This is a genomic window from Arthrobacter sp. SRS-W-1-2016, from assembly GCF_002009585.1.
Classification (GTDB): Bacteria; Actinomycetota; Actinomycetes; order Actinomycetales; family Micrococcaceae; genus Arthrobacter; species Arthrobacter bambusae_A.
Window position 1 is genome coordinate 1 of record NZ_MTPV01000064.1, and the last position, 102167, is coordinate 102167.

A 102167-nucleotide genomic window follows, 5' to 3' on the forward strand; every position below is an offset into this window, starting at 1 on the left:
CAGGACTCCGAGCTGACGTGGATCAACTGGGACAGCGTGGACCAGCCGCTGGTGGAGTTCACGGCCGCGGTCAGCGCCTTGCGGGCCAAGCATCCGACCTTCCGGCGCAGCCGCTTCTTCGACGGACGCCCGGTACTGAGAGGTGAGGGCGAGAGGCTTCCGGACATCGTATGGCTCGACGTCGACGGAACCACCATGACGCCGTCGGACTGGGACAGTGGCTTCGGACGCTCGGTAGGGGTGTTCCTCAACGGTGACGGGATCCGCGGCCGGGACAACCAAGGCCGGCGCATCACGGACGTCAACTTCCTGCTCTACTTCAACGCCCACGACGACGAAGTCGGCTTCAAGCTGCCCTCGGATGAATATGCTCCCGCGTGGGACATCATCATCGACACGGCCGGCGGCGGAGCGGACACCGAACCCGTGAACGCGGAAGCAGTCCTGGGCGTCGGAGCCAAATCACTCGTGGTGTTGAGGGCACACAGTGTCCCGGACACGGACCCCGACCATTCCGTAGCCGCGTCCCTTGCCGCGTTGTCGCAGACAGCCACCACCGAAACGGCTTCCTTGACTGCGCCGGCCACACCGGCACCGTCCACCAATCCGCTCCAGGCCGTACCGGAAGAGGCACCCGAACCGAAAAAGCACCATGCATCCGAGCCAAAGGCTGACCCCGAAACCAAGCCTGCCGCTGCGCCGAAAAAGCCCAGAAAGCCACGCGCCCACAAGAACGGGGGATCATGAGGACACCCGTCTCGACGTACAGGCTCCAGATCAGGTCCTCGTTCACGCTCCAGGACGCGGCGGCCCTCACCGGATATCTGCGCGAGCTGGGGGTGGATTGGGTATACCTGTCGCCTATCCTGACGGCCGAGGAAGGCTCGGACCACGGTTACGACGTCACGGATCCCTCCACGATTGATGCTTCGCGCGGCGGTGCCGAAGGGCTCGCGGCGCTCTCCAAAGCGGCACGGGAAGCCGGCCTCGGAGTCCTCGTCGATATCGTTCCGAATCACATGGGAGTTGCCTCGCCCCCACAAAATGCCTGGTGGTGGTCCCTCCTCAAGGAGGGCAAGGCCTCCCGCTACGCGGAAGCGTTCGACGTCGACTGGGACTTCGGTGGTGGGAAGCTCCGGCTGCCGGTCCTTGGCAGCGATGACGACCTCGACAAGCTGGAAGTGGTGGACGGCGAATTGCGTTACTTCGACCACCGCTTCCCGTTGGCCGAAGGCAGCTACGCCGCGGGTGATGACGCCAAGGACGTCCATGCGCGGCAGCACTACGAGCTGGTCGGCTGGCGCCGGGCCGACGACGAACTGAATTACCGCCGGTTCTTCGCGGTCAACACGCTGGCCGGGATACGGGTCGAAATCCCCTGGGTCTTCGAGGAAGCCCACGCGGAGATCGCCCGATGGTTCCGTGACGGGCTTGTGGACGGGCTGAGGATCGACCACCCGGACGGGCTCGCGGACCCCGCCGGGTACCTGGAGCGCCTGAAGGAAACCACGGCTGGCTCCTATCTGCTCGTCGAGAAGATCCTGGAGCCCGGGGAAAGCCTTCCGGAGAACTTCGACTGCGAGGGGACCACAGGTTACGACGCCCTCGCCGACGTCGATCGCCTTTTCGTGGACCCCGACGCCGAAGTGCAGCTTGACGCCTTGGACGGCAGGCTCCGGGGCACCGGTTCGCCCGCCGATTACGACGCCATGATCCACGGCACCAAGCGCCGTATCACGGATGGCATCCTGCATTCGGAAATCCTGCGGCTCGCGAGGCTCGTCCCGGAATCGCCGGAGCTGCCCCGCCTGGAGGTGGCTGACGCCCTGGCCGAGATCATCGCCTCGTTCCACGTCTACCGGAGCTACCTTCCCTACGGCAAAGACACCCTGGTGGAGGCCGTTGAGCGCGCTGCACGGACCAGGCCTGAGCTGGACCAGATCCTCAAAGCGTTGCTCCCGCTGCTGCTCGACGCCGGCCGTGAACTGGGCCGGCGGTTCCAGCAGACGTCCGGGATGGTTATGGCCAAGGGCGTGGAAGACACTGCGTTCTTCCGTTACACGCGCCTTGGAACGCTGACAGAAGTGGGAGCGGATCCCACGGAGTTCGCGTTGTCCACGGCTGGATTCCACGAACGCATGGCCCGCCGCCAGGCGCTGCTCCCGCTGTCCATGACCACCCTGACCACGCATGACACCAAGCGCAGTGAAGACACCCGTGCCAGGATCTCCGCCATCTCCGAGGCAGTCCCGGACTGGGAAGCCTTCGTGGACCGCATGCAGGAACTGGCGCCGATCCCCGACGGGCCACTTGCGGCGCTCGTATGGCAAGCCGTCGCGGGTGCGTGGCCGGCCAGCCGGGAACGCCTCCAGGGTTACGTCGCCAAAGCAGCACGCGAAGCCGGCAACTCCACCAACTGGACGGAGCCGGACGAAGGCTTCGAAGCGAAGCTGGCCTCCGCCGTCGACGCCGTTTTCGACGTGCCGGAGGTGACGGCCGCCCTCGAAGCGTTCGTTGCACTTCTGGACCCGTATGGAACGTCCAACTCACTGTCGGCGAAGATTGTCCAGCTGACCATGCCGGGCGTACCCGATGTCTACCAAGGCACTGAGTTTTGGGATCGTTCACTCACCGACCCCGACAACCGGCGCGCGGTCGACTTCGAACGGCGGAGGGCAGCACTCGCAGCCCTCGACGCCGGTGTCCAGACTGAAGCGCGGGACGAATTTGCCAAGCTTCTGCTGACGTCCCGGGCCTTGCGCCTGCGACGCGACCGGCCGGAGCTTTTCGGTGGTTACAGTCCTGTCATGGCCGAGGGTCCCGCCGCCGAACACCTGATCGCCTTCGACCGCGGAACCGCTGCCGACGGTGGCGGCGCTATCACTTTGGGCACGAGGCTGCCGCGGAAACTTGAGCGAAACGGCGGGTGGGAGGAAACTTTCATTCGCCTCGGAACCGCGGTCCAGGATGAGCTCACAGGCAACAGTTACGCCCCGGGCGAGGTGCCCGTCGCAAGGCTGCTGCAGAGATACCCGGTGGCTTTGCTTGTACCCATTGGCTAGCCAGAGCACCGACAACGACGGGCCCATGAAGCCCGGACGAGACGATTGAGGGGGAGCGATGGCCGAGAAGACCAACGTGGGAAAACGGTTCGATGTATGGGCCCCGTCAGCAGAGTCCGTGACTCTGCTGGCGGACGGTCAGCACCACGAAATGCGATCACACGACGACGGCGGCGGCGCGGGCTGGTGGGCGGCGGACGTACCCCGGTTGGCCGGGACTGATTACGGCTATCTGGTGAACGGGGAGGGACCTTTTCCCGATCCTAGGTCGCAGCGCCAGCCGGACGGAGTCCATGCTCTTTCCCGCACCTTCGACTCCTCGTCTTATGCCTGGAATGATTCGGATTGGGCAGGACGCGGGCTTGGCGGCGCGGTCATCTATGAGCTCCACCTCGGGACCTTCACTCCGGAAGGCACCCTCGACTCAGCCGCGGAAAAGCTGGACTACCTCGTTGAACTGGGAATCGACTTCGTGGAGCTCCTGCCGGTCAATGCCTTCAACGGTCCCCACAACTGGGGGTACGACGGCGTGCTGTGGTTTGCCGTCCACGAGGGCTACGGGGGGCCGGAGGCCTATCAGCGATTTGTGGATGCGGCGCATGCTGCCGGACTCGGCGTGATCCAGGATGTGGTCTACAACCATCTGGGCCCCAGCGGGAACTACTTGCCGAAATTCGGCCCCTACCTGAAGTCCGGCGAAGGCAACACGTGGGGCGACTCAGTGAACCTGGACGGCTTCGGCTCCGACGAAGTCCGGCAATACATCCTGGACAACGCCGCCATGTGGTTGGATGACTTCCACGTTGACGGGCTGCGCCTCGACGCCGTCCATGCCCTCCGCGATGAGCGTGCCGTCCATATCCTGGAAGACCTCGCCAGCCTCGCGGATGGCATCGAAGCCGAAACCGGCGTCCCCAAGACCCTGATCGCGGAATCGGACCTGAACAATCCGCGCCTCATCTACCGCCGGGATACCAACGGCTACGGACTGGAAGGACAGTGGAGCGACGATTTCCACCACGCCGTGCACGTGAACCTTACGGGTGAGACGGCCGGCTATTACGCGGATTTCGATTCCTTGGGCGCACTGGCGAAGGTGCTTGAACACGGCTTCTTCCACGACGGGAGCTACTCTAGCTTTCGCGGCAGGCATCATGGCCGGCCCATCCGGCCGGGACTGGTCCATCCCGCGGCTTTGGTGGTCTGCAACCAAAACCACGATCAAATCGGAAACCGCGCCGCCGGTGACCGCCTGAGTTCGAGCCTGTCCTACGGCAGGCTGGCGCTCGCCGCCGTGCTGACCATGACGTCGCCGTTCACCCCGATGCTCTTCATGGGCGAAGAATTCGGCGCGTCCACGCCGTGGCAGTTTTTCACCTCGCATCCCGAGGAATGGCTGGCGGAGGCCACAGCGACGGGCCGGCTCAAGGAATTCGAACGGATGGGCTGGGACCCTGCGTTGGTGCCCAACCCCCAGGATCCGGAGACGTTTGAACGCTCCAAGCTCAAGTGGGAGGAAGCCCACGACGGCGATCACGCCCGATTGCTGGATCTTTACCGGGCGTTGGCGAAGCTCAGACGCTCGACGCCGGAGCTCGCCGGGGGCGGGTTCGCCGACACCCACGTCGACTTCAGCGAAGAGGACAAATGGCTGGTTCTTAGCCGGGGCGCCGTGCGGGTAGCCTACAACTTCGGGGACCAGACCCTGACGAAGGCTATGGACGGCGAAGTCTTGCTTGCCACGGAGTCTTCGGCCGCCGTCGGGAACGGAAAGCTGACGCTCCCGGGGGAGAGCGCCGCCGTCGTGCGCCTTAGCTGACAGCGAGCCGGAAGGTGACCGCGCCCACATGGCGGACCTTGCGCTTCGAGCCTCGAATGCGGTGGCAGGATGGTACGTATGACTTATTCGGCTGCGGAAAACCGCTATGAAACCATGCCCTACCGCCGCGTCGGACGCAGCGGCCTCAAACTTCCCGCGATCTCGCTGGGACTATGGCATAACTTCGGCGACGACAAGCGTTTCGAAGAGCAGCGCGCCATCCTCCGCCGGGCCTTCGACCTGGGGATCAACCACTTCGACCTCGCCAACAACTACGGTCCGCCGGACGGTTCGGCTGAAACGAACTTCGGCCGCCACCTGAAGGACGACTTCAAGCCGTACCGCGACGAACTCGTCATTTCCACCAAGGCCGGCTACTACATGTGGCCGGGCCCCTACGGAGAATGGGGCTCCCGCAAGTACCTTCTCTCCAGCCTGGACCAGTCGCTCCAGCGCATGGGACTGGACTACGTGGACATCTTCTACAGCCACCGTCCCGATCCCGAGACCCCGCTGGAAGAAACCATGGGCGCCCTGGACCACGCAGTCCGTTCCGGCAAAGCGCTCTATGCGGGGATCTCTTCGTACACCCCGGAGCAGACCCTCGAGGCGGCCCGGATCCTCAAGGAGATGGGCACGCCGTTGCTCATCCACCAGCCCAGCTATTCCATGCTCAACCGCTGGACCGAGAACGGTACGCCCAACCTCTACGAAACGCTCGACCAGGTTGGCGCGGGATCCATCGCCTTCTCCCCGCTGGCTCAGGGAATGCTCACCAACCGCTACCTGAACGGCATCCCGGCGGACTCGCGTGCCGCCAAGGAACGGTTCTTGTCCGAATCAGCGCTGACCGAGGAAAAGCTGAGCCGGGTGCGTGGCTTGAACGCCATCGCCGAAGGGCGCGGCCAGACCCTCGCCCAGATGGCTATCGCCTGGATCCTGCGCGAGCAGCCCAAGGGTTCGCCTGTGACATCGGCATTGGTGGGCGCGTCAAGCGTCGCCCAGCTGGAGGACACTGTGTCCGCGACCAACAACCTCGGCTTCACGTCGGAGGAACTGACAGCAATTGACGAGTTCGCCGTCGAATCCGACATCAATCTGTGGGCGCAGAAGTAGATTCGCACACTTAATTCACGAGCGGGGCCGGCTGGGAACAAAGCCGGCCCCGTTCGGGTTGGTTACAATGCAAAGAGCGCCGAATGGCGCTGTGCCTTTAAGACGCCGTCCTACACTCAGGTACGGACGCGCTAGGCACCTGAGGTTAGTTCTCAAAGGAGTTCCGTGTCTTCACATCCGATTCGTGTCGCCATTGTCGGCGTAGGTAACTGCGCCGCTTCGCTGGTCCAAGGTGTCCACTACTATCGCGATGCCGACCCCCAGGCCACGATTCCGGGTCTGATGCATGTCGAGTTCGGCAAGTACCACGTCAACGACGTCCAGTTCGTCGCTGCCTTCGACGTCGACAGCAAGAAGGTCGGCCTCGACCTCGCTGACGCCATCGGCGCCAGCGAAAACAACACCATCAAGATTGCCGACGTCCCCTCGACGGGCGTGACCGTGCAGCGCGGCCACACCCTGGACGGCTTGGGCAAGTACTACCGCGAGACCATCGTCGAGGCTCCGGAAGAAGCAGTGGACATCGTCGCCGCACTGCGCGAAGCCAAGGCCGACGTCATGGTCTGCTACCTGCCCGTCGGTTCCGAGGATGCTGCACACTTCTACGCGCAGTGCGCCATCGACGCCGGTGTTGCCTTCGTCAACGCCCTGCCGGTCTTCATCGCGGGCACCAAGGAATGGGCCGACAAGTTCACCGCCGCCGGTGTGCCGATCGTCGGCGATGACATCAAGAGCCAGATCGGCGCCACCATCACGCACCGCGTCATGGCCAAGCTCTTCGAAGACCGCGGCGTCACGCTGGACCGCACGTACCAGCTGAACGTCGGCGGCAACATGGACTTCAAGAACATGCTGGAGCGCGACCGCCTGGAATCCAAGAAGATCTCCAAGACCCAGGCTGTGACCTCCAACGTCGAGGCCGTCCTGCACGCCGACGACGTCCACATCGGCCCGTCCGACTACGTCGCCTGGCTCGATGACCGCAAATGGGCGTTCGTCCGCCTCGAAGGCCGCAACTTCGGCGATGCCCCGGTGTCCCTGGAATACAAGCTCGAAGTCTGGGACTCCCCGAACTCTGCCGGCGTGATCATCGACGCCATCCGCGCCGCCAAGATCGGCCTGGACCGCGGTATCGGCGGCCCGCTGCTCTCGGCTTCGAGCTACTTCATGAAGTCCCCGCCGGAGCAGTTCAACGACGACCTCGCCCGCGAAAAGGTCGAGGCTTTCATCCGCGGCGACGTCGAGCGCTAAACGCCCGCTCACTTATATCGGGTTTTGGCCGGACGCCCGCTCACTAATGTGGGGTTTTGGCCGGACGCCCGCTCACCTATGGGGGTTTTGGCCGGACGCCCGCTCACCTTCAGGTGAGCGGGCGTCCGACGTTTAAGCTCACGACACGGCACTTGCGAACCCGGATGCGACGGCAGGATCGACCCACGCTGACCGCAGCGCCTTCTTGATCTTCTTGGTGGCCAGCTCGAATCCGTCTGCCAGATCGTCCTTGCGGAACACGAGGACGGTCCACCCGGCAGCTTCGAAGGCTTTGTTCCGGCGTCGATCACTAAGTGTCTGGGCCTCCGCGAGGTGATGGCCGCCGTCGTACTGAATGGCGACCCGCCTGTGGCGGAACCCCAAATCCGCCGACGGCGAGAACGGATCGTCACTTCGCAAGCTGAGCTGGAGTTCGGGTTCGGGGATTCCCGCGTCCAGCATGGCCAAGCGAAGCATGGACTCCGGGGGAGAGTCTGCGCCCACGCGCATCAGTTCGAGCGCCTGCCGGGCACGCACGACGCCCTGCAAATTTGGATGCCGCTCCACCAAGGCGCGCAGTTCTTCAAGGGTAGCGAAGGGTGTGTCCCGCCCTTCCAGCGCCTGTCGGGGTACGCGAATCAGTTCGTCGCCCATACAGACGAGGTAGTCCAAAGGCAGCAGCCGGGCCATGTCCAGCCAAGTGCGGGGCCGGGTGCTGATCCGTATTCCATCAACGGATTCGACCTCGTCCTCGGCCGCGATCACCCTGTGCCCGATCACGCCCATGCGGCGGGCTCCAGGCAACGATCGCGGTTTGCTGAGGTGCAGCTCCGTCGAATCGGCAAGCCAGGGCGGAAGGCTGGAGCAGCGAAGGCGCGCCGCCGTCACGTGCGAGATCCAGGCACCGGGGGTGGCGGCCGACAGCGCACGGGCGGCCGCCTCCAGATCGAAGTCCCAGCCGCTCGGACGGTAGAGGTTACGGCTGACGCGCTCGACGTCGGCGCGAAGCAGGCGGCCGCGCGGGACGCCCCGGGCTTGGGCCTCGGCGAGCGTGAACGGACCTGAAAGCAGTTCAGTGGGAAGGGCAAACTCGTTTCGCATACCCGCATTGTTGCGCAAAGGGGCGGGTGCTCGCAGAAGTTATCCACAGGCCCGGGATTAGGCCGTAGATCTTGTCATCCTCCGGAGCTGTAGATGAGCGCGCGTTTCCCGAAAGTGCCATATAGGTGAGCGAGCGTCGCGTGAAAGGGCCATATAGGTGAGCGAGGGTCAGAAGAGGCCCACCGGGTTGCCGTGCTCATCGACGTCCATTCGCATGGCGGCGGGCTCCTTGGGCAAGCCGGGCATCGTCATGACTGCACCGGTCAGTGCGACGATGAAGCCCGCCCCTGTCTTGGGAATCAGTTCGCGGACATGCACCGTAAATCCCTTGGGGGCACCCAACTGGGAGGCGTCGTCGGTGAATGAATATTGGGTCTTCGCCATGCAAACGGGCATCCCGCTCCAGCCATTTTTCCGGATGTCCGCGAGGCGCCTGAGCGCGGGGACGGAGAACTCCACACCGTCGGCGCCGTAGATTTCCTGGACTATCGTGCGGATCTTGTCCTCCACTGACAGGCTCAGGGGATACAAATGACGGAAGTCCGACGGCGTTGCTGCCGCCACCACTCCGGCGACCTTCGCCGCAAGCTCGTCGCCGCCGTCGCCCCCTCCTCCTCTGCCCCAGACATCCGCGACCGCTGCCTGCACTCCCTCCCGGGCGCACCAGGCCAGCAGCCAGTCGAGCTCTTCTGTTGTGTCCGTCGCGAACTTGTTGATGGCAACGACCGGGGTGACGCCAAACTTCTCGACATTGTGCACATGCCGTTTCAAGTTCTCGACGCCGGCAGCGAGCGCCTCGACGTTCGGCTCCTTGAGAAGCTCCTTCGGGATGCCCCCCTGCATCTTCAACGCCCGGATAGTTGCGACCACGACGACGGCGGACGGCGCCACGTCCGCGATGCGCGACTTGATGTCCATGTACTTTTCGGCCCCAAGGTCGGCGCCGAATCCCGCTTCCGTGACCACGATGTCGGCGAGCTCCTGGGCCGTTTGTGTGGCGATGAGAGAGTTGCAGCCATGTGCGATGTTGGCGAACGGCCCGCCATGCACCAGGGCCGGCGTCCCTGCGATGGTTTGAACGAGGTTCGGTTTGATAGCGTCCTTCAGCAGCATGGTCAGTGCGCCCTGGACACCGAGATCAGCCACGGTGACCGGCCGCCGGTCATAGCTGTATCCGAAAGTGATGCGGCCGAGGCGCTCGCGGAGATCATCCAAGTCCGTCGCGAGGCAGAAGACGGCCATGATTTCGGACGCAACGGTGATGTCGAAGCCGTCCTGCCGCGGGACTCCTTGAGCGGGCCCGCCCAGGCCGATGATGACTTCGCGCAGCGAGCGGTCGTTCATATCGAGGACCCGTTTGAACGTCATGCGGCGGGGGTCGATGTTGAGCTCGTTGCCTTGGAAGATGTGGTTGTCCACGAGGGCCATGAGGGCATTATTGGCGGACGTGATTGCGTGGAAGTCGCCGGTGAAATGCAGGTTGATCTCGTCCATGGGAAGAACCTGGGAGTAGCCGCCACCGGTCGCTCCTCCCTTCATGCCCAGGATCGGTCCAAGGGAGGGTTCGCGCAGCGCGATCATCACGCGGTGGCCAGCCCGTGTCAAGGAATCGGCAAGGCCCACCGTGGTTGTGGACTTTCCCTCGCCCGCCGGCGTCGGGGACATGGCCGAGACGAGGACGATCTTGCCGGCGCGTTTGGCCGCCGGGAGACGCAGTTTGGCAGGATCGATCTTCGCCTTGAACCGGCCGTACAGTTCCAGGGCATCGACGTTGATCCCGGCACGCTCTGCGATTTCCACGATGGGACGTATCGCCGCACTCCGGGCAATGTCGAGGTCGCTCAAGATCTTGTTTTCAGACATCCTTGTCCTCAACTCCTCGGGAACACTGTCCGCGACAATCTATCAGTCGTGCCCTCATAGGTGAGCGAGGGTTTGGGGGATTGCGGCGATAGGTGAGCGAGGGTTTGGGGGATTGCGGCGATAGGTGAGCGAGGGTTTGGGGAATTGCCGCGATAGGTGAGCGGGCGTTTAGCTTGGGCGGACAAGGACGGCGCCGATGGCGGAGTGGTAGCTCTCGAGCGCGATGGCGGCCGTCCTGTGCCAGCCGAATGCCTCCGCATGGACGGCAGCAGCGCGGCCCATGTCTTCGCGGGTCCGGGGATCGTCGTACAGGGCTTCGATGACGTCGGCCCAGCGCGAGGGATCGTGGCCGTCAACCAAAATGCCCGTGCGACCGTCGGCAACGGCGCGGGACAGGCCGCCCACGTTGGTGGCCACCACCGGGGTGCCGCAGGCCTGCGCCTCGAGGGCAACAAGCCCGAACGATTCGCTGAAGGATGGCATCACCACGACGTCGGCTGAACGGAACCAGCCCGCCAGCTTGGGCGCCTTGACCGGTGCGCGGTGGGTGACGACGTCGTCGAGCCCAGCGGCAGTGATGAAGGACTGCAGATTGAAGTCCTTGGCGCCGCTCAAGGCGCCCAGGATGGTCAGTTCGAGGTCGATGTCGGGCCGCCTCTTGCGGAGGATTCCCGCAGCCTCGACGAAGATCTGCGGTCCCTTGAGCCGCTGGATGCGTCCAGCGAAGAGCAAGTGGAAACTGCCGGGCCGCACTCCAAGCTCGGCGCGGGACCGGGCCCGGAAGGCGGGAGTGAACACGGTGAGGTCAACGCCGGGGGGAGCGATGTCGATGTGGTCGAAATCGGCGTCGTAGTGCGACACGAGCTCCTGGGCTTCGGCAGGAGTGTTGGCCACGAGGCGGGTGGCTCCATCCACGATCCTCTGTTCGCCGTCTTCACGCAGGCGCGGCTCCGGGCGCTCGCCGGATTCGAGCACCAGGTTCTTGACCTTCGCCATCGTGTGCATCGTGTGGATCAGCGGCACGTTCCACAATGCGGAGAGTTCGAGGCCGGCCACACCGGACACCCAGTAGTGCGAATGGATGGCGTCGTAACGGCCGTGCGGTTGCCGCTGCCGGATCCTCTCGACTTCGGCAACCATGGCGTGGAGAAGATCGGGCAGTTCCTCCTTGGGCAGTTTCCGGGGCGGGCCTGCCAGGACGTTGTGGACGCAGACGCCGGGACCTGGATGTTCGACGGCGGGCTGCCCGGCGGACGTCGAACGCGTGAAGATCTCTACCTCCACGCCAAGATCAGCCAACGCCATGGCCAGCGCCCGGACGTAGACATTCATGCCGCCCGCATCGCCCGAACCCGGCTGCTCCATAGGCGAAGTATGGAGTGACAGGAAGGCCACGCGACGGATCAACGACACCGCTACCTCCTGTATCCAACGCAATTCAACAAGTTCCGCAAAGCGATAAATCCTCTGCGTCCCAGCGAAAACACTACTCCTGAGCTCCCCGGCATTGCAGCCAGCCTGCAGGGCCGGCCGTGCATGGCGGGCTGATACCGTAACGGACGTGAGCCACTCAAACAGCGAAACAGCAACGGCGGCGGCCGTTAAATACGAGATCCGGCCCGCCCGGTCAAGCGACTGGCCCGGGATCTGGGCCGTCCTGGAACCCGTGATCCGGGCAGGGGAGACCTTCACCTGGGACCGCGACACTACCGAAGAAGCCGCCCGAAGCAAATGGATCAAGGAAGCGCCCGGCCTGACCTTTGTGGCAGTGCGCGACGGCGACGTGCTGGGTACCGGTGAACTGCACGCCAACCAGGGCGGAGGCGGAAGCCACGTGGCCAACGCCGGCTACATGGTCCGTGCCGACCAAGGCGGGCAGGGAATCGCCCGGGCACTGTGTGCCTATTCCTTGGTTGCCGCCCGGGATGCCGGGTTCAAGGCGATGCAGTTCAACGCCGTCGTCGAAAGCAACGTTCGCGCAGTGGGACTGTGGCAGTCCATGGGCTTCCGTATCCTGGCGACCATCCCCGAGGCCTTCCAGCATCCAACCCTTGGCTACGTCGGGCTGCACGTCATGTACCAGGAACTTTAGCCCGGTCCGCGATTCGTCCGGTCCGCGCCGGGCTAAAGCTATGCACAATCGTGGCCGCGGCGTAGTCTGCCGTGCATGGACGCAACGCCCAGGGCCCGATTCGATCCCCTCGCCGCGATCCGTGACGATGCGCCGGGGGAAGGGGCCAACCCAGGTTGCGACCTCCTGCTGACTGGCACCGTGTTCCAGGACATTATCTTTACCGGACTGGACCGCAGCCCTGAACCGGGGACCGAAGTGTGGAGCCAAGGCATGGGGACCTGCCCTGGCGGCGTGGCCAACCAAGCGATCGCTGCTGCGCGGCTTGGACTGCGGACCAGCCTCGCTGCGGCCTTCGGGGATGACGGATACGGGGACTTCAACTGGCGGATCCTGGAAAGCCAGGAGCACGTGGACCTCTCCCTGTCCAGGCGGTTCGAAGGCTGGCATTCCCCGGTCACTGTCTCGTTGTGCGTCGATCAGGATCGTTCCATGGTCACCCACGGACATCCCTCGCCCATGAGCGCTTCGGAACTGATTGGCGAGCCGCCCAAGGCGCTTGCCGCCGTCGCGGACCTCGGCGAGGAGCCAGAGCCCTGGATGCTGGCGGCAAGGAGAGCTGGCGTCAAACTCTTCGGCGACGCCGGATGGGATCCGACGGGAGAATGGTCTTCGAGGCGGCTCGACCAGCTCGGCAATTTCCACGCCTTCATGCCGAACCAACGGGAAGCGATGGCCTTCACCGGCAAGGACAACCCCTGGTCTGCCCTCTACACCCTCGCCGACCGGGTTCCGGTGGCTGTAGTGACGCTGGGAGCGCAGGGAGCCATGGCCGTGGATTCCGAAACCGGTGAGGAGGAGTGGGTGCCGTCCCTTCCTGTGACGGCGTACGACCCCACCGGTGCGGGCGACTGCTTCGGTGCGGCGTTTGTTGTGGGCTGCCTCGCCGGATGGCCGTTGGGGGACCGGCTCCGTTTTGCCAATCTTTGCGCCTCGCTGGCGGTACAGGAAGTGGGCGGCTCGCTGGCTGCACCTGGTTGGGGAGACATCGCCGATTGGTGGCAGCGCGCCAACGCCCGGCGGGAGCGGCAGTCCAGCCAGTGGCTCAAACGGTTCGCCTTCCTCGAGGACATTGTGGGGGATGTCCCGCCCGGGGCCCAACGTCGTGCGACGGCCACGATCGCCCACAACTCGGATGCTTGAGCGGCGCCCACGCCAGTCAACCCGCCCGCTCCAGTCAACCCGCATGTCGTTGCGGCACTAGAATCGTGAGGGTGACTTACGAAGCAGCTGCCAGTTTCGAGCCCTTGAAGAGATCGGGTTCGGCAACGGTCCTCGAACGATCAGCCGTCATTGACCTGGACGCCATCCGGCACAACGTACGCCAGTTCGTGGCCATTGCCTCGCCCGCAAGCGTCATGGCCGTGGTCAAGGCCGACGCTTACGGCCACGGCGCGGTGCAGGTGGCGCGGGCAGCCCTCGAAGCCGGTGCCCGCTGGCTCGGTGTTGCCCACATTTCGGAGGCTTTGGCGCTGCGCGCTGCTGGAATAGACGCCCCCATGCTGGCCTGGCTGCACACCAGCCAAAGCAACTTCCAAGCGGCGGTTGCCGCCGGCGTCGACGTCGGGATTTCCGGCTGGGAGCTGGACGCGGTGGTCGCCGCGGCACGCGAGCAGGAACGCCCGGCCCGCATCCACCTCAAGGTTGACACTGGCCTGGGCCGCAACGGCTCCACGATCGCCCAGTGGGACCGGGTGGTGGGCCAGGCCATGGAGTACCAGGACGAGGGCCTCCTGCGCGTGGTGGGCATCTTCTCGCACTTGGCTGTGGCCGATGAGCCCCACCGTCCCGAGACCGATGAACAGTTGGCAGCCTTCCGGGAAGCGATTGCGGTGGCGGAGGACGCCGGAGTGGACACCGAAGTCCGGCACCTGGCCAACACGCCCGGTACGCTGTCGCGCCCGGATGCCCACTTCGACCTCGTCCGCGTAGGGCTCGGGCTCTACGGGCTGTCACCTTTCGAAGGACAAAGCTCGGCGGAACTCGGCCTGCGCCCCGCCATGACGGTGCGCACCCTCGTTTCCAACTGCAAGCGGGTGCCCGAAGGCCAGGGGGTGTCCTATGGCCTCGACTACCGGACGTCCAGCGAGAGTTCCTTGGGCCTGATCCCCCTCGGCTACGCCGACGGCGTGCCGCGCGTCGCCACCGGCGGACCGGTGCGGGTCAATGGAGTCAACTACCCCGTGGTCGGCCGCATCGCGATGGACCAGATGGTCATCGACCTGGGGAAGCCGGTAACAGACGAAGCCGGCTGGCTGGGTGCCGAAGCCGTCATGTTCGGTGCCGGCGCCGGCGACGGCCCGACGGCGGACGACTGGGCCGCCGCGGCGGGAACCAATAACTATGAGATTGTCACGCGCATCAGCCCGCGCGTGCCCCGCATCTACATCAATGAGATCCCGGGGACGGATGCCCGGTGAGCGGGCCGTCGATTAGCAAGGCCCCGTTGACTGAGGCCTTGTGGGAACGGACGGTCAAGGTCGCGACGGCGGAGCAGACGCACGCTTTGGGTTCGGCGCTCGCCGGGGTCCTTGAGCCCGGTGACCTGCTCGTCCTGACAGGCGAACTCGGTGCCGGCAAGACCACTTTCACGCAGGGACTCGGCGAAGGACTGGGTGTCCGGGCCGGCGTCATTTCACCTACGTTCGTCCTGGTGCGCATCCACCCGAACCTGCCGGACGGGCCGCGCCCCGGCGGTCCCGACCTGGTCCACGTCGATGCCTACCGGCTGGGGTCCGCCGCGGAAATCGACGACATCGACCTCGAAAACACCATGGACAACTCCGTGACGGTTGTCGAATGGGGGCGGGAGCGCGTGGAACACCTTTCGGATAGCCGCCTGGACATCGAGATGCACCGGACCGTGGGCGGCGCGGATACGGCGGTAACCCGCCCGGAGGCGGGGCAGGACGCCGTACTGGACTTCGACCCGGAGGACGACGACGAACCCCGCACCATCGTTTTCCGCGGCTTTGGCCCTCGTTGGAGCGCCGTGCCCGGAATATTGGAGGAGAACGCCTGATGCTGATCTTGGCCATTGATACTTCGGCCGTGGCGAGTGCGGCACTCATCTCGGACGATGCCATGGAGGGCGTGGTGGAATCCTTCGCCACGGAGGACACCCGCAGCCACGCTGAGGTCCTGGCGCCAGGCATCGAGAAACTCCTGGGCGACGCGGGCGTAAGCGGTGCAGACCTCGACCTCATCGTCACCGGCGTCGGCCCCGGGCCGTTCACCGGGCTTCGCTCGGGGATTGCGACCGCCCGCACTTTGGCGTTTGCGTGGAACAAGCCTCTTTTCGGGCTCATGAGCCTGGATGCGATCGCTTTGGAAGTGGCAGAGTCAACAGAGGCGCAGGCAGAGTTCCTGGTGGCCACGGACGCCCGTCGCAAGGAGGTCTACTGGGCGCGCTACACGCTCACGGAAGGCCAACTTCCGCAACTCGTGGACGGTCCGCACGTCGGGTTCGCCTCGGAGTTGCCCGATCTACCGGTCTTCGGCGCCGGCGGCGGCATCTACGCGGATGTCGTCAACGCGAACGAGGAATTCAGCACCACCCAGCCCGACGCAGCCTCGTTGGGCCAGTTCGCCATGGCCTTGCTCACTGCGGGCGAAAAGCTGCCGGACTCCACACCCTTGTATTTGCGGGAATCCGACGCGCAAGTGCCCGGCCCCAGGAAGCGTGCCTTGTGAACCCCTCGTACCAATTCAAGCTCGACGGCGTGACCTTGCGTAACATGACCCCTGACGACGTCACCGCGGTCGAGGTCCTCGAGCGCCGGCTCTTCCCGGTGGACGCGTGGCCGATGCAGATGTTCTTCGACGAACTTGCCCAGATAGATACCCGCCGTTACGTCGTGGCCGAAGCCGACGGAAAGATCGTGGCCTACGCCGGGCTCATGTGCATCGAGCCGATCGCGGACGTCCAGACAATCGCCGTCGTGCCCGAATTCGAAGGCAGGGGAATTGGCTCCGCCATCCTCACGGAACTGATCGAAGAGGCCCGACGGCGGGGCGCGGTGGAAGTGCTCCTGGAGGTCCGCGCGGACAATCCACGAGCGCAGGCACTGTACGTGCGGTTCGGCTTCGAGCAGATCCACGTGCGCAGGCGGTACTACCGCGACGGCACGGACGCCCTCATCATGAGGTTGACATTGACTGAAGGAATACCGGCATGAACCACCCCGGCCACGTGAATCAGCCCGGCACCGTCCAGCCGCTCGTGCTGGGGATCGAATCCTCCTGCGACGAAACCGGCGTCGGGATCGTCCGCGGAACCACGCTACTGACCAACACGGTGTCTTCCTCGATGGATGAGCACGTCCGTTTCGGCGGCGTCATTCCGGAGATCGCTTCGCGCGCGCACCTGGACGCTTTTGTTCCCACGCTGCAGGAGGCCTTGCACGAAGCAAGGGTGGCGCTGGACGATATCGACGCCATCGCCGTGACCTCCGGACCCGGCTTGGCGGGCGCGCTCATGGTGGGCGTCTGCGCGGCCAAGGCGCTCTCTGTTGCCACGGGCAAGCCGCTCTACGCGATCAACCACTTGGTGGCGCACGTCGGCGTCGGGCTCCTTGACGGCGCCGGTGGCGGCACGGGGGGACTCGGTTCAGGCGCTCGGCTGCCGGAAAATCTCGGAGCGCTGCTCGTTTCGGGCGGACACACGGAAATCCTGCGCATCCGCAGCATCACCGACGACGTCGAGATGCTTGGTTCCACCATCGACGACGCCGCAGGCGAGGCCTACGACAAGGTCGCCAGGCTCCTGGGCCTTGGCTACCCGGGCGGACCGGCCATCGACAAACTCGCCAAGCACGGCAACGCCAAGGCCATCCGTTTCCCGCGCGGCCTGACGCAACCGAAGTACATGGGGACCGCGGAGGAACCGGGACCCCACCGCTACGATTGGTCCTTCAGCGGGCTCAAGACCGCCGTCGCGCGCTGTGTTGAACAATTCGAAGCCCGGGGCGAGGACGTTCCCGTCGCCGATATCGCCGCCGCGTTCCAGGAGGCGGTGGTGGACGTCATCACGTCCAAGGCTGTGCTGGCCTGCAAGGAGAACCGCATCACGGATCTCCTGCTGGGTGGTGGCGTCGCTGCCAACTCCCGGCTCCGTGAACTGACAGGGCAACGCTGCGCCGCGGCGGGGATCACCCTGCATGTGCCGCCGCTGTCACTGTGTACCGACAATGGAGCCATGGTTGCTGCCCTGGGCGCGCAGCTCATCATGGCCGGAATCGGTCCCAGCGGCGTTGCTTTCGCTCCGGATTCCTCCCTGCCGGTGACCACGGTTTCGGTGTAGGCACGGGACCCGGCCGGTGGCCGGACAGCAGCGCTATGCGGTCGGAACGGACCTCATTTGCTCCACGAGATCCTGCACGACCGCGTGAAGATCGCCGTCGTGCTGGGCGGCGACGCGGCGCTGGCGCTGGTAGCCTGCTCCGCGGGCGATGATCTTTTCGACGTCGGCCAGTTCCGCCGAGCAACCCAGCTTTTCCGCGACAGGCGCCAGACGCAGCAGCGTTTCCTTCAGGTGCTCAGTGACGAGTTGCTCGTTGCCTTCGGCATCGAGGATGATGATCGCGTCCATGCCGTAACGGGCGGCGCGCCACTTGTTTTCCTGGATGTGCCATGGCGGCATGGTCGGAATGCTGCCGCCGTTGTCCAGGATCGTGGAGAACTCGTCCACGAGGCATTGGGTCAGGGCCGCAACGGCGCCGACTTGCTCGAGCGTGGCGAGGCCATCGCAAATGCGCATCTCGATAGTGCCCAGGTTCGGCACGGGCCGGATGTCCCAGCGGATTTCAGACAGGGTGTCGATCACTCCGGTAGTGAACATGTCCTGGACATAGGACTCGTATTCGGCCCAACTGGGGAACTGGAATGGCAATCCGGCCGTGGGCAGTTGCTGGAACATCAGGGCGCGCTGTGACGCATAGCCGGTGTCTTCGCCACCCCAGAACGGGCTGGAAGCGGACAATGCCTGGAAATGGGGGAAGTAGTTGACCAACCCGTCGAGGATGGGGAGCGCCTTGTCCCTCCGGTCGAGGCCGACATGGACGTGGACTCCATAAATGACCATTTGCCGTCCCCACCATTGGGTCCGGTCAATCAGCTTGGCATAGCGCTCTTTGTCCGAGACGGGCTGAAGCTGCGGCGGGCTGAAGGGATGGCTGCCAGCGCAGAAAAGTTCCACGCCCATGGGGTCGGTGACTTCCCTGACAGCCTGCAGCGAGCGGGCCAGGTCTTCCTTGGCTTCCTTGACGGTGTTGCACACGCCCGTGACAAGTTCGACGGTGTTCAGGAGCAGCTCACGTTTGATGTGCGGATGCTCGTCGTCTTCGTTGAGGTCCGGGTGCCGCGATGCGACGCCACGCAGCACCTCGTTTGCGACGGAGACCAGTTCGCCGGTGCGTGCGTTGACGAGCGCGAGTTCCCATTCCACCCCCAGGGTCGACTGCCTGGATGAAGCGAAATCAATCTGCACGTGGGTCCCCTCGGTATTTGCCAAAACGCCCTGAGCAATGCCCGCCGTGGGGCCGTCAGCGGTTGGCTCAAGTCTAATGCAGGGGCGGTACGGTACCGCATGACGGGTACCGCGAGGGAAAAGGAAAGCAAAGCCGCTTGCTAATGAGAATGATTTGCATCTATACTGCAACCCCGAACCCGAGAAGGAGAACCCCATGAAAGTCAGGAATTCGCTGCGTGCCCTCAAGAAGGTTCCCGGCGCGCAAGTGGTGCGTCGGCGAGGCCGCACCTTTGTCATCAACAAGCTGAACCCGCGCTTCAAGGCGCGCCAAGGCTAGCTCCCCGTCTAGGCTGGGCAGAGAACCCGCTACGCGAAGGAAGCCCCGTTATGCCGATCCTCAACAAAGACATGACGCTTTGCATTTCACTCTCTGCCCGGCCGAGCAACAACGGAACGCGTTTCCACAACTTCCTCTACGAGGCGCTCGGCCTGAACTGGATCTACAAAGCCTTCGCTCCCGCTGACCTTCCGAACGCGATCGCCGGCGTGCGCGGCCTGGGCATCCGCGGCTGCGCCGTCTCAATGCCGTACAAGGAAGACGTCATCGCCCTGGTCGACCGCATGGACGCATCGGCCGCGGCTATCGACTCGGTCAACACGATCGTGAACGACGATGGCGTACTCACGGCCTACAACACCGACTACACCGCGATCGCCCAGCTGATCGAGCGCAACGCGATCGACCCGGCGTCGTCCGTGCTGCTCCGCGGTTCCGGCGGCATGGCCAAGGCCACCGCGGCAGCCTTCCGCGACGCCGGATTCTCTCGCGTCACGGTGGTTGCGCGGAACGAGAAGTCCGGACAATCCCTCGCGGCGCTCTACGGCTTCGACTGGCAGGCCGAAGTCGGGGAGTCGACCGCGGACGTGATCGTCAACGTCACGCCGATCGGGATGGCCGACGGACCCGAGTCCGGCTCGCTGTCCTTCCCCGAAGCGGCGGTCGCGGCCGCGCAGGTGGTGTTCGACGTCGTCGCCCTCCCTGCAGAGACGCCGCTCATCAAGGCTGGCCGTGCGGCAGGAAAGACCGTCATCAGCGGCGCCGAGGTGGCCACGATCCAGGCGCTCGAACAGTTCGTGCTCTACACCGGCATCACGCCTACTCCGGAGCAAGTGGCCGCTGCCGAAGAGTTCACGCGAGCCCAGTAAGGCGCCACGGGCCTGGCTTGGCGCAAGCTAGTCGGCCGCTACCGGCTCCACCACAACAGCCACCTTTTCCTCGCCGATCCGCGTGAGGACCAGGGTGGCTGTCTTGTTGCCGCGGCCTTTCGCCGAGCCCTTTCCGGCCGGCAGCAATTGTTTCCGCAGTTCCTCGGGGGTGACGGAGGTACCGCGCTTCTTGATGTCCAGCACACCGATGCCGTTGGCCTTCACCCAGGACTTGAGGGCCTTGACGTTCAACGGCATGACCTCCAGGACTTTGTAGGCGCGGGCGAAAGGGGTCTCCACCAGCTCCGGAGCGCAAATGTAGGCGATGTGTCGGTCCACCAGGTGCCCGCCCAACCGGAGTGCGACGTCGGCCACCAGTCCGGCGCGGATCACCGCGCCGTCCGGTTCATAGAGGTACCCCTCCACAGGTCCGACGCCGGGCACCGGGCCGCCGTCGAAATCTTCGCCGCTGGTGATCTCGGCTGCGCCCTGCGGCCCGAGCACCAGTGCCGCACGGCGGATGCCGGGACGGGCGACGTCGTTGAACCACAGCGTTACTTCGGTGACGTCCCCTCCCACCGAGACCCACTGCGCCTCACAGCCGGCCGGAACCGATTCGTGGGGCATCCCTGGACCCATCTTGACGCCGACCGACTTTCCGGTAGCGGCCAGCGATTCAACGAAGGACAACGGCGGCGAGAACGCCTCCGGATCCCAGATACGTTTCGTCCCCGACGACGACGTCGTGCGGCGCGCCGGATCGAGCCACACGCCGTCGACCCCGTCGAGGGGCACGGACGTAGCGTCAGTGTGCACCACTGACGCATGCGGGAAAGGCATGAGGTTGATGGTGGCGCACGCTGCGGTGGTCTCATCCAGTTCCACGGCGGTGACCTTAATGTCCATCGAGGCCATGGCCATGGAGTCGGCTCCGAGCCCGCAGCCCAGGTCCGCTACGTGCTGCGTGCCCGCCTTGGCGAAACGCTCGGCGTGCCTGGCTGCCACATTGAGCCGGGTGGCCTGCTCCAGGCCGGCTTGGGTGAAGAGCATCTGCCGGGCGAATTCGCCGAACTTGGCCTCGGCCCGGGTGCGGAGCCTGGATTGGGTGAGGACGGCGGCCACGAGCCCGGGGGAGTGGCCGTCCTTGCGCAGGCGGGCGTTGAGGGCCAGCGCTTCGCCGTCGCGGTACGGTCCCAAGGATGCCAGAAGTTCCCAACCCTCCGTTGTCAGCAAGGGGGCAATGTGGTCCTGGGGTGTGTCAGCCATGGGAACTAGCCTAGTGCTCGCCTGTCATACGGGGTGGAGGGGGATCCGGGAGCACTCGGGCGGATAGGGTTGATGCCATGGAAGACAACCCAGTACGCCAGCCTGACGACGCCAATGGTTCTCCCTCTGTCCCCGATAGACGTCCCTTCGCCGGAAATCTTTCCAAGTATGCCCGCCCGGCGCTTATCGTCGGTGCTTTGATTGCTGTTGTCTGCATCGCTCTCTTGATCATTATTTTCTTCCTCGATTCCTTCAACGCAGCTACCTACTCCATGACCGGAAAGAGCGTCCAGGACGCCACTGACGAGGCCCGGGACATCCGGGACACCTATTCCGGTGCGCGCATCGGTGCGATCGTCGGGCTGGTGGTGTTCGGCGTCGTCGCGCTCGCGAGCGGCCTGGTGCTGTACTTGAACCGCGGAACCGCGCCGGCGGAAGAGTACGACGACGGCGAGGATGTCGACTTCGACGACCTCGCCGGGCAATGAGCTTCCGAACCGGAAGCGGCGCTCCGGGCGTTCACCCGTGACGGAATTCTGGCACTCGCCTTGACCGAGTGCTAATGCTTACATAGAGTCTTGATTAGCACTCTCCCTAGGCGGGTGCTAATGCCGCCAGGCACTTACCGGCACCGCGACGACGGTAAGCACGCCACGGCACCCCTGGTTTGATAGTCCATGTACTACCTCACGTAAAGGAGAGATCCGAGTGTCGGTCTCCATTAAGCCTCTCGAGGATCGCATTGTTGTCCGCCCGCTCGAAGCAGAGCAGACCACGGCTTCCGGCCTGGTCATCCCGGACACTGCACAGGAAAAGCCGCAGGAAGGCGAAGTTGTTGCAGTTGGCCCCGGCCGCTTCGATGACAACGGCAACCGGGTTCCGGTCGACGTAACCGTTGGCGACGTCGTCATCTACTCCAAGTACGGCGGAACTGAAGTCAAGACCGGCGGCAACGAATACCTCGTTCTGTCCGCCCGCGACGTTCTGGCGATCGTCGTTAAGTAATTCCCTGGATCCCGCATCGCAGATCACGTCGGACTTTTCCGGTCGAATCAGCGGTGCGGGTTTTCCGTCTTGAAAGGACACAACCATGGCAAAGCAGCTTGCGTTTAACGACGCTGCCCGTCGCTCGCTCGAAGCAGGCATTGACAAGCTCGCCAACACCGTCAAGGTCACCCTTGGCCCGCGTGGCCGCAACGTCGTTCTGGACAAGAAGTGGGGAGCTCCCACCATCACCAACGACGGCGTGACGATCGCCCGCGAAGTCGAACTCGACGACCCGTATGAGAACCTTGGCGCGCAGCTGGCCAAGGAAGTCGCCACCAAGACCAATGACGTCGCAGGCGACGGCACCACCACGGCCACCGTGCTGGCGCAGGCCCTCGTCAAGGAAGGCCTGCGCAACGTTGCCGCTGGAGCCGCCCCCGGCGAAATCAAGCGTGGCATCGAGGTTTCCGTCCAGGCCGTGGCTGCCCGCCTCCTGGAGAACGCCCGCGAAGTAGAAGGCACGCAAGTTGCCAGCGTCGCCGCGATCTCCGCCCAGAGCGATGAGGTTGGCGAGCTCCTCGCCGAGGCTTTCGGCAAGGTCGGCAAGGATGGTGTCATCACCATCGAAGAGTCCTCCACCACGCAGACCGAACTGGTCCTCACCGAGGGCATGCAGTTCGACAAGGGCTACCTGTCCCCGTACTTCGTCACTGACGCGGAACGCCAGGAAGCTGTTCTGGAAGACGCGCTCATCTTGATCAACCAGGGCAAGATCTCCTCGCTGCAGGAATTCCTGCCGCTCCTCGAGAAGGCCCTGCAGGCCGCCAAGCCGCTCTTCATCATTGCTGAGGACATCGACGGCGAAGCGCTGTCCACCCTGATCGTGAACCGTATCCGCGGCACCCTGAACGTCGTCGCCGTCAAGGCACCGGGCTTCGGCGACCGCCGCAAGGCCATGCTGCAGGACATCGCCACACTGACCGGCGCGCAGGTAGTCTCCCCGGAGCTCGGCCTGTCCCTGGACCAGGTTGGCCTCGAGGTCCTCGGCAGTGCCCGCCGCATCACCGTCACCAAGGACAACACCACCATTGTTGACGGCGCCGGCACACCCGAGGACGTCGCAGCACGCGTCGCCCAGATCCGTGCCGAGCTGACCCGCACCGACTCCGACTGGGACCGGGAAAAGCTGCAGGAGAGGCTTGCAAAGCTTGCCGGCGGCATCGGCGTCATCAAGGTCGGCGCAGCCACCGAGGTCGAACTCAAGGAAAAGAAGCACCGTATCGAGGACGCAGTGTCCTCCACGCGTGCTGCCCTTGAAGAAGGCATCGTCTCCGGCGGCGGTTCAGCCCTCATCCACGCCCTCAAGGCACTGGACGAGGACGCTGCCGTCAAGGCACTGGAAGGCGACGCGGCTGCCGCCGTTGGCATCGTCCGGCGCGCCCTGACCCAGCCCCTTCGCTGGATCGCCCAGAACGCTGGCTTCGACGGGTACGTCGTCGTCGCCAAGGTTGCCGAGCTGGAAGACAACCATGGCTTCAACGCGAAGACCGCCGTGTACGAGGACCTGATCGCCGCCGGCGTGATCGACCCCGTCAAGGTCACCCGCTCCGCGCTCCAGAACGCCGCGTCCATCGCAGCCCTGGTTCTCACCACCGAGACCCTGGTTGTCGAGAAGCCGGCCGAAGAAGACGAGCACGCAGGCCACAGCCACTAATCCTGGTTGTCCGACGCAGGAGGCCCGGTCCCGTTCTTGGGGGCCGGGCCTCCTGCGTTTGGCTCCCGGCCACCTTCGTCCCGGCATGGACGAGCCCACAGTTGGCACTCGGTATTCGCCATGTCAACGTCCAGCCAAGCATGACCTAATTGAGTGATGGATGCTTCTCGAATGGATTTTCGATTGGCACTTGTTATTACGAATCAGTAAGATTTATGGTTCGATCTAGGTCATTGAGGGGCATTGTTGTGTCAACTGCGCAAACGACGGCTACTACCAAGGAGCAACGTCGTTCCAGTGGCACCGGGAGAAAGCCGAACTTTCGCCCTGAAATTCAAGGCTTGCGCTCCCTCGCGGTGCTCATGGTGGTTACGTACCACGTGTGGTTCGGCAGGGTTTCCGGTGGCGTAGACGTTTTCCTTCTGGTGTCCGCCTTCTTGATGACATTGCAGTTCACAAACCGCTATGCGCAGCACCGGCCCATGGACCTGCTGAGGCATTGGCTTCACTTGTTCCGGCGGCTGCTTCCGGCAACCGTCGTGGTTCTCCTGGGTACTTTGGCCGCCATCTTCGTGGTCCTCCCCAAAACCCGGTGGGCAGCCCTGGTCGACCAGGTCTGGGCCTCCCTTTTCTACGTCCAGAACTGGCTCCTCCAGCGAGAGGCGGTCAACTACTACGCTGCCGACCGCAGCCAAGCGAGTCCCCTGCAGCATTTCTGGTCCCTCTCGATCCAGGGCCAGGTCTTCATCCTTTGGCCGGTCATTTTCGCGATCGCCGCCTTGGCCTGCAGAAAGTACGCCCTCCGCTACAGGGTCGCCCTGACGTATGTGTTCGGGCTGATCTTCCTGGTGTCGCTCACCTACTCGATCATTGCCACGGCGTCGAACCAGACCACCGCCTACTTTGATACTTTCGCCAGGCTGTGGGAGTTCGCCCTCGGAACACTGGCTGCCCTGGTCCTGCCGATGGTGAAGATCTCGAAGAACGTCCGCGTGGTGATGGGGTGGGTCGGCGTTATCGCCATGCTGAGCTGCGGGATCGTGCTCCAGGTCCAGACGGCGTTCCCTGGCTTCGTGGCACTCTGGCCAACCCTGGCGGCCGCCTGCATCATTGCCGCGGGCCAGACCGGCAGCCGATTCGGAGTGGACCGGATCCTCAGCTCCCGGCCCCTCGTTCGCCTGGGCGACAACTCCTATGCACTGTACTTGTGGCATTGGCCGTTGCTGGTCATCTCCCTCATCTGGACAGGGAAGGACCACGCCGGCTGGCTCTCCGGGACCGTCATCATTGCCACCGCGTTGGTTCTGGCCTTCCTGACGACCAAGTTCGTCGAGAAGCCGTTCAGGGAATGGAAGTGGCCCGAGGTAAACCGGCGACGTGCCGCCGTCGCGATCGTCGCCTGCCTCACTATCGCGATTGTGCCGTTGATCGGTTTCACGGTGCAGCAGAACGTGACCGCCAAAATCGCCATGGACCAAGCCCAAAAGGACAACCCTGGAGCCGCTGCCTTGGTGCCCGGCTACGTCAACGAAGTGAGTCCCAGCGCTGTCCTGCTTCCCACCGCTGAAAAGCTGGCCCAGGACTGGGCAAATCTACCCAGCAAATGCTCGGGAGATCTGGTGCCTTCGTCCAAACTCCTCCAAGGGGTTTGCCTTCAAAACAATCAGCCGGCCGAATCCAGCCGGACCGTTCTGGTGCTCGGCGACTCCCACGCGGAGCAATGGCTGGCCGCGGTGGCTCCGGTGGCCGAACAGGAGCAGTGGCGCACCTACCAGCTGCTGCTCGGCGCATGTCCGTTCACCGTGGATACCTCCGGATTGGACGCACCGTGCAAGGCCTTCAACGACGCCGTCGTCCAGCAGATCGACCAGCATCCACCGAGTGCCGTATTCCTGGTGGGGACGGCGGCATCGCCCTCATCGCCCGATGAAAAGCTGACAGTGGGCCTTGAAGACACAGTGAAGATGCTCACGGGTAAGGGCATCAACGTCATCGCCGTACGGGACAACCCGAGGTTCGATTTCAACATGGCCGATTGCGTCGCGGTCAAAGGTCAACACAGCCCCGACTGCAATCCAAGCGAGGAGCAATTGCTGGCGGCCCAGAACCCGCTCGCGTCCCTTCAGGGGAAGTACCCGGGCTTGTCCATCCTGGATATGACCGATCTGATTTGCAACGGCACGGAATGTCCCGGGGTTGTGGGCAACACGTTTGTCTACTTGGACAACAACCACCTCTCCAAGACCTATGTTGCGAGCATGGCGCCCATGCTCAAGGAAAGGTGGCTGGCCGCCACCGGCTGGAGCTAGGCGCCCGGAGTCAGGGACCCGGACGCCCAGCCGGGTCCGACAACGGGAGCCCCCCCCGGGTGCCGTTGCTCACATTGCCCTCGCGGAATATGGGGATCGGCGGCGAGGTTCTACTATTTATTCAGAACCTTTCTGCACAGGCCAGTCCCGTAATGACGGGCTGGTCATCAGCTGCAACCCCTACCAGAGCAACCCCCCAGAACCAAGGTAAGAGGCGCACTCATGACCCAGCCCCAACACGATCCCTTTGGCTTTGTCGGCCTGACTTACGACGATGTCCTGCTGCTGCCGGGCCACACCAACGTCATTCCCTCAGAAGCTGATACTTCCTCCCGGATCTCCAAGCGGATTTCCGTCCAGACGCCGCTGCTGTCCGCCGCCATGGACACCGTCACCGAGTCCCGCATGGCCATCGCCATGGCCCGCCAGGGCGGACTCGGCGTGATCCACCGCAACCTGTCCATCGAAGACCAGGCCGACCATGTCGACCGCGTCAAGCGCTCCGAGTCCGGGATGATCACCAACCCCTTGACCATCCACCCGGAAGCAACCCTCCAGGAACTGGACGAGCTGTGTTCGCGGTACCGGGTTTCCGGCCTCCCCGTCATCGACCCCGATGGCCGGCTGCTGGGCATCGTCACCAACCGAGACACCCGCTTCGTCCCGGAATCCGACTTCCCGCTGCGGCTGGTCAGCGACGTCATGACCAAGATGCCGCTCATCACCGGGCACGTCGGCATCAGCCGCGAAGAGGCCTCGCACAAGCTGGCCACCAACAAGATCGAGAAGCTGCCCCTCGTTGACGAGCAGGGACGCCTCAAGGGCCTCATCACCACGAAGGACTTCACCAAGGCCGAGCAGTACCCGCTCGCGACGAAGGACGAGGAAGGCCGCCTCCGGGTCGGCGCCGCCATCGGCTTCTTCGGCGACGGCTGGGAACGCGCCATGACGCTGATCGACGCCGGCGTCGACGCACTGTTCGTGGACACCGCCAACGGCCACTCGCAGGGTGTCCTGGACTTGATCACCCGCCTGAAGTCCGATCCCGTGGCCGCGCACGTTGACATCATCGGTGGCCAGGCCGCCACCCGTGAAGGTGCCCAGGCACTGATCGACGCCGGCGCCGACGGCATCAAAGTGGGCGTGGGCCCGGGATCCATCTGCACCACGCGCGTGGTTGCCGGTGTGGGCGTCCCCCAGATCACGGCCATCTATGAGTCCTCGAAGGCGGCCATCCCTGCCGGAGTCCCGCTGATCGCCGACGGCGGCCTGCAGTACTCGGGCGACATCGGCAAAGCCCTCGTGGCCGGTGCCGACACCGTCATGCTGGGCTCCCTGCTGGCCGGCTGCGACGAGTCGCCGGGTGAGCTGATCTTCGTGAACGGCAAGCAGTTCAAGAGCTACCGGGGCATGGGGTCCCTGGGGGCCATGCAGTCCCGCGGCAAGAACACGTCCTACTCGAAGGACCGTTATTTCCAGGCTGACGTTTCCGGCGATGACAAGCTCATTCCGGAAGGCATCGAAGGCCGCGTCGCATATCGCGGCCCGCTCTCCTCGGTGGCGTACCAGCTGGTGGGCGGCCTGCGCCAGACCATGTTCTACACGGGTGCTCCGACCATCGCAGAGCTCAAAGCACGCGGCAAGTTTGTGCGCATCACTGCGGCCGGGCTGAAGGAGTCCCACCCGCACGACATCCAGATGACGGTCGAGGCCCCGAACTACGGTTCGCGCTAGGCGCCATTCTTCCCATAGGCAGTTCAGCGAGCCCGCCACCTCCCTCCAGGAAGGTGGCGGGCTCGGCTGTTTTCGCGGCAGCCCCCGCCGTCATGCTGTACGTCACCCTGCCGGAAGATCGCGGCGCACTGGGATAACCTAGAGCAGTGACTTATGAGATTGAGATTGGCCGTGGCAAGCGTGGGCGTCGTGCCTACTCCCTGGATGACATCGCGATCGTCCCCAACCGCCGGACGCGCGACCCCAAGGACGTCTCCGTCTCATGGCAGATTGATGCCTACAAGTTCGAGATGCCAGTGATCGCCGCACCCATGGACTCTGCGATGTCTCCTGAAACGGCCATCGCACTTGGCCGGCTGGGCGGCCTGGGCGTGCTGGACCTCGAGGGTTTGTGGACGCGCTACGAGGACCCCCAGTCCGTGCTGGACGAGATCTCCGCCCTTGAGGATGAAACGGCCAGCCCGGCGGTCACTCGGCGCATGCAGGAGCTCTACAGGGCTCCCATCCAGCCCGAACTGATCACCACCAGGCTCGCGGAAATCCGGGCCTCGGGCGTGACCGTGGCCGGATCGCTGACGCCGCAGCGCACCCAGGAGCACTATAAAACAGTGGTTGCCGCCGGCGTCGACATTTTTGTCATCCGGGGCACCACCGTCTCGGCCGAACACGTCTCCAAGAACCACGAGCCACTGAACCTCAAGCAGTTCATCTACGAACTCGACGTCCCGGTGATCGTCGGCGGAGCCGCCGGGTACACCCCGGCACTGCACCTCATGCGTACCGGTGCGGCCGGCGTCCTGGTGGGCTTTGGCGGCGGCGCGACGACCACAACGCGCCGTGCGCTCGGCATCCATTCGCCCATGGCATCCGCCATTTCCGACGTCGCCGCAGCCCGCCGCGACTACATGGATGAATCCGGCGGACGATACGTGCACGTGATCGCCGACGGCGGCATGGGCAGTTCGGGTGACATCGTCAAAGCCATCGCCATGGGCGCCGACGCCGTCATGCTCGGCAGCGCCCTGGCACGTGCCGAAGAAGCCCCGGGCAAGGGCTGGCACTGGGGCCAGGAAGCCCACCACCTTGAGCTGCCCCGCGGCGACAGGGTCAACGTCGGCACTGTCGGGCCCCTCGAAGAAGTACTCTTCGGGCCGGGCCACCACACCAACGGAACGTCCAACCTGATCGGAGCGCTTCGCCGTTCCATGGCCACCACCGGCTATTCGGACCTGAAGGAGTTCCAGCGCGTCGACGTCGTCGTCTCGCCGTACTCCGGGCGGTAGCGCCCATTCGGCCGCTTGAGCAGTCGCGCGAAAACCCTGCCCAAGCCCGCGGACAAGAAGTAGTGTGGGGAACTACGGGCTTTGTGCGATGGGAGGCGTCCAATGAGCAGTGTTGCAGATGGTTCGCAAAGGGATGATGCATCCAGCGGTGCATTGAGTCCAGACGCTCGGGCCAGATCCATCGACGTTCTCAAGGGCACCACCGAGCCTGGCAAGGAACTCGACATCCTGATCGTCGGGGGAGGCGTGGTCGGGGCCGGGGCGGCGTTGGACGCCGTGACCCGTGGCTTGTCCGTGGGCATGGTCGAGGCCAGGGACTGGGCTTCCGGCACGTCGTCGAGATCCTCGAAACTGATTCACGGCGGCCTGCGCTATCTGGAAATGCTGGACTTCGCGCTGGTCCAGGAAGCCCTCCAGGAACGCGGACTGCTGATCCAACAGATCGCACCGCACCTCGTCCGGCCGGTCCCGTTCCTCTACCCGCTGACCCGGCGGTTTTGGGAACGCCCGTACGTTGGTGCCGGGATCTTCCTCTACGACACGCTCGGCCTTACCTCCGGCCACAGCCGCGGTGTGCCCATGCACAAACACCTCTTCCGGCGCGGAACACTGAGGGCAGCCCCCAGCCTCAAGAACGATGCCTTCGTCGGTTCCATCCGCTATTACGATGCACAGGTCGACGACGCCAGGCTGGTGGTCAATGTCGTCCGCACCGCGGCACATTACGGAGCGCATGCCGTGAACAGGATGCGCGTGGTGTCGTTCGTGCGCGAGGGCGAACGTGTGGTCGGTGCGAAGGTGGAAAACCAGGAGGACGGCAGCATCATCGAAGTCCGCGCCAAGCAAGTGGTCAACGCCACCGGAGTCTGGACGGACGAGACCCAGGCCATGGTGACGGACCGCGGCCAACTCAAGGTCCGCGCCTCCAAAGGCATCCACCTGGTGGTCCCGCGCGACCGCTTCCAATCCACAGTGGGATTGATACTGAGGACCGAAAAATCCGTGTTGTTCGTCATCCCGTGGGGCCGGCACTGGATCATCGGCACAACGGACACCGACTGGAAGCTCGACAAGGCGCACCCCGCCGCGTCCACAAAGGACATCGACTATGTCCTTGAACACGTCAACCGTGTCTTGAAGCGGCCCCTGACCCGTGAGGATGTCGAGGGAGTCTACGCGGGCCTCCGCCCGCTGCTGGCGGGGGAGAGCGACTCAACGGCGAAACTTTCACGCGAACACGTCGTGGCGCACCCCGTTCCAGGCTTGGTGGTGGTTGCAGGTGGAAAGTTCACCACGTACCGGGTCATGGCGAAGGACGCTGTGGACGAAGCGACCCGGGCCATGGACGAGCGCGTACCGGCGAGCTGCACCGATACCATTCCGCTCCTGGGAGCCGAGGGATTCAAAGCTGCATGGAACCGGCGCGCAAGAACCGCGGATGAAGCCGGAGTGCATGTCGCCAGGGTGGAGCATCTCCTGAACCGCTACGGATCCATGACCCCGGACGTCCTGGCCATCATCAAGGACAACCCCGCCATGGCCGAGCCGCTGCCTGGAGCCGACGACTATTTGGCGGCGGAGGTCGTCTATGCCGCGACCCATGAGGGTGCCCGGCATGTCCATGATGTCCTGACACGACGTACCCGCATCTCGATCGAGTCGTGGGACAGAGGTGTTTCCGCGGTCCCTGTTGTCGCTAAGCTGATGGGAGAGATTCTTGGCTGGAGCGACACGCAGCGGGAAAGCGAAATCAAGCACTACCTGGCCCGGGTGGAAGCTGAACGGCTCAGCCAACAGCAGCCCGACGACGAATCGGCCGATGCTGCGCGCATGGGCGTCGATGACATCGTTCCCCTCCGCTGAGCGGCCTGGGTCGGCTGGGCACACTGGAGGGAAGACGACTTGGCGGAACCACTGGACCCGTATGATGCCGAACTGACAACGCCGGAGACCGTCATCCTTGAAATGGAAGCGGTCGACAAGACAGATGCTGCGGGCCAGCTCGCGGAACGGCTGTACGCGGCCGGGCGCATCACGGACCTTGAGGGCTTCCTCGAAGTCGTCAATTCGCGCGAGCACCAGCTTGCCACCGGACTGCCGGGCGGCATTGGCCTTCCGCACGCCCGCAGCGAGTATGTTTCCCGGGTCTCCATCGCTGTTGGTGTCACGAAGTTCGGTCATTCGCTGGACTTCGGCGCCAGCGACGGACCGGCCACGTTGGTCCTGCTCATCGCTACGCCGGCCAGTTCGTTCTCGGACCACCTGGAAGTCCTCGCGACCTTGGCCCGCTCGCTGTCCAAGGAATCGTTCCGGGAATCCCTCCGGCGCGCCCACGATCCCGAAGTCATCGCCGAACTGATCAACTCCAGCCTGGTGTTCTTCGACCACTGATGTCCTCCCCCTTGGGGGAGGACGGTTCGTTTAGCTGTTCTACAGCTTGACGAAGTACGGTTAAGGGGTGTTGAAAACCGCTCTGAAGCCCCGCTGGATCGCAGGACTTGTCTTCGCGCTCCTGCTCTCCGGGGTGTTTGTGCTGCTCAGCCAGTGGCAGTTCGGCAGATCCACCCAGAGCGACGCCCCGGTTGACAACCCCGCGGTGGAGCAAGTCAAGCCGCTTGCCGGGGTATTGCAGCCTGGAACGTTCTTCCCGGGCACCGCATCGGACCAAATGGTCAGCGCCAAGGGCAGTTACGATCCCGCCAAGCAGGTCCTTGTGGAGGGCCGGCTTCTGGCCGGGCAAAAAGGGTACTGGGTAGTGAATGCGTTCGCTGTCGACGGCGCCCCCGTCCTGCACGGTGTCGCCGCCTCCGCGAAGACCTGGATCCCCGTGGCCCGCGGCTGGGTGGCCGATCCCGCCCAAGCCGGGCCTCCGCCGTCGGGCACTATCGAACTGACCGGGCGGCTCCTGCCGTCCGAGGCGCCGGTGCCAAACGTCGACGCCGGAGCGGGCCGCGCGTCTGCAGTGTCGGTTGCGGAACTCATCAACACGTGGCAAGTCTCAAGCTATCCCGGCTTCGTCGCCGCGACCTCGGAAGTATCGGCTGGCAAGACCCTCGCCCTTCCGACGCAGCTGAAGCCATTGAACATTCCGGCCCAACCCCCCAACCAACAAATCAACTGGCTCAACCTCTTCTACTCCGTGGAATGGGTGGTCTTTGCAGGATTCGCCCTCTACGTCTGGTGGCGCATGGTGGCCGATGACTACCGGCGCACCCTCGAAGACGACGAGGACGAGCCCGACGAGGAATTCCCGTCAGACGATTTGCCAGCAAGTACCAAGCCAGAACAGGTAAAGCCATGATTGAGCCCAAACCGGCCATCCAGCCCGAACAGTCCGGAGAATCTGCCGCCAAGCCAACCGCGGCCAAGAAGCGCCGCTTCGGCGGAACGACTGCCCAGATCCGCTCGGCCTTGAAATTCTACAAAGTCATGGCCTACCTCACCGGTACCATGCTGCTGCTCCTGTGCGCCGAGCTCGTTGCGCGCTATGTGTTCGGCGTGTATCTCTTTGCCGGCGGAACCAACGCAATCACCGGTCAGCCCTTCGGTTTTGGATTCGCGGATGCTGGGTCGAAGGCGGTCCTGGGTGGCGTCAACGTTTCCGTCGGAGTCCTGATCGTCCACGGCTGGATGTACGTGCTGTACCTCATCTCGGACTTCCGCTTGTGGTCGCTCATGCGCTGGCCGTTCATGAAGCTCATCCTGCTCGCCTTGGGTGGCGTTGTCCCTCTCATGTCCTTCATTGTGGAGAAGAAGTTCCACTCGGAGGTAGAGATGGAACTCGCCGCGAATCCGCAGGCGTCCAAGCGCTACTGACGGGCCCGCCACGGCGGGCATTGTGAGATCGCTAACGTCGGGCTGGTTTCCCGGCTTCACGACCGGCTTCAAGGTGCACCGGGGCATCCCGGCAAAGTAGGCTGTTACGGTGACTACTCCCACCGCATCCTTCAGTTCTGAAGCTCAGACTTCCCAGAAGCCGGTGCTGGTTGTTGACTACGGTGCCCAGTACGCGCAGCTGATTGCCCGCCGCGTCCGTGAAGCGAATGTGTACTCGGAAATTGTTCCGCACACGTTCACCACCGAGCAGCTTCTGGCCAAGAACCCGGCAGCGATCATCCTCTCCGGCGGACCTTCCAGCGTTTATGCCGAGGGTGCCCCGAGGGTCGGCGCGGACCTTTTCGAGGCCGGCGTGCCGGTCTTCGGCATTTGCTACGGTTTCCAGGCCATGGCCAACGCGCTCGGAGGCAAAGTCGCGCAAACCGGTTTGCGCGAGTACGGCGCCACCGAGGCCACCACTGTCGGCGAAGCCCGGTCCATCCTTGCCGGCGTTCCTGATTCCCAGAACACCTGGATGAGCCACGGAGACTCGGTTCACGAAGCTCCTGAGGGCTTCGAAGTCCTGGCTACAACTGCGGGCGCACCTGTGGCAGCTTTCGCGAACGAAGAGAAGCATCTCTACGGCGTGCAATGGCACCCGGAAGTAAAGCACTCGGCGCACGGCCAGCAGGTTCTGGAGAACTTCCTGTTCAACGGTGCCGGCCTGAAGCCCAACTGGACCACGGGCAACATCCTCGAAGAGCAAGTGGACCGGATCCGCCGGCAGGTCGGCGATTCCAAAGTCATCTGCGGCCTCTCCGGCGGCGTCGACTCGGCCGTAGCCGCAGCCCTCGTGCAGCGCGCCGTGGGCGATCAGCTGACCTGCGTTTTCGTGGACCACGGGCTGCTGCGCGAAGGTGAAGCCGAACAGGTCGAACGTGACTTCGTTGCCGCAACCGGCGTCAACCTCTATGTCGCCAACGAGCAGGAGCGATTCCTGTCGGCGCTGGCCGGGGTCAGCGACCCCGAGACCAAGCGAAAGATCATCGGCCGCGAGTTCATCCGCGCGTTTGAGGAAGCCGAGCGGGCCATCATCGCCGAGGCCGCGTCCGAAGGCGAGAGCATCAAGTTCCTCGTCCAGGGCACCCTGTACCCGGACGTCGTCGAATCCGGCGGCGGCGAAGGTGCCGCGAACATCAAGAGCCACCACAACGTGGGCGGTCTTCCCGAGGACCTGCAGTTCGAACTTGTTGAACCGCTCCGCGCCCTGTTCAAGGACGAGGTCCGCGCAGTAGGCGCCCAGCTCGGCTTGCCCCAGGAAATCGTCGGACGCCAGCCGTTCCCCGGACCCGGCCTGGGTATCCGCATCGTCGGCGAAGTGAACAAGGAACGGCTCGAGCTGCTTCGCAAGGCGGACGCCATCGCGCGGGCCGAACTCACCGCGGCCGGACTCGATAACGACGTCTGGCAGATGCCTGTCGTACTCCTCGCCGACGTCCGCAGCGTTGGCGTGCAGGGCGACGGCCGCACTTACGGACACCCGATCGTACTGCGCCCGGTTTCCTCCGAGGACGCCATGACCGCCGACTGGTCGAGGCTGCCGTATGACCTCCTCGCCAGGATCTCCAACAGGATCACCAACGAGGTTGACGGGGTCAACCGCGTGGTACTGGACGTTACCAGCAAGCCGCCGGGAACCATCGAGTGGGAATAGCATCCTGAGTGACCGGTCCCTGTTAGAGGGACCGGTCACTTTGTTTTTCCCCTCAAATCAGGGGTAATTTGCCTTTCCATCAGTGTTGCGGTGCGGACTGCCGGTGGATTCCCGCTACCCTCGAAAGTATGCCGATTTGGTCCAAGTCGTCTCGAGCTAGAACAGAAAAGAAGGCAGCGGTGTCAGTAGGTCAAAGCCACGAAGAGAGCTCCGTAGAGCTTCGGAAATGGCTGTCCGGGCTCAAACCCGTGACTGGCGCGGACACCATGCTGCGCTTCGTCAAGACGCCGGAAGGGTCGATAGACCTTAGCAACGGCCACCCATCAGGCCTGGCGCAGCTCCTCGCGGGGCGCCGCACCCGGCTTTCCACCTTGATCCGGGACCGCCAGCAGTATCTTGTTGCCGCCCGGGCTGCCAGGAACCTTCGCTCAAAGATTTTCGAACTGGGAAACGACCGGGGGATCGACGCCGGTTACCTGTCCTGCGGCACGGTCGTGTGGACCTCGGCCGTGGGCGGAAAGCCCCAACGCGTCTCCGCCCCCGTCATGTTGGCCGCCATCTCACTCACGGCGCGGCCGGGCGAAGACGACTACGAGCTGCAACTCACCGAACAAGCGGGCATCAACCCCGCATTGGTCCGGCATTTGAAGACCGTCCATGGCATCGTCTTTGACGTCAATGCCGTGAGCCGTATGGCATACAACACCGCACGACTTGACCCCCTGCCGGTCCTTGACCGTCTTGCCACGCTGGTGCAGCCGATCCACGGTGCCGAGGTCACCCCGAATCTCCTCATCACGACGCTGGCAGATCTGTCCGGGAATTTGGAAGACCCCTGGATCAACGAGAACAGCAGCATCGTTGCATCGCTGTTCGAAGCCGCCAACGGCGGGGACGTGGAACCTGAGCCCATCAAGTCCGGAAGGTTCCCGAACCTCGACGAGCGGGACCCTTCTGAAGAGTCGCTCCTCCTGGATGCGGACTCGGACCAGCAGTACGTCGTGGATGCCGTGCGGGCAGGCGATTCGCTGGTGGTCAGCACCCCGCCAGGCAGCGGCCAGACGCAAACGGCCATCAATGCCATTGGCGCCCTCGTCAACGAGGGCAAATCGGTGCTCGTCGTGGGCGACCGGCGAGCGAGCCTCAACGGTCTGGCGGGCCATTTTGAAGCCCTGGGCCTCGAGTCGATGGTCTTCAGGCCGGGCAACGGTGCCACTCCGCAGCAGCTCAAGGGCCAGCTCGTCAGCGCCATCATCCGCAACGAAAAGTCGCTGGAACCCCAGCTTGCCAACCTGCGCAAGACCTTGACCGAGCACCGGCATGCCCTCATGGACCATGTCGCGTCTTTGCACAACGTACGCCAGCGCTGGGGATGCTCGCCCTACCAGGCCATGCAATCGCTCGCGGAACTGACCGCCATCCAACCCGCTCCCGCCACGACGGTGCGCTTGAAGCGCAGTGTCTTGGACAACATCAAGGACCGGGCTGAGCTGGCTGAAAGATTGCGACGCGCCGCCGAGCTTGGCAGCTTCAGCCGGGCATCGACGTCGAGCCCCTGGTATGGGGCGCGCCTGGTCACCCGCAAGGAGACCGAGGAAGCGCAGCAACTGGCCAGTAGCGCCGCGGAACAACTTCCCCAACTGCGGGAACGGATGAACCAGCTCGCGGAACACTCCGAAATCCGGCTTGGGGCGAACTTCGCCGAATGGGGCGCTCAGCTTGAGCTCCTGATGGCGGTACGGGAAAGCCTGGACAAATTCACCCCGGACATTTTTGACCGGCCGGTCCACGATCTGATTTCGGCTACGGCTACCTCCGCCTGGCGCCGTGAGCGGGGCCTTGAGATGCCCTCGATGCAGCGCTCCCGCTTGCGCCGCGTGGCAAAGGAATATGTGCGCCCGGGTGTCCACATTGCGGATCTGCACAGCTCCTTGGCTCTCGTTCAGGAACAACGGGCCCTGTGGTCCCAGTACGCCACTACCCAGCGTCATCCGGCAGTGCCATCCGGCCTCGCGGATTTGGGCGCCAGCTACCGCGAACTGGACAGGGATCTCCGCCGTCTGGGAGATTGCCTCAAGCACACGGCCGCCGGCGGCGACCTGCACGCGAGCCGTTACGAAGAGCTCGTGGAACGACTTGAGCGCCTTGTCGCCGACACGGGCACCCTGGAAACGCTTCCCGAGCGCACGCTTCTGGTCGAGAACATGCGCGAGCATGGGCTCGCCGAGCTTCTTGCGGACTTGGCCGAACGGGAAGTGCCTGCCGAATCCGTTGCCGCGGAACTGGACCTTGCCTGGTGGCAGTCCGCCCTCGAAGCAATGATCAGCGGCGACGACTACCTCGCGATGTCCGACGGCGATTCCCTTCGCCGGCTTGAAGCCGAGTACCGTCTGGCGGACCACGCGCACATCGCCAGTGGAGCTGCCCGGCTGCGGTGGAGGCTCGCCGAAATGTGGCGGGCCGGAATCGCTGAACATCCCCGCCAATCGGAACTCCTGCGGAACCTGATCAAAGATGGCCGCGTAACCCTCTCGGCGCTGAGCGCCCAGGCACCTGCCCTCGTAGCCCGGCTCGTTCCCGTGTGGTCCATCAGTCCGTACTTGCTAACCAGCCTCCTGCCTGCCGAACAGAAGTTCGATGCGGTGGTGATTCTCGATGCCGAGAGCACGTCCTTGCAGGCTGTGCTGCCTGCCATCGCGCGAGCCCACCAAGTGATTGCCTTCGGCGACGCGAAGATCGGCAACGCCCGCACGTTCAGCGTTGCGGTGGAGCCGCCCATGGCCGGTGCCGCGAGCCAGGACACCGTGGACAGTGCGTTCAGTGCCTTGGCCCGGGTCCTGCCCACGTGGCAGTTGAACTGGGTGTATCGGGCGGTTGACGAGGACCTCGTGCTGCAGTTGAGCAAGAACTACTACGACGGCGGCCTGCGTCGATTGCCGGACGGCCAGTCCGTCACGGGGCTGGACCGCTCGGTGGTGGTTGAATACATCCCGGACGGCACCGGCCTGCCTGGCGCCGACCACGAGGGTGTCGAATCTGTCGCCGCCGAAGTGAACCGCGTAGTTGACCTGGTGTTTCAACACGCCAGTCTCCGGCCGCGGACCTCGCTCGCCGTGGTCACCGCAAGCCTGCGCCATGCCGCAAGGATCGGCGAAGCCATCCGGCTCCAACTTCCCAACTATCCGCTGCTCTCGGGTTTCTTCAACGCCGGCGCGGAGTCCTTCCGTGTGGTGGATCTGGAGCGCGCGCAGGGACTGGTCCGCGACCACATCATTTTCTCGCTGGGCTTCGGGCGCACCCCGCATGGCCGGGCGCTGCACAGTTTCGGCCCCCTGTCCGTCGAAGGCGGGCGAAACAAATTTGCCCTGGCTATGACCCGCTCCCGAAGGTCCATGCACGTCCTGAGCTGCTTCCGTCCGGAAGACCTCGATCTTGACCGGCTGGCCCACGGCGCCGTCGACTTCCATGAACTCCTTGACCGTGAACTGTCGGGGAACTCCGATCTGGGGACTCCGGCCACCAGGGCAGCCGCCAGCGAGCAAGCGCTCGGCGAGGATCCGTTGGTGGCGGATCTGGGCGAGCGGCTCCGAGCCCGGGGAGCGCGCGTGTGGCACCACTATGACGGGGTCCTGGACATCGCCGCGGCGGCCGATCCCGTGCACACGATCGGCCGGGATGACAGCGAAATGCCTACGCCGGTGGCCATTGAATCGGATGGCACGGAACGATACCGCCGCATGAGCGTCAGGGAGCGCAGCAGGCTCCGGCCACAGCTCCTGGAACGCCTTGGCTGGCGCTACATGTCGCTGTGGACCATCGAAGTATTCACGGATCCCTCGTCCTGCGCGGATCGCATTGGATCCTATCTGGGACTCGAGAAGCCTGTGGCGCCATCGTATGGTGATGTCCAGGATGGATTCCTGGACATCGATGTTGAACAATTGGAACTGAATAGCCAGGCGGAACCCTCCGCGGCCAGGTCCAGCGGCGCGCAAGGCGCTGGCTCGGGTCCGGCTATCCCCTAAGGAAACGCAATGGCGGAAAGCAAAAGCACTCATTCCAGGCCGCCCGCGGACACCAGTGCCGGAGCGGCAGACGCTGATACCGAGTTGGCCACGCAGGAGAAGGCAGAAGTGAAGCCCGCACCGGAACGGAAGCCGGCAGGAGAAGGTATTCTGCCCAAGAAAGCTTCCGAGGACGATCCGCGCCGTTGGGGCGATGAATCCAGCTACGACCATGACGCTTGGCTGAAGGAACAAAGGCCCCCGCACTGGGGCTGAATGGACCATCATGGTGGTGACTCTCCGGCGGGGTTTCGCACTACCGGTTACCTGGGGGACTGACGAGGACAAAGAACAGTTTCCCGCGTGTGGAAGCCCCGGCCAGGATTTCGGCCTGTTGCGGATTGGCAGCGACAACCACAAGGCCGTCCGCCTCGCTCGTGCCCAACCATTGGCCGGCCGTGCCTCCCTGTGCGGACGTCCACAAAACCGGGACCGCAGCCGCCAGGAGTTCTGATTTCCTGCCGGGCCCTTCGAACCCGTCGGCCGCGGTGAGCACAACGTTGACCAATTGGCCCGGCGAGATGAGTTGAATAGAAGCGCGATCGGCCATGCGCAGCGGAACGGCCGCCGTCGCGGGTGCGGTGCCGGTCAGCAGGCCGGGTCCCAGGATCTGCGCGTCTGTGGGGATCTGCCCCTTCTGCAGGGGCGAGGCGAGCTGCTTTCCCCTATAGGCAGTGCCGGGGGTGAGCGCCCCGGCTGGGATTCCGGCAGGAAGGACTTCGAGTGGTTTGAGGTCGGAATCAGTCAAACTGGACCCCGCAGGAAGATCCCGCTCGGCGGCCAGGACGATGGCTCGCTGCTCCGAAGCAGGAGTCAATTGATGGACTGCGACCCCGACCGCCACGCATAGCAGGAGTGCCACCACGAGGCGACGGTTGCGGTTCAGCCAGCTAGCGAAGGTGCGGTGCTTGTACTGTCTCTTGGGAGGACCCAAGTGGCCTCCGGCTTTGGAGGGGAAACCCCGAAGGCGGCGGGTGTGGGACGCGGCAATCGGCCCCAGCAGGCTATTGCGTGGAATCGATGAAGGCCTGGTTGGACCGAAGCCAAGCGATGCTGAACCGGGGCCTTGGGAAGCGTTCGGGGTTGCGGGCATGCTGCCACGCTAACCGGGCACTAAGGCGCATGGCAGGGCCTTACTGAGCTATGTGGAAACGGCGAGCTATGTGGAAAACCGGGGGCAACTGGAACCCAGGAATCAGCTCGCGGCAGCCGCAGGAACGGACGCCGGAGCCGGAGATGCGGCAGGTGCCGCGGGAGCGGCCGAAACAGTACTTCCCTTGGAGTCCCGGGAGTCGGTGCGGTAGAAGCCCGATCCCTTGAAAACAACGCCCACGCTGTTGAACTTCTTGCGCAACGATCCTTGGCACTCAGGGCAGTCGGACAGGGAGCTGTCCGTGAAAGCCTGAACGATGTCAAAGGCATGTCCGCAGTCTTTGCAGGCATAGGCGTAAGTGGGCACTGGTGATCCTCCTCCGGGACGAACTGCAGGTCCTGTGCTGCCGGGGCGGATTGTTCCGTCCATTAGCAGTCCCAGGGCCTGAGTGCCAATTCTATCATCCGGCGTCGGGACCGGTACTACGGAATGTGGCGAAGCAGACAGGCCGGTAAAGCCTCATCATGCGGGCCGAACGAGCTGGACGATCCGGTGTGGGGTGAGTGCCTCCGCCACCGGCTTGTCGAACGGTTCGGCCGGGATCGTCCCCGCAGGCAGTACTTCATGGTCGTAGACGACGGCCACAGTCGGCGGACGGTTCCCGTCGGCGTCGAGCTTGTCGAGGAGCCGGTCGTAGTAACCGCCCCCTTGGCCGATGCGGTTTCCACCCTCATCGACGGCGGTGGCCGGCAGGAAGATTCCGGTCGCATCCTTGACGACGTCACTGTCGAAACGTTCGCCCGCCGGCTCGTCGATCGGGGCATACTTTGAGCGGACAAAAGCGGTCTCCGGTGTCCAATAGACCCAGCTCAGACGCCGTTCCGGTTCGCACACGGGAAGGAGGATCCTGTGCCCGGCCGCATGGAGCGCAGCGAGCAAAGGCATGGTGGGCGGCTCGGCAGCCACTCCGAGATAGGCCGCGAAAGTCGCGGGTCTCCCATGGGCAACACCAGCCGCCCATGAAACGCCCCGGCGGGCAATCCCCGCTCCAGCCTCTGCGCGCTGTTGCCCGGTCAAGGAGAGCCGGCGCTTGCGGTGGTCCCGGCGGATGTCGTCTTTCAAAGTCACTTTTGCTCCATTTCCCGCTGCTGTGCGGCTCAGGGATGGGGAAGGAACGGTGTGCTCCTTTGGGTCCGGCCCGTTCCTTTTTGCCCATTGTCCAGTTACTTCCGTTAGATTAGTCCGGTGACTTCCAATAACTGCGCCGTCCGCAAGGCCGTTATCCCTGTAGCCGGACTCGGCACCAGGTTTCTGCCTGCCACTAAAGCCATGCCCAAAGAGATGCTCCCGGTAGTCGACAAACCGGCCATCCAATATGTTGTCGAAGAAGCTGTGAGCGTGGGACTCAATGACGTCCTCATGATCACAGGCCGCAACAAGCGTGCGTTGGAAGACCACTTCGACCGGGTACCGGCTTTGGAAGCGACGCTGGAGGCCAAGGGAGACATCACCAAGCTAGACTCAGTGCAGGCCACGAGCAACCTCGGCGACATTCACTACGTCCGCCAGGGCGACCCCAAGGGGCTGGGACACGCAGTGTTGCGTGCAAAGCAGCACGTCGGGTACGAACCTTTCGCGGTTCTTCTCGGCGACGACCTCATCGACGCCCGGGACACGCTCCTCAGCGACATGATCGAGGTCCAGCACAAAACCGGTGGATCCGTTGTGGCCCTCATCGAAGTCGAGCCCTCCCAGATCAGCGCCTACGGCTGCGCGGACATCGAGGACATCGGTGAAGACGGCTACGTCCGCATCAAGCAACTTGTCGAAAAGCCTGCGGCCGACGAAGCTCCGTCCAACCTGGCCGTGATCGGCCGGTACGTACTCCACCCCTCGGTGTTCGACGTTCTCGAGAAGACCGAACCGGGCCGTGGGGGAGAGATCCAACTGACGGACGCCCTTCAGGTCCTGGCTGCCGGCGAGGGTGAGGGCAGCGGCGTCTACGGAGTCGTCTTCCGTGGCCGTCGCTACGACACCGGAGACAAGCTCAGCTACCTCAAAGCCTGCGTCCAGCTCGCATGCGACAGCGAAGACCTCGGGCCTGGACTGCGGGAGTGGCTGCCGGGCTTTGCCGCCGGCCTCAGCAAGTAGGTCCTTGTGTGGGGGTCGGCCATATGGCCGGTGACGCTCGAATGCGGCGACCTCATGTTGCGTCCCATTCATTACCGGGACAAGAAGGAATGGACCGAGGTCCGCTCACGCAACAGTGATTGGCTGGCGCCTTGGGAAGCCTCCAACCCGGCCCCGGGTGGTCGCCTGCCCAACTACCGGCAGATGGTGGCTTCCCTCAACGCCCAGGCCCGGCAAGCGAGTGCGCTCCCCTTTGTGATCACGGAGCGTATTCCTGGATTCCAGGAGCCTAGGATCGTAGGGCAGTTGACGGTCTCTTCGATCATGTGGGGATCGGCGATGACGGCCACGCTTGGCTACTGGGTGGACCAGGCCCGGGCCGGCCGCGGAATAGCTCCCACTGCGGTTGCCATGGCCACCGACCATTGCTTCAAAGCCCTTGGCTTGCACCGGATGGAGATCAACATCAGGCCGGAGAACGGGCCGAGCCTGCGAGTTGTCGAGAAGTTGGGATTCCGCGACGAAGGGCGCCGCGAGCGTTTCCTTCACATCAACGGAGAATGGGCTGACCATCGAAGCTTTGCGTTGACCTCGGAAGAGGTCCCCGGAGGCTTGCTGGCCGCTTGGCTTCGGCACGGAGCCAACTAGCCGCTTTCGGCGAATAAGGGTCATAAGTCCATTGATTTGCCGACTCTCCGACGACACACCGTTGGCAATGCGGTGGCCTCCGGCTATTTGCTTCTACGGTTTTGATTGTGGACTTCCCTCTCAGCAGCTCGGTGATATTGGTCATTGCTGTCGCGCTGTGGATCGTTTGGGTTGCGCCATACATACTGCGGAATCGTCGCCAGCACATCCAGATGGCCGGTGACTTCCCAACAGATGTTATTGACGAAGACGCTCATGAACTGCAAGCCGGGGTGGTTCTGTCAATCACCCCTCGGCAGGAGAAAGCAATGGAAACCATGCAGAGCACCGCAACCGCATTGCCCGAGGTATCGGCCGGCGCCGGCGAACGGCGTGATGCTGCATCGGAAACAGCGGTCTTCAAAGTCAGATACGGGCGCTGTGCCCTTGCCCTTGCTGCCGTTCTCCTGCTGCTCGCGGCTGCCGTTTCCGGCGTCCTCCGCATTCTTGGCCTCGTTTCCGCGTGGCTGCCGCTGGGATGCATAGTCGGCGTGGTCGCGACCGTCTTCCTGCTTCGCCGACTGGCCATCCGGGACCGCAGGGCGAAGATGAACAAGGCCTTCCGGAACGCGATGGCTCCTCCAGCCGAGAGCCCCCGCGCAAGCGCTCCTGCAACGGACCGTCCGGCGACCAAGATTTTCGACGCCGAAGCCCACGCCCGTGAAGCGACGCGCCTGACCGCCGTCGAACTTCGTCAAGCCGCCCTCAATGTTGCTGTCGCCGCCGGCGACAACACAGTCCGGTTTACTGCGGAATCCAAGGAAGCTGAATGGCAGCCCGTGGACGTCCCCAAACCAACATACGTCGATGCCGCCAAGGCGCCGCGGCCCGCCCCCGAGCCCCTTGACCTGCCTGAGGCTCCCAAGCCCCTCGGCAAGCCGACGTTGAAGCCAGCCAGCGCACCGTCCGCGGGCGCGTCGGTCCAGGCGCAGCACGGCAAGCCCCAGAGTGGCCTCAGCAACCTCGACGACGTCTTGCAGCGCCGCCGGGCATAACCTCCAGTGACTACCGTCTGCGTGGCAGGTGGCACGGGACAAGTGGGCCGTGAAGTCGTCCGTTTGGCGCTCGACGCCGGGCTCGACGTGACGGTGCTGAGCCGCCGCCCGCCGTCGGGCGCGTCACCAGTCCATCACGACGGCGCGCGCTACTTTCAGGCTGACGTCACCACAGGTGCCGGGCTGGCCGAAGCCCTGCAGGGGGCCGATGTGGTGATCGATTGCTTGGAAGGGCAATTCGGAAGAGCGCGGAGGAAATTCGCCGACGGCGGCGCGCGCCTGCTCGCCGCGGCCACCGTTGCGGGAGTCCGAAAGGCCGTTCTCCTCTCGATCATCAATTGCGACCAGAGCAGCGCGGCGTTTTATGTCTCCAAAGCAGACAAGGAGCGGGTCTACGCACTCTCGTCGCTGGAGACGGTTGTTGTGCGGGCCACCCAATTCCACAGCCTCGTGACGGTGGTTTTCCAGGCGGGCTCGAAAGTCCGCCTCATTCCGGTCTTCAAGGGCGCGCGCTTTCAAACGATTTCGCCGGCGGATGTGGCGTCCGAGTTGCTTGCCGAGGCGTTGCGTGAGCCTTCAGAAGAGCGGCACCGGACGCGAACCATCGGCGGACCGGACATCCGGACCATGCGCGAACTCGCTGAGATCTGGCGCAAGGCGTCGGGCCGTGCCGGGCTTCTCGTGGAGGTGCCGTTGCCGGGGGAGATGGGCAGATATCTTCGGAACGGGCTGAATCTGGTCCCAAGCCAGCGGACCGGGACAGACACGTTCGAGTCCTGGTTGGCAAAGCGCGAAGATAGTTTGTAGCCTAGGGGCACTGGCAATGCACAGTTGACCAGGGGCTATAGCTCAGTTGGTAGAGCGCTTCGTTCGCATCGAAGAGGTCAGGGGTTCGAATCCCCTTAGCTCCACAGTGAAGGCCCTTTGACCTGCGGAAACGTGGGGGCGGAGGGCCTTTTACGTGGCTGATATGGGGGCTCACCCGACGTTTACCCGACGTTTTGGGATGAAAACTTGTGGCAGACGACGCCGATCTTTGAAGGTGCTCCTTTAGGTCTGAGGCCGGCTGCGGACTCGATTTGGCCATTCCGAAAATCGAGGCTGTTGCTCCCGACCTTTTCCGGGTACGGCTAGTCACCTTCGAAAACGAAGCTCAACGAAAGCCGGTGTCCCAATCGGAATCTCAACGGTCCTGTCAATCCACCATGCGCGCTCAGAGAGCAACCTGGTTGCCTGGCTGTCCTACGTATTGCCGGCGTAGACCAGAAGCAGGGTAGGACGGCGCTGCCCGAGCGCTTTGAGGGGTCATGGGCGAGTAGACCGACCAGTTGCTCGGGTCTTCCCTCGCATGCGCTCCCTTGTACGACGACACCTTCCCGGCGGTGCAGCCTAGCGTGCCCGGTAATGTCAGAGGCAGCAAGTACGTTGGTATCAAGTGTTATGCGTCGCCCCGCGACTGCGACGGGGCAAATGGAGTGAATGAATGAATAGCGTGTGCCAACAGAACTCAACCGGACATCAGCCGGTAGCCGAGGCTACCCGATCGGCGGTGGCGTGGTAGTGGCTCTCAAAAAGTCGGACCTGTACAGCTCGCTTTGGAAGAGCTGCGACGAACTGCGTGGTGGCATGGATGCCAGCCAGTACAAGGACTACATCTTGACGATGCTGTTCGTGAAGTATGTCTCAGACAAAGCTAAGACCGATCGGAATTCGCTGATCGAGGTCCCTGCCAGAGGCTCATTCGACGACATGATCGCACTCAAGGGCGACAAGGAAATCGGCGACAAGGTCAACAAGATCATCGCCAAGCTCGCTGAAACCAATGACCTGCAGAAGGTCATCGACCTCGCCGACTTCAATGACGAGGAAAAACTCGGCAAAGGCAAAGAGATGCAAGACCGGCTCTCCAAGCTAATTACCATCTTCCAGGAACTTGACTTCCGTGGCTCCAGGGCTGAGGGCGACGACCTCCTTGGGGACGCCTACGAATACCTTATGCGTCATTTCGCCACTGAGTCCGGCAAATCAAAGGGACAGTTTTACACGCCGGCAGAGGTCTCACGCGTGCTCGCGAAGCTAATCAGCGTGACTCCGGATACGCCGCGTTCAGCCACGGTCTACGACCCGACCTGTGGGTCCGGTTCGCTGCTGCTTAAAGTTGCGGCCGAATCACGCAACGGACTGACTGTCTATGGCCAGGAGAAGGACAACGCCACGTGGGCGCTGTCCAAAATGAACATGATCCTGCACGGCAATGAGATCGCTGACATCCGCAAGGGCGATACGATCACCAGCCCGCAGTTCACCAAGGGCGGCAGCCTCGATACTTTCGATTTCATCGTGGCCAACCCGCCGTTTTCTCTCAAGTCTTGGAGCAACGGCCTGGAGAACGAATTCGGCCGCTTTGAATACGGCACACCACCTGAAAAGAACGGTGACTACGCATTTCTTCTCCACGTCCTGAAATCGATGAAGAGCAGGGGCAAGGCCGCGGTCATCCTTCCCCACGGTGTCCTTTTCCGCGGCAACGCGGAAGCCACCATCCGCAAGCAACTCCTAAAGCGTGGCTTCATTAAGGGCATCATTGGCCTTCCTGCCAACCTGTTCTATGGCACCGGCATCCCGGCCTGCATCATCGTGCTCGACAAGGAAAACGCCCAAAGCCGCACTGGCGTCTTCATGATCGACGCGTCCAAGGGCTTCCTGAAAGACGGTAACAAGAACCGCCTTCGTTCCCAGGACATGCACAAGATCGTCGACGTCTTTACCAAGCAGGAGGAACTTGTGCGCTATTCGCGCATGGTGCCCCTATCTGAGATTGGCAATGACTCCAACGACTTCAACCTCAACATCCCGCGCTACATCGACTCCTCCGAACCTGAAGACGTCCAGGACCTTTATGCGCATCTGCACGGTGGTATCCCGAACCGCGACATTGATGCCCTAAGTGCTAGCTGGGACGCCTTCCCGTCGCTGCGGCAGCAGTTATTCAAGAACACCGATCGTGTGGGATACAGCGAACTGATCGTCGATATCTCGGAGGTGCAGCAGGCCATCCTGGATTCGGATGACTTCTCCGGATTCTTCGACAACGTCCGCGCTGAACTTGCGGCTTGGCACACCGCTCACCGCGCTGTGCTGGAATCAATCGACGAGAACACGAAGCCCAACGATCTAGTCGTCGAACTAGGCGACGACCTGCTATCCCGCTTCAAAAGCACGGCACTGCTGGATGAGTACGACATCTATGAGCAGCTCATGACGTACTGGCATGGCACGATGCACGACGACATCTTCCTGGTCATGCACGAGGGCTGGCTGAACGCAGCCAAACCACGCAAGACCATCGAAGACAAAGACCGCAAGATTTCCGAAACCCCGGATCTCGTGGTCGGAGCGGGCCGATCGGCTGTCAAGTTCAAGATGGACTTGATCCCGCCCGCTTTGATCGTGAACCGCTTCTTCGCGAAGGAGCAGGCACACATCGACGAGCTGACTGCCGTCGCGGACCAAGCTGCTCGCCAGATCGAGGAGCACACGGAAGAGCACGCCGTCGAAGAGGGGCTCCTCGCCGATGCCATGGACGATGGCAAGATCAGTAAGGCCCTAGTCACTGCACGACTCAAAGAGTCCAAACGTGAACACGGCGACCCGGAAGAGATCGAAACCCTTGAACACCTGCTCAGGCTCTATAACGGTGAAGTAGCAGCCAAGAAGCTTGCCAAGGACGCACAAACCAAGCTTGACAGCAATGTCCTCGCCCAATACGGCAAGCTCACAGAACAGGGCGTGAAGGAGCTGGTTCTTGACGACAAGTGGCAGCAGTCCATCGCCAGTGGCATCGCCGGAGAAATTACGAAGCTGACCTCCAATCTGTTGGCCCGAATCAAGGAGCTTGGCGAGCGGTACGACGAAACGGTCGGTGATATTGAGGCAAAAATCGAAGTATTCAGCGCGCGGGTCGCCCTGCATCTGTCAGACATGGGGGTCAAATACTAATGACCTGCGAACCAATGGTTGACGAAGTATTGGAAAAGCGACCGACAATCGACTGGAAAAAGCTTTGCCTCCGCGATGTTGCAACCTTCGCATCAGGAACAACACCATCACGCGCTCGCCAATCTGAGTATTTCGACGGCGGAACGTTTCCTTGGGTCAAGACTATGGACCTCAATAACTCGAAAGTGTTTGCCACAGACGAATGCGTGACGGAACTCGCATTCAGGGAAACCTCGCTAAAGCTGAATCCATCAGGGTCGGTGCTTGTGGCTATGTATGGGGGATTTCAGCAGATCGGTCGAACAGGCATTCTTACGATGAATGCCGCCGTAAATCAGGCAATTTCAGTAATCAATCCTGATCCTAAGTACTTGTCGCCTAGTTTCTTACTATATGTTCTAAATTTCAGGATTGACTATTGGAAGACGGTGGCCAGCAGCAGCCGGAAGGATCCGAATATCACAAGTCAAGACGTAAGGAACTTTGTTCTTTTAGTGCCTCACATTTCAGAACAGAAAGCCATAGTAGAAGTTCTGGATGACATCAATGCTGTTATCTCCTCCTTGGAGGCCCTGCTTGCAAAGAAGCAAGCAATCAAGAAAGGCATGATGCAGATGCTTCTCACCGGCCAGACACGTTTGCCCGGATTCTCGGGAGACTGGACATCGCTCCACGTTGCTTCAAATTCAACCCTAAAGGCACGGATCGGATGGCAAGGACTTACCACCGACGAATATAGGTCCGATGGTGAGTGTCGGCTTGTAGGAGGCACAGAGTTCTCCGATGGGCGAGTTGACTGGAGTCGGACGCCGTTTGTCGACAGGTGGCGTTATGACCAAGACTCTGGAATCCAACTGCGCCAGGGTGACGTTCTCCTGACGAAGGATGGCACAATTGGGAAAACTGCCTTCGTTGATGAACTGCCCGGCCCATGCACACTGAATAGCGGTGTCTTTGTGATTCGGCCCACCAGGAAGGCGTATAACTCGCATTTCCTCTACTACATGCTCCGCTCCAAGAGGTTTGACGAATTTCTTTCAAGGCTTACTGCGGGATCGACTATTTCCCATCTGTATCAGCGCGACCTCGTGGGTCTCCTTCTGGATGTTCCTCCGACGTTGGAGGAACAGGGCGCCATCGCAAAGACACTTTATGGCGCTGATGCAGAGCTACGAGCATTGCGTGGTCGGCTCTCCAAAGCACAGTCACTCAAGCAGGGAATGATGCAAGAACTCCTGACTGGCCGTTTGCGATTGCAGTCCGTGGAGGCCACATCATGAGGCAGGATATTGAACGTATCTTTGGGGGAAATGAATTATGAGCACCGTTGGACAGATTGAACGTAGGACGCAGGACCGAGTAGTCGAGCTGTTTGAGAAGCAGCTTGGCTACGAGTATCTCGGTAGCTGGGAACAGCGCCAGGATAACTCGCACATAGAGACCAGCCTGCTCGAGCAAAACCTCCTGGCTCGTGGCTACGACAGCAACCTGTCCAACAGGGCGATTGAACAACTGAAGAAGTCGGCTTCCCTTGGTGGTGGCCGCAACCTGTATGAGGCGAACCGAGAGGTGTACGAGCTGGTTCGCTATGGGGTGAAGGTCCGACCAGGGATCGGGGAGCAGACTGAGACCGTCTGGTTGGTTGACTGGCACAATCCCGAGGCCAACCACTTTGTGGTCGCCGAGGAAGTCTCCATCAAGGGCGAGCACTCCAAACGCCCCGACGTTGTCCTGTACGTCAACGGTCTGGCGCTCGGCGTCATTGAACTCAAGCGTTCCAAAGTGGCCGTTTCTGAGGGTATCCGCCAGAACATCGGCAACCAGAAGAAGGACTTCATCCGCCCCTTCTTCACCACGGTGCAGTTAGTCATGGCCGGCAACGACGTCGAAGGTCTGCGCTACGGCGTCATCGACACCGCCGAGAAGTACTGGCTGGAATGGAAAGAACCATCCGACATCGAGGAGCCGCTCGATCGTGCGTTGGCGCAAGTGTGCTCCAAGGAACGATTCCTCGAAATCATTCACGACTTCATGGTCTTCGATTCAGGCACCAAGAAGACGTGCCGCCACAACCAGTTCTTTGGCGTCAAAGCTTCCCAAGAGCGCATTGCTAGGCGTGAGGGCGGCATCATCTGGCACACGCAGGGATCGGGCAAGTCCCTGACCATGGTGTGGCTGGCCAAATGGATCCGCGAACACCAGACGCTGGGCGACAAGCAAGCACGTGTTCTGATCATCACTGACCGTACTGAACTGGATGACCAGATAAAGAATGTCTTCGCCGGAGTCAACGAAGACATTTACCGAACCACGTCCGGAGCGGACCTGATCGGGGTCTTGAACAGCCATGACCCGTGGTTGGTCTGTTCACTTGTCCATAAGTTCCGCGGTGGCGATGATGATTCGGCGCAGGACGATGCCGACGGTGACTTTGTCGCCGAACTGAACTCAAGGATCCCGGCCGGGTTCTTCGCCAAGGGCAACGTGTTCGTCTTTGTCGACGAGGCCCACCGCACACAGTCCGGCAAGATGCACAAGGCCATGAAGCAGCTGCTGCCCGGTGCCATGTTCATCGGTTTCACCGGCACGCCGCTCCTGAAAGCCGACAAAGCGACAAGCATCGAGACGTTCGGCAGCTTTATTCACACCTACAAATTCAACGAAGCGGTCGAAGACGGTGTCGTCCTGGACCTTCGCTACGAGGCCCGCAACATCGACCAGGACCTGACATCGCCAGCCAAGATAGATCAGTGGTTCGATGCGAAGACCAAGGGCATGACGGATCTGTCCAAGGCCGAGCTGAAGAAGCGTTGGGGCACCATGCAGAAAGTGGTCAGCTCCGAACCGCGCGCCAAGCAGATCGTCAATGACATTTTGCTCGATATGGAGACCAAGCCCCGTCTGATGGACGGGCGCGGCAACGCCATGCTCGTGAGCGCCAGCATCTACCAGGCCTGCAAGTTCTACGAGATGTTCCGCCAAGCCGGGTTCAAGGGTAAGTGCGCAATTGTCACCAGCTACAACCCGCAGGCCGGCGATATCTCCAAGGAGGATTCGGGCCACGGAGCCACCGAGAAGCTGCGCCAGTACGACATCTACCGGCAAATGCTGTCAGACCACTTCGACGAACCGGCCGACCAGGCTGTGGCAAAGATCGAACAGTTCGAGAGAGACGTCAAGGAACGGTTCATCAAGGAACCAGGCCAGATGCGCCTGCTCGTCGTGGTCGACAAGCTCCTGACGGGTTTTGACGCGCCGTCGGCGACATACCTGTACATCGACAAGTCCATGCGCGATCACGGCCTTTTCCAAGCCATCTGCCGCGTCAACCGCCTCGACGGTGACGACAAAGACTACGGCTACATCGTCGACTACCAGGACCTCTTCAACTCCCTGGAAGACGCGATTACCGACTACACATCCGGGGCGCTCGACGGCTACGAAAAGACCGACATCGACGGACTGTTGAAAGACCGTGTCCAGCAGGCCCGCGAAGATCTCGAGGAAGCCCTTGAGCGCGTCCGCGCTCTCTGTGAGGCCGTTGAACCGCCCAAAGGAACGCTGCAATACCAGCACTACTTCTGCGCCGTTGACCACGGCAATGCGGAGCAGATCAAACGCAACGAAGCCAAGCGAGTCGAGCTCTACAAGTCGGTTGCAGGTCTCACCCGTAGCTATGCAGTAATTGCCAACGACATGGCGGAGGCCGGCTACTCAGATGCAGAAGCATCCGGTATCAGCAAAGAAGTCGCTCACTACGCGGCCGTCCGTGACGAGGTAAAACTCGGCGCTGGCGAAAACGTTGACTTCAAACAATATGAAGCTGGCATGCGGTTCCTCCTCGACACCTACATCCATGCCGATGGCTCCGAATTGGTCGCTGACTTCCAGAACGTGGGACTCGTCCAGCTGATCGTCCAGGAAGGCGCCGGTGCGATCGACAAACTCCCGGCTGGAATCAGGAAGGACCCTGAAGCGGTGGCCGAGACCATTGCCAACAACATCCGGAAGGTCATTGTCGACGAGCGCGCCATGAATCCGAAGTACTACGACAGCATGTCTAGTTTGCTCGATGCCATCATTGAGCAGCGTCGCCAGGGTGCCTTGGGCTATAAGGCATACCTCGAGCAGCTCATTGCCCACGCGAAGAAAGTCGGTTCAAAAGAATCCGACACGGTCTACCCTGACTGGGCCGTCAACGGAGCTCAGCGAGCCATCGTCGATTTCGGCTGGACTGATCTCGCCACCCCGATCCAGATCGACACCGCTGTGCGTCTCAGCAAGCCACACGACTGGGTTGGCAACAAGATGAAGGAGAAGGTCGTCGCCCGGGCCATACAGAAAGTCCTGCCCGATGGCTTCGACAGGTTCAGCGAACTCTTTGATCTGGTAAAGGCGCGCAATGAGTACCGCTAGCCCGTACCTCACCGTCTCCGGCATCGATGTCGACGTTATCTACAAGAACATCAAGAACCTGCACATCGCCGTCTACCCTCCTCTTGGCCGCGTCCGCGTGGCTGCTCCCGAGCGTCTAGACGATGACGCCATCCGCCTGGCTGTTGTGCAACGCCTGCCGTGGATCAAGCGGCAGCGCGAACAGCTTAGGACAGCCGTCCGTCAGTCCGAGCGAGAGATGGTTGCAGGGGAGTCCCACTTTGTTTGGGGGAGACGTTACCGACTCCAGATCGTCGAATCTAAGGGTCGGACTACCTTCGCAACCGCAGGTGCACGCCTTCGGTTGTCGACCCGTGCCGAGAGCACAGCCGAACAGCGATTAGCAGCATTGGAACGCTGGTATCGGCAGCAACTCAAGGACGCGATCCCCGAACTTATCTCCAAATGGGAGCCTGTTGTTGGCCGACAGGTGCCCAAGTGGACCGTCCGGCGCATGAAGACAAAATGGGGTACGTGCAACCGGGAGTCCGGACACATCTGGCTGAATCTGGAACTGGCCAAGAAGCACCCGCGCTGCCTGGAGTACATCGTGGTCCACGAGATGACTCACTATCTGCAGCGGGCCCACGATGATGCGTTTACTGAACTGATGGACAAGTTCCTGCCGGACTGGCGGGCGAGGCGTGATGAGCTGAATTCTGCGCCGCTGAAGCAGGAGGAATGGTAGTTGGAAGTTCGTCGGGTTGAGATTGAAAACTACAAGGGTATCAAGTCGTTGGACTTCCGCATCCCCAAGGATCAGCGCTTTGTGTGCCTGGTAGGTCCGGGGGACGCTGGAAAGTCAACGGTTCTCGAGGCGATTCACCTAGCCGTGAGTGATCGATGGAATATCACGGTCTCCGATACCGATTTCTACAACTGCGATCCAAGCAGCTCGATTCGGATCAGGGTCACAGTGGCCGATCTGGACGAACGACTACTCAGAGAGAATGCCCTTGGGTTGTGTCTCAGCGGAATTTCCGAGGACGGCACCATGCATCGGGATCCGGCCGACGGCACAGATCCGTGCGCGATCGTGCAGCTCGAAATTGATGCATCCTTGGAGCCACATTGGACTGTGGAGCGCTACGGTGAACCGGATTCCGGCCAAGTACTTAGCGCTTCGGTCCGGCGCGCGTTTGCCGCGCTTAGAGTTGACGAACGAATTGACGTACATCTTCGGTGGACCCGTACCTCTGCGCTTGGCCGCCTGTCAGGACAAGCTGGTGGCACTACGTCTGCGATGGCTGAAGCCGCCAGGGCGGCACGCATGGCCATTGAGAATTTGGAGTCATCAGAACTAAGCCAAGTGAGCCAAAGCGTCCAGGCTCGGTTTCACGCTGTCGGAGGCGGCGACTTTGAGGCCATACGACCGGGGCTCGACACCTCGTTGTCGTCCGCTGGTGGAAACTTGGCCCTTTATGAGGGAGGTGTTCCGCTGACCAACTATGGATTAGGCACCCGTCGCCTTGCCGGTGTAGCGGTGCAGCAGTTGGCTGCGGGCAGCAGATCGATCGTCCTCATAGATGAGGTCGAGTACGGCCTTGAGCCTCATCGACTGGTTAGCTTTCTCCGACACCTCAAGGCTGATCCAGTGATCAAGCAAGTCTTCGTGACAACACACTCACCGATTGCCGTAGAACAAATGGCTACAACCGATCTCGCGATCATCCGTAGCGGCACGGACCAAACGACAGCCGCTTTCCTTGACGCCAAGTCGAGTACAACAACCAGGCTTCAGCGACAGCGCCCATCGTCCTTTTTGGCTCGGCGACTGGTAGTGGTGGAAGGAAAGACCGAGGAAGGCTTCCTGTTGCAGCTCATTGAGCACTGGGATTCTGAACGTCTGGACCGTGGGGCCAGCACTGCGGCCGGACGCGGCGTGGTTATCCAGGATGGACAGGGCGGCAGTGATGCTCCACCGCGCGCCGCAGAGTTCCAGAAGCGAGGATATGAGACGGCCTTGCTGCTGGACAATGATGACCGCAGCATCGATAAGGCGGTTCGGCGAGCTGAAGAAGCAGGCTCTACGGTTTTTCGATGGACTGAAGGGTTCAACACCGAGACGGAAGTTGTCTCGGAACTGACTACACGGGACCTGACCAGTCTTCTGCAATTGGGCATCTCTGTCCGCCGTAATGAGGCAACTGTGCGCAATGACCTCCTTACTTCTGGCCTGCCGGACGTCGTCACAGGGCTGGATGTAGACCATTGGGTGGAGTACTGCGACGTCTCCCTTGAGGACGCCCGGCAATTCATTGGCGCTGCAATGGTTGAAGCGGAATGGTTCAAGGGCGTCGATCAGGGTCGAGAACTTGGCGAATGGGTGATGACGAATCGCAGTTCGTTTTCGAACACAGATCTGGCGGCAACGCTTCATGGCCTGAAGACATTCATCTACGGTGACCTCGGGCTGGCGCCAGACGTTGCGGGTGACAGTGTTGGATAAGGAGCTGAAGTTGCTGGCCGAGAGGGTGTTGGCGGCAGCTCCCGCGAGTCTGGAGATGCCAGCTGGCACCGGAAAGACGCACCTTCTCGCGGCCGTGGCGGCTAGGGCGACAGCGAATGAGCAAAGGTGCCTTGTTCTCACGCATACCAATGCTGGTGTTGACGCGCTCAGAAAGAGGCTCCGAGCCTTTGGAGTTTCACCATCCATGGTCGTCGTCGACACGATTGCAAGTTGGGCCTTCACGCTCGTGAGAAGTTATTCGGAGCTGGCCGGCGTTTCTGTCCCTTCGACGCCCGACTGGTCGAAGTCGGGTGCCTATCTTACGGGAGCCATCAAAGTCGCGGCGGCCGATGCGGTCAAACAAGTCCATAGGGCAAGCTTTCAGCTTCTCTTGGTTGACGAGTACCAAGACTGCTCCATGAGCCAGCACGAATTCATTCTTAATCTTCACAAGGCCGTGCCCCAGGCTCTGGTCTTCGGGGACAGGCTCCAGGGGATCTTCGGATTCGATCCAGAAGATCCCCTTGTTGACTGGGAAAGCTCCGTGTTTCCCTCTTTCCCCCTTCTCGACATGGACCATGTCCCGCACAGGTGGAGGGAGCACAATCAAGACCTTGGCCAATGGATCCTCGAAATTCGCGGCGGGTTAAGGGATGGAGCGATCGTCGATTGGTCCCAAATGCAGGTGCCGGGGCTTGCCTGGGTCGATTCTAGGCACACAGGGCTTGCAGAAATCGCCTACGCATTTCGAAACTTCGATGAATCTGTCGTTCTCCTGGACAAATGGGCCGGAGACGTTGCAAATCATGCAAGTCGACTCGGCGGAGCTTACACAGTCATGGAGGACATTCAAGGCAAATTCATGCACGAAGAACTTCAAAGCCTCGCCCGTGTGTCCCCTACTGACTACGCCTTCTGGCTTGCGTCGTTTGCCAAGAAGTGCTTCACGGGGCTGGCTGGAATAGACCAAACGGTCCTCCGGAGACTGAAGGCAGGTTCGGTGGCGTCTGAACTCAAGCGCGACGGAATTGAGCCCATCTTGGTGTCACTGGATGAACTGCGTGCCAGGCCATCGTTAGCTCTATTGGTAGCGACGGCCGGTGCCTTTGAGCACACGAAGGGCGTTCGGATCTATAGGCGAGAAGCATGGAAAGACGCGATCTCGGCCCTCAGCGCGGCGTCGGCTAGCTCCAATTCGCCAGCCGACGAACTCTCGATGATTCGAGACAGAGTCAGGCGCGTTGGGCGACGGGCACATGCGCGCGTTGCGTCAAGAACTTTGCTTGTAAAAGGACTCGAATACGATCACGTGATTATTGCGAATGGCGACAAATTCAACGACCCGGAGAATCTGTACGTTGCGCTGAGTCGGGCTCGAAAGTCGGTAACGATTCTCAGTTCCAGGCCATCAGTGATACTTGGGCAATAGTCCGCGCCCGGACTCGCCGAGGTTCCGAAGGAGGGCCCGTCACCCTGATTGCCGTCTAATACAGCCGTGTAAGGGCTCGTATTATTCCCCGTGCCGGGTGATTTCCGAGTAGCCCCTGTTACCCCAACGATGAAGGTACTCTGTCATGAGGCAACACTAAGTCAGAGGGCTGTGTAGCGCCTGTTTGACATCCGTGAACTTATCGAGACCGACAATCCGTCACCCCTTTTCAGGATTTCCTGGTGGCGTGCGGCCCCGTTCTAAACCGTTGGACCGTTGTCACGTTCCTGGCCACCAAACCGCTCAAGTGTATCGGTAAGGTCCGGTGACTCGGTCGCCTTGGCGATGTAGTGCTTTTCGGTAATGGCAGTTCCTGAATGGCCGAGCTGCGCAGCGGCATGTTTCGAGCTGTATTCCTTGTCGATGAGCGTTGCTACTGACTTTCGAAATACGTGTGGTGTCACCCAGTCATAGGGCGAGCCGGCGCGCGCGTCCCGCCACTGCCTGCGGAAGTTATGAGGACTTCGCACGGTTCCAGTGGACGAGGGAAACAGCATATCTTCGGGCATGGGCTGTTCCGCCGCGTGCTTGCGCTCGAGCGTGTGCGCGGCGAAGGGGGGTATCTTCATGGTCCTGAAACCGGCTTTTGTCTTGGGATGGTCCTGCCGATAGGCGCTTCGGCCTTTCTCCATGACAACTGTCCCAGAAATCGTGATTGTTGGTGGCTTTGCTTCCAGGTCGATGTCTTGCCACCGGATGGCAAGGACCTCGCCAATGCGAGCGCCGGTTGCGAGGAAGATGTCCAGCACGTCAAGGAGATCTGATGCCCGGGGGCGCCCCTTTTGGGCAGGGTCGTTCTGCCAGTCGCGAATGATCGAGCGGAGCTTCTGAACGTCTTTTACGGATAGGGCTTTGACGTTCTTCGTCGCTATCTTGATGGGTCCGACGTCACGGATCGGATTGCTGTGGAGGGCATCGTGTCTTACGGCCAGCCCGATGATTCCTGTGAGAACAATCTTCGAGTGGCGCGCGGTGGCCGGGTGGTCAACGGCAACGCTCTTCAAGAAACGGTCGAGCCGGCCGGTAGTAAGTTCATTCAGTCGCAGCCCTGATAGCGCAGGTGCTATGACGCGCTTGTAGGTGTCGTTGTAGCCGTCGATCGTCCGCCGACCGGCGCGGCCGCTGCTTTCGATTTCGGCGAACCACAGAGCGCTGAGCTCCGACAACCGCATGCTGCGGTTGATCTCAGATTTGATCGGGGCTTGCCGGTCCTTGAGCATCGTCACGAGAACCCGTTCTGCAGCGGCGCCGGTGTCACCCCAGGCTTCAGCAGCCCGAGTTATTCCGTCCGTGTCGCGGTATCTGGCAGTAGCCCGCCATCTGCCGCCTGGGACCTTTTGGCGGCGGATTTTGCCCCAGGTTCCCAATGGAAGCGGTGGTCTTGGGGACATCTAGGATTCCAAGCGCGAGGACAACCATGAGTTGAAGTCACTACGGCTGATCCGGAGATGGCGGCCGATTCGGTAGGCGCGGGGGCCGAGGTGCTTCACCCGCCACTGATAAAAGGTCTGCTCGGGAATCTGCAATTGGGTGCAGATGTCCTTCGGGGTCAGCCATTGTTCTTCGGCAGTTTCTGTCGTGATTCTGCGTTCTGGTGTCGTTGTCATCAGTGTCTCCGTCGTGTCCGTGGGTTGACCGCTGGCAGAAGGACCAGCCGTGTTCCTCGTTCATGGGAACGGACGGGCTATGCGGCATGACGGTGTTGTGGAAGCTTGCGCCCAGGTCATTGATTTGACCCTGGACTCGTTCGGGGGAGGCATCAAACTCCCGGGAGGATCGTTGCACGAGGCCGACCCGATGCAGCAAATTGAGATGGCGGCGGATCGTGGACGTCGAAGTCTGCAGACCACTCGATATTTCCGTGCACGTGGCCGGTCCGTTTCTGACCAGGAACCGGACGATCTGGCTTCGCGTTTTGTTCATCAGGATGTTCGACATGGAGACCAGCTGCCAAGAGTATTTTGAACCTGCTGCTGTAGACGGGTCTACACCAGCAGGGTACGCCGTGCGAAGTCTTGATGGAAGAGAAACGCGGTAAGCACCATTTTTGATTGCCCGGGCATACCACCCACGGAATACTGGGACACAGCAAGACTCCGGTTCGAGCTGAGCCGGTCGGTGCAGACATCTGACGATCAGGAGTGGGTAATGCGGCAAGATGGGGCACGACGCGGCGACTCGTCGTCTCCCCAAGCGCAACTTGCTCGCCGTCTGAATCTGTTGCTCGACGTCGTCGTTGCCGAGCGCGGGCATCCGGTGACTTTCAAGGAAGTTCAAGAGGAACTAGCCGCCAGGGGCATCAAACTCTCCCGCGCCCGCTGGTTCTACATGAAGGAAGGGTCCGGCCGTCTGGTGACAGACCCGGTCCTCTTGACCGGCCTGTGCGACATCTTCAATGTCGACCCCTCCTATTTGGCGGGCCGTGACGACGCGCTCCCGGATCGCATCGACTCGCAGCTCGAGTTCGTCAAGTCGCTGCGTGCCGCCCGGGTCAAGTCTTTTGCTGCCAGGACGTTGGGTGATGTGTCACCGGAAACGCTGCGCGCGATCTCGGAGTTCCTCAACAAGGATATTGGCCTCCATCCTGAAGGGGAGCGCGCTGCGGCTACTCCTCCAGCAGATACTGAAGATGAGCCGCCAGCAGTTCCTTGATCCGCTCAGGGTTGGCTGAGTAGCGCGGTGATCGGCCGTGTCGACGGCCTGGTTCAACATCGACGACGATCGCTCCCGACTCTTCGAGAGCCAGTAGGTGTTTGGCCACGCTGGGCTCGCCCGCGCTCACCGCGTCCACGATGTCTCCACGCGTTGCCGGGCCGTGCGCTGAAAGGTACCGGAGGATTTCATTCCGGGATCTGTTGCCGAAGGTCGCGACGGCAGCCTCGACGTCGGCCGACCATGCGCCGTCGTGAGGCTGGGTAATCCGTGGCATGGATCCATTCTGGTCGAACTCGGGGAAAAAAGTAAGTCTCGCAGTCTTGACGATACTTTAACTATTCTTGACAATAGTTTGTATAGCTTTATTTCGATTGTGGGTGGCTTCGCTTGCAGACTGCTACCCGTAGGTCCCGGGGGAGCCCGCGGCAGAGTTACTGGAATCTGTTTGCCGAAGCGGTGAAGACCATGAGTGTCGATACCAGGGCGAATCAAGCCCAACAGAAACAACCACCAACAACCACTATCGATGTATCTCTGAACAGGCCTCCCGAGCCTGTGCAAATCCCCGTTGATCAGATAATGGTGGCAGTCGACGGGGTACGGCGGTATGTCGTTTCCCACCTGTCCCGGATCGGCCGGGCGTGCGACGTCGACGACGTCATGCAAGACATCCGGGTGGCCGTCTGGGACGGAGTCGCCCGCGGCCACTACCACCAGCTCCCCGGCGTTCGCTTTGAGGCATGGGTACAGGGCGTGACTGCCAATGTCTGCGCGGCGCACATTCGTCACGAGCTATCCCATCAGACGCTGCCGCTCCTCATAGAACCGGCCGACGACGGCCCGACCTCGTCGGACGGGCTCGCGGTCCTGGGGATCGACCGGAGCGGGGATAGAGGTGCCGAAGGGGTTGTCGACCAGGAGTGGGCGCGAACAATTGTCGCCCTCACCCACGCCAGCGTGCATGAGGGGATTTGGGAACGTGCCTTAGACAGCCTCAACAGTCCTCGGCGGTACGGACCGCCCTCGTCACAGGACCGACGTAGATGGCATGCGGTGACAGTGGTGCGCCAGACGGCGCGGACTGTTCAAAGGGCTCTGGAGGTTGAGCCTTCTGAGTTGCAAAGCATCGATGACGTCTGCCAGCACGCTGCTGAATGCTTGCCGACTACGGTGCTGCGCCGAGTCGCAGCAGATATTGTTCGTCGCGATGTTCATGGGCCGGAGAGAAACCGAGCCCTGCAATCCTTAGCCGCCGAGCTAGGACTTACCGAACGCTATCTGGCTGTGCAAATCGGTTTCGCTCGGCGGCTGTATCAGGCGTCGTGGAGGATTCTCCGGAATGGAATGGCGCCCGCCTGCTGAGTCATGTCGTGAGGCCGTGCTGCGCGCAATGAAAGCGATGAGGAGGCAGACATGAGGCTGTTGCCGAGGCGTATCCTGCTGGGCTCAGTGAAACGGCGGTCCTGGTGGATCGGCGTCCTGGCAATTCTGAGCGTAGCGGGGGCAATGTTCATTCTTGGGCTTCCCATGGGCGGGACCCGAAAAGAGCCCATTCCGGCTTCGACGACGGGCCCGGCAACCACTGGTCCGGCGGCGTCGTCGACCTTCTCGACAGTCGCATCGCCGACGGCAGCTTCCGCGGTGGAAACTCCACCCGCGATCAGCGCACCACGCACAACGGACTATCGGAGGCTCGCTTCCGCGGCAGCCACGGCGATTTACACCTGGGACACGCGAACGGCGTCGTACTCTGAGGTCTACTCCCGGCTCCGCGACTGGTGGGACGTTCTGCCGGACGGGTCCAACCCCCTTACGGTATTTGTGCAGGAGTTCGAAGCAACCGGCGTCAACGCGGGAACATATGCAACCTTGGCGGGGGAGCAAGCGCGCCGTTCGGCGACGGTCCAGTCCCTTGTGTGCGACGGCGAGTTGGCCAAGGTGCGCGACCACCCGGCGCCCTGGGTTGGCCTCCATGTGTGCACAGCCATTCTGAGGGTTGTGGATCAATCGAACTCGGACCGCAACGCCTACGCAGCTCCCGTGAGCGTCATGGTGAATTGTCCGCCGGCCACTACAGCCCCGATCGATCATTGTGTAGTCGTTGGCTTCTACGCGACGCCGAGCAGGATCGTCTACTGATGCCTGTTCCCGCGGTTCTGACCGGGTTGGCGAAGCGCCGAGCTATTCTGCGGGCATCGACGGCCGCGGTTATGGCACTGGCCCTGGTCTGTGCCTTGGCGTTTTGCGCTGGTGTGGCAGTGTTTGCCGCCAACTCGGCGACCACTGCTGGCACTTGCTCGCTCGGCGCGATCGCCGATGGCCAGCCGCCATCGGATGGAACCAGTGGTCTCGAGATTCAGCCACACAGCGAGGCGCCGACCACCCTAACTTCGGGACAGGTGTCGGTGGCCCGGATCTACATTGCGGTCGGAAAGCAAATGGGAGTGCCGAGGGACGGCCAAATCATCGCGATCATGATGGCCCTCCAGGAATCCGGACTGAGACTCCTGGCGAACACAAATGTTCCGGCTTCGCTGTTGATTCGGCACGACGGCGTCGGCAGTGACCACGACTCCCTTGGCACCGCCCAGCAACGTCCGGCCGCCGGCTGGGGGACCGTCGAGCAATTGATGGACCCTAATTACAACGCACGCGCCTTCTACGGCGGCCCTGGCGGTCCCAACGATGGCATCCCGCGTGGGCTACTTGATGTCCCGGCCTGGCAATCGATGGATAAGGGCAACGCTGCGCAAGCCGTTCAAGTTTCGGCCTTTCCAGAGCTGTACGCGCGGTGGGAACCGGAAGCAACGGCAGTCGTCGACGCGCTCGCAGCTGGCACTCCACCAGCTTCTTGCGACAGCGTTCCGAACGGCTCGGCGGCGCCAGGAATACCGCCAAATTTGAGCCAGACCCGGAATGACATTCTGCGCTTTGCTCAAGAAGGGCTGGGCGGGGCATACGTATGGGGTGGAACGGCGTTCAAAGCGTGGGACTGCTCGGGCTATGTTCAATGGATCTATAAGCAGGCGGGGATCAACCTCCCACGAGTAGATCAGTGGACCGTCGGGCAGCGAACGGATAATCCGCAGCCGGGGGATTTGGTGGTGCAGAATCCGCAGGGGCCCAACAACTGGGGGCACGTCGGCGTCTACGCGGGTGATGGCATGATGTACAGCGCACTCAATCCAGCTGTTGGGACGCTGTTACATCCTGTCGATTGGAACAAGGGTTCGTCCTATTTCAACGTTTTAGACTGATCCCCAGAAGGTCGAAAATGAACTGTACGATGTGTGGTCGCTAGCTTGTGGAATCGGACTTTCAATCGATTGTGTTTGAGATGGCCATGAACCTAAAGACTTGCTTCAGCGGTCGATCGACCTTTGTTTAGACCTTCCACCGATCGGCAAATTCGCAAGATGGTCGGCTACGTCTGAAGGTCATAGCGCTTATCCCGCTGGCGAGAGTAAGCTCATGAAAGACTGAGACGAAAAGAAGTCGGTTCGGATCTCGGAGATGTTGAGAGGCTGCGAAGATGTCGAGATGCTCGGATGCGCAAGGACCGTGTTGGCTGCCGGTTTCCGCGCATCTTTGTTCCGGCGAAGGTCTAGACTCGCTGATTGATCAAGGCGCGTGCCGTTCAGCAGCCACGATGGAGGCGACGAGTGTCCACGATGGAAAATGAAACGGCGTTTGAGCGCCACAAGGCCACAGAGCATGCTCTGAATAGCCAAAACAAGGCCCGGGACATGATCCTTAGCCGCGCCGAAGACGGTCAACAGATCGATGTTGAGACTGAAGAGTTGGTCGCTCGTGAGTGTGGTCTCAATGAGACCGATCTTCAGAGGGTCTTGGGAGCACTTCAGGCAGATGGACTACTCGTCTACCGGCCAACTGGCTATGTCAAGGCACCCACTCAAGATGAAGTCCAGCGTGAACTTTTAGAACTCGCTTCTCAATGATCGTGGGCCCCTCCTTTGAAGACGCCTCAGGTGGCGCCTGGGAGAGGTATGTCCCCGAGAAGGCGGAACGGATTCCAAGGTCCGCTCCTGAACGCGACGCGGATCGGATCCTATACTCGACGGCCTTTCGAAGACTTGATGGGATAACTCAGGTGGCCGCCGCTGGCGAGGTTGCCCTTTTTCACAATCGTCTTACGCACTCGCTCAAGGTCGGCCAGGTTGGACGAAAGATCGCTGCTTCGATTAATTACCAAGCGCGGCTCGACCATAAGGTTCGTCGTGCGTGTTTTCAGTATTCTGGTCTCCCCTTCAATGAAAAAGCCGAAGAAGCGATCGATCCGTGGATCTTGGAAGCTGCCGGCATGGCGCACGACCTCGGACACCCTCCATTTGGGCATATTGCAGAGGCTGTCTTGCAGAAAGTGCTCGGAAAAACCCCGAACGATCACGAGACATTAAAGGTTCCGGAGGGATTTTCGTTAAACGATAGTTTTGAAGGTAACGCCCAAAGCTTCCGCATAGTGACAAGGCTTGCGTTTGGAAGGCTCTCTCTCAATCAACAAAACAAAGCCGAGGGGCTCAACCTCACCAGAGCGACGCTTTCCGCAATTTTGAAGTATCCCTGGCTTTGCAACCAGAGACCAAACGGGGTTGACGCGCTTAAGTTGAAATGGGGAGCGTATGACTCCGAAGCTGCGATACTTTCTTGGTCGCAACAGGGAGTCTCCCATGAGCAGCGTCTGCGCCCGGATGGACTACCTGAATGGCGGTCCATCACAGCTCAGGCTATGGACTGGGCCGATGATATAACGTACGCCGTCCATGACGTCGAGGATTTCTGCCGCGCGAAACTAATTCCCGCAGAAATCCTCAGCAAATCCGACCCGAACTCTGCTCTGGTTGCCGGATTCTGGGACTACTGTGCGCATCACCTGCGCGGAAATACACTTATCGCGGAAAAGCTCGGTTTGGATAAATCGAGCACCGATCAACGTCTCCTGAAAATATTCAATGAGGTTCGGCGACGTCTGCCTGAGGCTTCTCAGGCGACCAGGAGTGAAAGGGAGTCCTTCAGGCGCTGGTCTTCGGAACGAATCGATGCGTTTACTGACCCTGGCCCGGACGGCATCTTTCTGAACTCAAAGACTGGATTCCTGGATGTCGCGCTTGAGTCTTTGGTTGAAGTGGAGATTCTTAAGAAACTGACGTGGTATTTCGTTATTAACCGCCCAGCGCTCGGCTCTGCGCAGCGAGGCCAGGCGAAAATCATCCGCGAACTCTTTGTATGGCTCTCTGAATGGTCTCAGGGCGAGTACCAAGGACCCCAGTGGGACAGTCCATCTGTCGCGAGAACGGAGTACAACCTCAACGGGCTTCCTCCTCGTCTAATCGACTACCTAGACGTCACCTATTGGCAGACGCCACCTGATGGAGGCTACAAAACGGCCAGCGAAAGAATAGCCAGGGCGGTTGTGGACTACATAGCAAGCCTCACCGAAAGACAAGCCGTTGAGTTGCACTCGCGTCTTGCCGGCGTCACCACCGCATCCATGCTCGACAGTTGGTTTCAGGTGTGAGGTTTTTCCTCAGGATGGGTATGCGCCAATTGCACAACAAAAAGGTCGACCCAATCGCGTTCCTATGACAGGGAAGTCATGGTGGAGATCCGCATCGATATCAGTCAGTCCCTATTCCGCGTCCGTCATGTCGCTCCACCCCTCTGCCTCCATGAAGTCTTGAGCCCACACAGCTCATTCCTCTGGAAGACGACGGACGGAGCACTCGATGTTGCTGGCAGCGGTAGATCCCGGGATCACACCGAATCCTAACTTCCCATTTCTTGCCTCACTGAAGGAGATCGGCGGTGGCATCCTCGTCGGTGCCTTCATTGTGATCGCTATCGTAGCGATCGTCGGAGCGGCGATGCTCCTGGCCGGCAAATTGAGCCAGTCGTCGCGGCTGGCGTCCGGCGGTGGCATGATCTTGCTCTGGACCGGTCCGGTGGCTGCGATCCTTGGTGGCATCAACGGCTATATTCTCTGGTCCCAATCGGCATTCCCGCTCGGATTCTAGGCCCGGTCCGTCATGCCGGTTCAGTGTGACCTGGATGGGTGGTGGCCGCCCGGGTGTGGCCTCGTTTCCCAGGCGAACGATGGTTTCCTCGGAGCCGTCACGGCCCTTTTTGCGAATATTCTCCAAAACATCGCGTCCTGGATCTGGTCGTTCATCACCGGGGCCTTCAGCGTCTCGAACGTTGATGACTCGCAATGGATCGCCGTGCAAGGGCTGACGAATTGGTGGGTGGTCGTCATGATGACCCCGCTCGTCGTGGCAATGATTCTTCAGCTTCTATCGGGCCTGATCAGCCAACAGCCCCGCCGGTTGGTGAGGGCGCTGGTAGGCGGTGCAGCCGCCATCCCCATGGTGGCCGGAGCAGTTTTCCTCGCTCGCCAGCTCACTCACATCGGCGACTCCGCGTCGCAAGCAATCCTCGACTCCATGGGGACGGATCCCTACGTGGTGTTCATGCGGCTCTTCGGATTCGAACGGGCACCCGCGGGATCCGGCCGGGACTGGAACGTCGTGTCATTGGCTCCCGGCTCTAGCAGCGGGGCAGCCGGGGCAGTGATCGTCACGGCGATGGCCGTCATCGTTGTCTGGATTTTGGCATTCATTCTCATGTGCTCGATGATCTTCCGATCCTTCGCGCTCATTGTACTTGCCGCAGTCGCTCCCGTTGCTCTCATGCTCATGCCGTGGGAGAAGACAAAATCCTGGGGACGACGGTGGTGCGAGATCGTCGTCGCGCTGCTCATCGCCAAGCCTCTGGCCGCAACGATTCTCGCGGTTGCCATCAAGCTCTTCGCCGAGTCGAAATCGTTCGCCGGCCTGGCCGCCGGGGTTGTCGGTATGACGCTGGCGTGCGGTGCTCCTCTGATGGCCTTACGGCTCGTCAGTTTCGCCGGCGGGGAGCTGGCTGCGGCTGCACAAACTGCCGGCGGCGGTCACATCCTTTCGCGAAGCACCAGCTTCACTGCAAGGCAGATCAGCCGACAGGCCGGTGGCCGATTCACGCTCGCTGGCCTTGCTGCCCGTTCGTCGATAACTCGCCCGATCCCGTCCAGTCGCCCCCAATTTCCGACGACCGCGTTGCCGCCCAAAGTGCCACTACCCGGCGCGCCGACTGGTACGACGACGTCGCGATCGGCTGCCCGAAATGACACCCCTTTGATGCTCGACGACGGCACATCTGCGCCCAGTCCGGCCTCGCCTCGGGCGCGCGGCACAAGTGTGTCGCTGGCGACGTCTGGGGCGCCGGCCCACGGATCTGTTCACGGCATCATTGACGATCGGCCGAGTCGTTCGGCGTCGCGTCCCTCGCCCGTTCCCGAGGCCTCTCCATCGATAGCGCCGCCGGTGCAACCATCGGTCCGCTCGCAAACGAATATCCAGCCCCCGAAAGACAGTGATTCCCGTGTCTGAAAATTCACGCACTCTCGAGGCCGTCAAGTTTCCTCGGTACGAGCGGCGCGGCTTGTTCATGGGCTTGAAGTGGTATCAGTTACTCCTCCTGGCGTGCGGTGTCCTCGTTGCGAGTGTGGCCTCGGCCGCTAACGGACCGGTCGGACTATTCGCGTCGGGACCGATGTGGCTCGGGCTAATGCTGCTCGGATTGCTACAGTACTCGCGGATTCCCTACCCGGTATGGGCGGGCCATGCTGTCCTGTTCTTCCATCGATCGTTAGTCAGTCAGACTCGTTTTCTCGTCCGGCCCGAGCGGGCTGTCCTTGCGGGCCGTCTGGCACTCCCGGGCGGACTGGGAAACCTCGAGCTGCGTCGAACGTCGCGGGGCGAGTCGTTCATCATTGACGCCCCGGGCAGGGAGGCCCTCGCGGTACTGCGGTGCAGCACGAGGTCTTTCGCGCTCTTGGACACCGACGACAAAGCCTGGGCAGTACAGGCGTGGTCCCGTGTTCAGGCGGGCATGGCCCAGCGCAGCACTGTCGCGAGAATTGCCGTTCAGGACTACACGGTTCCGTATCCGTCGAAGGCCCTGCGTGACTTCTACGACCACGCAGTGGCGCGGCTGAAGGAAGGGGACGGTGAGCTGACCTGGGGCGAGCGCTCGTATGAGGATCTGATTTCTGCAGCTGGGTCGGCCATGAGCCACGATCTGCTTTTGACTCTGGTCGTGGACACTGCCAAGGCCCGGCGCCGGATCAAGGAGTCGGGCGGGGGACTGGTCGGCGTTGAACGCGTACTCCGGTTGGAGGTGGAGGCCATGATCACCGCACTGGGAACACACAACGTCAAGGTCGAGGAGTGGCTCCGCGAGGACGGAATCCTCGGGGTTTTACGCGGCGCCTTCGACCCGTCGGCTGTCGCCATTCACCGGCAGACACCAGCCACCCAACCCATGCGCCAGAGCGATCCGGCGTCCAAACTGCCTTCGGGCCCTATGGCCGTCGAGGAGCACTGGACCTATGTGCGCACCGACTCCGGTTTTCATCAAACGTTCTGGATCGCTGAGTGGCCGCGGCAGAAGGTCTTTCCCGGCTTTCTGCATCCACTGATTTATGTGGGCGATTTCCGCCATACGGTGACTGAAGTGATCCGGGCAGTGCCCACAACCGAGGCACTGCGGGATATCCGTTCTGCCCAGGAAGCTCATGAAACCCGGCGTCGAATCAATACACGGTTCGACAGGCCTCTTACGCGTGAGCAAAAGGCAGAAGAAGAGGAAGTGGCCCAGCGAGAGGAAGAAATCGTTGCAGGCCACGGTGACGTGCGGCCCGCGGCATACATCACGATCACTGCAGCCACGCTCGAGGATCTGGCGAGACATAGGCAGGAGCTTGAGTCGGCGGCCGCGGGGACGTTCGTTGAATTGCGACTGCTGGCCGGGCAGCAGTGGGCGGCGTTCGTCGCCGGTGCCCTTCCGCTCGGTAGGGGGCTCCGATGAAGCGGACCATCCAAAATGTTCAATACCTCCCGTCGGGTGGCAACCGTCGGCAAAGGAAGGAACGACGCCAGCGCGAAGTAGCGGGGGAGAGCGGACCGTGGATGTCTGGGCTGCGGGGCTTCCGGGACACGATCGATGGTCGGCTGGACGGTCACGAACACGGTGGGGACTGGGGGAGCAGGGAACCGAATTCCTTGCGGGGCCCGCATCGGTTGCGGCCGGCACCGCACCGTGCTTCCACACTGACGTTTGCGGCGGCCTATCCGTTCATCACGGAATCGGGCCTGGGCCATGAGGGAACGTACATCGGCACGGACGTCTTCGGGTCTGGAGCTTTTTCCTACGATCCGTGGATTCTCTATGACAAGGGTGTCATCAGTGGCCCGTCGATCGTTGTCATCGGCACCGTGGGCACAGGCAAATCCATGTGCGGAAAATCCCTGGTGGCCCGGTCGATCACGCTTGGGCGGAAGGCGGCCGTGGCGTCTGACCCCAAGGGGGAATGGGTTGCCGTGGCCAAAGCTGTAGGCGGCAAAGTCATTTCCGTCGGCCCGGGCCGCTCAGCCCGGGTCAACCCCCTCGATGCCGGTCCGCGTTCCAGCGTACTGAGTGAGGCGCAGTGGCAGGCCGTGGTGCGCCAGCGCCGTCGCTATCTTTTGGTGGCGTTGGTGTCCCTTATGCGGCAGGGCATGCCCCTGCGCCCTGTGGAGCACACGGCGTTGGACATGGCGCTCATGGAAACGGTCGCCCAGAACTCGAACCCGACCCTACCCATGGTCCTGGACCACCTCTTGAACCCTTCAAAGGAAACGATCGGGCTTGTCGGAAGGGACGGGGGCACAGCTGTCAGCCACTCGCTGCGACGCACCGTGTCCGGCGATCTGGAGGGGATGTTCGATGCCCCTTCAACCGTTGCCTTTGACGCCGATGCGCCGATGATGGTGATGGACACCTCCGCGCTGATCGGCGCTTCTGAGCAGGCCCTATCACTCGCCGCAGCGTGCGGGGCGACCTGGCTCGAGGCTGCGGTCACCAATCCCGACGGCGGCAAGCGGCTGGTGGTCTACGACGAGGGGTGGCGAATGCTCGCCGATCCTTACATGCTGGCCAAAATGAGCGAGCAGTGGCGACTGGCCCGCACCTACGGGATCGCGAACCTGCTCATCATGCACAAAGTCGCCGACCTCAACGAAATCGGCGACAGCACCAGCGGACACCGTCAGAAAGCCCTTGGGCTCCTCACTGAGGCCGACACGCGGATCATTTACCGGCAAAAGCACGACGCCATGCGCCTGACCAAGGAAGCCCTCGGCCTGACTGAAGCCGAATGCGAACACGTGGAGAACCTTCCCAAGGGCGTAGGGCTCTGGAAAGTCGGAAACCGCTCCTTCATCGTTGCCAACCGCGTCACCACCGACGAGCTGGAAGTCTTCGGCACCGACGACCGGATGATCTGATGTTCACTCACCCACGAGCAGGAAACACCAGCCCCCTCATCACCGCCGGACTCGTCACACTCTCCGGCCTCGTCGGATTTTCCTTCCTGGTTCAAGGAGCCACCCGCCTCGTCGTCGCTTGGCGGTGCGGCACCACGCCGCCGTCGCCCCCAAACCCGGCTGCCGCCTTCGGACTCTTCACTGGCCGGATCGATTGGATCGTGCGCCGAACTCCCGACTGCGACGTCGGCACGGGCGATGTCTGGTGGCTAATCGCCCCGGTACTGGTCTCGGTCGCCGCGCTCGCGGTGAGTGGGATCTGGGCTTGGCGAAGATGGAAGCAATCGGGGGCTTGGCTGCGGCAAGAGATCTTGAATCGGGACGGCATCGCGCGTCGCTCCGAAATTCTGAGTGACTTCGGTGCCCGGGCTGTTCGGAGGCGGGGTAAGTTCACCCGTCCCGGGCTGAGCAACCCGACTATTCAGGACCTGTCCTGGACGCTCGGCCGCTCACGCGGCGTCACGATCCACGTCTCAACTGAAGAATCGATGGTGATTCAAGGGGCGCCGCGTTCGGGCAAGGGACTCTACGTGGTTATCAATGCCATCCTCGACGCCCCCGGCGCGGTGGTCACCACCTCCACCCGGGCCGACAATCTCGTGGTCACGATGAGAGCCCGCGCCACGGGGGACAGGCCGGTGACCGTGTTCGATCCTCAGGGAATGTCTGGACTACCTTCGTCGCTGCGCTGGTCTCCGGTCCGTGGCTGCCAGGACCCGGATATCGCCACACGCCGGGCCTTGGTCATCACCGCCGACACTGAGATGAAAGGTGAAAACGCGGCGTGGCAGAAGCGCTCCCTGATAGTCCTTCAGTGTCTTCTCCACGCGGCGGCGTTGTCCGGAGAGGGTGTGCGAGCCTTCCGCCGTTGGTCCTCAAGCCCGGTGTTGGCGCGTGAAGCACTGGAGGTACTCAGCCGCCCGGGGGCTGCACTGGGGTGGCAGGCCGACCTGATGGGAATCCTCGAAGACGACCCGAGGAACACCTCCAACTCCTGGATTGGGGTCTCGGCGGCAGTTGCACCGCTGTCATCGCCGAAAGTCTTGGCTGCGTTGGACCCCCAGGAGGAATCCGAGGAATTTGACCCGAAGACCTTCATCCGTGATCGCGGAACGCTCTATCTGATCGGCACAAGAGCGGGGGCCGCCGCGGCAGGCCCGTATCTGTCTGCGCTGATAGACGACATTGACTATGCCGCGAGGGAAATGGCCTTCGTCTCGCTGGGCGGTCGACTCGATCCGCCCTTATCTCTGATCCTCGACGAAATCGCCAATCTTGCTCCCTGGCCCGGCTTGCCCATTGCACTTTCGGACGGTGGCGGAATCGGTATCTCAACGCTCGTGGTGTTGCAGTCGCTCTCCCAGGCGCGGACCGGGTGGTCCATCGACGAAGCCGCCACGATCTGGGACTCGGCCATCATCAAGGTGATCTTCGGTGGCGGCTCTGACGAACGTGATCTCCGCTCGCTTGCCGGACTGCTGGGGGAGCGGAGCCTGACTCTGAACACACGCTCGTGGTCATCCCAAGGCCGGCAGGACGGCGAGCAGATCCGGGAGAGTCCCGTCATCGCTCTCGATGAGATCCGCCGCCTGCCGGCCGGCACGGCCCTCATGCTTGGCCGACGCACCAGACCAATCCTTTTGGATCTGCGCGAATGGCACAAACGCAAGGACGCAGCCGAACTTGGACGCTCCAAGGCAGAGACCGAACGCGCCCTCACCGAAGGGCACAAGCTGAGACAGCAAACGGCCGAAGGAACCAGCGATGGGGAACTATGACGACGTCGAACACTTTGACGTTCCCTCAGCCGGAGCGGACGACGACGAGCTGACAGCCGAGCTGTTCCGCTCGGCTTTCCGTGCTCCGAGTGGTTCGCAGGGCACGACCTATCGCTGGCGAGACATGAGCCCTCAGCAGGCCGAAAGCGTCTGGGCTGCGCTCGCAGACTGGGTGAGATGGCTGGTCGCGACCTATCAACTGACGACTTCGGTCGTGCCCGATTGCTGGTGGAAGCACTCCGAGATCGTCGCAGAGCTCTATGCCCTGCAGAGGGCAGAACAGGCGTCTTACACCGCCGACGATCCAGGCTTCGGACCGTTGGCCTTCCACGAGCGGCTCCCACACGCCGTCGAACGCCTCCGAACCCACACGCGCACGGCCGGCTGCGTCGGCCTGCAGTCGCACAAAGAACCTACCCCGCGATTCCTCACGGTGGATGGTCCAGAGTTCATCGACTGGCAGGCAGCTCATCATCAACCCGGGGTTGAGTTCTGAAGTCATGCTGTCGCCGTCCTTGTGGACATGAACAGATATCCGCGTTTGCGGATTCCAAGAGGCATGGAGGTGGCTGTCGTGGCTCCCAGAGGTGAGGGCGTATCGCGCTCGAGGGCGCACGATCCTGCGCCCGCGTTTGGCCAGCTGGGCAAGGCGCGAATGACACCTGAGGAACGCATCGCCGTCTTGACGGAAGGCCTCCACACGATTCTGGAACAAGCCGTTGAATCCCCTTCCCACTGGCAGGTACTGCTGGACGCTTCGGCCACCCTTTGGCGATACTCCGGAGGGAACGTGGCCCTGCTCATGATGCAGATGGCACAGCGCGGTACCGAAGAGCCCACACTCGTCGCAGGGTACAGGGAATGGGAACGCCACGGCCGCGCGGTACTTAAGGGTGAGCATGCCCTGTGGGTGATTGCGCCGCGCACAGCACGAATGCAGGAATTCACGCTTCCCGATGGGACACGGCAGCGGATACACGTCGGAGAGAAGATTCCCCGTGGCGCCGTCGACGACGGAAAGAAGACGGTTATCACCGGTTGGCGCGGACAGGCAGTCTTTGATGTCTCGCAAACCCAAGGAACTCCGCTGCTGGTACCGCGGGACGGCACCGGGCCTGGCGTCGACGCCTTACAGCTTTTCGAATCGTTGGCAGAGGTCGCTCACCGGCATGGCTTCGAAGTCCACGTCGACTCCGCCCAATATGGCCTCACCAGCGGCTACACGGATTTCGCCAAGCACCGCGTCCAAGTGGGAGCGTGGCTAAGCGCTGAGGAGCGCACCGCGGTACTCGCCCACGAGCTCGGGCATGTTTTGCTGCACGGCCCGGACGACGCCGTCGGGCGCCTTTACGGCAGAAGTGCAGATCACCGCGGGCTCGCCGAAGTCGAGGCCGAATCTGTTGCCTACACGGTTCTGCGGGCCCATGGGATCGACCGCGGACCACAATCGGCCTCTTACCTTGCCGGATGGGCCGACGCCGTCATCGAGACGGAAAGTGGTGTTTTGGCGGAAGGTGCGGACCGCAAACTTCCAGCCTCCCGCGTCGATATTGCGAAGTCCGTGCTCGGACGAGTCACAGCAGCATCGAAGGGGATCCTCGAAGTCACTCATCCACCTGGCTTCGGGGGCAAGGTACCCGCCGTCGAAGCCGATCCTCGGCTCAACCAGGCGGTGTCTTACATCGGCCTGGCGCAGCCCGCGGCGTCCGTAGACGGACCCACAATCGCGGGCCCAGGAGTCTGACTCAAACTATCTGTCCGGTGGGAGAGTCCCGCTGGGACCGGAAAGGAAAAGAACAATGAGCACCAAAATCCCGATCAGCATCGCCGGCAACCTCGTCGCCAACCCCGAGCTCACCTACGGCGAGTCCGGCGTGGCCCACGCCAAGCTGCGCGTCGCCGTGAACCAGCGAATCCAAGGAGCCGACGGGACCTGGCAAGACGGCGAACCCGTCTTCCACAATGTCTCGGCCTTCCGCGCGCTCGCAGAGAACGCAGCAAACTCACTGAAGAAGGGCGATCCGGTGACTGTGGCGGGCGAGCTCGAATTCCGTTCGTATGAGAAGGACGGCGAGAAACGAGAAGCCCGTCGCATCGTTGCCGACACGATTGGACCGGATCTGCGTTTCGGTACCGCCGTCTATCAGCGATCGGCGCACACGGCAGTTGCTGGGCCGGATGGTGGCGTCAACGTTGGTCCTGAGGCGTCGGCTGCGGAGGCAGCCTCGCCTGTGTACAACATTGCGACGAAGAGCCCGGTGGTGGTGCCCCCTTTCGGGGCGGCGGCGGGGAATGAGATGAGCTACTAGGCTGCCATGCGGCTTTCCGTCCCGGACGAGATCCGATGTGCCCCATGTTGGCGCATCGGATCCTTTTGTCTCGATCCTCGTCGCAGAATTGCACGGCCACCCGTCATCCTTTCGACGGCGGCCAAGTCTGAGGCGCTGAGCCAGCGGACAGCGGACGCTGGCATCAGGGCCTCCCTAAGGGCCCCGGCCTTCACACGGGACACTCTCGGTAGGTGCGCGTTTGCAATCGGTGATGGATGGCAACAGCACAGATCTGCTCGCGCACGCCGGTCAACGACACCGTTACACGAAGGAATAATTGACAGACGCCGCGTGCTTATCGCTTCGCATTTGGATGGATGAAAGCCGCCGTGAGGGTTGCGCAGCCCACTAGTCCGGCCGCGATAAGAAGGCTTACCTGCATGCCTCCGAGGAAGGCGGACCTGTTGGCAACAAGAGATCCGAATACCGCGATCCCGACGGCCCCGCCCACCTGCCGGAACGTGTTAAAGATGGCACTTGCGGTTCCGGCCCGTTCGGCCGCCACAGAATCTAGGACGACGGAGGTCACCGCCGGCATGGCGATCGATCCTCCAACCCCGATGGGCGCAATAAGTAGGGCAGTAAGGAACGGTGACCCTATCGGAGCTGTGGCGGCGAACACGACTAGCCCGACGATCATCGAGAGCAGCCCCGTGACTGCAGGGAGACGGGCGCCGAACCTCGTGGTGATTGGCCCGCTAGCAAGATTGCCCACGACGCTGAGCACCGCCGACGGCAGGAACGCGAGCCCCGCAGCCAAGGGGGAGAGCCCGAGGTGCTGCTGGAGGAAAAGGGTGCTGAGGAATATGGTCCCGTACCAGCCGGCCATGAAGGCGAAACCGACCACGACTGCGATCCGCATCCCCCTCGGCCGGAAGAGCGACAGGGGCATCATTGGGTTCTTCGCACGGGCCTGACGCCAGATGAAGGAGCCGATCCCCGCCACCGCGAGCACCAGCGTGACGATCGCGACCGGGGAGATGAAGCCGTTCTCGCCACCGTCGATGAGCCAGTACGTGAGCGCGCCTAGGCCCAGGAGGGCCGTGATCTGGCCGGGCACGTCGAACGCCGCGGAGCCAGGCCCTGAGGGGGCCACGCGCCCGAGGAGGACGATCATGATGGCGGCGACCGGAATGTTGATACCGAACACGAGCCGCCAATCGATGGTGCTGAGGAACCCGCCCAGCGGGGGCCCGACTGCAACGGCGACGCCACCCCCCATGGCCCAGACGCCGAGGGCGCGGGCCCGGTGGTATGGGTTGGTGTAGGCCTCGCGGATCAAGGCCATCGAGGCCGGGAGCATGATGGCCGCGAACGCCCCTTGGACGAACCGGGCAGCAATGAACATGGCCAGGGTAGGAGCGAGCGCGCAGCCGATGGAGGCCAGTGTGAAGAGGACAACACCGGCCCCGAAAGCCCGCTTCGCGCCAATTCGCTCAGAGAGATTCCCGGCGAACATAAGGAGGGAAGCGAACATGAGGGTGTAGCCATCGATCGTCCACTGCTGCCCCGCTGTTCCGCCGCCGAGCTCCCGTCCGATCCCCGGCAGGGCGAGGTTGACAATGATGACGTCCAGTGTGATCAGGAAGAAGCCCATCAGCGAGACGGTTAGCGCGACACGTGGCCGTGCCGTGCCGCTCAGGACCGGGACGGCCGCCGTTTCAGTCTTGTAGCGTGCCGCATCTCCACCCGGCGGTGGCTGCTGCCGCGTCGGCGGCCTCTCCGCCTCAACCGCGCCGGGATTAGGACGCATGGGTTCCATCGAGTTCCTTCCTCCGAGACTCTGCAGCTCGTTGCCGGCTTCTCCTGGCCCTTGAGGTGCGTCGTTGCCGATGCCCAGTTGACGTTGCTGCAGTGATGATGCCGTTGGCTAGGCCTAGGCGGTACGCAATACCGAACAATGTTCGTAAAAATGAATCCCGCCGCTCCCCGATTTCCTAGGCGGAGCCAGCTGGCTGAGGCACGGCATCCAAAAGAGGCCCGCGGGTCAGCTAGGAAGTGGAAGTACTCGAATAACCATTTCGTTCAGCCCGAGAGTTAGGGCTGATTCACGGCGCTGGTTCTCCATCAGGCGTTCTGGATATGGTCTATGCCGCTTGCTTGAGGGCGGCATCGCGTCCTCGACGTCGCGCCGCACTTGCTCGTTCCAGGCAGCGCCCACACTGCAAAACACTGTCTTCTAGGCACTAAGAAAGCGCGCCGCTGCGCCGTAGATGCCCGGAGTGAACGCATGGGGCGGTCCGAGCGAGGAGTCATTTCTTCTGCACGTCAGTCCGCCCCCCAACTATCACAGTTGCATGTAGACACTCTTCGTATAGAGGTAAGTGTCCATATGGGCAGCAGTGCCCTTAGCGCCATACCCACTCATCTTCGTGCCATTGAATCCGACCATTGGATCGACATAGCCGTAACAGTTCACCCACATAGTGCCTGTGTGAACGCCGTGGACCACGCGAAGCGCAGTGGACAGATTCTGCGACCAGACCGCCCCTCCAAGGCCGTATTCGTTATCATTAGCGATAGCGATGGCCTCATCTATGTCGTCGAACGGCATAATCGACAGGACCGGACCGAAGATCTCTTCACGAGCGATTCGCATATCGTTCGTCACGCCGCCGAAGACACTTGGCTGCATAAAGTAGCCGTTTTCGAGTTCATCCCCGAGCCGCTGGCCGCCGCAGAGCAGTTCGGCGCCTTCAGCCCGGCCAACATCTATGTAAGACAGCACATTGTCCAACTGGTTTTGGGAGATAACCGGGCCCAGCGTCGCGGTGTCATCCAGGCTGTTTCCGACCCGCAGGGTTTTTATGAAGGCCAGCAAACGCTCGGTGAACTCATCGACAATGGGCCGCTGAACCAGCACGCGAGTGCCGGCGAAACAGATCTGGCCGGAGTTGGCGAAAACACCCATCGCAGCCCCCGGGACGGCTTTGTCCAGGTCGGCGTCGGAGCACACGATGTCTGCCGACTTACCGCCCAGTTCCAGTTGAAGCTTTTTGATGTTCACGGTGGAGGCTTGGATGATGCTGCGGCCAGTCTGAGTCGATCCAGTGAAAGCGATGCGGTCGACGTCGGGGTGGGCCGCGAGGGCATTCCCGGCATCCTTGCCAGAGCCGGTGACCACGTTGATGACGCCCGCCGGCACTCCGGCTTCGAGCAGGATCTCGGCCACTCGCAGTACCGACAGTGAAGCCTCGGAAGCCGGCTTGAGGACTGCTGTGCACCCGCTGGCCAGTACAGCCCCGATGATCCAGAATTGGCTGACAAGTGGACCGTTCCAAGGAATGATTCCGCCGATAACCCCGACCGGGGCCTTCAACGTCATCGTGGTGACTGATCCAGGGATGCCATTCATCAGGGTCTCCCCCGAGATGTTTGTTGCTTGCGAGGCGAAGAAGGACAGCATCTTCATCAAGGCGGCCTTGGAGTTGCGCAATCTTGTCACCGGTGCGCCCATGTCCACGGCCTCAATCTGGGCCAGTTCATCGAATTTTGCGTCCAGGACTTGGCCGACGCGTGTCAGTAGCGCCTGGCGCTCGTAAGGAGACCAAGCGCTCCAAGGACCTTTGAACGCCCTGCGTGCAGCGAGAACCGCGCGATCGACGTCGGCTTGACCGCCGGAGGCTAGTCGCGCCAGTACATCGCCCGTCGATGGGTTGACGGTCGTCATTGTCTTCCCGGAGGCGGCTGGAACGCTCTGACCATCGATTATGAGATGGTGAACTTCACGGGACAAAAAACCCTGCGCCTGCTCGCGCAGTGCGAGGTCCTGCTGGGACGCGGTCATTGTTTCCTTTCAGGTGGCGTGTGACATTTCGTCAGTAGAAATGGAGATGTCATCGCCTTTGAGTGCAGTTATCGAACGGTCGAAGAAAAGGAGATCTCGACCGGCAGCTTGAGCCTGAGCGTGATATTTCGATCGTTCCGCACCACCGATGCAATTCAATCGACATTTCTTGCTTGTCCTTTACTACCTTTGGCAACGGAAGTACCGAGCAGGAATACGCAGCCCCCTGCTTTTGGCCCCGTGGTCTGAGTGCCGCGGTAGCGCCGCCAGACCTATCCCGGAGACTTCAAAGATATCCCATACTGTAGGACTTCGTCAATCACTAGCGGCGAGTCCATTGAACCCCTCGCGGTGACTCCAATAGTGTTCCGGTTCACTGACCTCTGCCTGCATCGTTCTCCGCGAGCAACGGCGGGGCTGCTCGGTTTATGTCGAACAATCCGGCAGGGTCTTCAATCCGCCGGCGCAAGATCAGCCGCGAATGGAGGTTCTGCACATCCTTGACAGGAGCGGGCGACTCGACGACTATGGTGCAACCGGGTGCGTGAGACGCACCCATGACGATAGGGGCGGTTTACCGGCGCGACCGCTCATCGCACAGTGGCGGGCTACCCCCGAGCCTCGGTGCGCAGCTGCTGTAAACATTGCATCGACGAGACGCTAACGTACATCAGTACGGATTTATGAACGACTTATATCGTGTTTAACACCCCTAATTTACTTATCGCTGTTCTTGGGGATCCGAAGATCATGTCGCGGCCCCAAGGTATATAGAACGAAACCCCTCCATTTGCCATCCGCCCAAATCAACAGGATCAGCGCGCACCCAGAAACGACAACAACGCGGAGTCGCGCTTCTTGTCGCCAATGGGTGCAACGCATCGACTAGTCAAAGGAATTGCAATGACGCAAACACCATCGGGAAAAATGAACCTCCCACCTACTCCTGCCCCAGCCACTGTTGCAGTTCCGCCCGCAAAAATGCGGCGCATCGGGATGGCTAGTTTCGTCGGCACCTTGGTCGAGTTCTACGACTTCAGCATCTATGGAACCGCCGCAGCGCTGGTGTTCCCCAAGGTCTTCTTCCCGGCCCTGGGACCGTCCGCCGCCATTGTCGCATCGTTCGCGGTCTTCGGGGTCGCCTTCGTCGCTCGACCCTTCGGGAGCATCCTCTTCGGCCACTTCGGGGACCGGCTCGGCCGGAAGAGGACGCTCATCGCGACAATGATGATTATGGGGCTGGCAACCGTGCTCGTCGGCGTGATGCCGACAACCGATCAGATCGGGGCGGCGGCCCCGATCCTCATCGTGCTACTGCGTATCATGCAAGGACTCGCCGCGGGCGGCGAGTGGGCAGGCGCGGTGCTCTTCACCGCGGAGAATGCGCCGAAGGCGAAGCGGGGGGTCTGGTCCATGCTCCCGTCGCTGGGGAGCGCGACGGCGACTACAGTGGCCAACGCAACGTTCTTCATCACCAGCCTGACCATGAGCACGGAAACCTTCGTGACCTGGGGTTGGCGCGTCCCCTTCATCGCAAGCCTTGTCCTCGTCGCAGTGGGAATGTGGGTGCGGCTGAGTGTCGATGAGACCGCCGTATTCAAGAAGCAACTCTCGCGCTCAAGCGCTTCCCGTGTGCCGTTGGTCGAGGCGTTCAAGCGTCAGCCGCGCTCGATTCTGCTCGCCACGGGCACCGCCATCATCCTCTTTCCTTTCAGTTACATCGGCGGGGCTTACCTCGCGAGCTACGGCACAGGGACCCTCAAGCTTGATACCACCTTCGTCCTCGGGGTAGGCATGCTCGGGGGCGTCGCTCTCTTTCTGGGAATCGCGCTCACTGGCGCGCTATCGGACCGGTTCGGGCGTCGACGGATGATCATGATCGCTATGGCGTGCGCCATTGTGTGGTCACTCGTGCTGTTCCCCATTGTGGATAGCAAATCGCTTTTGGCATTCGGTGCCGCCGTCGTGTTGTCCTGGTTTATCTCCGGGGTGGTAAATGGCCCGATCGGTGCGTTCCTGTCCGAGCTGTTTCCCACACGCTACCGCTATACCGCGACCGGCTTCTGCTATGCGATGGGTAGTGTCATCGGCGGGGCAATCCCGCCTCTGGTTGCAGCCGCCGTCATTCCGGCTTCGGGGGGATTTACCTTTGGCCTGATGTTGGCCGGCCTGTGTGTAGTCAGCTTGGTGTGCATTTCGCGACTTGCTGAGACCAAGAACTACGACTTGGACCGCGACGGTAACCTCGGTCGGTCTGAGGTCGCCTCCGTGGCGGTCAACTGATGTAGCGGCCCCGGAGATCGAAAGCAAGTCGTCTTAGCAGCTAATTCAGAACGGAATGTCTTCATGGAATACGCACACCTCGGTCGCGCAGGGTTGGTTGTCAGTCGCTTGGCGCTCGGTACTCTCGGCTTCGGTCCTGAGATAGACCAGGCCAACGCGCATGCGCTGATGGATCGAGCCCACGAACACGGCATCAATCTAATCGACACATCAAATGTCTACGGGCACAAGCACGGCGGCGACTGGGCTGAAGAAGTCATTGGTCGCTGGTTCGCAAAAGGCGGCGGCCGGCGCGATAAGACCGTGCTAGCAACAAAGGTGTTCGAACCGCAGAGCGACTGGCCCAATGACGGAAGGTTGTCGGCGCTTCACATTCGTAAGGCGTGCGACGCCTCCTTGGCACGCCTGCAGACCGACCACATCGATATTTACCAGATGCACCACATTGACAGAAACACGCCGTGGGACGAAATCTGGGAGGCAATGGAGGTTCTGCGAAATCAAGGAAAAATTCTCTACGTTGGATCGTCGAACTTTGCCGGCTGGCATATTGCGCAGGCCCAAGCCGCCGCAAAGGAGCGCCACTTCCTCGGCTTGGTGAGTGAGCAATCCATATACAACCTGATGACACGCGACATTGAGCGTGAATTATTGCCTGCAGCCCGAGAATGCGGGGTAGGCATTCTGGCCTGGTCGCCACTTAATCGCGGGATGCTGGGTGGCATGATTGAGCGCGAGCGGAATGGCACCCTTCCTGCAAATTTCAACGGAACAAGCGTTACCGGCCCAACCCGCGGCAATATCGCATTGCTGAATGAGTACCGGAGCAGGCTCGAGAGGTACGAGGATTTGTGCGCCAACATCGGGGCTAAGCCGGCGCAGGTCGCTGTCGCGTGGCTACTCTCGCGCCCGGGGATCACCTCCTCAATCGTTGGTCCAGTGAACCAAGACCAGCTCGACGACACTGTGGGCTCTCTAGATCTAGAGCTCGAGGAGAAAATACTCAGTGAACTCGATGACATTTTCCCCGGATACCTCCCCGCCCCCGAGGACTACGCCTGGTGACGTGAGAAGTATTCACGTTGACCGCCCAAAAGCAGCATGATTGCCTTACAAATCGAATTAGGAGTAAAACTTACATGACGGGTCACCATAAGGATGCACAGGCGCGACGCGTAGTCGTTGGTTATGACGACGACGGAAAGTCCGCCGTGCTTCAGGATGGGCTTTCTACGACCAGGCTGGTCGGCCCTGGTAATACAAAATGCGATATTTGGCGTCTTGGCACCGTCCCCGTACCGTCATTGTCCGAACTGGATGACGGATTGGATGGGCGCGTGATTACGGCGCCGCCAACGGACGGTCTCGTTGTTCGCGTCGTGACGTTTCCTGCTGATTCTGAGTGGGACCGCTCGCAGGGTTACTCGGATGCGAACGGATCCCTTGAGGGTTCGGTATCGGTCGCTGACGCCGGCGGAATCCCCGGGATGCATTCGACCAATACTCTTGACATCCTTGTGGTAATTTCCGGAGAACTTCACGTGGTACTTGAGACCGGGGAGACGCTACTTCGCCAGGGAGACACCTTAGTTATGACGAGCGGCGCCAAGCATGCCTGGAGCAACAAGACGGACAGCACGGCAACCGTTGTAACCGTTGCGGTATCGGCGGCGCCCACGATGTGAACCGGTCTCGATCAGGTGGGATGGGATCATTCCCCTCAGACGAAATACGCGGCGCCGATATATGAGTCTTGACGTCGTCGACGCGATGCGTCACCTGCAGGCGGCGCCGGCACATTTTACGCGGGGCCGGTCGTCAACCCAGATCGACGGTTCGAGTCGTGGCGGTGTCTGTTCCATAGAAATCGGCAGCGCGTCACCAGATAGTGGTCGACCGGTATCCTCCGGCGGCCTCCCTGGGCAACAGAAAGGCGGGCCTTCCGGGCCTGCCTTTTTCTGTGTTGTCGCGACTAACACTGCTTCAGCGAGGCCCGGCGGAATGCTCCTCAGATTCATCGTTTCAGCGACATTTTCCAAACAGAGGTACCTCCCGGGAATATGCAGTCTCGGTCGTAAAAGCGCGAACGATGGAGCTGCATGCTATGGAAATGCTTCTGACGGCCTTGACATCGGATGTCGGATCACGGCAAGATTGTCCATAAATAGGAATGCATTTCCATAAATAAGGACACCAAGAGCCGATCAGAGTGTCTTCAATAAGTGTTACGCGCCGACTGGCCGAGGCGTTTGCCGGGCCATGTCGGATCCGCGACGGCCTAAATTCATTCCGCGGGATGGGTGCTATGAACTGACACGAGGAGCAATACAGTGCAGGAAAACTCTTCTGGAGTAGATTCCAAAGTTCTGAGGCAGATAGTGGACGAACACCAAATTCGACAAGTACTGCTGAACTACTGTCAAGGTGTTGATCGAAAGAACTGGAAGCAGGTCCTTGCTTGCTACCACGACGATGCCGTCGATTCTCATGGCGCGTTCAAAGGCTCCCCCGACAGGCTGGTTAAGTGGATGCAGGGGACTCACAAGAATGTGGAGTTTTCGATGCACACCCTGACCAATACGACCGTGACATTCTTTGACGACGGTCGAAGGGCACGTTCAGAGAGCTATGTTGTCTGCTATAAGTCAATGTCCTCGGCGGAGGGCGACGCCTTTCTTCCCGCGGGTGAAGAGGGGCCAGTTCGCCGAACTGTGGCATCTCGATTCATTGACGTATTGGAGAATCGAGGATCCGGATGGCGGATAGCCCGGCGTGACGTCCTCCTTGAGTTTGCACGTCGCGAGGCGAACGAACTTCACTTAGCGTTCGGGCCAGGGGCGACCGTTTCGCGGCGGGATGAGAACGACTTGCTTTACCGCCCGGTCGACTGAGATGGGACCCGGTTCAGAACCAAATGTTACTAAATATGTTTCACCCGTACCTTAAATTGGTCAATGGCACTCACTGGCCACCTAAGTCAACAGGAGACGATAAATGACGCAAGATCACGCCCGCAGCTACGAGACCACGACGCCGAAGCTGGCGGAGCTAGGACGAGAAGTTCTATTCGGAGACGTCTGGGAGCGAGGCGAGATGACCAAACGAGACAGGAGCCTTGTCACGGTGGCTGCCCTGATCGCCACATACCGGCCACTCCAGATGCCTTTCCATATGAAGCTTGCCCTGGAAAACGGTGTCTCCGAGGTTGAACTCAAGGAACTGGTTACTCATCTTGCCTTCTACTGCGGCTGGCCGAACGCGGTGACAGCTGCAGACATCCTTGGGGAAGTGCTTCAGGCTGAGAACTAATGCGGTCCAGATCGTTGGCCGGACCGGCTCGATCGTCCATGATCCTGCGGTGACGCACCACGCAGGATCATGGGGGAGGAGCACGTTGGTTAGAGGTGATCCTCTATCGTCCGACGCTGAGACTCCCTCCTTCGTGAACCTTCATGTCGGCATCCGACTCCGTGGAGTCCTCTGGGGGCTTCCACTTCGGCCGTCTACATAGCTATCTGGCCTCCAACAGTATTGGGAGCATAAGGAGATGGTTGCTCAGACTCCGCAGCCTAAGTTTGCAGAAGTCAGCGCCCGAGATGAATGCGTGACCCCCTCGGAACGGTCTGCACTCCAGACGCGGACTCCGCCCGTGGAATCGCAGCATATGTCGTAAACCGCTCTATTCGCAGCCCTCCTGCAGATGTGATGAACTGAGACGCTACGCTTTAGAAGTTATCTGAATTGAAAAACCGATAGGATCACGACCCATGCTGAACCGCTTGGAGACATCACCGGCACCGGCCGAACACCGTACGGTCTCCCGCGTCGTTGCGATCCTAGAGCTTGCCGCAGCAAGTGAACCAGATGGGGCGCGGCTTGGCGATGTGGCTAAGGCAATCGACGCTCCTAAATCCTCGGCTCACGGACTGGCTAAAGGTCTAGTCGCTGTCGGATATTTACGCGAAGAAGGAGACCGCTATTTGATAGGGCCGGCCGTCTTTCATCTTCTTGGAAGTAGGCTTCCGGCCTTTCCCCCTGCCTTCCACTCGGCGCTTCAGCAGTTAGTGGATCAGTGGGGCGAGACGGCGTTTCTTGTGACTATGGTTGGCGACTCGTGCGTCTACGTTGATTGCGTCAGCTCGCCGCACTTTATTCGCGCCGCAGTGCCGCTGAACACACGCATCCCGCTGTGGCCCCAGAGTGCAGGCAAATGCTTCCTAGCATGGATGCCTCCCCGCCAAGCTGATTGGATACTCCGCCGCGGAGACTTCAGCGCATCACGGCTGGAAGAGATCAAGCTCCAGCTTTCACATATTCGCGCCTCACGAAGCGCGACCAACCTCTCCGAGAGTGAAGCGGACATGATCGGCGTGGCGAGTCCAATCATCAACTCACAACGAGGGCCGGTGAACGTGGCCATCGCTATCGGGGGGCCAGCGAACCGCATGAAGCCACGCCTCGACGAGATGATCACCAGTTTGCGCCACACGGCTGACGGGCTGGCGAACTGGGCCTGACGGGTGCCCCGCGCCTGAATCTAAGTCTTGGCTCTTCGGGAGCCAAGTCAATAATGAATAGGTGCTCGCCTTGGTGGGCCCGCCGAGGAGTTCGCTCAAACTGCACTTCCCTGCCTGGGCGAGGGCTGTAGCTCTCTCAGCCCACACGGTCCGCCCTCAGAGGTGGCGCGGATACGCGTCAGCGCAAGCCGTATCCAACGGCCATGTCGTGCTGCTCGAGGCCGGGGAACGTCATCCTAGACGCATTCGTTCGCGAGAGTACCATTTCACCTGAAAATTGCAGTTGGTACTCGTCGGGGTTTTCTCAGTTCAGTCAGGTGGCTTCCTCCCCGTGACGGCTTGGGTGAGTCTGATGGAGACGCCGTTAGCCTGGCAGACGTCGGCGTGGTGTAGGACGCAGTCCACGGCTGCCATGGCCAAGGTTTTGGGCATGAACTCGTCGAAGCCGACCTGGTGCAGGTTCGAGGAGATGGTGACAGAGCTTTTTCCGTAGGCGGTGTCCGCGACCCGGGAGATGCCTTCGGCGGCGTCGGTGGCCACGGGCACGAGCCAGATTTCATCGATCACAACCAGTTCCGCGCGCAGTATCTTGGCGTGGTGACGCTGTCGTCGGTGCGGTGCGCGGATCTGGGCGCCGAGGTCCTCGAGTCTGACCGAGACTATGCCAATGCCGGCTTCGATGCAGAACGTTCTCCCGGCGCCGGATGGTCCGTAGAGGACGAGGCACTCTCGTCGGGTGATCCATTCGAGTGGCGCGGGGCCTGCTGGGTCGGTACCGAGATGGACGAGGTTGACGAATCCCAAGGATCGAAGGTTTCCCGGGCGGGCAGCTGCTTCCATGAACAGGGCCTCGATGATTTTGGTCGATTCCCAGAGCTGGGCTCATTATGTCGCGATCCGTTCCGGGGCCAAGGCCCCGAAACGGGACATATTCAGTTGTCGCATGAGCGTTCCGAGGTCGTCCGGCGGAGCGGTGGTGGCGCTACCGCTAAGAATAGTTCCGAGTACGTGGCCTCCGGACGCAGCGGCCGCTGGGTCGGCGACTAGCGGGCTTCGGCGGCCGCCAGCGAGCAGTAGGCGCAACTAGTGATGACGAAGGCCTGCCCCACTACTATTGGACTGTGTCGTTGCTCGACGCCTCACCCGTAGATCTTTCTTCCAGTCGAGTATGAACTTCGGACATGGACCTCATGAGAGTTCATTCAGCGAGCGACGTATCCTCCATCAACAGGCAACGCCACCCCCACTACGTAACTGGCGCCGGGACTGCACAACCAGAGTACTGCGCTTGCGATCTCGAAAGCTTGGCCGAGCCGACCGATGGGCGCCAGGGAAGTCACGGCCTCCTCGTCCAGATCGCCGGCTTCTACCATCTTTGTCATCATCGGGGTCACGATGGTGCCAGGGCAGACGGCGTTGATCCGGATTCCGCGAGGCGCGTACTCGAGCGCGGCGCTGCTGGTCAGCCCGATCACTCCATGCTTGCTTGCGTGGTAGCTGGCTAGTCGCGGATTACCCACCAGTCCGCCCAAGGAGGAGCAGTTGACGATGGCTCCGCTGCCCTGGATCCGCATCTGTGCAAGCTCATGCTTCATAGACGCCCACACGCCCTTGAGGTTGACCGCAGTAACTCGATCAAACGCCTCGCCCGGCTCTTCAGCCGCATCCGCCGCAGGGATCTGAATGCCGGCGTTGTTAAAGGCCATGTCGAGCCTCCCGAACTTGGTCACCGCCTCATCGATCGCCCGGGCAACCTCGACCTCATTAGACACATCGCACCTGATACCGAGGGCCTGATGGCCATCCGACGTCAGATCTGATACCACGCCGGTGAGTCTCTCCTGCTCTACGTCCAAGAGTACGACGGCAGCGCCAGCCTGCGCGAAAGCCTTCGACGTTGCTAGCCCAATGCCCTGGCTTGCTCCCGTGACAAGAGCAACCTTGCCGCTGAAGTCGTATATCGGGGTCCCAGTCGGTTCGAGCGTGTGCATCATGCGTCCTGCCCCTTGCGCGCTGCGTCGTAGGCGACCGCGATTATAATCACAGCGCCCTTTGCCATCAGCTGGAGCGAAGACTCCCAGCCGAAGCTGTTGAACATGTTGGTCAGCACACCGATGATCATTACGCCGGCAAATGTTCGAGTCACGCTGCCGCGACCACCAGAAGGTGACGTGCCACCGATCACCACCGCAGCGATGGCGTCGAGCGGTAGGCTCGAGCCTACGTTTCCGGTCGCAGAAGCCAATTGGGAGCTCGAGATCATCCCGGCGAGGCCGGCCAAACCACCAATGAGCACGAACGCGGCAGTCTGGACCAGTCTGGTCCGAATGCCAACGAGCTGAGCCGCTCGAAGGTTTGCGCCTGTGGCACTGAGTTGCAGGCCGAAGACCGTTCGCATAAGCACAACGGAGAGAACGATCATCACGACAATGAAAATCCACGCTGACCATTGCAGGCCGAAGACCCCAGATGCACCAAGGTCCGTGAAGCCGGGCTTTCGCACGTAGATTGCACCGTCTCGACTCCAGTAATACGCTACGCCGCTGAAGACCAGCCCAGAACCCAGGGTCGCAACGAAAGAGTTGATTTTGAACCGTGTCACGAGGACGCCGTTCACCAAACCACAAATCAGGCTCGCCGCAAGAGTGACGATCGCCGCTACGAGAAACGAGCCGCTATTGGCTTGACTTGCGTAAATTATCGTCGCGAGGGCGAAGATCGCTCCAACTGACAGATCGAAGGCGCCACCGATGATTACTAGCGTCATGCCGGCGGCAACGATGCCCGTTGTGGCATTTTGAGTGAGCAGTTGCTCGAGGTTCTCCTTCGTCGTGAATCCGGGGACGAGAACTGCAGCCGCAATGAGCAGCGCAACGAGCGGCACGAGAGAACCTGTGCGCTCAAGCACTGCGCGCACCCTCTCGGCGAGAGACACCTTCGTCGCCTCAGCCACGCCAGACATTCCAAGCTGATCGCCGGCCTGATCTGTGCGATCGTTAGCTTCAGTTTCCAAGAGTTCCTCCGATATCGAATGCATGTTGTAAAACTTCTTCGGTACTGACCGATGGGTCGTCAGGCTCGATCTCCCTGACGACACGACCTTTGCTGAGTACGAGGATGCGGTCGCATGCGAGCATGAGCTCTTCCAATTCCGAGGAAACAACCACGATGGCTAGACCCGCCTCAGCGTGCTCCCGCAACACGCGCCAGATGTCCGCTCGGGCAACGATGTCGACTCCTCGCGTCGGTTCGTCAGCCAGCAGCACGAGGGGTTGCTTGTAAGCCGTTCGTGCGACCAGCAGCTTCTGTTGGTTGCCGCCTGAGAGAAGAGCGGCCTTCGCATCGATACGAGTCTCGGCAAATGAGGATCGCCGAGCAGCTTCCCGTCCGAGCGCTACAAGTTTCTTCGGGCTGACGAAGCCCATCTTCGCGTCGCGCCGGACATCACCGATGACGATATTGCGCCAGGCTGGATGATCGAGGAAGAGACCGTCGCGTCGCCGATCCTCCGGAAGCAGCGTGAGCCCGCGTTTAATTGCCTCTACGCACGTCTTGGATGGTGGCGATATCTTTCCGCCGATCTCAACTTCACCACTAGCGGAGCCTCCGAGATCGCCACCCAGGGCTCGAAGAAGGGTGCTCCGCCCCGAGCCAGCCAGACCGGCTATCCCGAGAATCTCGCCGCGCCGCAACTCGAACGAAATGTCGTGCAGCTTTCCAGGGGTATTCAAGTTGCGTACCGTTAGGGCCGCTGGCGCATTGACCGACGAGGTGCGCTCCTGTCGCGCGGTGCTCACGCTGCGACCGACCATTTCCCGCACCAGACTGGCCTCGTCCCATTCGCTGGCAGGCTTCGTTGCGATCAGCCTTCCATTCCGGAAAACCGTCACGACATCGGCCAGATCCAGCACCTCTTTTAGATTGTGGCTGACGAAGATCACTGCGACGCCTGCATCCCGCTGCGAACGGACAAGATCGAACAAACGCCGCGCCTCAAGCGGCGGAAGCGCCGCCGTTGGTTCGTCCAGCAGGAGCATGGCGGTCTTGTCGTCCACGCTGCGCATCAACTCGAGGCGCTGACGGCCGGCGATCGAGAGCGTGCCCGCCTTCTGTGTAGCGGAATGCAGGAAGTTGTGTTGCTGCGCCCGGCTTTGGTACGCGCCGGTGACTGACGAGCGCGACAGCCATCCGAGAGGCCCCGCCTTCTCGCGGCCTAGAACCAGATTCTGGGCGACCGTGAGATCGGGAAAGATATTAAGTTCCTGATAGACCGCGCCGATTCCCAGATCACGTGACCGCAGAGGGGTCAACTTGGGTTCCTCATGTCCCCGGACGCGGATTCCGCCCTCCGTCGGAGTGTGGCGACCGGCTAGCATGCCAAGGCACGTTGACTTGCCTGCTCCGTTCTCCCCGACCAGAGCATGGATCTGACCCCCGTGGAAGGACAGGCTCACGTCACGTAGCGCCCACGTTCCGCCGAATCGCTTGCCTACCGAGATGAGCTCGGCAACAGGTTGACCTGAGTTATCCAACATACGACTCCACTACTCTGTGTCCGTTGCCCTAGAGCATTCCCGCACCTGTCGGCTCGTGCGCAGAAGGGCAACGATAACCAGAGGTCCTTATTTAGGAATGTCTATTCGATTTGTCGTACGTCACACTAAAAGCTTCCCTTCGCTCTGTCAAGGTCGAGCGTTGACTCATAGAAAACCTCGTCGTAGCCGGATATGATGTTTTAGTTGAAAAACTCCACGTAATGGCAGGGTTTCGGGCGATGACGGCGAACGCAGTTGTGCCCATGTTTGTGAACCTAAGTCGACCCACGGACAATCCGTAAGAAGAGAGCCTTTGCCGGTACGTGTCAGAATCGTGAATTTAGATTCAGAATATTGAACGTTGCAGTACAGATATCCGGTTTGAGCCGCTCCTACGCCTGGGCTGCACAGCGCGATGCCCTGGTGTTCAAGATCGTCCTGCACAGGCGAGGTCGGCCTGTGCATGGCTCTGATTTGGAGCTCGGTTGGGGTAGGTGAGGGTATATCTTTCTGGCTCCCTAACGTTAGAGAGGCAGCGGATGATTTCGCGCTTACTAATGCCTCCAGCAGTCCGTCGTTCGATATAGGAGCCGGTATGTTCTTGTCTGCGCGCATACGGACGATCACGATGATGTAGCCGCGGCGGGGGAGCTGGTGCCCCCAGCGGTCCGTCCGCTGCTGACTACTTGTGGTGCGATTCCGCCAATTTCGGTTTCTACCCTCTGGACCTGGATGAGGTCGGGGGGTGGTGTTGGTCGCGAACGCTTCAATCTGAGCGCTAAGCTAATTGACCTCATCAGCCCTCTAGCAGGGCGCGAGGTCACGCAGCGCAAGCTTTGTCCGTGCGAAGTGCATCCCTTTGGGACGGGTTTGCCAGTGACAAGCGATCTTCGGTCTCAGGGTGAAGTCGCAGGCATCTTTCTACGAGAGTGCGTTTGGTGAGATCGACTAGCTCGTCGGGCAGCGTACAGGGAGCGCCGATCATGATGCCGAACACTACGTTGAAGGCTTGAGTTCGTGCTTTCAGCGCGCTGGAACGAATGCCGCGACGGGCTCGAATGACCTCGATCATCCAAGATTTGCTTTTCGGTAAGGCGGCGGAGTTTCCCCAGAACGCCGCCGGCGATTTGCTCGGCGTCGAGACGGTCAGACTTGCCGGCAATTCGTCGGGCTATCCGTTTGGGCTGGTTGACCTCGTTCACATGCTCACTTTGGTGGGCCGGTCCGCGAGCGAGTGCTGCGCAGAATGATCCTCTGCTCTCCATCCAGTTGAGGCGAGGTGGCCATAGCCGCGCATCCAGGACCATGACACACCGCGGCGCTATCAGGTCAGATTAGTCTTGCCGGCGCACGCGCTGATCCTGTGCCAGACCCAGTCGACAAATCGAACGGAAGACACCAAGGTCATGCCTTGGACGGGTCGGAGTGGACCCGAACGCAGCACCACGATAAGTCGTCGCAGATCTTGTCGCTGGTTTAGGGGGCGGTGGGCCGCACCCAAGGCTCTCGGCCTCGGTCACGGCGGGCCCATTTGAAGAACCAAGCGCCCCCGGCCACGCTACCAGTCCCCGTTGGGGTCTTTCCTGCTCTTGGAGAAAAGACTGTGGCGCTTATATGTACAAATGCGGTTGGCGTCGTGCTGCCGAATCTGGCCGTATAGATCCTGTCCCTGCTCAACGAGCGCTACGCGATAGCCGCCCAGGTCGAAACCCTTTCGGGCCAAACCCATTTCCCAAGGTCCTGACCTCGATGCCGGCATCGGAGTCAGGACCTGCGCCCGCATCTTGACGCAAGTTTCCGGAAACACTTCGCCAGCGCAGCACACTTGGCCTCTTATGCCGACTAAGCACCAGTCACGCGGACGTCGATAAGGGGTGAACCCGCCAGTCGGCGCGGGAACAAGAAACTCAAATGTGCCTGTTCCTGTCCGTCTTCGCCACTCAAAGAGTGGCGAACCGGCTCGCTATGGGGACGCCTGCGACGATCGCGGAGCTCGCACTTGAGCGCTCAGATGCTCCGCGACGAAGTCGGCCAGACGGCCTTTGGGTCAGCGTATGGCGCCGAAATGAATGCAGGTCATCGTGACGATGTCATTCGTGCGGTTGCTCCAGGAGTGTTTGGTGCCTCGCTGGACGATCGTGTCTCCCGCCTTGAGGAGGGTCTCGGCCGACTCGAGGATTGCATACACCTCTCCGGAGATGATGGTGATGATGTCGAACGTGTCCGTTTCATGAAGTCCCGGGATCGAACCCTGAACGAAAGTCTCCGCGGCGCCAGCATCGGAGAGGGATCCGGCATAACCGCCTTCAAAGTCCCACTCGCTGTCCGGCGGAAACGTCGAGATGAGGTAAGTGAAGCCTGCCGGAGGAGGTGGAATTAACACCTCGGTACCCAACGTGTTCTCTTGGAGGCAGTCGTCCGGTACCTTCGACGCCTTCCAGAGATGATTAAGGGTGAACGCATCTGCGACCAAACGGGTTTCGGTCAGGTCGTCGCTTACGATCGTGGACTTGCCGTTCTCGTCCAGACCCGTCACGACTCGTCGCGCCCAAACTTCCCCGTGCTTTCCAACCATGGGATCCTCCAAAGATCTGACGCTGAGCGAGCGACCACCCGATTTCGGGTTTGCCTCCCCAGTGTCCTCGTTTTACTTATTTACGAAAAGACATTCGTATTTAGGAATACCACGCTGTGCGCTTCGGTTCAACCTCGGACAAGGCGTCGCGGTCGGGTTCACGGGACCCCAAGCTGCTTTCGTCACAAGAGTTAGGCCATTGGTGCGCGCTCGCGGCGGCCCGCCAGCATGGCATCGTCAGTGTTGGGGTGGGTTCCACTCGAGCGCGAAGACTCGTTCGCCGCCCGGGAGTAACGCCCTTCTGGCACGTAGAAACAGAACGCCTTGATCCGCGAAATCGGCGCGAGGCGTCGACGGCCTCGGCTGGACCGGTTGATGTGCCGGGTCGGTCGAATAGGGCAGTGCGTTGACCCCCGGCGTTGAAGTGACCGTCCCTGCGTCTTGGATTCGGTGGAAGCCGCCTGCGCGACCGCGGTGTCCGCACGTCGCCCGGCGTCCGCGCCGTGAACACTAGACATTAGGATCGCTGACCCGGCTGGCCAGGATGGCGGAGTCCGGGCCGAGGCGCTTCCCGATCACCTCCAGGCCGAGTCCATCTCAGCGGAAGAATGTGGTCAGGTCAGGGCTTTGGGAAGGTAACCTCAAGCACGAATACCTTGGGGTAGAAATATCAAGATGTAGACAATCTGACCCCCTCCAAAGGCCCTAGCCTTGAGCAAATCAACCCACTCCTACGGGCCGCCCACTTGCGCCCGAACAGCTCGGGGTTCGCAAGCATGAACACCTTCGGTGACAAGGGCAATCACCGCGTCAGTCGACACAACACCCCGCGGCCCGGCGCCCGGTGAACGACTAGGAATGTGGAATGCCGAGAGATCACAGTGGCGGACTGTCCTTGACACGCTCTTTGCGGTCAACCTAACATCCCTAGGTATTGTCGAACATTTGTTCCTATATACGAATTTCGCACCGCGCCGCGATTGCCGTGGATGCAAGCCAATCGCCCTGAGACAAAGGAGTTCTCAATGAAGTCAGCCAGTGGATCGTTTATGAGCGTACGTAGGACACGACGCACGGCCGTGGCCGGGGTGGCCATGTTGGCGTGCCTCGGTCTAACCCTTGCTGGGTGTGCCGCTTCAAGTACTAGCGCGGTCAGCCCCGCCAGCGGCAAGTCGATCACGTTGAATTTGGGCGGCTCGCAGCCCCTCACCTGGACGCCCGGCCAGCCTCTGAAGGTCGCGTTTTTCGCGTACGGGTCGAGCACGGCGTGGGAGGTCGCAATGACCAAGTCCGCCAAGGAGACTGCCGCGCACCTCGGCATCGACATGACGGTGTTCGACTCGAACGAGAACGCTCAGACGCAGTTCAACCAGATGCAAACAGCCCTCACGTCAGGCAAGTACAATGCGTGGACATTTGCCCCGGTTGACGGTTCGTTGATCTGCAGCGTGGTCCAGCAGGCCGCGACCAAGGGGATTGCCGTCATTAATCAACAGGCCGGCGTATGCGGCAAGGACGGTGAAAGCGGTGACGCCGCGCGCGTCCCAGGCCTCCTCAGCTTCGTCGGGGGCATCGGTGCGAGCGCAAGCACCTGGAAGGCGTTCACGGACTATGTCTCCAAGGACAACCCTGATCCGACGACCGCGGTCGTACTGAGCGGCACGGCCGGGGTTGCCCAGACGATCTCGTCGTCGGACGCGATCAAGGCTCTGCATACGGCTCGACCCGACTTCGACGTGCTGGGAACCTACGCCACCGACTACAGCAGTCAAAGTGGGTACAACCTCACTCAGCAGGCGCTGCAGCAGCATCCGAACGTCAAGGTGATCATCAGCATCTATTCCGGTATCACCACAGGCGCCCGCCAGGCTGTGAAGGAGGCTGGCCTCGCCGGCAAGGTCAAGATTTATGATGTCGGTGGAGACACAGAAGCGGTCGCCGCCGTCCGCACCGGGCTGCAGACGATGACGGTTCCGCAGTTTCCGGCGACTCAGGTCCGCACGGCTCTGGAAACCCTCGACAAGCTAAACAAAGGCCAGATTGATGGTCCGGTCATCAAGATGAACGACGGATCGACCCTAGGTGGCCCAAACGGCGAGCCGTTCTTCGTCACCAAGTCCAGCGCCGCGAACTTCACGGCCGAGTACTAGACCGTCAGGGTGTTTCCTACTGACCTGGTCGATGCGGTGAGCGCTGGAACCAGCCGTTGCCGGCGAGGGCGACAGCGTATCTCGACTGACGCCGGATTCAATCTGAGCGGCCAACAGCACGAGCGGTTGTCCACGGCGGACCTGAGAGCGCTTGTCGGCACTTATCGGCCGCACCTACGAAAATCCGCAACAACCCGAATTCTTCTCGGGTAGTGGGGCGCGTTCAGCACGCCTTGTGACTTCTTCCGCCTTCTACAGACGCCCTCTCTGTCAGCCTCTTGTTAGACAACGTGTCTTGCTGACAGAGAGGGCGGTTGGTTTCACGAAGTGGACGGGGAAGACGTCGTTTCGGACCCTTGAGGAGAAGCTGGCGATTCTAAAGGAGTATGAGGCTACCCCGTGTGGAGGAAGGGGCGATGTTGCGGGAACATGAGTTCTCGGCCATTGCGACCGGGAGTTGGCCAAGGAACAGGCAGACCAGTAGATCCTCGAAGCGGCCCGCTGCAGACGCTTTCGAAGAAAGAACGGTCAACGGACTCGTCTCCGACGGATTGACTGTGGTGGCTGGGTGCCCGGCCGACGGCTATTGCCTTCCCTGGCTAGTACCGCCACCGCACGGTCCAGGCGCCCGGGAAGGCAGCGGCTCCACACAAGGAACGCACCAGCCCACGAGCCTCACGGTTCAGGAGCTTGGCCGTGTGTGGTCGTTCCTGATCGATGAGGCATAAGCTGATCTGAGCATCTCCCAAGCTTTCTACCGGGCCATTGACCAAGTCGTTTACTTCGCCGCCGAATCGTCCTGGGACCGGGTGGCCGGGCCTGGGAAACTCAACGGTGACCGCCGGACCCTGGCCACCCACAACTCGGCAATCCCGAAGTATGCCCCACCAGCCCGAATGTCAGCGCCGGTCGAAAAGTGAGCCGTTTCGTGGGTTGAAAAGTGAGCCACGTTGACGTTGGTTATTCTCCCGTATTTTCTGGTCTTGTCGAGGGTAATGAGTCCGTTTGGGTGTGCTTGAGCCGGTAGCTGGAGCCTTTGAGGGTGATGACTTCGGCGTGATGGACGATTCTGTCGATCATGGCAGAGGCCACGACCTGGTCTCCGAAGACATCACCCCAGCGGGCGAAAGGCAGGTTGGAGGTCAGGATCAGCGAGGCGTGCTCGTAGCGTGAGGAAACGAGTTGGAAGAACAGGTTCGCTGCGTCCTGCTCGAACGGTATATAGCCGACCTCGTCGACGATGATCAGCCCATAGCGCCGCAACCGGATGAGCTCCTGCGGTAACCGCCCGTTCTGATGCGCTGCCTGAAGCCGGGCAACCCAATCGATGGCGGTAGCGAACAAAACCCGGTGGCCCAGTTGTGTAGCGCGCAGTCCCAGCCCGGTCGCGAGGTGGGTTTTCCCGGTTCCGGGCGGGCCGAGCAAGACGATGTTGGACGCTTCGGTGAGGAACGCCCCGGTGGCAAGGTGGGCGATGGTGTCGCGTTTGAGGCCGGGCTGGTGGTCGAAGCTGAAGTCCTCGAGCGATTTGCGGGCCGGGAACCCGGCGGCCCTGGCACGGGCTTCGGCTCCGGAGGCTTCGCGAGCGGCGACTTCCCTGGAGAGGACCGCGGCGAGGTATTCTTCATGGGTCCAGCCGGCCTCTCGTGCCTGCTCGGCGAGCCGGGCTGCCGCTTCCCGGATTCGGGGTGCCTTCATGGCCCGGGAGTAGTACTCGATCTGGCCGGCGGTTTCTTTGGTCCCGGGCATTATGCGACCTGCCCGTCATCGAGTGCGACGCCGAACGCACGGTCGTAGTCTGCAAGGTCCCGCAGCCCCGCGGTGTCTTCGGCTGGTGCGGGGTTTTGGAAGGCTTTGCGCAGGGTCCGGGCAGCGTCGACGTGGTCCGGGTCGGTGATGGTCAGTCCGGTGCCCCAGGACCGCGGGTGGACTCCGACGCTTCTGCCGTCCAGGGTGATGTGGACTTTGGCCAGGTCTGCGGTGATCTCGACGAACCTGCCGATGGCCTGCGGGTGGACGGAGTAGTCGTTCGATCCCATCCGGACGTAGTAATCCCGTGGGAGCCTGATTCTCGCGGCGAATCCTGTCACTGGCTGGACCGGCGGCAGGGCCAGCATCGCCGCCTTGTCCTGGGGAAGCAGTTCCGTGGGCCGGGCCCCGGTCCGTCGGACCAGCCGGGCGTTGGCTTTGGGCAGCCACTGGCCGAGCTGGGTGTTGAAGTCCTCGGGTGAAGCGAAGGACCGACCCGGCAGGAATGATGTTTCCAGGAACCCGTTGGCTCGTTCCACCACTCCCTTGGACTCCGGGTCGTAGGGCTTGACCTGCACGATCTTGGTCGCGAGGACCCCCGCAAAGGCGGACACACCGGCCGCGAAGCTGTTCCGGCGACCGATGCCGGTTTCGTTATCCCAGATCAGTCGCCGCGGAACGGCGCCCAAACCACTAAGGAGCTCCCACATGCCAGCGAGCAGATCCCCGGTCATGCGGGACGGAATCATCCGCGCCATGATGAACCGCGAATGCGAGGACACCATCACCAGCACCGGCAGGATTTTCGGCTTCCCGGACCCGACCGGGATCCGCACCTCCGGGAACCATAAGTCGCATTGGGCCTGGTCGCCCGGTTCGTAACTGATCCGATCCGCGGGATCGACCGGTGCGTACTCTGGCCGGATCCTGGCCACGTTCTCCCTGAACCAAGCCGGTGACCCAGTCCACCCCACCCGCTCTGCCATTACGGTGGCTGGCATCCGCGGGTTCTCCTTCAGCAACGCCCGGATAGCCGGCTCGACGGCTTTGATCCCGGAGTCCTGCGGCGCGCGCACATACACCGGCGGCCCCTCGGCACTGACAGCCTTGGCAACCGTATTTCTCGATATGCCCAGCCGCGCGGCTATAGACCTCATCGACTCACCCTCGGCAAGATGCAACCGCCGAATAAGCGCCCAATCCTCCACAGTGATCACCCACCCAATCGTTTGGAACGAGTGGCTCAGTTTTCAACCGTCACAATGGCTCACTTTTCGACCGTCACCGACACCGAACCAGGTCTGGTCATGGGACATCACCGTGCTGGGGGTCCGTGGACCGCGACCGCAGCTTCCCTTCTCTGTCATCCTCGATATGTTTAGCCGCTAGGCAATGGGATGAAGACTCGAACCCAGGCAAGGGACAGACTCTTGAAGCCATCGATATGATCACTGATGCCGTCGCCGGGGACTTCAGAAAAACGCGGCCCGCACGAATTGAGGCGGATAGTGCACCGCAGTTGCGCGGACCTAGTCGACCACGGAGCCAAGTCTGCGGTTTGCAAATAGCCCCGGTTAGTTTGCGACGACATGCCGTCTGGGAACTGGCATCAAGGCAAAAGACAAACTCGCATAGAGAAACGACAGCTGACTCATGCCCACACGCGCTTCGCTCACCGGCGGCACGGCCACGAGTCGGGACCAGGATCCGGTGGATGTTTGCATGTTGGAGAACGGGTCTAGTCACACATCCAGGTCGCGTGACCAGATGCTTGCCCGACGAGCCGACGAAAAAGGAAGAAGTGAGCCCCAAGAGTGCGTACACACGTGGCGGGCAAACGGCGATGCCGAGCCGCTCCCAATATCTTCACGCCGTGGTCGGACGGCCGGTCTTCCTGAATTCACAGGCACGAACCCAGGAAGACCGGCCCCTCCGGATGACCGGTCTATCCCCGGGAGGCCAAGATATTTCTGTCTGTTGTCCAACTTGGGACGGATGAGGCGAACCCGCTGCTTGTCACGAGATAAGCAGCGAAAGAATATCGCATACCCAACCGAAACCCCCAAGTGCAGTGCTGGAAAACAGTGCTTCAGATCTGGCTGTAGGGCGTACCGGGCCCAGTATTTACAAACCGAAAACTTACCAAGCGTAGTCTTCGGGCGCTTCTTTGTATCCAGGAAAGATCTCATCGATCTGCGCCAGCATATGTTCGTCGAGATGTACGTCAATACACCCAACGATATCGTCGAGCTGTTCCACCGTAACGGGCCCAATGATGGGGGCAGTAACCGCCGGCCGCGATAGCAGCCAAGCCAGAGCGACATGTGCCGGATGAGCACCGAATTCCGCACAAAGGCGCTCGTACCGGATGAGCTGGGGACGGAAGCGCTCAAGGAATGCAGTATCAACACGGTGTCCCTGCAAACCGCCTTCGGCTTCGCGAGCGATAATACCCCCTAGCAGCCCGCGCTGCAGTGGAGACCAGGGAATGATTCCCACGCCGTACTGAATTGCGGCGGGGAGGACCTCCCGCTCGACGTCGCGGGTTACCAAGTTGTACTTCGATTGTTCGCTCATCAGACCGAGAAAGTGTCGCGACCGGGCGGCCTCTTGCGCTTGGGCGATGTGCCAACCGGCGAAGTTGGATGAGCCTGTGTAAAGAATCTTGCCTTGAGCCCGCAAAACCTCCATCGCTTCCCAGATCTCGTCCCAAGGTGTATTTCGATCGACATGATGCATCTGATAAAGGTCGATATAGTCTGTCTGCAGCCTTCTGAGCGACGCATCACAGGCCTGCCTGATATGCCGGGCAGATAGGTGCCCGTCATTCGGCCAATCGCTAAGAGGCTGGTAGACCTTTGTGGCAATAACGGTACGCTCGCGACGCTCTCCGCCTTTGGCAAACCAACGTCCAATTACATTCTCTGTCCAGTCCTTGCCTGACTGCCAACCATAGACATTGGACGTGTCCATGAAGTTGATTCCATGCTCCAGAGCCCGGTCCATAATCGCGTGAGCTTCCGGTTCGTCCGCCTCGGGGCCAAAGGCTAATGTACCCAAGCAGAGTCGACTGACCTGCAGACCGCTTCTTCCCAGATGTTTATACTTCATATTCATTTCCTTTTCGATTCTTCATCAGTCAGTCGTCAGAATGACCTCAAATGGAGATGTCGTACACCCGCGCTGCGGTGCCGTGGAAAAGTGCATTCTTCTCCTCCGATGAGGCGCCGGTAACAATGTGCTTCAAAGCGTTCCAGAGCGTTACGTAGTCGCACGATCGACGGTCTGCAGGATAGTTGCTCTCCATCATGCAGCGGTCGACCCCGAACGTCTCGATAACCGCTTCAGTCCATGGTCGCCACACCTGGGCCAGTTCAAGGTATGTGGGAAGCCGGTCCTGAAGTTCGAAACCGAAGCCAAAGTAGGGTTGGCCCATTCCGCCTACCTTGCACACAACGTTCGGGCGCTGGGCGAGGTCAGCAATGAAACCTCGCCACTCATCGAAGGCTTGGGCCGGACCCCCTACCAGGGCGGTGCCGGCTACTTGGCCGATGTGGTTAAGCACGATTGTGGTTTCCGGAAATTCGTCGGCCAACTTCGCTATCTCGGGCAACTGGTGATGAAATACTGCGGTGTCGAAAACGAGGTCTCGACTGGCCAGTTCCTTAAATCCCTGCCGGAACTGTGGATGGCTCATGATGCCGACCTCGGGAGGGTGCGGGACGTAACGCCAGACCGTGGGATCCGGATGCTCCAGCGTGCACTGCCGAATCCCGCGGAAGCGATCAGGGGCAGTAGCAAAGGATCGGTCCAAAAGTTCGCCCACGGCGGCACCGAACCTGAGGTCGGCGTAACCCACGATTGCCGCGTTGATCCGACAGGGCCCATACTTGCCGGTGGCACTAACGGCTGCGACTCCGTTTGCAAATTCAATCTCGCCGATCGGCCGGAGAACTTCGGGGCCGTCTTTGCGCATCATCGACATGGACTCAACATAAACCGTCGCCACGATGTTGTGGCCCCGTTGTGTATCGGCGACGAGGTCCTCGAACATGTAAGGGCTGTCGGCTCGATCTCGAAGGTGGTGCTGCGAATCGATGATCGGCAGGTCCGGCTCCAGGATGGCGCGATTTGAGATGGAGGGGATCGGCATTATCTTCCTCTTGTTCATACTTCGTTACTGATCGAAGTCAGTCGGTGGTGTGGGGGACTGCATCGCCTACGGCCGCCGAGGGGTGGACGTTTGTGGGCTCGGTAAGTCCACCAGAGATGTGGTTTCGATGAATCTCACGGCGAACCAGTACCCCGGTAACGACGCTGATCATCACCATGCCAATCAGATATAGCGTTGGATACATACCCTTTCCACCGTCGGCCTGGGAGAGGGCGGTTGCGACGAATGGGCTCATACCACCGATTGCGGCACCCAGCCCGTAAGAGAAGCCCGCTCCGCTGTATCGGAACTCTGCGTCGAACAGATCCGTGAAGATCGGCTGCTGTACGGCGACCATCGGGGCGGCCCCGATCACGAGCATGACGACGGCGGCTAGCACGATGTTTACGGCATTGCCGCTGCTGAGTGCCCAGATAAACGGGAACGCGAAAACGACTGTAATCATCGCACCAGTGAGGTAAACCCGCAGATACCCCTTCCGGTCGCCCCACTTGGCGGCGAGCGGAATCGTGATCAGGCTTCCACCCGCGGCCACCAACGACGCAGTGAGCAACACAGTGCTGCTGACGCCGGCCTGCGCCTTTGCAAAGGGAATGGAGAAGGTTAACACGATGTATGTGACAACATTCGGGCCGAGGTACATACCAATAATCGTTAGTACTGCAATGGGGTGCTTTTTGAGCGCTGCGATCAACGGCACCTTCTTAATCAGTCCCTGCTTCTTCACGGCCTCGAACTCCGGCGTCTCGGGCACTCCGCGACGGATCCAGTATCCAATCCCTAGGATGACAGCGCTGACGAGGAAGGGGATTCGCCATCCCCATGCATCAAACGAGTCGCTGGGCAATACGGCAGAGAGAATCAGGTACATAGCATTGGCGAGCAGCAGTCCTACGAAGGCCCCGGATTGAACAACGCTCGAGCGAGTCGCCCGCTTCCCGTTAGGGGCTGACTCGATCGCCAGCAGTGTCGCTCCGCCCCATTCGCCGCCAACCGCGAAGCCCTGCAACGCTCGAAGGACAACCAAGAGCACCGGAGCGGCGATTCCGATTTGGTTATGCGTTGGAAGTAGCCCGATCAAGGTGCTGGAGCCACCCATGATCACCAGGGTCAGCGCAAGCATCCGCTTACGTCCGATTCGGTCACCAAAGTGACCGAATACGACACTACCGATTGGCCTGAATAGGAAGCCGACTGCGAAGGTGGCGAAGGCAGCCAGTGTGCCCTGGGCGAGGGAGCCTGGAAAGAACAGCCTGCCGAGCACCAGGGCCGACGCTGTTCCATAGATGAAGAAGTCATACCAGTCTGCGACGGCCCCGATCATGCTTGCCCAAGCGGCCCTTCGAGACCATGTGTTTGCACCGGGATTCCGGTGCGAGATTTGCGGTACGGATGTCATCGTCGACTCCCTCTACGTTTGTCCTGTAATCGTAAGCAGCCATTGTGGCTGCATTTGGTTAAGTAGCCCGGTATGCATGGCAATGGTTCATTTTCCGAATACTGATCCGGTCGCTGAATCCCTTGCCGTAAGAAATCGTTCATATTTATGAACGCGCATACGTGACATTGTGATCCACACTATATTCCCTGAGCGCATCTAGCGCAATGGGGTTGCGTGACGCGCGGAAGATGCCGGCGGGCTCATCATTGCCTGCTCACTGGCCAACCCCGGCCCGCATTCAAAGTCGACTTGAATCGCTGGCGCCGCCGGTCTAAGCGGACGGTATATCGGCTCGGGGCAGTGGTCGTTGAGTGGTTCAGTCTGACCGTCGACCAAGCGGGAGCGCCGCTACGTGCATGCGCCGATTCGGGACGCGCATGGATTCCGGGGGATCTCCAACGGCTTATCTCTCCGAGTAGAGCCGCAAGCTGCGTGGTTGCATCGACGCTCCCGTCACGCGCCCCTTTGGAGGGGTCAAGGGGGACTTCTCGGCGTGCCAGTGTGCGGAGCATGCGACCTGCCTATGGGTCGGTGGTGTAGTTATAGGGCTGCTAAGGATCGCAACACGGAGCCCCGGCTTGTCGGGGTCTGATCCTGGATTCCTTGGCTTGAACAAGACGCCCAGGCTTGCAGGCCTCCGTCTACAACTACCAACACCCCGGACTGTTGTAGCGCTAGGGCCGTGCCGAGGCTAATGGGCGAGTGCCGCGTTCCACTCGAGGTTAGGGCAATGACGCCACAACGTTGACCGCCATCTTGGATCTTCACAGAGATGGGTCGGAAATTGCGGGCGCCAAGCTCGGCTGCACCTGCGTGATCGGGAATGTCTCGCACCTCGTAGTCGAGGCACTCTCCGGAGAAGGTTCGTAGTTTCAATAGGGTGGCTTTGGCGCCGTTGGACGCTCCGATAACCACCGCCGACCCCACGAACCTACCCGGATCTCCCTGCTGACTGCACGTGTCTTTCATGCTTCCTTCTTGACTATTGCAAGACGCTGAGACACGGAACATAAGACCGCGCGCGTCCAAGCAATCGAGATTTGCCCGAACTGGAGACTTGACTTCTGTTGTTACTATCCCATATAACGGGATTCTGTTCAACAGCTGTGGATCATCCATCTTGATATTCCGGACCATTCACAAGCAATCCAGCAAGTCAGCTCTACGCGCTTCTAAATCGTCACCCGCCAAAGAGTTAATGCGAGTCCCGGTCCTGAAGGAATTGCTGGTGTCCGACCGCGCCGGGAAGCGCAGCGATCCTTCTCCTTGAAGACCAAGAAACCAACGAGGAGGAACGTAAAGTTACGCGCCAAGGTGACGGGCCGTCCGGACTCACTATCGGCCCAGCCACCCTCCGTCGGCAACTTCGAGCCGCCGTCCATGATGCAGAGGGCGGGGCTGACGAGATCTGGCCGCGGGGATGACAAGGTTGCCCGGTAAGTCGAAAGGGCAAGCGTCCAGCACATGTGATTCCGCACTCTGGTCATGCCGGCGATTTGGGATTCTCAGGACAGCGATGTAAGCGGCAACTTTAAACTGACCGGAGTCGGAAAATCCGACTGACCGTTCGCGGCAGGGTTTTGACCCGTGGCGG

At 61.5% G+C, this 102167-nt stretch carries 79 protein-coding genes, 1 tRNA gene and 3 pseudogenes; 58 read left to right on the plus strand and 25 right to left on the minus strand.

What is annotated here, in order from left to right; genetic code table 11:
- The 5 genes and pseudogenes from BMF89_RS16265 to BMF89_RS16285 all read left to right on the plus strand — a co-directional run.
- A pseudogene (locus tag BMF89_RS16265) lies at positions 1–747 on the plus strand (glycogen debranching enzyme); the annotation flags it as partial.
- Positions 744–3062 carry a malto-oligosyltrehalose synthase gene (gene treY, locus BMF89_RS16270; RefSeq protein WP_078108125.1) on the plus strand — a complete coding sequence of 773 codons (2319 nt, stop codon included), beginning with the start codon at positions 744–746 and terminating at the stop codon, positions 3060–3062. The pseudogene BMF89_RS16265 and the gene treY, both read left to right, overlap by 4 nt.
- Positions 3063–3120: 58 nt before the next feature.
- Positions 3121–4881 carry a malto-oligosyltrehalose trehalohydrolase gene (gene treZ / locus BMF89_RS16275; RefSeq protein WP_078108126.1) on the plus strand — a complete coding sequence of 587 codons (1761 nt, stop codon included), beginning with the start codon at positions 3121–3123 and terminating at the stop codon, positions 4879–4881.
- 78 nt (positions 4882–4959) lie between these two features.
- Complete coding sequence (gene mgrA, locus BMF89_RS16280; RefSeq protein ID WP_078108127.1) at positions 4960–5997, plus strand: L-glyceraldehyde 3-phosphate reductase; 1038 nt, start codon at positions 4960–4962, stop codon at positions 5995–5997.
- Positions 5998–6162: 165 nt separating this feature from the next.
- Positions 6163–7248 carry an inositol-3-phosphate synthase gene (locus BMF89_RS16285; protein WP_078108128.1) on the plus strand — a complete coding sequence of 362 codons (1086 nt, stop codon included), beginning with the start codon at positions 6163–6165 and terminating at the stop codon, positions 7246–7248.
- 138 nt (positions 7249–7386) lie between these two features.
- Here the strand turns inward: BMF89_RS16285 and BMF89_RS16290 are convergent, their stop codons facing one another.
- The 3 genes from BMF89_RS16290 to mshA form a co-directional block, all read right to left on the minus strand.
- Positions 7387–8349 (minus strand): DUF559 domain-containing protein, encoded by a 963-nt coding sequence (locus BMF89_RS16290; RefSeq protein ID WP_078108129.1) that lies wholly within the window; start codon positions 8347–8349, stop codon positions 7387–7389.
- A gap of 168 nt (positions 8350–8517) precedes the next feature.
- Positions 8518–10212 (minus strand): formate--tetrahydrofolate ligase, encoded by a 1695-nt coding sequence (locus BMF89_RS16295; RefSeq protein ID WP_078108130.1) that lies wholly within the window; start codon positions 10210–10212, stop codon positions 8518–8520.
- A 168-nt stretch (positions 10213–10380) separates the two neighbouring features.
- The gene (mshA, locus tag BMF89_RS16300) at positions 10381–11625 is read right to left on the minus strand and encodes a D-inositol-3-phosphate glycosyltransferase (RefSeq protein ID WP_078108131.1); all 1245 of its coding nucleotides are present in this window, start codon (positions 11623–11625) and stop codon (positions 10381–10383) included.
- A gap of 199 nt (positions 11626–11824) precedes the next feature.
- Between mshA and BMF89_RS16305 the strand changes: the two genes are divergently transcribed.
- The 7 genes from BMF89_RS16305 (at position 11825) to tsaD (ending at position 17645) form a co-directional block, all read left to right on the plus strand.
- On the plus strand, positions 11825–12304 hold the full coding sequence (locus tag BMF89_RS16305) for a GNAT family N-acetyltransferase (protein WP_139359716.1): 480 nt from the start codon (positions 11825–11827) through the stop codon (positions 12302–12304).
- A gap of 75 nt (positions 12305–12379) precedes the next feature.
- Positions 12380–13486: a carbohydrate kinase family protein gene (locus BMF89_RS16310; protein WP_078108133.1), complete on the plus strand. Its 1107-nt coding sequence runs from the start codon at positions 12380–12382 to the stop codon at positions 13484–13486.
- Positions 13487–13590: 104 nt separating this feature from the next.
- Positions 13591–14763 (plus strand): alanine racemase, encoded by a 1173-nt coding sequence (gene alr / locus BMF89_RS16315; protein WP_253190859.1) that lies wholly within the window; start codon positions 13591–13593, stop codon positions 14761–14763.
- 26 nt (positions 14764–14789) lie between these two features.
- Entirely contained in the window at positions 14790–15365 is a 576-nt protein-coding gene (gene tsaE / locus BMF89_RS16320) for a tRNA (adenosine(37)-N6)-threonylcarbamoyltransferase complex ATPase subunit type 1 TsaE (protein ID WP_078108189.1), read from the plus strand.
- Complete coding sequence (gene tsaB, locus BMF89_RS16325) at positions 15365–16036, plus strand: tRNA (adenosine(37)-N6)-threonylcarbamoyltransferase complex dimerization subunit type 1 TsaB (RefSeq protein ID WP_078108135.1); 672 nt, start codon at positions 15365–15367, stop codon at positions 16034–16036. The genes tsaE and tsaB overlap by 1 nt, the downstream gene beginning before the upstream one ends.
- On the plus strand, positions 16033–16521 hold the full coding sequence (gene rimI / locus BMF89_RS16330; protein ID WP_139359707.1) for a ribosomal protein S18-alanine N-acetyltransferase: 489 nt from the start codon (positions 16033–16035) through the stop codon (positions 16519–16521). Before tsaB ends, rimI begins: the two co-directional genes overlap by 4 nt.
- Positions 16518–17645 (plus strand): tRNA (adenosine(37)-N6)-threonylcarbamoyltransferase complex transferase subunit TsaD, encoded by a 1128-nt coding sequence (gene tsaD / locus BMF89_RS16335; protein ID WP_078108136.1) that lies wholly within the window; start codon positions 16518–16520, stop codon positions 17643–17645. Before rimI ends, tsaD begins: the two co-directional genes overlap by 4 nt.
- A 33-nt stretch (positions 17646–17678) precedes the next feature.
- On the opposite strand, the gene BMF89_RS16340 is transcribed toward tsaD, so the two are convergent.
- Positions 17679–18830, minus strand: a complete 1152-nt coding sequence (locus BMF89_RS16340; protein WP_078108137.1) for a glutamate--cysteine ligase — start codon at positions 18828–18830, stop codon at positions 17679–17681.
- Between the two features lie 196 nt (positions 18831–19026).
- Here BMF89_RS16340 and ykgO point away from each other — a divergent pair, with 196 nt between their 5' ends.
- Positions 19027–19149, plus strand: a complete 123-nt coding sequence (gene ykgO, locus BMF89_RS16345; RefSeq protein WP_059387417.1) for a type B 50S ribosomal protein L36 — start codon at positions 19027–19029, stop codon at positions 19147–19149.
- Positions 19150–19199: 50 nt separating this feature from the next.
- Complete coding sequence (locus BMF89_RS16350; RefSeq protein WP_078108138.1) at positions 19200–20018, plus strand: shikimate 5-dehydrogenase; 819 nt, start codon at positions 19200–19202, stop codon at positions 20016–20018.
- Between the two features lie 27 nt (positions 20019–20045).
- Here the strand turns inward: BMF89_RS16350 and BMF89_RS16355 are convergent, their stop codons facing one another.
- Positions 20046–21284 (minus strand): class I SAM-dependent methyltransferase, encoded by a 1239-nt coding sequence (locus BMF89_RS16355; RefSeq protein WP_078108139.1) that lies wholly within the window; start codon positions 21282–21284, stop codon positions 20046–20048.
- A 77-nt stretch (positions 21285–21361) separates the two neighbouring features.
- Here BMF89_RS16355 and BMF89_RS16360 point away from each other — a divergent pair, with 77 nt between their 5' ends.
- The 12 genes and pseudogenes from BMF89_RS16360 (at position 21362) to BMF89_RS16415 (ending at position 39121) form a co-directional block, all read left to right on the plus strand.
- Positions 21362–21772: a hypothetical protein gene (locus BMF89_RS16360; RefSeq protein WP_253190852.1), complete on the plus strand. Its 411-nt coding sequence runs from the start codon at positions 21362–21364 to the stop codon at positions 21770–21772.
- A 220-nt stretch (positions 21773–21992) separates the two neighbouring features.
- Positions 21993–22289, plus strand: a complete 297-nt coding sequence (groES, locus tag BMF89_RS16365; protein WP_028265041.1) for a co-chaperone GroES — start codon at positions 21993–21995, stop codon at positions 22287–22289.
- Positions 22290–22374: 85 nt separating this feature from the next.
- Positions 22375–23985, plus strand: a complete 1611-nt coding sequence (gene groL / locus BMF89_RS16370; protein WP_078108140.1) for a chaperonin GroEL — start codon at positions 22375–22377, stop codon at positions 23983–23985.
- A 215-nt stretch (positions 23986–24200) separates the two neighbouring features.
- Positions 24201–26294, plus strand: a complete 2094-nt coding sequence (locus BMF89_RS16375; RefSeq protein ID WP_078108141.1) for an acyltransferase family protein — start codon at positions 24201–24203, stop codon at positions 26292–26294.
- A 222-nt stretch (positions 26295–26516) separates the two neighbouring features.
- Complete coding sequence (gene guaB / locus BMF89_RS16380) at positions 26517–28028, plus strand: IMP dehydrogenase (RefSeq protein WP_078108142.1); 1512 nt, start codon at positions 26517–26519, stop codon at positions 28026–28028.
- Between the two features lie 146 nt (positions 28029–28174).
- Positions 28175–29311, plus strand: a complete 1137-nt coding sequence (locus BMF89_RS16385; protein ID WP_078108143.1) for a GuaB3 family IMP dehydrogenase-related protein — start codon at positions 28175–28177, stop codon at positions 29309–29311.
- Between the two features lie 102 nt (positions 29312–29413).
- Positions 29414–31174: a glycerol-3-phosphate dehydrogenase/oxidase gene (locus tag BMF89_RS16390; RefSeq protein WP_078108144.1), complete on the plus strand. Its 1761-nt coding sequence runs from the start codon at positions 29414–29416 to the stop codon at positions 31172–31174.
- Positions 31175–31213: 39 nt separating this feature from the next.
- Positions 31214–31702: a PTS sugar transporter subunit IIA gene (locus BMF89_RS16395; protein ID WP_059387422.1), complete on the plus strand. Its 489-nt coding sequence runs from the start codon at positions 31214–31216 to the stop codon at positions 31700–31702.
- A gap of 67 nt (positions 31703–31769) precedes the next feature.
- Positions 31770–32612: an SURF1 family protein gene (locus tag BMF89_RS16400; RefSeq protein ID WP_078108145.1), complete on the plus strand. Its 843-nt coding sequence runs from the start codon at positions 31770–31772 to the stop codon at positions 32610–32612.
- Entirely contained in the window at positions 32609–33127 is a 519-nt protein-coding gene (locus BMF89_RS16405) for a DUF3817 domain-containing protein (RefSeq protein ID WP_078108146.1), read from the plus strand. Before BMF89_RS16400 ends, BMF89_RS16405 begins: the two co-directional genes overlap by 4 nt.
- Positions 33128–33236: 109 nt before the next feature.
- Entirely contained in the window at positions 33237–34841 is a 1605-nt protein-coding gene (gene guaA, locus BMF89_RS16410) for a glutamine-hydrolyzing GMP synthase (protein ID WP_078108147.1), read from the plus strand.
- Positions 34842–34969: 128 nt separating this feature from the next.
- A pseudogene (locus BMF89_RS16415) lies at positions 34970–39121 on the plus strand (AAA family ATPase).
- Between the two features lie 40 nt (positions 39122–39161).
- Here BMF89_RS16415 and BMF89_RS16420 read toward each other — a convergent pair.
- From BMF89_RS16420 to BMF89_RS16430, 3 genes are all read right to left on the minus strand, one after another.
- On the minus strand, positions 39162–39998 hold the full coding sequence (locus BMF89_RS16420) for an RcpC/CpaB family pilus assembly protein (protein WP_078108148.1): 837 nt from the start codon (positions 39996–39998) through the stop codon (positions 39162–39164).
- Between the two features lie 102 nt (positions 39999–40100).
- Positions 40101–40364 (minus strand): FmdB family zinc ribbon protein, encoded by a 264-nt coding sequence (locus BMF89_RS16425; protein WP_059387425.1) that lies wholly within the window; start codon positions 40362–40364, stop codon positions 40101–40103.
- A 156-nt stretch (positions 40365–40520) separates the two neighbouring features.
- Entirely contained in the window at positions 40521–41126 is a 606-nt protein-coding gene (locus BMF89_RS16430; protein ID WP_139359708.1) for a 5-formyltetrahydrofolate cyclo-ligase, read from the minus strand.
- A 117-nt stretch (positions 41127–41243) separates the two neighbouring features.
- On the opposite strand from BMF89_RS16430, the gene galU reads away from it, so the two are divergent.
- The gene (gene galU / locus BMF89_RS16435) at positions 41244–42149 is read left to right on the plus strand and encodes a UTP--glucose-1-phosphate uridylyltransferase GalU (RefSeq protein WP_078108149.1); all 906 of its coding nucleotides are present in this window, start codon (positions 41244–41246) and stop codon (positions 42147–42149) included.
- A 54-nt stretch (positions 42150–42203) separates the two neighbouring features.
- Positions 42204–42776 (plus strand): GNAT family protein, encoded by a 573-nt coding sequence (locus BMF89_RS16440; protein ID WP_171983522.1) that lies wholly within the window; start codon positions 42204–42206, stop codon positions 42774–42776.
- A gap of 83 nt (positions 42777–42859) precedes the next feature.
- Here BMF89_RS16440 and BMF89_RS22470 read toward each other — a convergent pair whose 3' ends face one another.
- Positions 42860–43033 (minus strand): hypothetical protein, encoded by a 174-nt coding sequence (locus BMF89_RS22470; RefSeq protein WP_253190864.1) that lies wholly within the window; start codon positions 43031–43033, stop codon positions 42860–42862.
- A 51-nt stretch (positions 43034–43084) separates the two neighbouring features.
- Here BMF89_RS22470 and BMF89_RS16445 point away from each other — a divergent pair, with 51 nt between their 5' ends.
- The 9 genes from BMF89_RS16445 (at position 43085) to BMF89_RS16485 (ending at position 56121) form a co-directional block, all read left to right on the plus strand.
- Positions 43085–43810, plus strand: coding sequence for a hypothetical protein (locus BMF89_RS16445; RefSeq protein ID WP_306873814.1), 726 nt, complete (start codon positions 43085–43087; stop codon positions 43808–43810).
- 21 nt (positions 43811–43831) lie between these two features.
- Entirely contained in the window at positions 43832–44617 is a 786-nt protein-coding gene (locus BMF89_RS16450; protein ID WP_290439681.1) for an NAD(P)H-binding protein, read from the plus strand.
- 31 nt (positions 44618–44648) lie between these two features.
- Positions 44649–44721, plus strand: a tRNA-Ala gene (locus BMF89_RS16455).
- Positions 44722–45370: 649 nt separating this feature from the next.
- Positions 45371–47809, plus strand: coding sequence for a type I restriction-modification system subunit M (locus BMF89_RS16460; protein WP_078108194.1), 2439 nt, complete (start codon positions 45371–45373; stop codon positions 47807–47809).
- 14 nt (positions 47810–47823) lie between these two features.
- Positions 47824–49089 (plus strand): restriction endonuclease subunit S, encoded by a 1266-nt coding sequence (locus BMF89_RS16465; protein WP_078108152.1) that lies wholly within the window; start codon positions 47824–47826, stop codon positions 49087–49089.
- 37 nt (positions 49090–49126) lie between these two features.
- The gene (locus tag BMF89_RS16470; RefSeq protein ID WP_078108153.1) at positions 49127–52225 is read left to right on the plus strand and encodes a type I restriction endonuclease subunit R; all 3099 of its coding nucleotides are present in this window, start codon (positions 49127–49129) and stop codon (positions 52223–52225) included.
- A complete protein-coding gene (locus BMF89_RS16475; RefSeq protein WP_078108154.1) occupies positions 52212–52931 on the plus strand; it encodes a SprT family zinc-dependent metalloprotease in 720 nt (239 codons plus the stop codon). The genes BMF89_RS16470 and BMF89_RS16475 overlap by 14 nt, the downstream gene beginning before the upstream one ends.
- Positions 52932–54692: an ATP-binding protein gene (locus BMF89_RS16480; protein ID WP_078108155.1), complete on the plus strand. Its 1761-nt coding sequence runs from the start codon at positions 52932–52934 to the stop codon at positions 54690–54692.
- On the plus strand, positions 54685–56121 hold the full coding sequence (locus tag BMF89_RS16485) for a UvrD-helicase domain-containing protein (protein ID WP_171983523.1): 1437 nt from the start codon (positions 54685–54687) through the stop codon (positions 56119–56121). Before BMF89_RS16480 ends, BMF89_RS16485 begins: the two co-directional genes overlap by 8 nt.
- 260 nt (positions 56122–56381) lie before the next feature.
- On the opposite strand, the gene BMF89_RS16490 is transcribed toward BMF89_RS16485, so the two are convergent.
- The 3 genes and pseudogenes from BMF89_RS16490 to BMF89_RS22805 all read right to left on the minus strand — a co-directional run.
- Entirely contained in the window at positions 56382–57401 is a 1020-nt protein-coding gene (locus BMF89_RS16490) for a site-specific integrase (protein ID WP_253190863.1), read from the minus strand.
- Between the two features lie 171 nt (positions 57402–57572).
- Entirely contained in the window at positions 57573–57788 is a 216-nt protein-coding gene (locus BMF89_RS22475; protein ID WP_078108158.1) for a helix-turn-helix domain-containing protein, read from the minus strand.
- A 181-nt stretch (positions 57789–57969) separates the two neighbouring features.
- A pseudogene (locus BMF89_RS22805) lies at positions 57970–58434 on the minus strand (helix-turn-helix domain-containing protein); the annotation flags it as partial.
- Here BMF89_RS22805 and BMF89_RS16505 point away from each other — a divergent pair.
- Positions 58402–58833, plus strand: coding sequence for a hypothetical protein (locus BMF89_RS16505; protein ID WP_253190855.1), 432 nt, complete (start codon positions 58402–58404; stop codon positions 58831–58833). The pseudogene BMF89_RS22805 and the gene BMF89_RS16505 sit on opposite strands and share 33 nt — an antisense overlap.
- Here BMF89_RS16505 and BMF89_RS21725 read toward each other — a convergent pair.
- Positions 58787–59110 (minus strand): helix-turn-helix transcriptional regulator, encoded by a 324-nt coding sequence (locus tag BMF89_RS21725; protein WP_139359712.1) that lies wholly within the window; start codon positions 59108–59110, stop codon positions 58787–58789. The genes BMF89_RS16505 and BMF89_RS21725 overlap by 47 nt on opposite strands.
- Before the next feature lie 1139 nt (positions 59111–60249).
- On the opposite strand from BMF89_RS21725, the gene BMF89_RS16515 reads away from it, so the two are divergent.
- The 12 genes from BMF89_RS16515 to BMF89_RS16565 all read left to right on the plus strand — a co-directional run bounded on the left by BMF89_RS16515 (position 60250) and on the right by BMF89_RS16565 (position 73341).
- The gene (locus BMF89_RS16515) at positions 60250–60975 is read left to right on the plus strand and encodes a hypothetical protein (protein ID WP_078108161.1); all 726 of its coding nucleotides are present in this window, start codon (positions 60250–60252) and stop codon (positions 60973–60975) included.
- Positions 60975–62093, plus strand: coding sequence for an NlpC/P60 family protein (locus BMF89_RS22480; RefSeq protein ID WP_078108162.1), 1119 nt, complete (start codon positions 60975–60977; stop codon positions 62091–62093). Before BMF89_RS16515 ends, BMF89_RS22480 begins: the two co-directional genes overlap by 1 nt.
- Positions 62094–62498: 405 nt before the next feature.
- Positions 62499–62795, plus strand: a complete 297-nt coding sequence (locus tag BMF89_RS16525; RefSeq protein ID WP_078108163.1) for a hypothetical protein — start codon at positions 62499–62501, stop codon at positions 62793–62795.
- Positions 62792–64372, plus strand: coding sequence for a dGTP triphosphohydrolase (gene dgt / locus BMF89_RS16530; RefSeq protein WP_078108164.1), 1581 nt, complete (start codon positions 62792–62794; stop codon positions 64370–64372). Before BMF89_RS16525 ends, dgt begins: the two co-directional genes overlap by 4 nt.
- Positions 64373–64580: 208 nt before the next feature.
- On the plus strand, positions 64581–64868 hold the full coding sequence (locus tag BMF89_RS16535) for a hypothetical protein (protein WP_078108165.1): 288 nt from the start codon (positions 64581–64583) through the stop codon (positions 64866–64868).
- 12 nt (positions 64869–64880) lie between these two features.
- A complete protein-coding gene (locus tag BMF89_RS16540; protein WP_078108166.1) occupies positions 64881–66278 on the plus strand; it encodes a type IV secretion system protein in 1398 nt (465 codons plus the stop codon).
- Positions 66271–67758, plus strand: a complete 1488-nt coding sequence (locus BMF89_RS16545) for an SCO6880 family protein (protein WP_078108167.1) — start codon at positions 66271–66273, stop codon at positions 67756–67758. Before BMF89_RS16540 ends, BMF89_RS16545 begins: the two co-directional genes overlap by 8 nt.
- On the plus strand, positions 67755–69215 hold the full coding sequence (locus tag BMF89_RS22000) for an ATP-binding protein (protein ID WP_216353836.1): 1461 nt from the start codon (positions 67755–67757) through the stop codon (positions 69213–69215). The genes BMF89_RS16545 and BMF89_RS22000 overlap by 4 nt, the downstream gene beginning before the upstream one ends.
- Positions 69215–71032: a TraM recognition domain-containing protein gene (locus tag BMF89_RS16550; protein WP_171983526.1), complete on the plus strand. Its 1818-nt coding sequence runs from the start codon at positions 69215–69217 to the stop codon at positions 71030–71032. The genes BMF89_RS22000 and BMF89_RS16550 overlap by 1 nt, the downstream gene beginning before the upstream one ends.
- Positions 71019–71528, plus strand: coding sequence for a hypothetical protein (locus tag BMF89_RS16555; RefSeq protein WP_078108169.1), 510 nt, complete (start codon positions 71019–71021; stop codon positions 71526–71528). The genes BMF89_RS16550 and BMF89_RS16555 overlap by 14 nt, the downstream gene beginning before the upstream one ends.
- A gap of 159 nt (positions 71529–71687) precedes the next feature.
- Entirely contained in the window at positions 71688–72776 is a 1089-nt protein-coding gene (locus BMF89_RS16560) for an ArdC-like ssDNA-binding domain-containing protein (protein WP_078108170.1), read from the plus strand.
- A 55-nt stretch (positions 72777–72831) separates the two neighbouring features.
- Entirely contained in the window at positions 72832–73341 is a 510-nt protein-coding gene (locus BMF89_RS16565; RefSeq protein WP_078108171.1) for a single-stranded DNA-binding protein, read from the plus strand.
- A 316-nt stretch (positions 73342–73657) separates the two neighbouring features.
- On the opposite strand, the gene BMF89_RS16570 is transcribed toward BMF89_RS16565, so the two are convergent.
- The gene (locus tag BMF89_RS16570) at positions 73658–75115 is read right to left on the minus strand and encodes an MFS transporter (RefSeq protein WP_078108195.1); all 1458 of its coding nucleotides are present in this window, start codon (positions 75113–75115) and stop codon (positions 73658–73660) included.
- A 534-nt stretch (positions 75116–75649) separates the two neighbouring features.
- A complete protein-coding gene (locus tag BMF89_RS16575; RefSeq protein ID WP_078108172.1) occupies positions 75650–77149 on the minus strand; it encodes an aldehyde dehydrogenase family protein in 1500 nt (499 codons plus the stop codon).
- Positions 77150–78145: 996 nt separating this feature from the next.
- On the opposite strand from BMF89_RS16575, the gene BMF89_RS16580 reads away from it, so the two are divergent.
- The 6 genes from BMF89_RS16580 (at position 78146) to BMF89_RS16605 (ending at position 83949) form a co-directional block, all read left to right on the plus strand.
- On the plus strand, positions 78146–79432 hold the full coding sequence (locus BMF89_RS16580) for an MFS transporter (protein WP_216353837.1): 1287 nt from the start codon (positions 78146–78148) through the stop codon (positions 79430–79432).
- Positions 79433–79495: 63 nt separating this feature from the next.
- A complete protein-coding gene (locus BMF89_RS16585) occupies positions 79496–80497 on the plus strand; it encodes an aldo/keto reductase (RefSeq protein WP_078108174.1) in 1002 nt (333 codons plus the stop codon).
- 74 nt (positions 80498–80571) lie between these two features.
- Positions 80572–81117 (plus strand): cupin domain-containing protein, encoded by a 546-nt coding sequence (locus BMF89_RS16590; RefSeq protein WP_078108175.1) that lies wholly within the window; start codon positions 80572–80574, stop codon positions 81115–81117.
- Positions 81118–81762: 645 nt separating this feature from the next.
- Complete coding sequence (locus BMF89_RS16595; RefSeq protein WP_078108176.1) at positions 81763–82323, plus strand: nuclear transport factor 2 family protein; 561 nt, start codon at positions 81763–81765, stop codon at positions 82321–82323.
- Positions 82324–82426: 103 nt separating this feature from the next.
- On the plus strand, positions 82427–82741 hold the full coding sequence (locus BMF89_RS16600) for a carboxymuconolactone decarboxylase family protein (protein WP_078108177.1): 315 nt from the start codon (positions 82427–82429) through the stop codon (positions 82739–82741).
- A 458-nt stretch (positions 82742–83199) separates the two neighbouring features.
- A complete protein-coding gene (locus BMF89_RS16605) occupies positions 83200–83949 on the plus strand; it encodes an IclR family transcriptional regulator (RefSeq protein WP_078108178.1) in 750 nt (249 codons plus the stop codon).
- 309 nt (positions 83950–84258) lie between these two features.
- Here BMF89_RS16605 and BMF89_RS16610 read toward each other — a convergent pair whose 3' ends face one another.
- The 4 genes from BMF89_RS16610 to BMF89_RS16625 form a co-directional block, all read right to left on the minus strand.
- Positions 84259–84789 carry an ATP-binding protein gene (locus tag BMF89_RS16610; RefSeq protein WP_253190856.1) on the minus strand — a complete coding sequence of 177 codons (531 nt, stop codon included), beginning with the start codon at positions 84787–84789 and terminating at the stop codon, positions 84259–84261.
- Positions 84790–85151: 362 nt separating this feature from the next.
- Positions 85152–85943: a glucose 1-dehydrogenase gene (locus BMF89_RS16615; RefSeq protein ID WP_253190857.1), complete on the minus strand. Its 792-nt coding sequence runs from the start codon at positions 85941–85943 to the stop codon at positions 85152–85154.
- On the minus strand, positions 85940–86986 hold the full coding sequence (locus BMF89_RS16620; protein WP_078108180.1) for an ABC transporter permease: 1047 nt from the start codon (positions 86984–86986) through the stop codon (positions 85940–85942). The genes BMF89_RS16615 and BMF89_RS16620 overlap by 4 nt, the downstream gene beginning before the upstream one ends.
- Positions 86952–88484, minus strand: a complete 1533-nt coding sequence (locus tag BMF89_RS16625) for a sugar ABC transporter ATP-binding protein (RefSeq protein ID WP_078108181.1) — start codon at positions 88482–88484, stop codon at positions 86952–86954. Before BMF89_RS16625 ends, BMF89_RS16620 begins: the two co-directional genes overlap by 35 nt.
- Before the next feature lie 1058 nt (positions 88485–89542).
- Between BMF89_RS16625 and BMF89_RS16630 the strand changes: the two genes are divergently transcribed.
- On the plus strand, positions 89543–89734 hold the full coding sequence (locus BMF89_RS16630; protein ID WP_078108182.1) for a hypothetical protein: 192 nt from the start codon (positions 89543–89545) through the stop codon (positions 89732–89734).
- Positions 89735–90531: 797 nt separating this feature from the next.
- On the opposite strand, the gene BMF89_RS16635 is transcribed toward BMF89_RS16630, so the two are convergent.
- Positions 90532–91059 carry a cupin domain-containing protein gene (locus BMF89_RS16635; protein WP_078108183.1) on the minus strand — a complete coding sequence of 176 codons (528 nt, stop codon included), beginning with the start codon at positions 91057–91059 and terminating at the stop codon, positions 90532–90534.
- 1094 nt (positions 91060–92153) lie between these two features.
- On the opposite strand from BMF89_RS16635, the gene BMF89_RS16640 reads away from it, so the two are divergent.
- The gene (locus BMF89_RS16640; RefSeq protein WP_290439682.1) at positions 92154–93209 is read left to right on the plus strand and encodes a sugar ABC transporter substrate-binding protein; all 1056 of its coding nucleotides are present in this window, start codon (positions 92154–92156) and stop codon (positions 93207–93209) included.
- Positions 93210–94169: 960 nt separating this feature from the next.
- Here the strand turns inward: BMF89_RS16640 and istB are convergent.
- From istB to BMF89_RS16665, 5 genes are all read right to left on the minus strand, one after another.
- Positions 94170–94958, minus strand: a complete 789-nt coding sequence (gene istB / locus BMF89_RS16645; protein ID WP_078108185.1) for an IS21-like element helper ATPase IstB — start codon at positions 94956–94958, stop codon at positions 94170–94172.
- Entirely contained in the window at positions 94958–96175 is a 1218-nt protein-coding gene (gene istA, locus BMF89_RS16650; protein WP_139359715.1) for an IS21 family transposase, read from the minus strand. Before istA ends, istB begins: the two co-directional genes overlap by 1 nt.
- A 922-nt stretch (positions 96176–97097) precedes the next feature.
- The gene (locus BMF89_RS16655) at positions 97098–98069 is read right to left on the minus strand and encodes an aldo/keto reductase (protein ID WP_078108186.1); all 972 of its coding nucleotides are present in this window, start codon (positions 98067–98069) and stop codon (positions 97098–97100) included.
- A gap of 46 nt (positions 98070–98115) precedes the next feature.
- Positions 98116–99111: an amidohydrolase family protein gene (locus BMF89_RS16660; protein WP_078108187.1), complete on the minus strand. Its 996-nt coding sequence runs from the start codon at positions 99109–99111 to the stop codon at positions 98116–98118.
- A 37-nt stretch (positions 99112–99148) separates the two neighbouring features.
- Positions 99149–100456: an MFS transporter gene (locus tag BMF89_RS16665; RefSeq protein ID WP_171983528.1), complete on the minus strand. Its 1308-nt coding sequence runs from the start codon at positions 100454–100456 to the stop codon at positions 99149–99151.
- Positions 100457–102167 lie beyond the last annotated feature (1711 nt).

Coding starts and splice junctions, on each gene's coding strand:
- treY (WP_078108125.1), top strand. CDS start 744: ATGAGGACACCCGTCTCGACGTACAGGCTCCAGATCAGGTCCTCGTTC.
- treZ (WP_078108126.1), top strand. CDS start 3,121: ATGGCCGAGAAGACCAACGTGGGAAAACGGTTCGATGTATGGGCCCCG.
- mgrA (WP_078108127.1), top strand. CDS start 4,960: ATGACTTATTCGGCTGCGGAAAACCGCTATGAAACCATGCCCTACCGC.
- BMF89_RS16290 (WP_078108129.1), bottom strand. CDS start 8,349: ATGCGAAACGAGTTTGCCCTTCCCACTGAACTGCTTTCAGGTCCGTTC.
- BMF89_RS16295 (WP_078108130.1), bottom strand. CDS start 10,212: ATGTCTGAAAACAAGATCTTGAGCGACCTCGACATTGCCCGGAGTGCG.
- BMF89_RS16310 (WP_078108133.1), top strand. CDS start 12,380: ATGGACGCAACGCCCAGGGCCCGATTCGATCCCCTCGCCGCGATCCGT.
- tsaB (WP_078108135.1), top strand. CDS start 15,365: ATGCTGATCTTGGCCATTGATACTTCGGCCGTGGCGAGTGCGGCACTC.
- tsaD (WP_078108136.1), top strand. CDS start 16,518: ATGAACCACCCCGGCCACGTGAATCAGCCCGGCACCGTCCAGCCGCTC.
- ykgO (WP_059387417.1), top strand. CDS start 19,027: ATGAAAGTCAGGAATTCGCTGCGTGCCCTCAAGAAGGTTCCCGGCGCG.
- BMF89_RS16350 (WP_078108138.1), top strand. CDS start 19,200: ATGCCGATCCTCAACAAAGACATGACGCTTTGCATTTCACTCTCTGCC.
- BMF89_RS16355 (WP_078108139.1), bottom strand. CDS start 21,284: ATGGCTGACACACCCCAGGACCACATTGCCCCCTTGCTGACAACGGAG.
- BMF89_RS16360 (WP_253190852.1), top strand. CDS start 21,362: ATGGAAGACAACCCAGTACGCCAGCCTGACGACGCCAATGGTTCTCCC.
- groL (WP_078108140.1), top strand. CDS start 22,375: ATGGCAAAGCAGCTTGCGTTTAACGACGCTGCCCGTCGCTCGCTCGAA.
- BMF89_RS16375 (WP_078108141.1), top strand. CDS start 24,201: ATGGTTCGATCTAGGTCATTGAGGGGCATTGTTGTGTCAACTGCGCAA.
- guaB (WP_078108142.1), top strand. CDS start 26,517: ATGACCCAGCCCCAACACGATCCCTTTGGCTTTGTCGGCCTGACTTAC.
- BMF89_RS16390 (WP_078108144.1), top strand. CDS start 29,414: ATGAGCAGTGTTGCAGATGGTTCGCAAAGGGATGATGCATCCAGCGGT.
- BMF89_RS16405 (WP_078108146.1), top strand. CDS start 32,609: ATGATTGAGCCCAAACCGGCCATCCAGCCCGAACAGTCCGGAGAATCT.
- BMF89_RS16420 (WP_078108148.1), bottom strand. CDS start 39,998: ATGCCCGCAACCCCGAACGCTTCCCAAGGCCCCGGTTCAGCATCGCTT.
- BMF89_RS16440 (WP_171983522.1), top strand. CDS start 42,204: ATGTTGCGTCCCATTCATTACCGGGACAAGAAGGAATGGACCGAGGTC.
- BMF89_RS22470 (WP_253190864.1), bottom strand. CDS start 43,033: ATGAGCGTCTTCGTCAATAACATCTGTTGGGAAGTCACCGGCCATCTG.
- BMF89_RS16445 (WP_306873814.1), top strand. CDS start 43,085: ATGGAAACCATGCAGAGCACCGCAACCGCATTGCCCGAGGTATCGGCC.
- BMF89_RS16465 (WP_078108152.1), top strand. CDS start 47,824: ATGGTTGACGAAGTATTGGAAAAGCGACCGACAATCGACTGGAAAAAG.
- BMF89_RS16470 (WP_078108153.1), top strand. CDS start 49,127: ATGAGCACCGTTGGACAGATTGAACGTAGGACGCAGGACCGAGTAGTC.
- BMF89_RS16475 (WP_078108154.1), top strand. CDS start 52,212: ATGAGTACCGCTAGCCCGTACCTCACCGTCTCCGGCATCGATGTCGAC.
- BMF89_RS16490 (WP_253190863.1), bottom strand. CDS start 57,401: ATGCTCAAGGACCGGCAAGCCCCGATCAAATCTGAGATCAACCGCAGC.
- BMF89_RS22475 (WP_078108158.1), bottom strand. CDS start 57,788: ATGACAACGACACCAGAACGCAGAATCACGACAGAAACTGCCGAAGAA.
- BMF89_RS21725 (WP_139359712.1), bottom strand. CDS start 59,110: ATGCCACGGATTACCCAGCCTCACGACGGCGCATGGTCGGCCGACGTC.
- BMF89_RS16515 (WP_078108161.1), top strand. CDS start 60,250: ATGAGGCTGTTGCCGAGGCGTATCCTGCTGGGCTCAGTGAAACGGCGG.
- BMF89_RS22480 (WP_078108162.1), top strand. CDS start 60,975: ATGCCTGTTCCCGCGGTTCTGACCGGGTTGGCGAAGCGCCGAGCTATT.
- dgt (WP_078108164.1), top strand. CDS start 62,792: ATGATCGTGGGCCCCTCCTTTGAAGACGCCTCAGGTGGCGCCTGGGAG.
- BMF89_RS16535 (WP_078108165.1), top strand. CDS start 64,581: ATGTTGCTGGCAGCGGTAGATCCCGGGATCACACCGAATCCTAACTTC.
- BMF89_RS16540 (WP_078108166.1), top strand. CDS start 64,881: ATGCCGGTTCAGTGTGACCTGGATGGGTGGTGGCCGCCCGGGTGTGGC.
- BMF89_RS22000 (WP_216353836.1), top strand. CDS start 67,755: ATGAAGCGGACCATCCAAAATGTTCAATACCTCCCGTCGGGTGGCAAC.
- BMF89_RS16550 (WP_171983526.1), top strand. CDS start 69,215: ATGTTCACTCACCCACGAGCAGGAAACACCAGCCCCCTCATCACCGCC.
- BMF89_RS16555 (WP_078108169.1), top strand. CDS start 71,019: ATGGGGAACTATGACGACGTCGAACACTTTGACGTTCCCTCAGCCGGA.
- BMF89_RS16560 (WP_078108170.1), top strand. CDS start 71,688: ATGACACCTGAGGAACGCATCGCCGTCTTGACGGAAGGCCTCCACACG.
- BMF89_RS16565 (WP_078108171.1), top strand. CDS start 72,832: ATGAGCACCAAAATCCCGATCAGCATCGCCGGCAACCTCGTCGCCAAC.
- BMF89_RS16570 (WP_078108195.1), bottom strand. CDS start 75,115: ATGCGTCCTAATCCCGGCGCGGTTGAGGCGGAGAGGCCGCCGACGCGG.
- BMF89_RS16575 (WP_078108172.1), bottom strand. CDS start 77,149: ATGACCGCGTCCCAGCAGGACCTCGCACTGCGCGAGCAGGCGCAGGGT.
- BMF89_RS16580 (WP_216353837.1), top strand. CDS start 78,146: ATGGCTAGTTTCGTCGGCACCTTGGTCGAGTTCTACGACTTCAGCATC.
- BMF89_RS16585 (WP_078108174.1), top strand. CDS start 79,496: ATGGAATACGCACACCTCGGTCGCGCAGGGTTGGTTGTCAGTCGCTTG.
- BMF89_RS16590 (WP_078108175.1), top strand. CDS start 80,572: ATGACGGGTCACCATAAGGATGCACAGGCGCGACGCGTAGTCGTTGGT.
- BMF89_RS16600 (WP_078108177.1), top strand. CDS start 82,427: ATGACGCAAGATCACGCCCGCAGCTACGAGACCACGACGCCGAAGCTG.
- BMF89_RS16605 (WP_078108178.1), top strand. CDS start 83,200: ATGCTGAACCGCTTGGAGACATCACCGGCACCGGCCGAACACCGTACG.
- BMF89_RS16610 (WP_253190856.1), bottom strand. CDS start 84,789: ATGGAAGCAGCTGCCCGCCCGGGAAACCTTCGATCCTTGGGATTCGTC.
- BMF89_RS16615 (WP_253190857.1), bottom strand. CDS start 85,943: ATGATGCACACGCTCGAACCGACTGGGACCCCGATATACGACTTCAGC.
- BMF89_RS16620 (WP_078108180.1), bottom strand. CDS start 86,986: ATGCATTCGATATCGGAGGAACTCTTGGAAACTGAAGCTAACGATCGC.
- BMF89_RS16625 (WP_078108181.1), bottom strand. CDS start 88,484: ATGTTGGATAACTCAGGTCAACCTGTTGCCGAGCTCATCTCGGTAGGC.
- BMF89_RS16630 (WP_078108182.1), top strand. CDS start 89,543: ATGACCTCGATCATCCAAGATTTGCTTTTCGGTAAGGCGGCGGAGTTT.
- BMF89_RS16635 (WP_078108183.1), bottom strand. CDS start 91,059: ATGGTTGGAAAGCACGGGGAAGTTTGGGCGCGACGAGTCGTGACGGGT.
- BMF89_RS16640 (WP_290439682.1), top strand. CDS start 92,154: ATGTTGGCGTGCCTCGGTCTAACCCTTGCTGGGTGTGCCGCTTCAAGT.
- istB (WP_078108185.1), bottom strand. CDS start 94,958: ATGCCCGGGACCAAAGAAACCGCCGGCCAGATCGAGTACTACTCCCGG.
- BMF89_RS16655 (WP_078108186.1), bottom strand. CDS start 98,069: ATGAAGTATAAACATCTGGGAAGAAGCGGTCTGCAGGTCAGTCGACTC.
- BMF89_RS16660 (WP_078108187.1), bottom strand. CDS start 99,111: ATGCCGATCCCCTCCATCTCAAATCGCGCCATCCTGGAGCCGGACCTG.
- BMF89_RS16665 (WP_171983528.1), bottom strand. CDS start 100,456: ATGATCGGGGCCGTCGCAGACTGGTATGACTTCTTCATCTATGGAACA.